This is a genomic window from Microbulbifer aestuariivivens (genome assembly GCF_039545115.1).
Taxonomy (GTDB): domain Bacteria; phylum Pseudomonadota; class Gammaproteobacteria; order Pseudomonadales; family Cellvibrionaceae; genus Microbulbifer; species Microbulbifer aestuariivivens.
Genome location: NZ_BAABRT010000010.1, coordinates 1 through 115,343 on the forward strand (window position 1 = coordinate 1; position 115,343 = coordinate 115,343).

Genomic DNA, 115,343 nt, shown 5'->3' on the forward strand with positions numbered 1-115,343 from the left:
TTTTCCCGCCGGGTTTTTCGTTTCTTGCCTGCATATTCAGCTTCAGCGAAGGTCAGCTGGGTCATTTTCTAGGTTCCCGGTTGGAAAACTGTATTTTGCCAGAAATGGGCTATTTTTCAGAGATGCCTTAGACTTTCACACCTTCACCCTTATGTCTTGGAGGCAGAATAAGGAGAAAAATGCTTGTAATAACCAGCAACACCGCGGCAATAAGAAAAAGGGCCTGATAAGCCTCCACAGGGTGCTCTCCGGATTTTGTCAGCGCAAAGCTATCGATAACGATCCCCGAAAGCGCCTGATAGACAAACACGCCCAGAGAAAAGGCGATCGTGCTCGAGAAGACTCTTTTCGACAGGTTACTTTCATCGGAGTCCGCCCGAATCTCCGCCAGGATTAATGTCGTTGGTGCGAGGCAGAAACCGAGAATAAAAAGAATGCCCGTTATACTGGCTACCGGCATATCCCCCCAGGCCAGCAGAAAGAAAATACCACTGGAGATGCACATTAGCAGCGGTGTTGTCCAGTGGTGCAGGTATCGGCCAATTAACACACAGCCGCTAGAACCCAGAGCAAAACCGATCGTCATCAGCAGCAAAAACAAGCTGACATGCGTCTCTTTGAGCTGGTAGGCGCTGATAAGCCAGGGCCCTCCCCAGAGACCGCCCACCGTTGTCATTGAGCCCAAAAGCACCATAACCGCCCAAAAGCGGATAACCACGAAACGACTGAATACTTCACGCCATGGCGCATCGCCAAGCGCACCTTTCTGCTGCTTAACATTATCCAGGCTGAAAAACAGGATTATGCCCATCACTACCGCTGCCGCCGCAAGGGCGAAAATGGTGTGGCGCCAGGTGAGAAGCGAGATTAACAAGGCGAGAGGGGCGGTCGCCAATACCGCTCCCAAACGGCTGATGGTGCTGACTTCGCCCCAATAGACCCTGAACTTTTCATCAGAGCGGCCATTGCCCACCCAAATCATTGCCGCGCCGACATAGGCACCGGCGCCAAAACCAATCAGAAAGCGGGATGCGAATAGCATCCAGGCGTCCTGCGCCGCGCCAAAACCCAGCGCACCAATAATCACAGAGCCGCTCATTAACAGAATGACGGGCTTGGTGCCAAACTTCTCGACCCAGCGGCTGGCCAATAACGCTGAAAATATCGCCCCAAGGGAAACCGCACTGGCGATCACCCCCATTTGTGTGGCGGACAGCGAGAAGGTGGATTTCAGTGTAGGGGTGAGTACGGCGGGGCTGTTTCTGAGCGTCTGATAAATCAACGGGATAGCGGAAATCAGGGCGATAACCCAGCCAATAGAAAGACGGGTTTCTGATTGAGGCATTCCGTATTACATCCTTTAGCATCCCGCAAAGATTCAAGAATAGAAAATTTACGATCTTTGTATGTAATCTAGAAGTAAAAGAACTTTTATGCCAAGGATCTGGCCAACCCGGTTTGAAGTTGGCAGACGAGTCAGCATTCGCAACGCCCTGCAGTACATATTGTTTATAGAAGCTGGCAGCGGATTAATTCACTGGGGAAATACCGCGGGCAATGTTGGGGCATCCGGCTTCAGCCACCATCCCCTATGTTGAGAACCACCTTGCCCACCGACCTGCCACTGCGCAGGCACTCGATGGCCTGATGGGCCTGCTCAAAGCCAAACTCATGGCCGATGTAGGGGGCGGGCAACGCCAGTTTCGCACAGCCATCCAGCAGCGCATCAAAAAGCGCCTGCTCCTGCCACAGCCAGATCAGGTTAAACGCGAGTACCGAGCGATTGTTGCTGATCATTGCCATCACGTCGTAACGCGGCCTGGTGAGATAGAGCCAGGCGGCCTTGAGCCAGTTGGGCCTGTCAGCGGGGGTGAACTCCGCAGCGCCGAATACCACCAGCCTGCCGGTGGGCGCCAGCGCCGCAAACGACTGCTTTTGCACGCTGCCGCCAATACCGTCCAGTACCGCGTGCAGCGGTCTGCCCGCCAGCTGACGCTGTAATTGCGAGGCAAAGTCCGGGCCGCGCACGATGACTTCGGCAAAGCCACGCTCGCCGAGAAACGCCTGCTTAGCGCTGGAGCCCACCGTGCCGATGGCAACAGCTCCCATCTGCCGCAGCATATTCATGGCCTGCAGACCGACACCGCCGGCGGCGCTGTGTACCAGTACAACCTGCCCGGGCTTGACGGCGCCGAGGTCGGACAGGGCGTAATAGGCGGTCAGAGTCTGCACCGGAAAAGCTGCTCCCTCGGCAAAGCGCCAGCCCTGCGGTATTTTCCGGCAGTGCCGGGGCTGTACATCCAGGTAATCGGCATAACCGCCGAAGCGGGTGCAGCCGTAAACTCGGTCGCCAGGCTGGAGGGTCGTGTCGGCGGACTCGCCGATTGCGGCGACTGTACCGGCAAATTCCAGCCCGAGAATAAAACTGCCTTGCGGAGTGGCGGAGTAAAGACCTGTCAGGGCGAAAATATCGGCAAAGTTGAGGCCAACGGCCTTTACGCGGATACGCACTTTATCGGCGGCCAGAGCCGGCAGCGTCTCCTCTTGCAGGCGCAGGTCGCTGATCGCCCCGGCCTTGTCTGTACGCCACACGCGGCGCCGTTCACTCATCTGCTTTCTCCGGCAACAAACAGGATTTTATGGCAGTGGCCCATAACGCTGCCGTGTTGGTTTTTCTGCTGTGTCGCGGTGACTTTCCGTGACCGGTTGTTTTTACAAAACCCCAAAATCCGGCTTTCTTCAAGTCCGGTTTACACCCTTCAGTTTTCGCCGGCCAGTTGCGGGTCTGTACGCAGCGTCATCATCGACAGGCACTGCGAGAGCAGCGCGCAGGTCATGATACCGGCCACCAGCGGCAACGGCTTGCCCTCGAAAAACAGGCTCACCACCACAATCCCCACGGCACCCAGCAGCATCTGCAAAGCGCCCCCCAGAGCCGCCGCGGTGCCGGCGATGGGACCGTGGGCCTCCAGCGACAGCACCATGGTGGTGGGAACCACGAGGCCGAGAAAGGCGTTGCTGATCATCAGCATGACAACCAGTAGCGGAAAGCTGTCGGCGCCGAGGGAGAAGAGCACGAACATGGCGCTGGCACTGATGGCGAAGCCGGTGATCGCGGCCTTCACCACCACCACCTGCCCCACACGCTCACCCAATGTGGCCGCGAACTGGCTGGCGATAAAAAATCCGACCGCATTGAGGGAAAACGCCAGGCTGAACTCCGTCGACGAGAGGCCATAGTGGCCGGTATAGATAAACGAGGAGGTCGACAGGAAGATAAAAAAGCTCGCCATGCCGAGACCGCCAATGGCGGTGAGGCCCATATAGCCGCGGTCGCGAAAGAGGGTGTAAAAGGCGCGCATCATGGCGGAGAAACGAAAAGGCACCCGCTGCTGCTCCGCCAGTGTTTCCGGCAGGCTCCAGAATGCCAGCGCCAGCGCCAGGATCGCCGCCAGCCCCACCGCCCAGAACACCGCCTGCCAGCCAAAGGGATTGATAACCAGGCTGCCTACAAGGGGCGCCAGCATCGGGGAAATGGAAATGACCAGCATGACGGTGGTCATCAGCCGCGTCGCCCGCGTGCCGGTGTAGCAGTCGCGGATGACCGCCCGCGGGATCGACATTCCGGCCGCGGCGCCAATGCCCTGAAGAAAGCGCAGGGCGATCAGCCACTCGATGGAGGTGGCCAGCGCACAGCCGATCGAGGCAGCGGCAAACAGCGCCAGCCCGAAATACAGGGGCGGCTTGCGCCCGAACATATCCGCCGCCGGGCCATAGAACAGCTGGCTGACGCCGAAGGCGATAAAGAAGGACATGAGGGTGTACTGGGTCAGCTCCACCGGCGCCCCGAGGCTCGCGGCGATCTGCGGCAATGCCGGCAGATACATATCGATGGCGAATGGGCCGACACAACTGAGCAGCCCCAGAATCAGGGCCATCTTGATAAAACCGAGGTTCATTACTGCTGTAAACCATGCTGGTCCCGGGCCAGGTTGCTGGCCCGGGAGTTCAATAACGGCCTGTTTGACGATCGGCAGCCTGGGCCGCCCTGGACTGAGCGGTGGACTGGACTGGCATCAGGCGGAATCCTCGTCCTGCCGGTGCATCCAGTACTTTTCCATTTTGAGGAACATGAAAGACGCAGACCAGGTGATCATCATCAGACCGGTCAATGCCTCCAAACCCGCGGTAAAACGCAGATGCCCCAGAGGCTCGATATCACCGAAGCCAAGGGAGGTGTAGGTGGTAAACGAAAAGTAGGCGCAGTCGATCAGGCTGCCATCGAAATTACCCTGCATCGTTTCGAACACTTCCGAGTGCACCATAAAGTAATAACCCAGCGCAAACAGCCAGATTTCCACAACATGGGCGATCAGGGCGCCGAAGACGCCGATCAGCAGGGCCAGGTTGCGGTGCACGGTAAATTTCCGGCCAATGCGGAACAGGCCGTTCAACGCTTCATGGTGGATCACCACCACGGCGGCCACCAGAAATGAATTGATCAGGAATGCCAGTGCCATCTCACCGCTTTCGTTGGAAAAAATCCCTGACAAGGTCTCCACCCTCCTCTGCCATGACACCGCCCTCTATGGCAATGCGATGGTTGAAGAATCCGGCCTGCGCCAACTGCAGCTGGCTTTCCACCACACCCGCGCGGGGCTCGGTGGCACCGTAGACCAACCGCGCAATGCGCGCGTGGACCATAGCCCCGAAACACATGGTACAGGGTTCTATGGTGACATACAGGGTGGCATCCGGCAGGCGATAGTTGCCCGCGTGTTCCGCCGCGCGGCGCAGGGCCACAATCTCGGCGTGGGCGCTGGGGTCGCAGTTGCCGATGGGGCGATTACTGCCCTCACCGATGATTTCGCCGTTGCGCACCACCACCGCGCCGACCGGCACCTCTCCCCGCTCGGCGGCGATTTCCGCCAGTTCCAGGGCGCGCTGCATCAATGCGTAATCTTTCGGGGTTGCCATTGGCGGGGTCATTCCACTTCTGTCGGTTGATTGGCGCTCGCTGCGCGTTGTTGTCTTCGCGGTCGGTTTTACCGGCGGCTCACCATGCGACGGATGACAAAATCCGCCTGCAGCTGCAACTGCTCGCGCTGCTCCAGCTCCGCCCGAGCCACGGCATCGCCTTTCCAGGCAAAAGGTGTCATGGATAGAAAGTCCGCGATGGCTGGCGTTCCGTTCAGGGTAAACAGGAAGCAACAGCGCGACTCCACCTCCGGCACGAACCCCGCCAGCGGTTTGGGCGGCGCGTGCTGGCGCGGCTCCCGGTAAAGCGCCTGCTTCAAGGACCACAGGTGCTCAGGGCCCGGCGCAACATCGACGATGGAGCCGCCCGGGTTGAGCACGCGGCTCAGCTCCCCGGCATCCCCCGGGGCGAAAACCCGCAGGATATGGTCGACGCTGTCTGTGGCCAGCGGCAGATCGAAGTTGCCCGCCACCACATACTGGCTGCCCGGCTGGCTCTTGGCCGCCATGCGCACGCCGGCCTTGGCAATATCCACACCGGCGAGGGCATCGGCGGGCCATCCCGCCCGCCGCAGCTGGCGTGTGTAATAGCCCTCACCACAGCCCACATCAAGTAATTGCCGGCCTGACTCGAACGGCAGCAGGGCGGTAATGGCATCAGCCAGCGGACGGTAGTGCCCGGCCTCGAGAAAACCGCGGCGGGCCCGCAGCATCTCGGCGGAATCCCCCGGCTCTTTGGAGTGCTTGCGCTGTACCGGCAGCAGGTTGACGTAGCCCTCGCGGGCGCGGTCGAAGGTGTGACCGTTGTCGCACTGCCAGCTCTGTTCGCGGCACGCAAGGGGCAGTCGGCACAGGGGGCATTGCCAGATCATTCCAGTTCCAGTGTTTTCAGTTCTGCAGCCGCGGAAGTCCCTTTGTTGAGGATCATCTCCGCGGCTTTTTCGGCGATGGCGATCACCGGCGCGTTGGTGTTGCCGCTCACGAGGGTCGGCATTATGGAGGCGTCCACCACCCGCAGTCCATCCACGCCGTGAACCCGCAACCGGGCATCCACCACGGCGTCATCATCGCTGCCCATTTTGCAGGTACCCACGGGATGATAGATGGTTTCGGCGTGCTGGCGGATAAACGCCTCGATCGCCTTGCGCGAGCGCAGGCTTTTCCTCGGGCTCCAGAGGCGTTTTTGATAGCGTCGCAGATCTTCCTGCTCGAGAATCTCCCGGGCCATCTCGAAGCCTTCCACCATTACCTGCAGGTCCTCCGCGGCGCTGAGGTAGTTGGGCTGAATCAGCGGAAGATCCTTGGGGTTGCTGCTCGCCAGGGTGATTTCACCACGGCTTTGCGGGCGCAGCGCGCAGGCGTGCAGCGAATAGCCAAAGCCGCCCGGCTTCCTCATCCCGTGATCAAACAGCGGCGCGGCCGTGAAGTGAAACTGAATATCCGGGTGGGTGCCCGCCAGGCTGGAGCTGGCGAAACCGCCGGCCTCGGCCACATTGTTGGTCAGTGGGCCACGGCTGGCCAGTAGCCACTCCGGCAGGTGCAGCGCATCTTTCAGCATCGCCCCCAGTGAGGTGGAAAAGGTCACCGGCGCGGAAGCTCTCACCACCTGCGTCACATCCAGATGGTCCTGCAGGTTGCGGCCGACGCCGGGAAGGTGCGCCTGGGGCACAATACCGTGCTGCTTGAGCGCGGCCTCATCACCGATTCCCGACAGCATCAGCAGTTGTGGTGACTGAATGGCGCCGGCACACAGCAGCACCTCCCGGTTGGCCAGCACCCTGCGGCCGTTCAACATCTCCACGCCAAGCACCCGGTCGCCGCGAAAAAGCAGCCGGGCCACCTGGCTGTTGGTGAACACATTGAGATTGGCGCGGCTCTTTACCGGGTGCAGATAGGCCCGCGCCGAGGAACAGCGCCGGCCATGCTTCTGGGTCACCTGATAAAAGCCCACACCGCTCTGCTGGCTGCCGTTAAAGTCGTGGTTAAGCCGGTGCCCCGCCGCCTGCCCTGCTCGCACAAAGGCGTTGCCGGCTTCGGTGTGCCACTTCAGGTCGGAGACTGCCAGCGGGCCGTAGCCACTGTGATACGCGTCGCTGCCGCGCTCGTTGCCCTCTGCCAGCAGAAAGTAGGGCAATAGATCGCGCCAGCCCCAGCCGGGATTGCCGGCCGCCGCCCAGGCATCGTAGTCGGCGCCGTTGCCGCGCATGTAGATCATGGCATTAATGGAGCTGCTGCCGCCCAGGGTGCGCCCCCGGGGCCAGAACAGGCGCCGGTCATTCAGCTCCGCCTGCGCCTCGGTGTAATGGTGCAGGTTGTAGCGCTTGCCGGGCACCAGAAAACTGATCCCGGCCGGTATCTGGATCAGCGGGCTGCGGTCGGGCCGGCCCGCCTCCAGCAGGCAGACCCGGTGTTTCTCATCGGCACTGAGGCGGTTGGCCAGCACGCAGCCCGCGGAACCGCCGCCAACAATCACATAATCAAAAACCATTTCACGGGGCATAGGGTTATCTCTTTTATCTCTTCTCCCTCGTTACACTGGGACACTACACCCAGCCCCGGGAATTTTCTATTGCCGTGCGCGCCGCAGCACACTTCCCTAGGGTACTGAGTAGCGCATTTGGCAGAGCCCTTTGAGCGCCCCTTTGAGCACTCCTTTGATGATCTCTTTGATGAGCTCTTTGATGAGCTCTTTGAGGAGTCCCTTGAAGAGCCCCCCCCTGAAGAGTCCTCAGCAGACAAATCTGAACGTCCGTGTTCAGTATGACCGATTAAGAAATTCGCGAGGCTAAAGGTTAGCCAGGCCGGCGCTGCAGGGTGAAATGGGAAGAGACGGCATACCTCTGGCGTGCACCAGACCCTGGCTGGTAGCAGGAACGGACGGGGCATGAAGGACAGAGAACGAAGGACAGAGAACGAAGGGCAGAGGACAGAGGACAGAGGACAGAGGACAGAGAACAGAACGCAGAGAGCAACAGAACACAGAAGAGGATGCCAACTCGGAACTGTTGACGCCGCTAACCCCAAAACCTGCGCCAGCGCGATTCCTCCCCACCCCGCCGTAAGCCGATGGAAAGGCGGCGGCCTGCGCCTCCTGAAGAGCCCCGGGACCGGAGGCGGGTAATCCCGCCCCCCTAATCTCACCTGTTTAACCCAGCCTTTTTAATAGTCTGCGTTTAATAATGCGCGCACACTGTGGGCTTTCTACAAGCCCCCTACAAGCCCCCTACAAGATCCCTACAACCCCCGACAAACCCCCGACAAACCCTCCACAAGCCGTTTACCAACCCTCTACAGGCCCTTTAGCGCTAAAAGGGAGTGGCAAAGAGAGCGTCCACTGGGTACCGGCTGGGAGGCAGGCATCAGTGGCTGGCGCTCTCCGCAGTTAGCGGCAAGTCCACCGCCCGCCCGACACGCTTGCCATCGGCACTGCGGGCGCGCAGCGCCAGGACCTGGCTGTCGGCAGCTGCCATCACCACCAGCTGCCAGCGCTCACCGTCAAAAAACTCCACCGGCAGCCCTTGGAAAGGCACCGCCACCTGCAGCATGCCACTCACCCACACGGCGCCCGGCACCGGTACGCGATACCCCACACCGGCAAGATCCAGCTTGTACAGTTCCTTGCGGCCCAGGGTCGCGGCAAATTCCTTCCAGTCGCCGGCCAGCGCGGCTGTGTCCACCCAGTCGGTCTCTTGGGAATATACCTGCCCGGGTTGCGGGGGCAGCTCCCACGGCGCCCGATGCCAGGCCCGCTCCGCCAGCGCCAGCAGGCGCGGGTAAATCATGTACTCCACCTGGGCATCCGTGCGCACCACTTCGCTCCACAGCTGCCCCTGGATGCCACGCACATGGGCGACAAATTCCGCCGGCGGCGCACTGGCACTCCAGCCGTTGCCATCGCGGTCGGTGGACACCTCTGCCAGCTGCGCCGTATTGAGCGGCGCGTAACTGAAAGTCTTCTCGGTATCGATATAACGTGACGCCCAGTAGTAACCGCTCTCCTGCGGGTCCACCTCATAGGGCATATCGAAATAGAGAAAATCGGAGTGAGACTGCACCACATCGAAGCCCGCTTCGGCCAGATGCACGCTCTCATCGCCTCCCCCCCAGAACAGCGGACCCCAGGCGTTGGCGTAGTTATCGGCCGTGGCGAGCTCACTGCCGGCGTCCGCGATACGCTTCACGCCGTCATGCCAGGCCGCCATAGTGGCAATGCCGGCGGCGTCCACCAGCGCGCTCACCCGCCTGGCATAGTGCTCATCGAGCTTATCCATGGACTCCACCACGCCATCGGCCACCAGTTGCCGGCACTGGGGCGACCCGCTCCAGGGCTGCTGACGGGCGGAGGCCGGGGCATCGCCCTTGTCCGGATCACTGCCGGGCGCGTCCTCAAAGTTGCCACTGGCGAGGATATTAACCGCTTCATCGCCGCCAAAATGCCAGGTGCGCAGTGGCGCCCCGGCTGCCTCGTGCATGGCCTGCACTTCGCGGATCAGTTTGTCGACAAAATGATAAGTAGAGTCGATACAGGGGTTGATGTAGCTGTCGTCGTAGAACTGTACCGACAGGTAACGGGTGTCATCCTCGGGATCGATCAGTCGGTACTCACTCGCCCGCTCCGGGGCGCTCTCGGCCAGACGGCGATAGCGGGCCTCCATGGCCACCACCGCTGCGCGGGCATGGGCGGGCATATCGAATTCCGGCACCACTTCGATATGACGGGCAGCCGCGAAGCGCACAATCTCGATATAGTCCGCAACGCTGAAGAAGCCGCTGCCATTGTTATCGCTCTTGGGACCGGAGCCCAGCTGCGGCAGCAGGCACTGATTTTCTTCCAGATCGAAGCAGCGGCGCCCCCCCACCTCTGTCAGTTCCGGCAGGCCCGGAATCTCCAGACGCCAGCCCTCGTCATCGGACAGGTGGAAGTGGAAGCGATTGAGTTTGTACGCGGCCATCTGGTCAAGCAGCCGCAACACCACATCTTTGGAGTGGAAATTGCGCCCGACATCGAGAAACATACCGCGATGCCCGAAACGGGGGGCATCCTCGACCACGACCGCGGGCAAGGTCTGCCCGCGGACATCCGCCAGCGCCAGCAGGGATTGCAACCCGTAAAAGGCACCGGCCTGGTCGTAACCGACAATGCGTGCACCGGAGGGCTGCGTCTGCAGCCGGTAGGCTCCGGTTGTGGCCCCGGCGGCGGCATCCTCGAACCGTGCTGGATCGATGGCAACACTAACTGGGTAGGCCCGCGGGTTTTCGGAAGCAGATTCCGAAGCAGAAAGGCCCAGGGATTGCAGGCGGGCTTCAATGGCCGCGGCACTGGCAGGTACCATAACGCCAGACTGAAGGGCGATGCCGTTGTCAATCGTCACCGGCTCGCCGATAACACGGGTAGATAACGGCCGCGGGATGATGCGCTCGCGCCAACCGGGCACGATTTGACTGCCTCCAGCGGTATAGTTCCGAAAGCGGCTGGCGGCATCCGCCAGGATATTGGCGTCCGTCGCAGTGCGCTTCCAGTTGTTCGGGTCATTCTTGCCGATCGGCGCTACCAACCCATCAATACTGTCATGGTCGGTGGACGCAATCACCCGAGCCTCGCCCCGAGCATCCACCACAAACAGCCGCGGCATAAAGTCGGATTCGAACTGCATCCAGTTTTCTGCGAGAAAATCCAGCTGCAGCGTCTCACCCGCAGCGATGCCGCTGAACTTTGCATTCGGCGTCAGCCGGTGCAGGTCCCCTTGCACATGCTCCAGGGTGAAATCTTGGCGATTCCGCAGCTGAAAAACGCGTCGAATACTGTGGAAGTACAGGGTCCAGTCGCGCTCATCAGGCTCAATCGCAGCGCCGCCGTTGCCGAGCGAGATGCGGAAAGTGGAACAGGTGGCACCACTGCCGCCAGCGCGCTTGCAGTCCGCCCGCAGCGACTTATCCACCCCCTGGAAGTTGCTGAGCACCTCCTGGGTCACAGAGAAGTGATCGGCAATACGCACAGCCGGCGGCTTCTCAAGAGGCTTGCCGCAGGCGGTTAAAAGCAGGGCCAGGGTGGCGGTGACTGGAAGACGGTGCATAGGGCTTCTGACGCTTATTTATTATCGGTTTGGTCGACTCCATTCTGCGCCAGCGGCAGCAAAAAGACAACGCTGTCAACACGTGTTGTGGAGAGATTGGGGGCTGCTCGCAGTACCGTCTGGATCTGTCTGTTCCTAGATTAAATTTTCATATGCAGGTTTTTTGTGTCGGATAGCCGGCAATAAAAAACTATGGCGCGGGCCTTGTCGCGGCAGCCCAATTTTGGTCAACACTAAGCGAAGCCAGAGTTGATGCGGCCTGCGGGGCAGTGACTGTATTCAACACGCGGTCCACCTCTAGGGCTTGCACAGGACACAGTGGGTATGAGATACATCGGTAAGAAGTGGGTGAACCATAATAAATCCAGCGGTTGTCTTTACGCCGCACAGGAAGAAGTAAACACCCTGGGGTAGATCCAATGGAAATCTGCAACATCCGTTCTCGTGCCCGCCGACACCTCCCGTACGTGTGCGCCCTGCTTTTGACTCCGCTCGCGAGCCACTGCCTTGCCGACGACCTGTTTATTCCCGATTCCACTACCGCCTTGAACCTGCAGGCGGACAACGCCTTCTTCGTCGACAGCGCCTTCGGCATGAACAACGCCGCGCTTTACAAGGCGGCGGAAGACCTTCGCAACAACTCGATGGGCAACGTACAGCGCCAACTGAATTACCAGTGGCTGCAGATGTACACCAACCCGGACGAGTTTGAGCCCATCAAAGGAGGCAAGGCGGTCAACGAGATTCTGCAAATGGGCTGGCGCACCTGGCGCGAACAGAACCGCCGACGCAGCAGTGGCCTGCTGCGCTATACCGATGGCCACGGCAAAATCGGCAAGTCCTTCGACTACGACGTGCGCCTGACAGGCGACAAATTCAACTTCTCTTTCGAATACGAATTCTGATATTCGACTCCCGGACACGGAAGTCCGCACCGCCACTCAAGGCATCTCTGCACCAGCAAGCCCGCGCGTTTGATAGAATCCTCCGCCACCACAACTGATCAGGCGGAGTAAACCGTGACACAACAGCCCCCTCCCACCAGTTTCACCGACTTGCCCTTCGCCGGGGTGGGCAAACGCCTTGCTGCGCTGCTCTACGACCTGCTGATCCTGGCTGGCCTGCTGATGGTTTACGGGTTCCTTGCGATGATGGTTACCTCCGTATTCGGCGGGCTGGAATGCCGCCCGGATCAGCTGGATTACAACCCCTGCGTCAGCGGGCCGCTGCTGCAGGTGGGCATGGTTCTGGTGGTTGCGGGGTACTATGTCTGGTCCTGGCGCGGAGCCGGCCAGACCATCGGTATGCGGGCATGGCGTTTGATGGTGGCGAGCCCAGAAGGGGTACAGCTGAGCTGGAAACAGTGCGCCATCCGCGCCCTGGTGGCCCCGGTTTCCCTCGCAATGTTCGGCGCAGGCTACTTTTGGGGCTTGACGCGCAAGGACAGGGCCAGCTGGCACGACTTGGCTTCGGATTCCCAGGTGCGCCAGCTGCCCAAGCGGGGGAAGAAATAGTCCATCAAGCGCTGCCGTTAGCGGCGGGTTAACGCGCCCGCCGCAACAGCATCCAGCCAATGCCGAAGCACAGCAGTATCGGCACCATAACGGCAATAAACGGCGGGAATCCAAACACCAGCGAGGATGGGCCGAGCATGTCCTGAAGGGTCTGGAACACGATCCCCACGATCACCCCGGTAAACACGCGCAGTCCGGTGGTCACCTCGCGCAGCGGACCAAAAATAAACGAGATGGCCACCATCACCAGACTGGCGATGGTCAGCGGCTGCAGCAGCTTCTTCCAGAATTGCAGCCAGTAGCGGCTGGCATCCTCATTCTTGCGGTCGAGGAAGCGCGCATAGGACCAGAGGTTGCTGGGGGAAAGGTCCGAGGGCAGCGGCACCACCAGTGCAAACAACTGCGGTGAGATATCCGTTTGCCAGCTCGCGCGCTTTTGCGCGTCGCTCTGCACCAGCTCCTCCGCGAAACGGGTCGCGCGGCTGTTGCTCAATACCCACTGGTTTTCGGCAAACTGCGCCCGCTCGGAAAATTCCACCCACTCGAGTTCGCGCTCCGCGTCAAAGTGGTAACGGGTAATACCGTACAGGCGGCCACCGGATAGCGCGGCATTGAAATGAATAAACTCATCGCCATCGCGCATCCACATGCCACTTTCCAGGCCGGCATCATCGAGATCGCCAAGGGCGATGGCCTTGCGGCTCTCCGCAACCTGATTGGTAACCGGTATTACAAACTCCGCCAGCGCCATCCCGAGGATAATCAGCAGCAGTACCGGCTTCATCACCGCCCAGGCGATGCGCCCAATGGAAACGCCGGCCGCCCGCATCACCGTCAACTCGCTGGTTCCGGCCAGAGTGCCGAGCCCCACCATACAGCCGACCAGAGCGGAAAAGCCCAGCTGCTCATAAAGGCGGCTGGGAATGGTCCAGATGATATATTGAACCGCCTGCGCGGTTTGATAATCCGCGTCCATCTCGCCCATCTCATCGACGATGGCAAAGATGATATCCAGACCGAGGATGATCATCAGCACGGCGCCGATGGACATCGCCACGGTGCGGCCGATATACCAGTCGAGCTTATACATCCCGGGCCTCCGTCTTTTTCGCCGGGGTATTGCCTGCCGGTGCCGGCCTGGAGCGCCGGAACCAGTCGCGCCCACCCAGCAACAAAAGCCCCAGGATCAGGAAGGGCGGGTGCACCAGCCAGATGGCGGCCGGGTTGTTAATTTTTCCATCCTCCACGGCGCCGCGCACGCCCTGCAGCAGCACCAGGTAAACCATATACAGCAGGATGGCCGGGATCATCTTGGCGTAGCGCCCCTGACGGGGGTTGGTGCGACTGAGCGGCACCGCCAACACGGCCACCACCAGTACCAGTACCGGCAGGCTGAGGCGCCAGTTGAGAAAAGCCCGCTGTTCCCGCCCGTCGCTGCGCCACAGCTCCAGAGTGGAGGCGGCCTCCAGGCGGTCGCTCTGGCTCTGGCGCATACGCGGGATGTCCAAAAGAATCTCGTAACTGTCGAACTTCATCACCCGGTAGTCCCGCTGGCCAGGCACCCCCTCGTAGCGATAGCCATCCCGCAGTACCAGATAACGCAAGCCGGTCTCGGCATCGATCTGCTGCACCCCCTCGCGGGCAAAGTGCACGATCTGGTAATCCGTTTCTGTTTCCGCGCGCGTGGAGCCGAGTTCTGCCAGGAACACATCGTACATGGTCGACTTGTCCGCACTCAGGGCATCGGCGTAATAAACCGCGCGATCGCCTTCGGTAGAGACAAATTTCTTCGGCACCAGGTGATCGAATTCATTGCGGGACTTGTCTGCTGTCAGCAGTCCGGAGGAGCGCTCGGCACCGGTCGGGGTGAAGTACAGACTCATAGCGCCCACCACCACCGCCACCAGCAGCGCCGGAGCCAGGGTATAGGCAAGCAGGCGGCGCTCGCTGAAACCGCAGGCGTGCAGCACCGTCATCTCGCTCTCTATATACAGGCGCCCGTAGGCGAGCAGGATGCCCACGAAAAATCCCAGTGGCAGCACCAGCTCCAGGAACCCGGGCAGGCGATAGCCCATCAGCGAAAAGAGGATACCCGCAGACAGGTCCCCCGCCGCCGCTTCGGCCAGGTATTTCACGAAACGACCGCTCATCACCATCAGCAGCAACACGGCGCTGACTGCCAGCGTGGCGTAAAGCAGCTCGCGGCAGAGGTAACGGAAGATAATCACAGGATAAACACGTTCCTTGGTGACAGCGCAGAATGGGAGTCCGGATCTAATGTGATCAAGTTTATGCCCCCTGGAGCATTCCCGGCGCCCAGAGGTTAAACTTGTGCGGCGCATTATCGCCAAAATTATTTCCGATGTCTCGGTCGCGAGGCTCCCGCGTGGATTCAGTGTGGATCGCGAGCGGGTTAACAAGAGAAGGAAGAGGAATCATGCAGTTCTCCGCCAAGGTCTTCGAAGCCAGCAAGCAGCGCACCGCCTGCGCCATCATTCCCGTGGATGCCAAGAACCGCTTCACCGCCAGTGGCACCGCACTGGATGAAGCCTGCGGCGGTGCGATCAGCACTCTGCTGAAGCGCAAAGACCTGGACAGCAAGCTCGGCGCCACCCAGCTCCTGCCGATGACCGAGGGCCCGGCCGAACGGGTGCTGCTGGTCCGCAGCGGCGAGGGCGTGCTGAGCCAGGCGGATTTTCGCAAGCTCGCCGGCGCCAGCGCCAAGGCGGTAAAAGGCTATAAAGACGCCGTCAGCTATCTGACCGAGCTGGAAGTCAGCGACGCGGACAGCACCTGGCAGGCTCAGCAGCTCACCCTCGCGGCGGGGCTGGCAGGCTACAAGTTCACGCGCTGCCTGAGCGATGCCAAGCCCTACCCGCTGGCCAAGTTCCATGTACAGGTCCCCGAACGCAAGCTGCTGAACGCGGTGAAGAAAGGTGTCGAGATAGGCGCAGCCCAGGCCTCCGGCAGCAACCTCGCCCGCGAACTGGGCAATCTGCCCGGCAACATCTGCACCCCGACCTACCTCGTCGGCCAGGCCAAGGAAATGGCCAAACAACACCCAAAGATCACCACTTCCGTGGTCGATGCCAAAAAGATGGCATCCCTCGGCATGGGCGCCTTCCTCAGCGTTGCCAAAGGCAGCGACGAACCGCCGGCTCTTATCGCCATGCAGTACAAGGGCGGCAAAGCGGGCCAGAAGCCCGTGGTGCTGGTGGGCAAAGGCATCACCTTCGATACCGGCGGCATCAGCCTGAAGCCGGGCCAGGCTATGGACGAAATGAAATTCGACATGTGCGGCGCCGCCAGCGTTTTTGGCGTGATGGCGGCCCTGGCCGAACTGCAGCCCGCCATCAACGTGGTCTGCCTGGTGGCCGCGGCAGAGAATATGCCCAGCGGCGGGGCCAGTAAACCGGGGGATATTGTGACCTCGATGTCCGGCAAAACCATCGAAATCCTCAATACCGATGCCGAGGGGCGGCTGGTACTGTGTGACGCCCTCACCTACGCCGCCAAATTCAAGCCGGAAGTGGTCATCGACGTGGCCACCCTCACCGGTGCCTGCGTGATCGCGCTGGGCAACCCGGCCAGTGGCCTGTACGCCAACCAGGACGAGCTGGCCAGCCAACTGATCGCCGCCGGTGAGCGCAGCGGCGACCGCGCCTGGCGGATGCCGCTGTGGGACGAATACCAGCCGATGCTGGATTCCAACTTTGCCGATATGCAGAATATCGGCGGCCGCGAGGCGGGCTCCGTCACCGCCGCCTGCTTCCTGTCGCGCTTTGCCGAAGACTACACCTGGGCTCACCTGGATATCGCCGGCAGCGCCTGGTATTCCGGTGGCAACAAAGGGGCCACCGGCCGCCCGGTACCCCTGCTGATCGAATACCTGCTGAACAAGTAAGCGATTACTCGCCGGCCCCAGCACTACCCAGGGGCCGGTGAAAGATTTCGCGACGCTAGGTCTTAATGCCGCTGACCAGCCACACTGGAAACCGGCAGCGCAGGCCTGTATCGCGTAATCCGGCATCCATCAGCCTTTTACTCTTAGCCATCGCCACCACCATCAACTGCTTACAGCCCGAGAAGTCATGACCCGCATCGACTTTTACATCCTCTCCTCCGAAAGCCTGGATTCCGGCGACCTGTTCGCCTGTCGGCTGGCGGAGAAGGCCCATCGAGCCGGACTGCGGGTGCTGATTGCCGTGGATAACGCCGAGCGGGCGGCAGCGCTGGACAAACTGCTGTGGACCTTCCGCGAAGACGCCTTCCTGCCACACGACCGGCAGGTGGAGGCAAAACATGCGCCGGTGGAGGTCAACTGCGGCGAGGACCCCGGCGAGCACCACGGCCTGTTGATCAACCTCTGCTCCGAAGTCCCGGGGTGGTTCAGCCGCTTCGAGCGACTCGCCGAGATTGTCGTCCAGCAACCAGCGGCCCTGAAACGCTCCCGGCAGCGTTATGGCTACTTTCGCGACCGCGGATATCCGTTACAATCTCATCGCATCAGTAACCACTAACTTCGCGCCTCTGGATCGCAGCAAATGGCCGGCAAGAAGCACAAGCACAGACAGCGCCCGCAACAGCGCGGCGGTTCCAGCGACCTGCTGGACGAGCTGAATTCCCTGCGCGATTTGCTGGGCACGGATGACCTGTCCGATATCCCCCTGCTGGACCAGGTGGCGCAGCCGGGTCCGAAAGCGCCACACCAGGCCATGGCGAACCGCCCCGGAGCCAGCCAGCCCGGGGCAATACAGCCCGCAGCAAAACAACAGCCTCTCGATGCAGACGGCCTGCCCATCCTGTTCTCCCCTGTGGATGCCGGGTTAGCCGAGGGTTTCCATTCAGACCTGAATGCAGCCGATGGTGACCTGCTGGGCGGCTTGCAGGATTTGCCCACCACCGCCACACTGGCCAAGGCGGTCACCGTGGACAGCAAGCCAGTTCCTGCGGGCGCCGAACAACAGAGCGACCTGTTCGACGCGCCCGCCCTCGACCCGGCGGAAAACCCGTTCCTGCCCGCCCATATCCGCGCCCGCCTGACCGGTGGCAGAGTGCCCAGGGGATCGCAGCTGAACGAGGGCAGCACCCTTCAGTCCGCCACAATCGATACCCGGCGGGAGCTGACGCCCTCCACCCAGCTGCCCAGCAAAGAGGGTCCGGAGACGGAACAGGCAGGCGCCGATCAGGCCCGGCAGACGGAATCTCCTGACCGGGAACGCGCCCAGCAGCGACAAAAACTGGTGGATCGTCTAGTCGCCAGCCAGCTGCCAGAGCTGGAGCGGCGGCTGCGCGCCCGCATCGAGATGATGATCGACGAACTGGAGGCCAAGCGCTAAAGCGCCTCCTCCCCTCTAGCGCCAGCTACCTGATCCCACGAAGATTGGCGCCCTTCGACCGGCAAGCGCCCTTTTGCCGCCCCCCGGCGCGGCGGTATAATTCCCGCCTTTTTCGGCGCAGTGACAGCCTTGCCCGCACTCTTCCGTGCGGCAACGCCGGCGCCCGCAGTCAGTCAACACAAGGTTTCCCCACCCGCATGGACAAGACATACCAGCCCAACGCCATCGAACAGCAGTGGTACAAGACCTGGGAAGAGAACGGCTATTTCAAGCCCAACGGCGACACCCAGGCCAACCCCTACTGCATCATGATTCCGCCGCCGAATGTCACCGGCAGCCTGCATATGGGCCACGGTTTCCAGGAGTCCATCATGGACGCGCTGATCCGCTACCACCGCATGCAGGGCGACAACACCCTCTGGCAGGTGGGTACCGATCACGCCGGTATCGCCACCCAGATGGTTGTCGAGCGCCTGCTGGCCGCCGAGGGCACTGATCGCCACACGCTGGGCCGCGACAAGTTCATCGAGAAGGTGTGGGAGTGGAAGGAGCAGTCCGGCGGCAACATTACCCGCCAGCTGCGTCGCCTGGGTGCCAGTCCCGACTGGTCCCGCGAGCGCTTCACCATGGACGACGGCTTCTACAAAGCGGTGCAGGAAGTGTTTATCCGTCTGTACGAGGATGACCTGATCTACCGCGGCAAGCGCCTGGTGAACTGGGACCCGAAACTGCATACCGCCATCTCTGACCTCGAAGTACTGAACGAGGAGGAGCAGGGCCACCTGTGGCACTTCCGCTACCCGCTGGCGGATGGCTCCGGACACCTGGTGGTCGCCACCACCCGCCCGGAAACCATGCTCGGCGATACCGCCGTGGCCGTGCACCCCGAAGACGAGCGCTACAAGCACCTGATCGGCAAGACCATCAAGCTGCCACTGGCGGACCGCGAAATTCCCATCATCGGTGACGATTATGTGGAGCGCGATTTCGGCACCGGCTGCGTGAAGATCACCCCGGCGCACGATTTCAACGACTACGAAATGGGCCAGCGTCACAACCTCGAGATGATCAATATTCTCGACGCGGACGCCAACCTGAACGACGCCGTGCCGGAGAAATACCGCGGCATGGAACGCTTCGCCGCGCGCAGCCAGATTGTCGACGATCTGGACGCGCTGGGCCTGCTGGAAAAAATCGAGCCACACACCCTCAAGGTGCCTCGCGGCGACCGCTCCGGCGTGGTGATCGAGCCCTGGCTCACTGATCAATGGTACGTGAAGACCCAGCCGCTGGCCGAGGAAGCCATCAAGGCGGTCGAGGACGGCTCGGTCAATTTCGTGCCGAAGAATTACGAGAACATGTACTTCTCCTGGATGCGCGATATCCAGGACTGGTGCATCTCCCGTCAGCTCTGGTGGGGCCACCGCATCCCGGCCTGGTACGACGACAATGGCAACGTCTATGTAGGCCGCAGCGAAGAGGAAGTGCGCCAGAAGCACGACCTCGGCGACATCGCCCTGCAGCAGGACGAGGACGTACTCGACACCTGGTTCTCCTCCGGGCTGTGGACCTTTGGCACCCTCGGCTGGCCGGCGGATACCGAGGAACTGAAGACCTTCCACCCCACCTCGGTACTGGTCACCGGCTTCGACATCATCTTCTTCTGGGTCGCCCGCATGATGATGCTGACCCTGTACTTCAAGAAGGAAGTGCCCTTCCATACCGTATACGTACACGGCCTGGTGCGCGACAGCCACGGCCAGAAGATGTCCAAGTCCAAAGGCAATGTGCTCGACCCCATCGACCTCATCGACGGAATCGACCTGGAAAGCCTGGTGCAGAAGCGCACCACCGGCATGATGCAGCCGCACCTGCGAGAAAAAATCGAGAAGCAGACCCGCAAGGAGTTCCCCGAGGGCATCGCCCCCTACGGCACCGACGCCCTGCGCTACACCTACTACTCGCTGGCCTCCACCGGGCGCGACATCAAGTTCGATGTGGGGCGCATCGAAGGCTTCCGCAACTTCTGCAACAAGATCTGGAACGCCTCCCGCTACGTGCTGCAGAACTGCGAGGGCCACGACTGCGGCCAGGATGGCAGTGGCGACTTCGAACTGTCTCTGGCAGATCGCTGGATTATCTCCCAGCTGCAGCGCACCGAGAAAACCGTGCGCGAGGCCATGGACACCTACCGCTTCGATTTAGCCTCACAGGCCCTGTACGACTTTATCTGGGCCGAATACTGCAGCTGGTACCTGGAGCTGTCCAAGCCGGTCCTGTGGGACGACGCCGCCTCCAGCGCCATCAAGAAAGGCACCCGCCGCACCCTGATTCGCGTACTGGAAACCGTACTGCGCCTGGCGCACCCGATGATGCCCTACATTACCGAGGAAATCTGGCAGCGAGTGAAAGGGCTGGCGGGCAAGAGCGGCGACACCATCATGCTGCAGCCCTACCCCGAAGCCAATGAAAACCGCATCGACAGCGAGGCGGAAGCCGCCATCGCCGCCCTGAAGCAGGTGATCGAGGGCGTGCGCAACATTCGCGGCGAAATGAACATTTCGCCGGCGAAGAAAATTCCCCTGATCCTGCGCGGCGGCAGCGCCGAGGATCGCCAGAATCTGGATAACGCCCGCGCGCTGATGATCAAGCTGGCCAGCCTCGAGTCCGTCTCCTGGCTGAATGCCGGTGAGACAGCCCCCGCCTCCGCCACCGCCCTGGCCGGGGATGTGGAGCTGCTGGTGCCCATGGCCGGCCTGATCGATGTAGCCGCCGAATCTGCGCGCCTGCAGAAAGAGATCGACAAACTGACCAAGGAACTGGCCCGCGTGGAAGGGAAACTGAAAAACCCGAAATTCGTGGACAAGGCCCCCGAGACGGTGGTCGAGAAGGAAAAAGGCAAACTGGCGGAGATGCAGAGCGCGCAAAACCGCCTGCAGCAACAATTGGAGGAGATCTCCAAACTCTGAGTGTCATTGCTGTCCAATAGAAGCCATGACCAGTAAAAGCCATGACCAGTAAAAGAAAGGGGCCACAGGCCCCTTTCTTTTATGCTCACACCTGTACTCACCTGTGCCCATACCTATGCACACTCCAGCCAGCAACGAATCGCTCAAAAGATCCTACCCGCACGGGCAAGGAGTCTGGCCGTTTAGCAGCTAACAGTCAGCAGCCAGTAGCCGGCTGGCGGCGACCGATGTGGCAATCATTCTCCTGTACCGGCTTGGCAGCCCCTTCACAGCCAGCGCGCTTATAACCACCTTCAGTTTCCCGGCGCATCAACCTGCCAGCTGGTAAAGCTGCGAGCCGATAGCCGCCAGACCGCCAGACCGTTATAGTGTTACCGAGCAGGGCAACCTCCGGCAATGGGAGCACTTCCGCTTGCGAAGCCTCTCAAAGCCGCAACGCCAGCAGATGCCCGGCATTAGAAGAGATAACGGGTTTGGTGGTCACCGTGCCACACCATCTTCTGCAAAGTGCCGCCGCCACTGGCGCAGTGACCACCCTCGGTAAAGTCTGGCACAAACCCCGCTTTTAAATACAAATTGATCGCCGTGGTATTTTCACTGGAAACCCGTAACATTACTGCCCGGTGTCCGTCTTCAAGCGCAAGGGTGCGCAGGGAATTGATCAGTTCCAAGCCAACACCCTGCCCACGGACAAGCGGGCTCACCCACAGTGAAACCAGCTCATACTCCCCCCCGGAATCAACAGCACCAATCAAGCCGACCGCCTGACCGTCATGGCGCGCGATCAAGAACCTGGGCCCCGCCGCACCAGAAGCGATAAACCGCCACTCTGCCGGGGTGAGTTTCTCGGCCTGTTCATGGGTGATGGCAAAGGCATCCGGTGAATCAATGAGTGACTGCAGGCGGATATTGCGCAAAAGCTCCCACTGACTCTCCACGACGGGCATAACTTGCATAATTCGCGACCCCAGATTTTCATCTTCCATCTTCCATCTTCCATCTTCCATCTTCCATCTTCGACCTTCGACCTTCGACCTTCGACCTTCGACCTTCGACCTTCGACCTTCGACCTGAACCTTAACCTATAACCGCTAAAATCTATCACCTGGAGCCTGGAGCCTGGAGCCTGGAGCCTGGAGCCTGGAGCCTGGAGCCTGGAGCCTGGAGCCTGGAAAAGATTAAATTAAGATTTTCGAAAATCTTTTCCAGGCAAGGCAACAGCGCCATTCAAAATATAACTACAAGATTACTCGCATAATAACCGAGATATCGCACGCATATCTTACAGCGAACACCTAGATGGATATTATCTAGAGGATTTCAGGGAAGCAGGAAATTAGCCAGCCACCTCGGAAATACAAGCCCAATAAATACTAACGCATGATCTACAATCCAACTGCAAAATCCATACAACTTCGTCGGCGGAAGAATTATTGCCAGGATTCATTGCAACTTATTCATTTCCTATCCATGATTGACACCAACTCATGCCGGAGTGTCGAATAACTCAGGGTGGGCTTCCACAGCCAAATAAAAATCCATGACTTACATTCTCGCCCTGCTGCCAACCCGGTTTATCTTTACAGCTGGTGAGTGCTCGGGTGGATCATCAACAACCGGGCTTGCCCCAGCCGAGAAGATACTGATAAGCAGCGTAATTTTCCCCTCAACCCTTGATCAATTAGCTCAATACACTATATACATAGGAAGGGCATGATGATTTTCAGGACAGGAAAGCCCGCTTTCACGCCGTATAAAACCACAACTATTCAAAGGCCCGCCGATGAAGACGTTTAAACAGGCGTATGAAGTTCTCAAGGACGCCGAGATATTTCACCGGGAGATCGCGGATTTTTATCGCCATTTAATGGAAAAATCCGCAGATAACCGCACCCAGTTGCTTCTCAAGCACATGATCAAGCACGAGGTCAGAATGGCGAAAAACCTCGCCAACTACGGACAGGTCGGCCAGCAAAAGGTAATGAAAACCTGGCTGCAGTACACCCAGGAGGAATCCGCCAAGGATTTTATCCACAATCTTGAGTTGAGCGACCCGCCAACCATCAAGGAAATCAATGGCATGCAGCGGTCGGTGGACAGGTATTTTTCCGAGCTCTACCAGGCGGTTTATGACGCCATCGAGTCCCTGGAGGTAAAAGAGGTTTTTGAGGACCTCAAGGAAGTGCAGGACAAGGAGCGCATTACGCTTTCCATGGCCACCAACTCGCTCTGGGATATGTAGCCGCACTTTCCGGCCTTCATTACCCGCCATGCCCAGCGTCGCCACAATATCGGTGGCGACACAGCCGGCTGCTCTCCGCCGGCGAACCAGCTCATCACCTGCCGGCTATCCAGGCAAGAATACCCATCGACCCGCAGAGCCCTCAGAGCCCTCAGAGCCCTCAGCGAGGACATACCGAGTGCGGGTTTATTTCAGCGGGTGGCAGCCAAGCAACTGCCTAACATGACGCAGATATTTTTTTGACTAAATTAAAAAAACCCGCTGCCGGCAGCGGGTCCTCTCTTTCTAATAGTGATCAGAACTCGTAGCGAGTGCGCAGGTAGTAGAAACCACCCTCGAACCCAAAGGGCGTGAACTGGCTGTAGCGGTTGCCCGCACCATCGGCGGCACCGGGATTTTCTTCCGGGTACTGATCCAGTAAATTCTGCGCTCCGAGAATCACTGAGGCTTTGTCAGTCAATGTGTAACCCACCTCGGCATCGACAATCAACTCGCCCGCGTAAACCTGCCCATCTTCCGAGTCAAACCAGTCATCATAGGCGCTTACCCTGGCCATCAGTCGCCAATCACCCAGCGTGGTATTGCTGGAAAGATTCCAGCGGGTTTCCGGCAGCCCCTCTTCCAGCTCGCGAATACGCGTGGCATCGATCGTGTCGGGGGAGAAACTATCCACCGTGGTATCGGTTTTGTTGAAGGCAAGACTGATATCCGTATTATCCCCAATCATGTCGGTGCTGTAGGTCGCGACGATATCGACACCTTTGGTGGTAGTGTCAAAATCATTGGTAAAAAAGCGGAAATTCTGCAGGTTGGCAGCACTGGTCACACCTGACGCCACCAGGCTATCGACCTCCGCCTGAGTCAGAGAATAGAGTTGCGACGGCGCGATACGCCCCTCCACTTCGATATTGAAATAGTCCACGGTCACATCCACGGGCCCAATGGAGAAAACCGCCCCCAAGGTCCAGTTGGTGGATTCCTCCGGGTCCAGCGGTTCACCACCGCGCAGTTTGGCCACTGCATTGGTGGAAGGGATGGTACCGTTATTCACCAGGTCGTTGAGTGCCAGGTCGAACTCGGTGGAAACATTAAAGGCATTGGACTGACCCGGTGTCGGCGCGCGGAAGCCGGTACTCCATGAACCGCGCAGGGCCAGGTTATCCATCACATCGAGATTGGTTGCCAGCTTGCTGTTGGTGGTGGTTCCAAAATCCTCGAAATCCTCAAAACGCAGTGCAAGACCAACGAGCCAGCCGTCCATTACGTCAGCTTCCAGATCCACATAGGCCGCCTTGTTGGAACGGCTCCACTGCCCTCCGGCCAGCGGGCCAAAACCGGGGAAACCATTCGAAGCGGCACTGAAACCCTGTTCCGCCAGTGGACCGATTTCGTAGGAGGCCTGATCGCCGGTCGTGATCTCAAAGGTCTCATCGCGCCATTCAAGGCCCGTCGCCACACTCAACTCCGAGGCCAGCCCCACCTCAAACCCCTTGACGAAATCGGCATTGAAGTTTTTCTCCAGTTGGGTATAGGCACCCGGGTCGAATGACGTTGGCGTCAGGGGGCCCAGCGAGGCATTGACGGTGTTATAGATGAAGAAATCCACATCGTTGTAGCCCAGCGATGCACTCACATCATAGGCCCAGCCATTTGCCATCTCACCGCGCACACCGGCCACACCGGACAGATCGGTAACCTCACCGCCGAAGCGCGGTGTAAAACCGCCGGGAAAGAGCTCCTGAAAGGAGAAACACTCGCTGCTGGTAAGCGCATCCTCGTGGCTGAAGCCGACGCAGTCATCCAGGCCATTGCTGGGATCGAGATCACCGATCAGCGGATTCTCATCTCCGTCGGCATACACCGCACTGCGAGTTTCCGGGTTGCGGAAATAAAAACCGCCATCCACCTCCTTGGAGGCGTAGTTGCCAAATGCGTAAAACTCCTTGCCGCCGCCGAGTTCGAGCCCGAGATTAACCACACTTTTCAGGTCGTCGTTGATTTCCGGGCGCCCCCAGATCTGCGCCGGGGTGGCCACTTCGGTGTTGCCGCCGGCGATTAATGCTGCCGCGTCATTGCGCTGTATGCTGCGGTCGGTGTCCTCCTGGGCGCCAACCTCAAAGCTGACGTTGACGAACCCCTGTGAAGTGAATGGCATACCGTAGTTGGCCGCTATGGTGTACTGGCGGCCATCACCTTCATAGAACTGTCCCGCCTTTACCTCCATGGCGCCCCCATCGGGCGCATTCTTCAACTCGAAATTGATCACTCCAGCAATCGCGTCCGAGCCATATTGCGCAGCAGCGCCATCGCGGAGCACTTCCACCTGCTGCAGGGCAATCGCCGGAATCTGGGCGATATCCGGCCCCTGGGCACCATCGGAAACACCATTACCCAGCCAGGCAATCACCGCCGCGCGGTGACGCCGCTTGCCGTTGACCAGCACCAGTGTGTGATCCGGAGCCAGGCCGCGCAGGTTGGCCGGACGCACGAGGCTTGCCGCATCACTGATAGGCTGTGTATTGACGTTATAAGAGGGGATCACATTGCGCAGCAAAGAGTTGAGATCGGAGTCTCCCTGATTCACAAAATCTTCACCGCTGATGATATCGATCGGCACTGCGGAATCAGCCGCCGAGCGGCCCTCCACACGGGTGCCAATGGTTACGACTTCCTCCATGAGCTCTTCCTGAGCGCCTGCCGGACTGGCGGCAATCGCTAACGCGAGAAGGGCGGGCGGGTGTACTCTAGTAATCATTTTCATAAATGCGTTCCCTGTCATTATTCGTTATTACTGGAAATACGGACGTTATCAGTCGCCCACTTAATAACTGCAAATTTCATGACAACTCAGATAGCTCAATGAAACACAACGCATAGATCGACAGAAGAAAAAATACACGCCCCATGGCGCGCTTAGCGCCAATCCGACATAAAACAATCAATGACCAACAATTAAATTGACCCACAAAAGCGCACTAAAAATTAATTTCAGCACCGCGATAGATCATTAGAAATTAATCCTGCGTCAAACTTACAAAATGCGCAGGCATAAAAAATACGCCATCAATAGACCATTTTGATAACCTACCATCCTGCTAACCGGAAAATTTGAACGGGGAAAGTTACAACAGGCGTCAAAACATACGCCAACCAGCCTTATACAAGCGAAAATTTTTCAAACGAATGAATTACTGCGAAACAAATACACAACAAGAAAACCGCCAAGCAGATATCCTTATTCACCACAAAAAAACAAACGGCACGATGAACTGACCTCATTAATATCGAAGAACCGTAAACATTCTCCACACGGAATCTCACCAGAAACGAATTTACGGATAATTAATCAGAGGAATCAATCAATAGAAATAGAATAGAAATAAAGAAATATGTAAACATATAAATATTCAGATATTTCTTTATTTAATTTATACCCACAGAGGGTTGTGACCATACCAACCTATGGGCAGGATAAGACTGGGACTACTACACTAAGTATGACTCACCTCAGCTTGCTGACTGGTCCAGGGTGTCAGCCAGGGGGTGAGCCAAAGAGCGATTCAGAGACTGCACCAGAAAGAAAGGCAGATTCACTTGAAGGCAAGAAGCGATGAGATTGCGCTTGCTGAAGTTATAGCGGCTCAGGATGCCAACCGCACCCTCTTTTCCAAGCAGGCGACGGGTGATGACCTCAAGTTCCAGCCCCTGCTTTTGCAGCATCTGCGCTTCACTGGACAGGTTCAACAGATAATCGTACTTCTCCTGCAACTTCTGTTTGCCATTCTCCACCACTCCGCGATGGGGGCAGAGTATGGTATCGAAGTCACAAGACAGGACTGTGCGGATACTCTGCAACAGGGTATCCACATTCTCATCGACTCGCAGTAATTTCAGGTAGTTGGCGATATACAGGTCGGCACTGAAAAGCCAGCCCCGCTCTGGGAGCAGGTAGCAGTGCATATCCTTGGCATGCCCCGGAGTAAAGATTGCCTCCGCATCCTCACCCCCGATATGGATTTTCTCGGGAAGTATCTGGGCATCTGTCCTGCCGGCGGACCCCCAGAGCAGGCGCTGAATCGGCGGTATGGCAAAGCCCCGCTGCAGAATATTTGCCGTCAGCGAGGGAGCCTGAGCCCTCACGCCGGTGAGCCGATGAATAGCACCCGCATTACCACTGTGGTCCTCATGGTGGTGCGTCAACAATAATTGCTGCAGCGGAGCCGTCTGGATAAAGCCCTTCACGTAACGCCACTGGTTGCTGGGGCCGGCATCGATCAGCGTACCGCCCAGCCGGTAGACGCTAAAGGTGGTATTGACCCCCAGGTTAAAACGCCCCACACGAAATCCTTCCAGGTCGTAATGGCGGAATTTTTCTAAAACAGACATAAGGCTCCCCAAACACGCGGATGATTGCCACCGCCCAGACGGGCTTGCGCTGCGCGGATATTCCATCGCGGCATTATTCTCGTTGTCACAGAGAAAAAATTGAATAGCGCGAAAGTTGCTGGCGGTTGATCAAATCGCTCGCTGTGGAGAAAGGCCTTTTTCCTCGGCCGTCGCTCACTCTCTCCACATCGTGCGCTGTGCCTCGCCTTTGCCCGTACCCTTTCCATGTCCTTACCCTCTGCATACCATCCTCTCTCCATACCCTCTCTCCATGCCCTCGCTCACAGCATCTCTTCGCTGTCACCTCATACCTATGACATAGCCCGTAAGGCTTGGCCCCTGAAGTCAAACACTGTCACTGCAATACACGCGCCGGCACAGCGTTAACACGCCTTGAACACAAGGGGAGCCATGCCTATACCTTCCTATACCAAAAGCATTTTAAAGAAGCCGACTATGTTTGAGCCTTCCAGCTTTCGCCTCGATGGCGCCACAGCCCTGGTAACCGGTGCTGGCAACGGCATCGGCCGGGCGATCGCCAAAACATTCGCATCCGCCGGTGCGGCGGTGGCGGTGACCGATCGGGAAGCCCACGCCGCCGAGGCGGTCGCCAGTGAAATCACCGCGGCGGGCGGAAAATCCGTGAGCGGCGCCTGTGATGTGACCCGCGAGGGGGATCTGCTGTCCGCCGTCGAACTGGCGACCAGTGCTTTCGGCGGGCTGACAATTCTGGTCAACAACGCTGGCGGCGGCGGCCCCAAACCCTTCGATATGCCCATGGCGGATATGCGTCTGGCCTTTGAATTGAACCTCTTTTCGGTATTCCGCCTGTGTCAGCTAGCCGCGCCGCACATGGAACAGGCAGGCGGCGGGGCCATTCTCAACATCACTTCCATGGCGGCCGACAACAAGAACGCCAGAATGGCCTCTTACGCCTCCTCGAAGGCCGCGGAGAGTCATCTGACCCGCAATATCGCCTTCGACCTGGGTCCGAAAAATATTCGCGTCAACGCCATCGCCCCCGGCGCCACGCGCACCCATGCGCTGTCGACGGTGTTAACCCCCGAGATCGAGGAGAAAATGCTGCGGCATACGCCCATCCGCAGACTCGGGGAACCGGAAGATATGGCCAACGCGGCGCTTTTTCTGTGCGCGCCGGCATCCAGCTGGATCAGTGGCCAGGTGCTCACCGTATCCGGCGGCGGCGTGCAGGAACTCGACTGACTAAAACTGACTAAGGAAGCCCCCGGGCCAGCCTCAGCCCCCGCACTAACCTGAAGGAGAAGCACATGGCCGACTTTGATGCGTTTGCGGACTTTCGCATGCACAAACATCAAGCCATCGTCACCGGCGGTGGCCAAAATATTGGCGAAGCGATCGCGCGCACCCTGGCCGGTGCCGGCGCACAGGTCATGATCGCCGACCTGAATGCCGAACTGGCGGAGAAGACCGCCGCCGCCATCGCCAAAGACACCGGCGCCGAAGTGCTTGGCATGGGCTGCGATGTCACCAAACAGGCGGATATTGATCGCTGCGTCCACAGCACTGTGGACGCCTTTGGCGGCATTTCCACGCTGATCAACAATGTCGGCTGGGGGCGCGCCTATCCCGATCCGCTGGCGGTTTCCAGCGAGGATATGATCGAGAGCTACAAGTTAAATACCCTGTCGGCGATGGCGATCACCGCAGCCTGCCGCCCCTATCTGGAAAAAGCCGAAAATGCCACCGTCACCAACTCCGGTTCCCTGGTCGGTGCCGTGCCGGCGTTTGACTTCATCGCCTACTCCGCCGCCAAGGCCGCACTGAACCATATGATGCTGGGGCTGGCGCACTACTTTGCCAGAAAGGTGCGGGTCAACACGGTGCTGATCGGCACCGTCATCACCGAAGGATACGCCGCTGCGGGCCTCGACGCGCACGTGCAGGAAGCACTGATGCACCCGGATAACCTGATCGGCCGGGCCGGCAAGCCGCAGGATATTGCCAACGCGTTTCTGTGGCTGACCTCGCCGGCTTCCAGCTGGGTTTCCGGGCAGACCATTCAGGTCTCAGGGGGAGGAAAACGGATACGCCTGATGCCAGAGTAAGCGCACGAGAGCACCCCCATTAGCGTGGCTCCATATCAAACCGGCGCCCTGATCCTTATCTGCGCGCTTGCCCTGCTGCCGTACACGCCCGCCACCCTGGCACAGAGCGGTTTCTCTGGCGCCACCAGCGGCGCGCCCGGCACAGGCCCCGGCTACGAGGCCCTGAGCCCGCTGCAGACCGGCCAGATCGTCGATCAGGTGATCGTCAACATCTCCCCGGCAGGCTTAGAGGATGAACAAGCCCTCAGCGGCGAAATCCGCCGGGCGCTGGGTATTTCCGTGGGCACCCCATGGAACCCGGCGCTGGGGGCGCGGGCACTGGCAGCCGTAGAAGCCATTCCCCGCGTGGCCAAAGCCAGCTATGGGCCGCGCCGATTTATTCGCGGCAGTCGCAACGCGCTGGTTGTCAATGTACACATCAGCGATACCGCCACACCGGCAGCCACCGGGGTCTTTCAGAGTGGCGACCCCGGTGACTTCCCGGTGCTTTACCGGCGCTACAGCAGCTACCTGCAGGCCATCCTGAACGGGGGCAATGGGGTATTCTCGGACGGCAACCCCTGGTTCGATGCCGCAGAGGTTTTCACCCGCGGCAACCCACTGGTGCTAGACCCGGCTCTCGGTGCGCAAACCGGCAGCCGCGCCAGTTGGAGCGAAGCCTTTGTGCAGCTTGGCCTCGGCGGCGTGATGCCACTGAACCACAGCAGCCTCTATGGCTTCGCGGCGATGACGGGTATTGGCGTGGCATCGGTGGGCGGCGATATCTTTCGGGATCAGAACCGCAGCACATTTGACACCGAGCAGGCCTACGCGGGGATGCTGTATGCGCCGGCAAATACCACAACGCGTATCAAGATTTCCGCGGGTCGCCAGAATTACATTCTCAACGAGGGTTTTCTCGTTTCACAGTTTGGCTGGCAGTTCAACGCCGGCCCGCGCCCGGGAGTTTACCTTTCCCCACGCACAGCCGCGGATGCCACCGTGCTGGGCTACATCAATCGTGATGACTGGACGGCACAGCTATTCCATATCAACCCCAGCATTGATGATCGCTTGCGCCCCAAAAGCAAGCTGAACGGCCTGAATCTGCGCAAGACCATCGATGAGCGGCTCAGTATCGATGGCACCCTGCTGCATGTCGCGGATTCCAGTGTCATTTACACCACACCCGACGGTTCTCCCGGTGGACGCGAAGGCCTCTGGACCGCTGCCGCACATCTACTGCGACATGCGCCGGCCAACAGTGACGGATTCTGGCTGGAGTCTGAGATCGCCCATCAGTGGAACGACCACCTGCCCATGTCCGCCTACGCCGGCTATGCCACCGTCGGTTATATCGCGCGTGAGAGTGCCTGGCAGCCCAGCCTCTCCTACCGGTTAGCGACCTTCTCAGGCGACGACCCGAACACAGAAACCTACGAGCGTTTTGACACGCTCTTCTCCGGTGGGCTGAATGAATGGTTGCAGGGTATTTCCCTGGCCAAACTACTGACGCAGGCCAATACCAAAACCAATCGCCTGAGATTCAATGTCTCACCCCGGGAATCCCTGAACCTGACCCTGGACCTCTATCAGCGATCCGCCAACCGGCGCAACAATTTGGGCGGCAACCGGGCACTGGGCACGCTCTCCTCGAAAGAGCTCGGCTACGAAGTGGATTTCGTGATTCGCTGGTCGGTATCCAGGCGCCTGTTTGCCCAGGGGCTGTTTGGCGTCGCAATACCACAGCGAGGAGTAAAAGACGCGGCCGATAACCACAGCCAAAACTGGTCCACGGCACAGCTGCAACTTTTCTGGACGCTTTAGGTGTTTATGACCTTCGCTCTTTTTCCTCTTGTCGCCTTTTAAGCCACAGGAAAACCTCGGTGTAGACAGACCGCCATGACCGACCAGTTCAAACACGGGCATCGTAAATGAACACAGCAATCACCGTGCCGTGGGGCACCCTGTTCGGCCTCCTGTTTATGACCATGGGGCCAATTCGCGCCATTGCGGTATTCAGCATCTATGGAGAATCCGACGAGGCCCCGGCAGTGAGATCACTGGCCTGGCGCTCCATTGTGCTGAGCGCCATTGCCTTTTGCGTCGCGCTGTTTATGGGCGATGGCGCACTGCAATCCTGGGGGGTCGGCATGCCGGCATTGATTGCCGCAGCGGGTGCGATTCTGTTTATCCTCTCCCTGCAGATGATTATGTTCCCGGCTCCGCAGGCGCCAACCATCGTAGACCCCGCCAGCGTAACCCCGGCACAGGTGTGCTTCCCGGGATTGTTCCCCCCGCTCGCGGTGGCCATCCCCGTTATCTTCGCGGCCGCCGCGCCAGGCACTCTTGCAAGACTGATCATCCTCGCCATCGGCTTGTTTATCCTGCTTCTGGACTGGCTGGCAATGAGGTACGCGAAAAGGATCATCAAGACCATAGGCCCGGTACCGCTGAAACTGTTCGGCGCGGTATTTGGCATTCTGCAGGCGGCCCTTGGTATCGAGTTCATCATTGATGCATGGAGACTATTGGAAGAGCCCTGAGCCCTGAGCCCTGAGCCCTGAGCCCTGAGCCCTGAGCCCTGAGCCCTGAGCCCTGAGCCCTGAGCCCTGAGCCATGAAGCCATGAATCCATGAAGCCCTGAAGACTGTGGCCCTGCGGCCACTGAGATGACAGCGCCGGGATCCTGGCCCCCGAATTAACACTACAATGACTCTTGACGGCGAGATGGCTTGCAAACCCGGCCACGGCAGGAGTGCACTCACCACGCTGCAGGCCTGAACCGCCTGCATAACGTGAGCACCCGCACAGCACCCTGCCCCTTAGCTGGGAATGCGGGATGCGGGATGCGGGATGCGGAGCTGATGATAATAGACGGGCCCAAAGACTGAAGCGGATCGTTTGATAAATGGATATTGTTAAACAGATCAAACATCTCACCCAGGAAGCCATTAAAGCCATCGAGTCCGATAGCTTTCCCGAACTCATGATTCAGGTCGTCAGTGTCATCGCGATCTTTGGCCTTTGTTATATCCTGTCCCGCCTGTTGGGAAAAATGTTATCCGCCACCCTGAGCACGGGCAACAAACACCACAGCAATGTCTTGAAGTCATCAGTACTGTGGATATCGACTCTGGCGTTTCCGGTGCTGTCTTTCAGCGCAATGCGTGTTGCAGACGCCCTTGCGGTGTACGGCGGCATTCATCCATGGCTGATGCGCCTGGCAACGGCACTGGCCATGGCGCTGGTGTTTAGCCGCCTCATCCTGCTGACAGTGAAACCGCCGCACCTCGCCAGCATCATCAGGTTTACCTGGACCCCCATCGCCTTTGTGATTGGTGCCGGTTGGATAGAACCAATCATCAACGCCCTCAACGGCATGGTCATTAACCTGCGTGAGATAAAAATTACCGGCTTCGATATTGCCCGCACACTTGCGTTCAGCTCGCTGATCTTCTGGATCGCCACCATTGCCAGCACCTACGGCAAGCGGATCATACGGCGCCAGAGCCATATCGACCACAGGTCCAGGGAAGCCATCGCCAAGCTCTATGAAATTTTTATATTTTCCTTCAGCCTGCTGCTGATTCTGCACCTGATGGGCATCAACCTTCGCGCGCTGGCGGTGCTCGGCGGTGCACTTGGGGTGGGCATTGGTTTCGGGCTGAAATCCATCGCATCCAACTTTATATCCGGCATTATCCTCCTGATGGACCGGTCCATTACGGTGGGAGACTATATCGAATTCACGAACGGCCAGGCGGGAACCGTTACCCGGCTCAATATGCGCTCAACCACACTGGAAACAGATGATGGGAAAGTCGTGGTCATTCCCAACGAGTCTTTTATCACCGGATCCTTTATCAACTGGACCCATAAAAGCCGCAAGCAGAGGTACACCCTGACCTTCACCGTCAGTCACGACGACGATATCGATAAAATAAAAAGCCTGGTGGAGCAGTGTATCGGCAAAAATCCAAAAGTTCTCAATCAGCAGGACTCACCCACCATCACCGACCCCTATTGCGGCGTCAGCGACTTTGGCGAAAGCGATGTCTCCATGTTCGTCAATTTCTGGTCGGATATTGACAACCGGGATTACCAGCAATTCAGTGCCGACTTGATGCTTTCCATGTTGAGCGAACTTAAAACACATCACATTCAAATCGACAGTTCCAGCGGGGAATAGTCGGTTAGTTCATTATTTCAGGCCGCATCACTTTATGGCTTCGACTGCAGGTACTCCGCCACAGCCTGATATGCGGGCAGAGATGTAGGGTCGATCAGCGCATTCTTCGCTTCTGGGTGGGAAGCAAAACGGGCAATCACCATTCGTGCCGCGGGATCAATATACAGAGCCTGGCCATACACCCCACGGGCCATATAGGCGCCATTGGCATTATGGGTAACCCACCACATATTTCTGTAGCTCCAGCCTTTGAGCTGTTGATAACCGGACTGTTTGAAATCCTCTTTACCCCCACCCTTTCTAATATCCGCCACCACACCCCGGGGAATAATCTGGCGGTTGTTGTAGTAGCCGTTATTACGCATCAATTCCCCAAACCTGCCCAGGTCGCGCAGGCCGAGGTTCAGTCCTCCGCCGGCAAATGGGATGCCGAGAGAGTCGACACTCATATAGGCGTCCATCTCCGCGCCCATTTCTTTCCAGATAAACTCCGAGATCAGACTGGCCACCGACTTGCCCGTTACCCGGCTGATTACCCAACCCAGGGCATCGGTGTTGGCGGTTTTGTAGTGGAATCCAGCCCCGTGAGCGCCCTCTGGCTGCACCGTCACCAGAAAATCGTAATAGCTTCTGGGACCCTGGTAATCCTTCGGTTTCGGCAGTGGGTTGCCCGCACGGGCGTGGGCCCACACCTCAGCCTGTGGATCCGAGTAGTCTTCACTGAAACGGATACCGGTAGTCATATCCATCAACTGCCGCACCGTGGCGCTGCCAAACGCGGAATCGGCAAGTTCAGGCACCAGTTCACCAACCAACACCTGCTCGCTCAATGTTCCTTCGGCAACCAGTATCGCCGCGAGTGTTCCCACAAAGCTCTTGGTCATTGACATCGCCGCGTGCTGCCGATCCGCGGTCAGCACACCAAAGTAGCGCTCGTAGACAATGACACCATCATGCATAACGAGAATGCCATCGGTGTAGTTTTTGCCCAGGGACGACTCCCATGTCAAAACCTCACCGGTTCCCATTGCGGTGAAAGTCACCCCGTCTATACCGGAATCTGGCCTCGATACCAGTGCACCGGCATTACCGGTTCCGCGGGAGACATTCACGGTAGGCATCAATTGCCGCATATGGGAAACAGTCCACCTGAGCTGCGGAAACCTGAAGTAGCTGCCATCATCAAACGCGATACGTTTTTCCGGTTTGGGCGGAAACCCCAGCATCCAACCCTGTCGCTGCGGATCGCTTTGCTCCGCGTTCATAGTGCCACCTTTTGCAAGCGCATCATGAGCCTGACCCCCTCTCACAGCAGAGTGATCATCTGCACCGGCTTGGTTTGCATCGCTCTGGCTCGCGGGAGGACGCGACATCACGGCGTCGCCGGACTCTGCCGCAGCCAAAGCTTTCAATGGATAGAAGGCATAAAAGGTATAGAAGATGTGAAAGGCAAACAGAGTCACTACCATACTCAGCATAAAAGGATGACGCATTGATTCACCACGTACGATTCACTGAAGACTTACTGCATATAAAGGAGCAATTCACACAGGGGATTAAAGACCAGAAGGGATAGAAAAACTTCACAACAGACAGAATTAATCTGAAACCTGCGATAAAACAACCGACATGGGGAAAGTCTTTTATCTATTAAGAAAATCTCTGCGCCTGGCAAAGACCAGAGGAACGCCACCTTTATTATCTGTTGATATCTGCGGCAGAAATTTAACAGCGAGCTGAAAACTGGAAAACCCCCTGAAACATATGCTCTACAATGATGGCTCTTGTTAGCACAGAAAGTGCGCCCAGTAATCTTATCTGCGTCCGTAAGAATAATTTCCTGCCGGGCGTCAGGTACAACAATTTCAGGTATATCGTGACAGATAACCACTCGATCTCAGTCGATGATTCTCTGCCACTTAACCCTTCAAGGAAGATGCACCAGAAAATGAAATTCAGACCCCTAACGAGAACATTGTCCGGGCTAGTGACTGGCGCCGCAGCAATTTCACTCCCGCTCTTGAGTAGTGCAGCGGAGCCAATGGCGCTTTTGCAGGTAGAGGTTCCCGCCCAGGGCAATTATGAGCGCAAGCTTGAGCGCACATATGTGAGCGCCCTCACAAGCCAGGCGGTTGAATCTGTGGACCAACCAGAGAATTTCTCACTTGGGCTATCTGCGCCAGATGATGCCTCAACCGCTTTGCCTTCAGAACCCATGACCCTGGCCTATAAACAGCCTCGGCAATCCGGGAATTTCTATCAGGCGAAAGGTGGCAACACTGCTACCGCATCGGATCTGGCAAGGCTTAATGAAGCGGCCTGGAAAACAAAAATGGACTGGCCCGGATCCTTCCCTTTTTTCGGCACAAAAACCCGTGCCCAATTAAGTGGTTTTGTGAAATTCGATGCGATACATGACAACAATGCCATTACCACTCCGACAGCTTTTGTAACGGCAAAGATCGTCGTCGATGACCCGACCGCCGCCGAAGGGGCAGACGGTCAGACACACTTTTCCGTACAGGCCTCGCGCATCAATTTCGAAACCAGAACACCAGTGTCAGACCATGTACTGACCACTCACATCTCCATCGATAACTATGCGGACTATGCATCATCCGTTGCCAAATTGAGACTGAGAAGTGCCTTCGGCAGGGTAACCAACGTCCTCCTCGGTGGGGATATACTGTTTGGGCAGCACTTTTCCACGGTCACCGACTTGAGTGCGCTGCCTAACACTCTCGACTTTGAAGGGCCGTCCGCATTCTATGGTCTGCGTGTACCGATGTTACGCTGGACACGCAAGCTGCGCGAGGACTTCACGTTTGATCTGGCGATGGAAACACCCAACAACCACAGCTTTATCAACGCGCAATCCGCTGCCGAGTGGCCGGATATTATCACGGCGCTTAGTTGGCAGCGCAAAAAGCGCATCGAGTTGAAGGGAAGCCTTCTCTATCGGGATTTACGTGCGGCGGTGGACGATATTCAGCAACTGGACCCCTCCGAGTCCGGCACCGCTTCCGCCAACGGTTGGGGAGTCAGCCTCTCCGGCAGAATCCATATGCCAGAACCTATTGAACAGGATTTCTGGACCTTTTGGGTGTTAAAGGGGCAGGGCATTGGCAGCAAATTGAATGATTTACCACCGGACGCCATTTACGATACGGATACCAACCAATTGAAAGCCCTGCCAGCAAATGGCTTCATCGCATCCTACCAGCACTGGTGGAATACAAAGTTTTATTCGGTAGCATCCTATTCTGTGCTGGATATTGACAACACCCGCTTCCAGGCGGACAACGCCTATGGCCAAGGAAAATACGGTAGCTTCAATATCGTATGGACGCCGATACACAACTGGCTGCTTGGTGTTGAAGCTCTACGGGGATCCCGGGAAAACAAAGATGGTCAGGATGCCCACGTGACAAGGTTTCAGTTTTCGACCCGGCTGACCTTTTAAGTACGGCTTTTTAACAACAATCTTCACACTGGCGCAAGAGACAACCTAATGAATACGCTGAAACGATCGCCAACTCGCGGCACCCTGTTTCTGGTCACAACTTTGGCCCTGCTCCTTACCGCTGTCTCAGGGTGCGTAAGCCAACGCAGTTCCATGGAAGAAATCCATGTAAACGCCCTCGAAGCCAGTTCTCCCAAGGGAAAAACACTGGTTATCGTCTATAGCCGCAACCCGGAACTGGCAGCGAAGCTTGAAAGTGAGTGGGCCAAACAGCTGAGTGCCAAGGGCTACAACGTTCAAGCCTGGCATACCGTCGCACCTGACGAGTTCTCTCCCGAGTACAAGGTCATACAGTCTTTAGTCAACGATACCGGAGCCACTACAATCCTCTCCTCCGAAATCCTTAATCGCAAGAAAATGGAGCGGGAATACCCTTCCTCGCAGGTTGCGATCATTGAGACCAATCTGTTTGATGCCGGCAGTGAGAAACTTCTCTGGTCCACAGTGTTTGAAACCTTCCTGCTCAGCCCGGATGGCGAGAAAGCCCTGACACCCTCGGACACCAAGATAGAGGAGATTATCTCCGATCAACTGGTCCCCATGTCACACATGGGCCTGGTTGACTGAGAAGAGCTGGTCAACTGACCGGGCCAGGTTGACCGACAACAGTTGGTTGACCGACAGGGTTTGGTTGACTGGCGGAAGATTTTAGCTGATGAAAAATTTTCAACTCAGCCACTCTTGGTGAAGGCCTGTCTTTGTTGCCACTAGCAATGCACGCCGTGATGGCTTTATTGCTTAGCGACCTCTGCACTGAGCGATCTCTGTACTGGGCCATCTCTGGGCAGTAGCGGGGCTGCAGCGCAGCCCTAGATACGCCCTATAGGTTCTTCCTTATAGACGTATAAGCTCCACAGCCAGTGCGGTTATCTATCTTTAGGAAAATTCGGATATTCAAATAAATTATATAGCCTTATTTTCTGCATAACTTCCCATCTCAGGGTTTTATTTCTATACCTACAGGTATGCGCCTGAAACTACTTGTTGGTGGCCAGGCCAGATCAGAGTTGTGCGACCAGAAAGTCACGCAATCCTGAACTGTGGCGCGCTTCGGCCAGCCACAGGGGGTTAACGGAATCAGCCGATTTGTTCAGCGCTGTCCACAGCCGGCACCGCTATGGGAGGTACCTATGCCACTTCATATTCAGCAAAACAATCAAAGCAGTGAGCTTGACCCGATCTTCGCCAACCCGGTGATAGACGCGGTTGCCCCTACCGCGAGCTTTCCAGAAAAAGAAGCCCGCCAGGATGCTGTCTACCAGATGGTGCACGATGAACTTTTCCTCGACGGCAACGCCCGCCAGAACCTCGCCACTTTCTGCCAGACATGGGAGAACGAGGAGTTGCACAAGCTGATGGATCTTTCCATCAGCAAGAACATGATCGATAAGGATGAGTATCCGCAAACGGCCGAGCTGGAGAGCCGCTGCGTGAAGATGCTCTCGGACCTCTGGAATTGCCAGCCCCATGAGAACCCCATCGGCACCTCCACCATCGGCTCCAGTGAGGCCTGCATGCTTGGCGGCATGGCGGCACTTCATCGCTGGCGCGCGCGCCGCAAGGCAGAGGGCAAGCCTGCGGACAAGCCCAACCTGGTGTGCGGACCGGTGCAAATCTGCTGGCACAAGTTCTGTCGCTACTGGGATGTGGAGATGCGTGAGGTGCCCATGGATAAAGGGCGCTATTTCATGGATGCGGAGGAAATGCTCAAACGCGTCGATGAAAACACCATCTGCGTCATGCCCACCTTTGGTGTCACCTATTCCGGTAATTACGAGTTTGTCGAGCCCCTTGCGGATGCGCTGGACAAGCTGCAGGCAGAAAAAGGCATCGATGTGGATATCCATGTGGACGGTGCCAGTGGTGCCTTCCTCGCTCCCTTCTGTGCGCCGGATATTAAATTTGATTTCCGTGTTCCCAGGGTCAAATCCATCAGCACCTCCGGACACAAGTTTGGCCTCGCCCCTCTGGGCGCTGGCTGGGTAGTCTGGCGGGATACCTCCGCGCTGCCCACGGAGCTGGTATTCAATGTCAATTACCTCGGCGGCGAGCTGCCTACCTTTGCCATCAATTTCTCACGGCCGGCGGGCCAGATTATCTGCCAGTACTTTCTGTTCCTGCGCCTAGGCAAAGAGGGATACCGCAAGATTCACAGTGAATGTTACGAAACGGCCCAGTGGATCGCGCAGGAAATCCTCAACTCCGGGCCGTTTGAGCTTATCTGTGGCGGCGACCCCCAGCAGGGCATACCGGCAGTCACCTGGAAAGTGAAAGACGGTGTAGAGCTGCCGTTTACACAGTTTGATCTATCTGACCGCATGCGCGAGCGCGGATGGCAGATTCCCGCTTACACCTTGCCGGCAAATGTTCAAGACGTTTCGGTACAGCGTGTGCTGGTCCGGCAGGGATTATCCCGCGACATGGCGGCACTCATGATTAAGGACTACCGGGATGCGATCAAGCATTTCGACAAACACCCGGTCAGTGTGCCCCTGAACCAACAGGAAGCGGGCGGCTACAACCATGGCTAGAGGTTCCAGGCCCATTAGTCACTGACAACGCTTCTAATTCAATAGAAACCGGTTGCGATATATGAGTACCACCGTTAAAACTATGGGCTGGCTGACGCTGTCTTTTATGATGGTCGCCGCCGTTGCCAGCATTCGATCCCTGCCCACCATGGCGGTCTATGGGCTGGGTTCGATTTTTCTCTATCTTATTCCCGCCTTCTTCTTCTTCATTCCTGTTGCGCTCGTTGCCGCCGAACTGGGTACGGGCTGGAATGGTGGAGTTTACGGCTGGGTCAAGCAGGCTTACGGCAACAAGATGGGCTTCTTTTCCATCTGGTACCTATGGATGAACGTGATCACCTGGTACCCGATCGTACTGGCCTTCGCCGCCAGCGCAGTTGCCTACCTGTTTAATCCGGAGCTGGCCAAAAGTGGAGTGTTCACGGCCATTGTCATTGTCGTGCTCTACTGGCTCAGTACCTTTGTCGCCCTTGGTGGCCTCAGCTCGCTTTCCAAGCTCTCGTCCTGGTTTATGGTGCTCGGCACACTGCTGCCGGCTCTTGTCCTGATTGTGCTGGGAGTTGTGTGGCTGGCTACCGGGCATCAGTCTGAGGCCCCGCTGACGCTTGATGCTCTGATCCCGGATATTTTCAAGACCAAAGAAACGGTCGTCGCCGGGCACCATCGCAATGCCTCTGATTACTGGCAGGAGTTCTCCGGAATCCTGGGGGGGCTGGTGTTGATCGTCGGCAATTTCCTGGCCTATGCCGGTATCGAGATGAACGCCATCCATGCCAGGTCACTATCGAACCCACAAGGGCAAATGCCCAAGGCCATTGCCCTGGCGGCCATCTTGATTGCCCTGATCTTCATCCCGCCGACGCTGGCAATTTCCTTCGTGGTACCCGCTGATTCAACCAGCCTTACCGCTGGGGTTATGCAGGCCTACACCGACTTCTTTACCCGCTTCCATATTGATTGGGCGATTAAGATCATGGCGGTGCTGCTGATTATCGGCGCCCTGGGCGGTGTGCTGACCTGGACTGCCGGTCCCTCTGCGGGCCTTCTGATGGTGGCGCGCTCTGGTGAGATGCCACTGTGGTGGCAAAAAACCAACAGCAAGGGTGTCCAGAAGAATATCCTCTTTATCCAGGCTGTGATCGTCAGTCTGCTGGCCGTTCTCTATGTGGTGATACCCAATGTATCGGCCGCTTTCTGGATGCTCAGCGCTATTGCAGCACAGATCTACCTGTCGGTATATATTCTGATGTTCCTTTCGGCACTCAAGTTGCGCAAGACACAGCCGAATATCAAGCGTGGCTTCCGCTGCCCGGCCATCGGCTTCTGGGCCCGTCTCGGCCTTGTCGCCTCACTCTTTGCCATGCTGCTCGGCTTTGTACCCCCGGCCCAGTACAGCCATATGTCACCCATCACCTATATTCTGATTCTGCTTACGGGGTTGATACTTTTTGCCATCCCGCCCTTTATCTTCCATGCCCGCAAAAAGCCTGGCTGGCAGGTAATGAGCGCCGACGAGGTGAAAAAGAACACGGCTCCATTACAGGACCTCGATTAGCGCGGGATCTTTACTAGTCGTCAGTCATTGCGAATGGTCTGCGGGCTCAATCCCGCAGACCTCAGTTTATCGGCTCTCTGCGCACTTCATTCGCATCACTTCGCTTATCGCCACCAATCCGGCCCCCCCCTTACTTGCCCCTGCCCACCCTGTATCCCTCTGGCTTCTGCCGATTTACCCTCTACTCACCTGCGTTTCGTTATTATCGATTTGCTATTATCCGTTTCCCGCTCCCCGCTCCCTGTTCACCGTTTACTGTTCACTGTTCACTGTTCACTGTTCACTGTTCACTGTTTATCCATTCTCCGTTCACCCCCTCTCTTCCCATGCCCCATTTTTCACCTTTCAGTTTCTTTGCTTACCCTCTTTTAAACTTCCTTCATTCAGGTCTTTAGTCATAGAGTAAATAGCGTTTTTTCATAGCCAATTTTTTAATGCTTAGAATTTGTTCTTGGTCTCACGCCAGGGAATCACCAAAATCATAGAGTCTGTATCAAATTTCTGTTGGAGAGGAATCCCAATATGAATGGAAAAACGCTTCTGCTGACCCTTGCCATCTCCAGTCTTGTCGCTGTTCCCGCCATGGCGGACAAACACAAGCACAAAGGTAAAGATGCGGAAAAGTGGACCTGTGCGGATTTTCTGGCAATCGATGCTGAGTATCAGCCCAAGGCCGTCTATTGGGCTTCCGCTTACGACGATGCGGAGTATCCCGAGGAAGGCGTACTGGATATTGAAGGTACCGAGAAGGTAACGCCGATGATTATTGCCGCTTGCGAGGAGTCTCCAGACGCTTCATTCTGGGAAAAATTCAAGCATGAATGGCACAAAGTGATCAAAGACATGAAGAAGGACGCGGAAAAAGTGAAGGACAAAATGTAAGATTTTTCGACACTTTTCCTCATAAGGCCCTTGCGGAGATCTTCTCCGGAAGGGCCTTACTGCTAAGGGGCTTTACAGCCAAGGGCCTTACAGCCAAGGGGCTGACTACTAAAGGGCTTACAGCCAAGGGGCTGACCACTAAGGTGGATTAGTTGGACTAGTTGAATTAGTTCAGACCAAATCTGACACAATTCCTTGAAAAGAAGGGGTTGTCGCTAATTCGCCAAAGAACTGCCGACAGCCACGTCCGTTCAATACCCCTAGCAAAACAGTCCTCTTCCGTTAAACGCCTCTTTTACCCGACCCTACATTTATCCCGCCGACTTTTTATACACCCATTTTTATTCAACTGGGCTAATGCCCCCATCCGCCAAACTAGGCCAAGCCCCCACCAACCAAATCAGCACAACCAATATATCCGGCAGCCTTATTCACGCTGTTTTATGCGGTTTTTATTCGGTTTTACTCAACAATTTTTTCATCTTTTTTACGAACATTTCAGCGAGAGATCGTTTCTGAACTTTCTCTTATCTGGTGAAAGCCAAGCGCAGTTGCAAACCCCATTTCGAGGTGGTTCCGGAGGTTACCCAGGCCACCTCACCGGCACTATTGAGAATAATGATGGTGGGAGTCACCCGGATACCCCAGGCACGGCTTAAGTTACCGGCAGGATCGTTGATACTGGGGAAGGACCAGTCTTTGCTGGAGAGGTACTGCTGCACGGTGGTCCTATCACCGGACTGCATTGCCACGGTGACAACCCGATTGGATAACGCCAAGTCAGCCACTGCCGGTGACACGAGGCGGCAATAAGCGCACCAGGTAGCCCAAAAATACACCAGAACCGGGCCCTCTTCCGCCAGCTTGGCCACATCGATACGGCGGCCGTCTAACAGCTCGCCGACCAGTGGAGGCAATTGCTGGCGGGGGATATCCCGCTGCTGATAGAGGCCCATTGCGGTAGTCAGTACTCCTGCCATCAGCAGGAAGGTCAACATCCGTCTTAACCCCCGTCTCCGCCCCCGTCCCCGATCCTTTCCCCGTTCTTCTCCCAGTACGCTACCCCGCCCTCTCCGACCGCCAACTGCCCAATATTTTTCCACAATTTTCATTAATACTTGTCGATATCCATAAGATGTAACTTCCAAGGTTTACCTGTAAAGCCCGCGTCAATGCCGCTCTTATTCCTTGTGCTACTTCTCAACCAGTCCTTTAGCGGGCATTGGTCGGCGCAGTGAGCACAGCTTTAGCCAATGTGTGTTTCAGGATATAAAAACCCGCCATGGCGGGTGATGCACTCGATTTTACACCCAGGGTAGGGATATCAAGTGCATACACGGTAATGTGGTACTTGTGCGGTGCTGAGTGTTCAGGGGGACAGGCGCCGCCATAAGCCCTGCTGCCAAAGTCATTTCTCAACATACTGGCGCCCTCAGGAAGATTCTGGCCGCCTTTTGCGCCAGCGTTCAATGGCAGACTGCTAATGTCACCGGGGATATTGATCACCACCCAGTGCCACCAACCGCTGCCGGTTGGCGCGTCTGGATCGTACATGGTCACGGCAAAACTTTTAGTCCCCTTGGGTATGTTGTCCCACTTCAGCTCCGGTGAGGTATTTTTGCCTGTACAACCCCACTGGTTGTAAATCTGCTGATTCTTGAAGGTTTCTCCGTTGGTTACCTGCTCACTGACCAGGGTCATGCCCTCGGCATTGGCTGCCATTGCTGATGCCGCCAAGCTGATGGCCGCAACAACCATCCATATTGCTTTCACTGCACACTTCATCTTTTTTCCCTTCCAGCTTCGTGCCTTTTAAATCCTTAATTCTGTTTGCACCTCTTGTGGAAGATTAGCCGCGCAGCCTTAAACCACGTGCTGACCCGACTAAAAGTGGCATCTTTTACACTCACACGATAAAAACCCTTCATTCCGCCACTACGACACCCTCTGAGCTGTCACAAAACAGGACGCCCCTGGTGTTTAAGCGACTGTTTAAGCGACTGTTTTTAGCGACAGTTTTAGTCACTGCCAGCTACTGTGTTCACGCGGCTGTCTGGTACTGATGCGGATATTGGAAAAATTGATCTTTGCAGGCGGGATATCCGCTGGACTGGATGGGCAAGCAACAGCAAAACAACGTGCGCTGCCAACCTATAACAAAGGGGAGCCACACTGCAGGAAAGATTTGTACAGAAAGGGGAAAATTCAGACTGCTGCAGCAAAGGAACGGATTAAACCCGCGAAACTAAGCTGGGCATTGAATGCCTTGCACTTAGCACTCGCTTCTCTCCAGCGCCAACACCTCGATGTCCTGTTCCCGATAGCGCCAGCGAAGGTTAAAACCACACAGTGCCATTCCGTAGACTCTTTCCGGGTCCGGCTTCTGGTAGGCGGGCTTGGGGTCCTGGGCCAGAACCTGTTCAATAAGGCGCGGCAGGTCTGTTCCCCAGTCATCCTTATAATCCGCAGCTTGCGCGCGCACAGCCGGGGGAATCTCCACTGCCACCCGGGCAGGCGCGCTGTCGGCAAAGGCGCTGCGGGCATCGGCGAGGGCGTCCGCATAGGGTACATAGGGTTTGATATCGAGCACCGGTGTGCCGTCCACCAGATCGGCCCCGCCGACGATCAGCTCCACTCTCGGCTCGGTACGCACCTCCAACAGGCGCACCACCGACAGGCCAATACTGTTGGGGCGGAAGGGGGAGCGGGTGGCGAGTACGCCGAGTTTGCGGTTGCCACCGAGGCGCGGCGGGCGCACTTTGGTGGACCATTGCCCGGCCGCCTGATGAAACTGGAAGATCACCCAGAGATGGGTATTTTCCTCGAGTCCGGCCACCGCATCCGCCACATTTAATGGCGGCAGCAGTTCAATGGCGGCGCGGCTGGCGTCGGCCAGCAATGGCTGGCGCGGCACTCCGAATTTTTCGCCAAAGCAGGAGTGCACGCGCGCGATGGGTTCAATGTTCATGCAGAGCCAGAGCGCAGATTATTGGTCGATACCGCCTAGGCACAGGTACTTGATCTCGATGTAATCGTCGATGCCATACTTTGAGCCTTCGCGGCCGACACCGGACTCCTTTATGCCGCCAAAAGGCGCCATTTCATTGGAGATAATACCCTCGTTGACCCCCACCATTCCGTATTCCAAAGCTTCGCTGACACGCCAGATGCGGCCGATATCGCGGGAGTAGAAGTAGGAGGCGAGTCCGTACTCGGTGTCGTTGGCCAGCCGAATCGCTTCTTCTTCGCTGGAGAACTTGTACAGTGGGGCGACAGGACCAAAAATTTCCTCGCTGAAGATCTGCATCTCCTCGGTCACATCGGTCAGGATCGTAGGGGCATAAAAACACGCACCCATCTCACTGGGGCCGCCCTGCACCGGGGCCTTGGCGCCTTTGGAAACGGCATCTTCCACCAGGGCCTGAACATCCTTGACCGCTTTGGTGTTGATCATCGGGCCGACTTCTACGCCATCATCGGCGCCGTTGCCCATTTTCAATTGCTGTACCGCCCTGGCAAATTTCTTGGCAAAGGCATCGTAGACACCTTCCTGCACAAAGATACGGTTTGCGCAGACGCAGGTCTGGCCGGCGTTGCGGTATTTACAGACAATGGCCCCCTTAACCGCCTCATCCAGGTCCGCGTCGTCAAAGACGATAAACGGCGCGTTGCCGCCGAGTTCCATGGAGGTTTTCTTGATGGTCTGGGCGCACTGGGCCTGCAGCTGTTTGCCCACCGCAGTGGAGCCGGTAAAGGTGAACTTGCGCACCAGCGGGTTGGAAGTCATCTCCGCGCCGATCTCACGGGAGCTCTTGCCCACCACCACGTTGAAGACGCCGGCGGGTATGCCGGCTTCTTCTGCCAGTGCGGCGAGGGCCAGGGCGGACAGCGGGGTTTCAGAGGCGGGCTTGCTGACGAAGGTACAGCCCGCGGCCAGCGCCGGTGCCATTTTGCGGGCGATCATGGCGCTGGGGAAATTCCACGGGGTTACCGAGCAGGTGACGCCGACGGACTGCTTGATCACCACAATTCGCTTGTCCTTGGAGGGCGGTGCGATGACATCACCGTAGACCCGCTTCGCCTCCTCGGAGAACCACTCCACATAGTTGGCCCCGTAGACCACTTCGGTTCTGGCTTCGGCCAACGGCTTGCCCTGCTCCGCCGTGAGGATTTTTGCCAGGTCGTCGGCGTTGTCGATGATCAGGTCGTACCAGCGACGCAGCAGCCTCGCCCGCTCCTTGACGGTGGCACCACGCCAGGCCGGCCAGGCGCGGTTAGCGGCCTCGATCGCCCGGCGGGTTTCCGCTGCGCCGAGGCTGCCAATCGTGGCGACGACTTCGCCAGTGGCCGGGTTGGTGACATCGAGGGAGGCCCCGGAATCAGCATCGATCCACTCCCCATCCACATAGGACTGGGTGCGCAGTAGAGAAGGATTTTTCAGATTCAGCATTGCGTGCTCCTTTTGCCTGCTCGTTTCGCCTGGTCGTTTTACCTAGCTGCTTGCCTGCCCCCTGACCGCTACAACACCAACACCGGGGACCGCGATTATTTTTTCTTTTTAACGAACTTCATCAGCCGCCGCTTCTTGGCTTTCTGCCGGTCGCTGAGCTTGTTCTTGCGCCCAGCGTAGGGGTTGTCGCCGGTGCGGAACTCGATTTTCACCGGCGTGCCGTGCAGTTCCAGAGCCTTGCGGTAGGTCTTTTCCAGATAGCGGACATAATGCGCCGGTACCTTTTCGGTCTGATTGCCGTGAATAACAATCACCGGTGGGTTCTGACCACCGGCGTGCGCATAGCGCAGCTTGATGCGGTGCCCGTGCACCAGCGGCGGCTGGTGTTCACTCACCGCCCACTGCAGGATGCGCGTCAGGTGATTGGTGGAGAGCTTGTCTGTGGCTGACTGGTAGGCGGCTTCAATCGACTCGTACAAATGCCCGACGCCGGTGCCGTGCAGTGCGGAAATAAAGTGGATATCGGCAAAATCCACAAACCGCAGGCGCCGCTCCAGCTCGGTCTTGACGAAGTCGCGGTGGTCGGAATCCAGACCATCCCACTTGTTCAGCGCCACTACCAAGGCGCGCCCCGCCTGGATCACGCTGCCCATCAGGTGCATATCCTGATCCACAAGACCCTCTTTGGCGTCGATCACCAACACCACCACATTGGCATCCTCGACTGCCTGCAGGGTCTTGACGATGGAAAACTTCTCCACCGATTCCTTGATGTTCTTGCGCCGCCGGATGCCGGCGGTGTCGATCAGGGTGAAAGGTTTGCCGTCGCGGTCGTAATTGATATAGATACTGTCGCGGGTGGTTCCGGGCTGGTCATAGACCACGACGCGCTCCTCACCGAGCAGGCGGTTGACCAGCGTGGACTTGCCCACATTGGGACGACCGACAATGGCGATCTTGATGCCGGTGGCCTCCTGCTCCTCTTCCTCCTCGACAGCCTGATCCGGCAGACCATCCGCAACCCGCTGCATCAGTGAGCGCACGCCGCGCCCGTGAGTGGCGGTGGTGGGGAACAGCTCGCCGATACCCAGCTCGTAAAACGGTGCCAGGGCGATATCCGGATTGACGCCGTCGACCTTGTTGGCGACCAACAGCGTGGGCTTTGAGCGGCTGCGCAGCTGTTCGGCGATCATTTCATCCGCCGGGGTCAGGCCATCGCGACAGTCCACCAGGAACAGCACGAAATCGGCCTCTTCAATTGCCTGCATGGACTGCTGGGCCATTGCCGCATCAATCCCCTCCTCGCCGCCGGTAATACCGCCGGTATCCACGAGGATCATTTTTTTGCCATCGATTTCCGCCTCGCCATATTTGCGATCGCGGGTCAGACCGGCGTAATTGGCCACCAGGGCATCGCGGCTCTTGGTAAGCCGATTGAACAGGGTGGATTTACCCACATTGGGGCGCCCGACCAGGGCAATTACTGGCAGCATAAGTCAGTTTTCTCTGGGCAAAACGGATTTGCCATAAACGCGAACGCCCGCGAAACGCGGGCGGTACAAAAACACCGCGCTTAGAGGCGCGGCGGGAGGAGGCCAGCTCCGCCCGGGTGAAACTTTTTACTAGCGGCGTTCCAGGCGCAGGGCAACAAGCTCGCCCCCGTCGGACAGGGCAAACAGCAAGTCACCATCCACCACCATCGGGATGCGCAGCGCATCGCCATCGATCTTGCGGCGGCCGATGATCTCACCGGTGCCCGGGTCCATGGCGTGCAGGTAACCCTCCAGGTCACCCACGACCAGAACGTCACCGAAGTAAGCGGGACCGCTCAGGTTGCGGCGCAACAGGTCGTCGTTGCTCCATACAATCTGGCCGTCGCTAACATTGTAGGCGTAGACACTGCCGCCGGCATCGCTCAAGTATATATTGCCCGCGCCCGCGGCCACGCTGTGGTTGGTTGAGGCATCGCGGGCCCACAGGCCGCGGCCATCATCCCGCGACAGCGCCACCAGCCGGCCCTGATAACTGGCGGCAAATACCAGTTCACCGCGCACGACAGGCGAACCATCAATATCCACCACCCGCTCCAGCTCGGCGGAGCCCTGAGGAATAGCCACGCGCTGCTCCCAGCGCGGGATGCCGTCGCGGGCATCCAGAACGATGATCTTGCCGTTATCCAGCCCGGCAAAAACCGCCCCGGCGGTAATAACCGGTGCCGCATTGCCGCGCAGGGTCAGCACCGGCAGAGTGGTGCTGTGGCTCCAGCGCTCAGTGCCCTCGGCTGCGTCGAGAGCCACCAGCTTGCCGTCGACCGTCTGCAGTACGACCACCCCGGCGCCCACCGCTGGCGCCGCCACCACTTCACTGGAGAGCTGATAGCGCCACAGTTCACTGCCGTTATTCAGGTCGAGGGCGACGACATTGCCGCGATAATCGGAGACCACGGCAAGGCCAAGTCCCACGCCCACACCGCCGCTCAGGGGGACTTCCAGCTCCACCTCCCACTGCTGGCGGCCTGTGGCGCGATCCAGCGCCAGCACTTCACCATCACTGCTGGCGGCGACAATCTTGCCGTCGCCGATGCCCGGCAGCAGCATGGCGTAACGCTTGCTGTCGATGTCGCCAATATTTTCAGACCAGACTTCTCGCAGTTCCACGGTGGGATTGATATCCACCAGGTCAACGGGGTCGGTATCCTCTTTCTCTTCATTGGACGCGCAGGCGACCAGCGTCACTGCCAGCACAAGCGCGGTGGAGCGGGTCAGCGCCCGGGAAAGAAATTTCATTGCTCGTCACTCTCCTGTGCCGAATCCGTTGCCTCAGTCTGTTCTGGGGCCGCTTCCGGAGCCTCTGCCTGCTCGGGAGTGGCCTGCTCCGCGGCGCCCTGCTCTGGCGCGGCGTCCTCTTCCGCGCTGTCATCGCTGGCCGCTGGCGCCAGACTCTCCGCTTTCAGGCGCAGCAACTGCGCGCCGCCGGCCTGCTCCAGAGGCAGCTCCGCCAGTGCCTGCTGGTAGGCGGCGTGGGCCGCGGCCTTGTCGCCTTTCTGCAGCAGAATATCGCCGCGGGTCTCGGCAAAGAGTGCCGCGAAGGCGGCGGGCACATCGCCCTGCAGCAGCTGCAGAGCCTCGTCAGGCTTGCCGCGGGCCGCCAGCGCCGTGGCCAGGCGGCGGCTGGCCAGCAGCTTCAGGGACTCTTCAGAGGTGTTGTCGAGCACCCACTGCAGCTCTTTGGTAGCGCTCTCCAGGTCATTTTCGTTGGCAGCCAACGCCGCCAGGCGCAGGGCCGCCTGGCTGGCATAAATACGGCTGGCATACTCCTCTTTGAGCTGCTGCGCCAGACTCTTGGCAGTGGTCAGCTGCTTATTGTTCGGCTGCCCTTCGTTGGCGTTCACCGCTTCGATAAAGCCCTGATACAGATCGGAGGAGGCTTCGGCCTTCTCCCGCTCTGCACCCTGCCACCACTGAAAGCCGAAATAGCCGGCCAGGGCCAGGGCCACACCGGTCACAATGCCGCGGCCATTTTCCTGCCACCAGCGCTTGAGCGATTCTATTTGTTCTTCTTCGGTCAGATGATCAGCCATTGGTTAATTCGCCTTTCCTGTAAATTCTTGGTACTTCCAATCTTCGCCATTCCGATAGGGTGCCGCAGCGATACCGCGCCTAATGGTGCTGCGCCAGGCTATACGCTCCGAGCCTTGGAGCACAACAAAGCACTCCAAAGGGCGGCGGGCCTGCGCTCAGCCACTACTCAACCCTGCAACAGTGCGGGCAGGTCGGCCAGGGCCACGGTCTGCTGCGGCTGCTCGGCGCGCAGGAATTTCACCGTTACCTGCCCGGCGGCCGCTTCGTCCTCACCGATGATGAGGGCGAAATCCGCATTGCTCTTGTCCGCCTTTTTCATCTGGCTCTTGAAGCTGCCGCCACCGCAGTGGGTCTGCAAACGCAGCCAGGGCAGCTCGTCGCGAATGCGCTCCGCGGTGGCCAAAGCCGCCGATTGTACATCACCCACCGCAACCAGGTACGCATCCAGGGGCTGATCCAGCCCCTCGGGCAACACCTCAAGCGTTTCCAGCATCAGCACCAGGCGCTCGACGCCGAGGCCGAAGCCCACGGCCGGCGTCGGCTTGCCGCCCAGCTGTTCGACAAGGCCGTCGTAGCGGCCGCCGGCGCACACAGTGCCCTGGGCACCGAGGCTGTCAGTCACCCACTCGAACACCGTCTTGCCGTAGTAGTCCAGTCCGCGCACCAGGCGGGAGTTGATGACGTACTCTACGCCGGCGGCGTCGAGCATCGCCCGCAGGCTCGCAAAGTGCGCCGCGGACTCCTCATCCAGGTAGTCCAGTAGACAGGGCGCATCAGCGAGCAGTTCCTGGGTCTGCGGGTTTTTGCTGTCGAGTATCCGCAGCGGGTTCTTGTCGAGGCGGCGCTGACTGTCTTCGTCCAGCTGATCCTTGCGCTCGCTCAGGTATTCCACCAGCGCGTCACGAAAGGCGGCGCGACTGGCGGCGTTGCCGAGGGAGTTGAGCTGCAGGGTAACGGAATCGGCAATGCCCAGCTGGCGCCACAGGCGCGCGGTCATGATAAGGATTTCCGCATCCACATCCGGCCCCTCGATGCCAAACACCTCGACACCAAACTGGTGGAACTGGCGCAGGCGGCCCTTCTGCGGGCGCTCGTAGCGGAACATGGGGCCGAAGTACCAGAGTCGCTGGGGCGTTGTCAGCAGGCTGTTCTGGATCGCCGCACGCACGGTGCCGGCGGTGCCCTCTGGCCTCAGGGTGACACTGTCGCCACTCTTGTCTTCGAAGGTGTACATTTCCTTTTCGACGATATCGGTGGCCTCACCGACAGCGCGGCTGAAAAGCTGTGTCGCTTCCAAGTAGGGGGTGCGGATCTCACTGTATCCGTAACGGGCGAAGAGTTCGCCGACAGTGCTCTCCACGTACTGCCAGACCGGGGACTGGCCCGGCAGCAAATCATTCATACCGCGAATTGCGCGAAGCTGTTTCAAGATTTGTCCTTACTTAATGCAGTCAGTATCCAGTTCAAGGCCCCGTGCCGCGCACGGAAGCTCGTTGGGTACTTATATCGATTTGCGGAAGTTTCAGCGGCGATACTCAGCCGACCACCTGCCGGGTTGAGTTAACGGAGAGGCCGCAGAAACCGCGCATAACAAAAACGGCGTTTATCGCTGCGGTATCGGCGGCAGCGCTGATGCCGCCGCCGTGAACACCGCACAAGAAGCCGGCAAGTTGTCAGGCCTTGGCGATGATATCCGCCTCCCGCTCCGCCTTGGCCGCCGCCTTTTCACGAATCAGGCGTTCCAGATCATCCACCAGATTATCATTACTCATTTTGTGGCTGGGCTTGCCGTCCACATAGATCGCATGGCTGGGCGTGCCACCGGTAAGGCCGACATCGGCCTCCTTGGCCTCACCCGGGCCGTTGACGATGCATCCGATCACCGCCACATCCAGCGGGATGGTGACATCCTCAAGTCGCGCCTCGAGCTCGTTCATGGTCTTGACCACGTCGAAGTTCTGGCGGGAACAGCTGGGACAGGCGATAAAATTAATGCCCTTACTGCGCAGGCGCAGGCTCTTCAACAGGTCCCAGCCCACTTTCACTTCTTCCACCGGGTCGGCGGCGAGGGAAACCCGCAGGGTGTCGCCGATGCCATCCAGCAGCAGCGCGCCCAGACCGATGGCCGACTTGACGGTTCCGGCCCGCAGGCCACCCGCCTCGGTAATCCCCAGGTGCAGCGGCTGTTCGATCAGCTGTGCCAGCTTGCGGTAGGCGGCGGTGGCCATAAAGATGTCCGACGCCTTAACGCTCACTTTGAAGTTGTGGAAGTCGAGGCCATCGAGAATTTCCACATGGCGCAGCGCGGATTCCACCAGTGCGTCCGGGGTCGGCTCGCCATATTTTTTCTGCAGATCCTTTTCCAGCGAACCCGCGTTGACGCCGATGCGGATAGGGATATTCAAATCGCGCGCCTTGTCCACAACCGCGCGGATACGATGTTCGCGGCCGATATTGCCGGGGTTGATGCGCAGGCAGTCCACGCCCAGATCCGCCACGCGCAGGGCAATGCGGTAGTCGAAGTGGATATCCGCAACCAGAGGCACCTCGACCTGCTGTTTGATCGCGCCAAACGCCTCGGCGGCATCCATGCTGGGTACAGAAACCCGCACGATATCGGCGCCGGCATCCTGCAGGCGACGGATCTGGCCGACGGTGGCCTCCACGTCGCAGGTATCGGTGTTGGTCATGCTCTGCACCGAAATTGGCGCCCCGCCGCCGACGGGCACATTGCCCACCATAATTTGACGGGAAACGCGGCGAACGATGGGTGACTCAAATTGCATACGTCTGACCTGGCGGTTTCGCAGAGTGAAAAATCGAGGTGGGAATTATAAAGGTGCGGAGCGCACAAATCAGCAACAGCGCCATAAGGGATTGCCGTCGCCGTGGAGCGCGGCGACGGCCGTGGCCGCCGGCAAACGGCGCCAGCGCTGCCGGCAGCAACAGAGCGGGCGTTATCCGCCTTGGGTTTCGCCGACTGTCAGCCGGCGGGTGCGGCGGCTGCCGAGAGGATCACTGGGGATCACCTGATTGCGATAGCGCACTTCGGTCCCGGCGGCATTGCCCAGCATCAGGCTGAACGGAGGCTGCCCCTCCAGCTCTACCGTCGACCCCTGGGCCTGCAGGGTGGCCAGCAATACAGTACCGCGGGCATCTTTGACCTCGATCCAGGCTTCCTCGGAGAAGCGCAGCTCCAGCGTCTCAACGGTTGCGTCCACGCTCGACAGTTCTGAGCCGGCCTTAGTGACCTCCGCTACCGCAGCTTCCGCTTCCCCGGCCGCTGCCGGCGCCAGCTCTGCGGCTGCGGGTTCATCCGCACTGGGGGCGACAGTATCCGCCTCGGCCAGCGCTGATTCCACAAGCGCGGGGTCCGCGGAGTACTCCGCCAGGGATGCGTCCAGTGCCGCCGCTTCGGCAGCCTGCCCCGCAAGGGAATCGTTGATGTCGTTGAGAGTGGGGGCACCGGAATCCCGCCCCTGAAACCACCAGAAGATGCCAGCCACCGCGATCAGGGGCAGCACCTTCAGAAAACCATAACCGCCCTTGCCACCCTCTTCTATCACAGGCCCGCGCGTGACATGCTCGATAATCACCCGGCTCTCTTCTTCTGCGGCACTGTAGCCGGAGAAGGCCTGCAGGACGGGCTCGGGGTCAACTCCGAGCTCCTTGCAGACGTTGCGGATATAGCCGCGAACATAGAGGGCGCCGGACAGGCGGTCGTACTGGTCCAGCTCAAGCCACTCAAGCTTGTTGCGGGTCATTCGCAGGCGGGAGGAAAGCTCATCGAGAGAGAGTCCGGCGGCTTCGCGGGCGGCGCGCAGCTGGCTGCCCGGAGAGGGGTGCTCGTCGCGGCTAGCGGCGGTCTCTACCGGCGCCTGGGCGTTTTCGGCTTGCTTATCCGTCATTGGCCATCATCTTCTTGTATTCCAGCGCTTCCGCTGAATAGGGGTAGAGGTTTCTCAGGGCCAGGGCGTAACTGCGCTCCTTGTCCCTGTTGCCAAAGATTTTTTCGATGCGGATACCCAGCCAGAGGGACTGGGGCACCTGGCGGTGCTTGTCATTGTAGCGGTCCAGGTACTGCTTGGCCTGGGCATAGGCTCCTGAGTCGTATTTCATAGTCGCCAGCTCCAGCAGCGGCTGGGGCAGGCTTTCGTTCAGGGCCAGCGCACGGATAAAGGCCTTTTCGGCCTCGTCCATCATGCCGAGCCGCACGGCAGCGCGGCCGTAATTGGTCAGGGCGTAGGAGCGGCGCTGATAGGTGAGATCCTTGGCGGCGATCTCAAACTGTTTCAGCGCCTCCCGATAACGCCCTGCGCCGTAGAGAAAAGCTCCGTAGTTGGTATGCGCCATGGAGAAGCCGTCACCATAGCGCAGCGCCTTGCGGAAGTGCTCCTCGGCAACTTCCAGTTCACCATCGGCCTGATAGAGCATGGCCAGCCCGTGGTGTGCGTCAGGATTGCGCTTGCCGAGTTCGAGCGCCTTATTGAAGTGGTGACGGGCAATATCGCGGTTTTCACCGGTCTGCAGGTAGCGGAAGCCCAGCTGCACATGGGTTTTGACCGCCTTGTCCAGGTCGATCTCCTTGCGTTCCGGCAAGCCAGTGGTAACACAACCGGTCAGCAGGGCACTGAGAATAAGACCCGCCAGCGGCAGGGAAAGGGATTTCGTCAACACTACATCACCTGTTGTTTTTCTGGGAACACACCCGGGCGATGCGCCGTTGAATGGCCGGCTCATAATGGCCAACCGTGAACGCACTAACCGACGATACGCACCGGGCGCTCGCCATTGCGATAGCGCTCGGAGCGGCGTGTGCGGTCATTGACACTGCCGGCCAGCTGGCCGCAGGCCGCGGCGATATCGTCGCCCCGCGTGGTGCGAACGGTTACCGTAAATCCTTTATCCAACAAAATCTGCTGAAAGCGTCGCAAAGCGTTGTTGCTCACGCGCTGATAGTCGGACAGCTCAAACGGGTTAAAGGGTATCAGATTTATCTTGACAGGCACATCACGCAGAAGCTCTGCCAGTTGCTCCGCGTGCTCGGGGCGGTCGTTGACCTCCCGCATCAGGGTGTACTCGATGGTCATCTTGCGGTGCGTGTCGGGCATCCGCTCGATATAGCGCTTGGCACTGTCGAGCAGCACTGCAATAGGATACTTCTTGTTGATCGGCACCAGCTCGTTGCGCAGCTCGTCATTGGGGGCGTGGAGGGAAATAGCCAGGCTTACGTCGGTCACATCCGCCAAGCGGTCCAGAGCCGGCACCACACCGGAGGTGCTCAGGGTGACGCGACGCTTGGAAATGCCGTAGGCGTTGTCTTCCATCATCAGGTTCATGGCATCGACCACGTTGTCGAAGTTGAGCAGGGGCTCGCCCATACCCATCATCACCACGTTGGTCACCTTGCGCGGCCCCTTCGGCTGCAACTGGCCAAAAGACTTACAGGCGATCCACACCTGGCCGATGATCTCGGCCGCGGTCAGGTCGCGGTTGAACCCCTGTTTGCCGGTGGCACAGAAGCTGCAATCGAGGGAGCAGCCCACCTGCGAGGAGACACACAGGGTGCCGCGGTCGCCGTCGGGGATATAGACCGTCTCGATGGCGTTGCCGCCGGAAACCTGGATCAGCCATTTGCGCGTGCCGTCGGCGGAGTCCCACTGCTCGAGCACTTGCGGGGCGCGAATCTCGGCCAGCTGTGCCAGCTTCGCGCGCAGCGGCTTGCTGACATTGGTCATCTGCTCGAAGTCATCGACGCCGTTCTGGTGAATCCACTTGAGGACCTGCACTGCGCGAAAACGCTTTTCGCCCAAAGACTCGAAAAACGCCGCCAGCTTGTCTATCGACAGGCCCAGCAGGTTCACTTTTTCGGTTTGGTCAGCGGTCATGGAATCACCTCGGGGGCTCGGGAAGTAAGCTGCGCCGGCTCGGACGGGCCGGCGCGAACACAGCCTTAGCTGCGCGGGCAGATCTCATCGTCTGCGAAGAAGTAGCCGATCTCACGCGCGGCGGAAGTGGCGGAGTCGGAACCGTGAACCGCATTGGCGTCGATGCTCTGGGCAAAGTCGGCGCGGATGGTGCCGGCTTCGGCTTCCTGCGGATTGGTGGCGCCCATCAGGTCACGGTTGGCCTTAACGGCGTCCTCACCTTCCAGAACCTGCACAACAACCGGACCGGAGGTCATGAAGTCCACCAGATCCTTGAAGAAGGGGCGCTCTTTGTGCTCGGCGTAGAAGCCCTCGGCCTTTTCACGGGACAGGTGCATCATCTTCATGGCGACAATACGCAAGCCGGCTTTCTCAAAGCGGCTTTCAATTTCGCCAATCACGTTCTTGGCTACCGCGTCCGGCTTGATGATGGAAAGAGTGCGTTCCTGGGCCATGATTTTCTCCAATTTCAGTATTTGCAATTTACATATAGAAAGAGCAACCGCAGTTGCTCTTCCCTGAATTCCGGTTTTTTACGCCGCTCCCCGCTCAGATTGTGCGAAAAGCGACCACCACCCTCTGTGGCGGGCGGATTGTACAGGGAATTGTTCGAGCTTTGTACTCGTGGCAATACCCTGTGACGCAGAATCTGCATTCCGCACCAACTGGTCAGTCGGCTTCCTCGATCCAGGCGGCCTGAATCGCCTCGAGGACCTTCTCGCCACAGCGGGCCGGGTCATCGTCAAAGCCCGGCAGCTCCATAACCCAGTTGCGCAGGTCGACAAAATTGACGCTCAGCGGGTCCACATCCGGGCGCGCCTCCACCAGCTCAATGGCGATGTCGTTGATATCCGTCCATTTCATTCGTCAATCTCCCCTTGGCGACGGCCCTGGCCGCGCCGTCAGTGTTTTTCCGAAACCTGGTTGATGGTGTACCTGGGAATCTCGACCACCAGGTCTTCATCATCCACGATAGCCTGACAGGACAGGCGCGACTCCGGCTCCAGCCCCCAGGCCTTGTCCAGCATGTCCTCTTCCAGCTCGTCCGGCTCACCGAGGGAGTCAAAGCCCTCACGCACAATCACGTGACAGGTGGTGCAGGCGCAGGACTTTTCACAGGCGTGCTCGATGTCGATACCGTGCGCAAGCGCCGCATCACAGATGCTCACCCCGTTCTCCACTTCAACCACCTTGCCCTCGGGGCAGATCTCGGCGTGGGGCAAAAATACGATTTTAGGCATGGGCTTCCAACTCGCTATGGTCTCAATGGCGCCACCGCTTTTTTTGACGGCGACGGCGGCTCTATCGCTCCGGACTGGCCGGCAGCCGCGTGTTATTGGTCAAATTCGTCCAGGGTATGTCCCTGCATGGCCCGGCGGATGGAGGCGTCCATACGGCGGGCGGCAAAGGGCTCGGAGACCTCGTTGAGCGCCTCGATGCGCCGGTGGATCTCGTCCGCATCAGCGCCGTTATGCGCCTGGCGCAAAGCCTCCATGGCGCTTTCCAGCGCATCCAGCTCGCTTCCGCTCAGCATCTCGGCCCCACTTTCCCGCAGGGCCACCAGCAGCGCTTCCAGCGCCCGCTCGGCTTCCACCTGCGCCTCGCGCAGAGCGCGCGCCGCCATATCCTCCTCGGCGTGAACATAGGAGTCCTTGAGCATGCGGGTAATGTCCTCATCCTCAAGCCCGTAGGAGGGTTTCACGGTGATATCGGCACTGACACCGCTGCTTTTCTCCAAGGCGGTCACAGAGAGCAGGCCGTCCGCATCCACCTGGAAGGTCACGCGGATATGCGCCGCGCCCGCTACCATCGGCGGGATACCGCGCAGCTCAAAGCGGGCCAGAGAGCGGCAGTCCTTGACCAGTTCCCGCTCGCCCTGCACCACATGAACGGCCATGGCCGTCTGGCCATCCTTGAAAGTGGTGAATTCCTGGGCCTTGGCGACAGGAATAGTGGTATTGCGCGGGATCAGTTTTTCGGTCAAGCCGCCCATGGTCTCGATACCGAGAGACAGCGGTATCACATCCAGCAACAGCAGGTCTTCACCGGACTTGTTACCCACCAGCACATCCGCCTGCAGCGCCGCTCCGATGGCCACTACCTGGTCGGGATCGATATCCGCATGGGGTTTGCGGCCAAAAAATGCCTCTACCCGCTCGCGCACACGCAGGGTGCGGGTGGAGCCACCTACCAGCACCACTTCGCCAACCTCGTCCACCGCTAGCCCCGCATCGCGCAGGGCGCGCTTGCTGGCGCGCAGGGTCTTGTCGATCAGCGGGTCTAGTATGGACGCCAGGGTTTGCCGGTCGAGGGTTGCCTGCCAGTCGCCGTGGCTGACCACCACCGACTCAAGTTTCGCCAGCTGCTCCTTGGCGGCACAGGCGCCGTCCAGCAGCGCGCGCTGGGTGGCGACATCAAGATCGGTGCCCAGCCCCGCCTGTTCGGCCATCCAGCCGGCGATAGCGCGGTCAAAGTCGTCGCCACCGAGGGCGGTATCACCACCGGTGGAGAGCACTTCGAACACGCCTCGGGACAGGCGCAGAATGGAAATATCGAAGGTGCCACCGCCCAGGTCATAGACCGCGATAACGCCCTCTTGCCCGCGGTCGAGGCCATAGGCCACCGCCGCCGCGGTGGGCTCGTTGAGCAGGCGCAGAACGTGCAGACCCGCGAGCCGTGCGGCGTCTTTGGTGGCCTGCCGCTGGGCATCGTCGAAATACGCCGGCACCGTGATCACCGCACCGTCCAGTTCGCCGCCCAGCGCTTCGCTGCCGCGCTGCGCCAGCACCTTGAGAATCTCGGCGGAAACCTGTACCGGGTTGACCTTGCCCGCCGCCGTCTCGATCAGCGGCATGCCGCCATCACTGTCGGCAAAACGATAGGGCAGCTGATCGCCGAAACTTTTCACATCGGCCAGGCCGCGCCCCATCAGGCGCTTGATGGACAGCATGGTGTTATAGGGGTCGCTGGCGGCGCGGGCGCGGGCGTCACTGCCGACCGCAACACCACCGGCGCCGTAGTGCACTGCGGAAGGCAGAATCACACTGCCATCGGCCGCCTTGATGGCCTCGGCGGAACCGCTGCGCACTGTCGCCACCAATGAATTGGTGGTGCCCAGGTCGATGCCCACGGCGCGCTTGCGCTGATGGGGTTCAGGAGTCTGACCGGGTTCTGAGATCTGCAGTAGCGCCATGTTTAATCCAGTAAATCTTCTTCGAGTTCTTCAACCTGCCGCTGCAATTTCGACAGAAACTGCAGTTTGAGGAACGCATTCTTCGCATCATCCAGCCTGGATGCGGCATAAGCAGCGGCGAACTGCTGCTGCTCGGCGCGGAACAGCCCGCTCACTTCATCGGCGAGCTCGTCCAGCGCCGCGGCGGCATCGGCCGCGCCGCGCACCTCTTCCAGCTGTTCCCGCAACATCATCTGCTGCATCAGGAATTGCGCATCGGCGGTGGTCTGCTCCGGGCTCACCTCGACGCCCGCCAGTGACAGCAGGTAGCCGGCGCGGCGCACCGGATCGCGCAGGGTAGTGTGCGCCTCGTTGATGCGCGTTGCATATTGCATGGCCAGCATCTGCTCGCGGGAGGATTTGGCCGCATACTTGTCCGGGTGGAATTCCCTTTGCAACTCACGGTAGCGCTGGGACAGGGCGGCAAGGTTCACCTCGAACCCGGGTTCCAGAGCGAAAATATCGAAATATGTCTGCTGTTCCGACATGGCTGTCCTGTAATCTGACCCGTTTGCCCGCGACCCTTCGTCTCCGCTTGCGGCTGCTGCCAGGCCGGCTGGCGGAACCGGCGCATGCATTGAGCAACACACCGGAAAGGCTGCTCACCAAGAAAAAAGGCCGGCCTGCAGAGAAGCAGCCGGCCCCTTGTGCGCAGCGGCTACTTCACACGTGGAAGCTTTCGCCGCAACCGCATTCATTTTTCACATTGGGGTTGTTGAACGCAAAACCCTCGTTCAACCCCTCCTTGACGAAATCCAGCTCGGTTCCGTCCAGGTAGGCGAGACTTTTGGGATCAACCACCAGTTTGACTCCACCCTGCTCGAAAACCTGATCCTCGGCTTCCGCCTGATCAACAAACTCGAGCACATAGGCCATACCGGAACAACCGGCGGTGCGCACACCGACACGGATACCGATCCCTTTGCCACGTTTTTCCAGCTGCCGCGCCACATGCCCCTGTGCCGCTGCCGTCATGGTAATTGCCATTGTTCCGCCTTACTGCTTATTCGGCCGCGTCTTCCTTCACCGCCTCGCCACGCTTTTCGCGGATATCGCGCACCGCGGCCTTGATGGCGTCCTCCGCCAGAACCGAGCAGTGGATCTTCACCGGCGGCAGAGCCAGCTCTTCGGCGATGGCAGTGTTCTTGATCTGCTCCGCCTCATCGATGGTCTTGCCCTTTACCCACTCGGTCAGCAGGGAGCTGGAGGCGATGGCGGAACCACAACCGTAGGTCTTGAATTTCGCATCCTCGATCACGCCGTCGCTGTTGACCTGAATCTGCAGACGCATCACGTCACCACAGGCGGGGGCGCCGACCATGCCGGTGCCCACATTGTCCGCTTTATCATCCAAGCGACCGACGTTGCGGGGGTGCTCGTAATGGTCGATTACTTTGTCGCTATAGGCCATGACTTTTCTCCTAACTCTTGCTGAGCGCTTAGTGGGCGGCCCACTCGATGGTGTTCAGGTCGATACCGTCTTTGTACATATCCCAAAGTGGCGAGAGTTCGCGCAGCTTTTCCACTGCCTTGCGCACTTCCGCGGCTGCGGTATCCACTTCGTGCTCGGTGGTGAAGCGGCCGAAGCTGAAACGCAGCGAGCTGTGGGCCAGCTCATCGTTGACACCCAGGGCGCGCAGCACGTAGCTGGGCTCAAGGCTTGCGGAGGTACAGGCAGAACCGGATGAAATCGCCAGGTCCTTCAGAGACATGATCAGGCTCTCGCCCTCCACAAAGGCAAAACTCACATTGAGAATGCCCGGTACACGCTGCTCCCAGGAGCCGTTCACGTGCACCTCTTCCATATCCTTGATCTGATCCCAGAAGCGATCGCGCAGGGCTTCGATACGCTTGCTCTCTGCCGCCATCTCCTCTTTGACGATGCGCGCGGCCTCGCCCATGCCGACGATCTGGTGAGTCGCAAGGGTGCCTGAGCGCATACCGCGCTCGTGGCCGCCACCGTGCATCTGCGCCTCCAGGCGCACGCGCGGCTTGCGGCGCACATACAGGGCGCCGATCCCTTTGGGACCGTACATCTTGTGGGCGGAGAAGGACATCAGGTCCACTTTGGTTTCCGCCAGGTCGATAGGCAGGCGACCGGCGCTCTGGGCGGCGTCCACATGGAAAATCACTTTGCGGGCGCGGCAGATTTCCCCGATAGCGGCGATATCGTTGATCACGCCGATTTCGTTGTTCACGTGCATCAGGCTGACGACGATGGTGTCATCGCGCATGGCCTCCTGCACCTGTTCCGGGTAGACGATGCCGTCCTCACGGGGGTTCAGGTAAGTGACCTCGAAACCCTCGCGCTCAAGCTGGCGGCAGGTGTCGAGCACCGCCTTGTGCTCGATCTTGGAGGTAATGATGTGCTTGCCTTTACCCTGATAGAAGTGCGCCGCGCCCTTGATGGCGAGGTTGTCGGATTCGGTGGCACCACTGGTCCAGACAATCTCGCGCGGGTCGGCATTCACCAGCTCCGCCAGGTTGCGGCGCGCATCCTCGACCGCCTCTTCGGCTTTCCAGCCAAACAAGTGGGAGCGCGAGGCCGGGTTACCGAAGTTACCCTCCATCGTCAGCTGTTCCGCCATTTTTTTGGCCACGCGGGGGTCTACCGGGCAGGTGGCGGAATAGTCCAGATAAATGGGAAGCTTCATAGTCAAATCTCTCTGCGCACTCACACTCTGATTGTTCATTCGTGCTCTGTTTCAGCCGCGCCGGGTTACAGGCCGCCCAGCACCGCCACTGTCTCTTCTTCCACCGTCTGGCGCATTTCCTGGCGCTGGGCGACTTCCTGAACCTCGGCCCTGGCGACCAGGTCAGCCAGACTGATGCCACTCAAAAAACTGTGGATCTGGGCGCTGAGATCACACCATAAGTAGTGGGTGAGACACTGCTCACCGCCGGCGCAATCGCTGTTGCCACCGCAACTGGTGGCATCCACCGATTCGTTGACCGCATCGACGATCTGCGCCACGAATATTTCACTGCCATCCCGCGCCAGGCGATAACCGCCACCGGGGCCGCGCACACTGGACACCAGCCCCGACTGCCGCAGACGGGAAAAGAGCTGCTCCAGATACGACAGGGAGATCCCCTGCCGCTTGGAAATATCCGCCAGGCTGATCGGCCCGCGGCCGGCGTGCAGCGCCAGATCCAGCATGGCTGTGACCGCGTAGCGGCCCTTTGTTGTCAAACGCATATCAGCTCCCGACCGTGGTACAGCTCTCAAGAACGGGCGCGAGTATGGAATAACCCACCTTCACAGTCAAGTATATACCCGGGCAGTCTACTCAGGTATTAGCGGACATCTCAGGAATCTGGCCGCCCTCTGCCACCGGTGCGGTGAATATAGTTCTGAATGGCGGTCAGCATGCCGCGCAGAATACCCAGCTCCATGTCATCGGGGCGCACACGGCTGAACAGTCTGCGCAGGCGAGTCATAGTCTGGCGGGGGTTGTCCGGGTCGATAAAGCCCAACTCCCCCAGCGCCTGCTGCAGGTGCTCGAAATAGAGTTCCATATCACTGGCCTTGGCCGGCGGCCGGTCCCAGTCGGCATAGCTGATGGGCGCGCCCTGCTCGGCCTCCAGCGCCGCCATGCGCACCTCATAGGCCAGCACCTGCACCGCGGTGGCGAGGTTGAGGGAGCTGTATTCCGGATTGGCCGGAATATGGACATGAAAATTGCACGCCTGCAGTTCTTCATTGGTCAGGCCGCGATCCTCGCGGCCAAATACCAGCGCCACCGGATGAGTGGGCGCCTCGGCAATCGCCCGCTGCCCGCACTCCCGCGGCGTCAGCAGGGGCCAGGGTATACGGCGCTCGCGGGCGCTGGTGGCCACCACCAGGCCACAGTCGGCCACGGCATCTTCCAGGGTATCCACCACCACGGCGGTCTCCAGAAGGTCGGCGGCGCCGGCGGCGCGCCAGATGGCATTGGCGGCGGGAAACTCCCGCGGCGCCACCAAATAGAGCTGGCTCAGGCCCATATTCTTGAGGGCGCGGGCGGCGCCACCGATGTTGCCGGGATGGGCGCTGTTCACCAGCACTATGCGGATATTGTCGAGAGCGGACATGGGGGACTGAGCCATCTTGCTGTTTCGGGTTGCGGTTACCGGTTGTGGCCGGTGGATATGCCGCGCACACCCACCCTAAACTTTGCCTACCTGGAACGGCGCGCGAGTGTAGCAAAATTGCACAGGAATCCCTACAATCCGCCGCACCCGGCAAGCCCGGCCCCGGAGGACTCTGCGCCTCCCGCTTTTTAACCCCGAAACCACACAGTGCGGACTTAGTTATGGAACCCATGCTGAATATTGCCCTGCGCGCGGCGCGCAAGGCTGGAGAATTGATCGAGCGGTCCTGGGAGCGGAGCGACCTGACCAGACTCGAAGAGAAGGGTCGCAACGATTTCGTCACTGAAGTGGATCGGGCCAGCGAGCAGGAGATTATCTATCACCTGCGCAAAGCCTTCCCCAAGCACAGCATCCGCGCCGAAGAGAGCGGTATCCAGGAAGGCGCCGAGCCGGACTACGAGTGGATTATCGATCCGCTCGACGGCACCACCAACTTTATCCACGGCGTACCGCAGTTCTGCATCTCCATTGCCTGCCGCTATCGCGGCCGCATCGAGCACGCCGTGGTTCTCGACCCCATCAAGCGTGAAGAATTTACCGCCAGTCGCGGTCGCGGCGCGGCACTCAATGGCCGCCGGATTCGCGTCTCCCCCCGCCAGGGGCTGCGCGGCGCGTTGATCGGCACCGGAATTCCGTTCAACGGCCCGGCTCTGGAAAACATCGACCCCTACCTCGCGGCCCTGAAGGAGATCGCCGGGCAGACCGCCGGCATTCGCCGCCCCGGCGCCGCCGCCCTGGACCTGGCCTACGTGGCCGCGGGCCGCTTCGACGGGTTCTGGGAAATGTACCTGAACGAGTGGGATATCGCCGCCGGCGCACTGCTGGTGCGGGAAGCCGGTGGCCTGATCAGCGACTTCCGCGGCGGCGAGGGCTATCTGGATTCCGGCAACCTGGTCTGCGGCTCGCCGAAAGTCTTCAAGCCGCTGCTGCAGATCGTCGGCAAGAACCTCGGCGGCATCCGCTGACCTAATCCTCGACCTCGCGGGCGACAATGCCCGCCGCCTCCAGCGCCCGGCACAGGTCGGCCGGGCCATACTCTTCCGGCAGCGTTGCATCAACCGAACCGCCGCTGCCACCGCCCACCTCGAGCAGCCGGATAGCGGCTGTGCGCGGGTCTCCGGCAAAAACCTCCGCCAGACCGGCAGCGGACAGCCCCGGCAAATCGCCATCAAACAGCACCGCGTCCACCTCGCGGCTGCGGGCGACAAAGATCGCCTCCACAGCGTCCGCCACCACCTGAAGTTTTACCTGCGGCGCATCCGCCAGCACGCCGCGCAATCGCGCCACCGCCGCGGGGCGGCTCTCCACCTGCAGCAGACAGCACTTGGGGAGGGTGAAGGAGAGCTCCTCGTCCGGCTCCGACCGCAGCTTCATCACGTTCTCCGGGGCATCGATGAGGGGAAACTCGATCCAGAACACCGAGCCCTGATCCTCGTGGCTGTCAAAATCGATGCGCCCGCCCATCGCCTCCGTCAGGCGCTTGGCGATCGCCAGACCGACACCGGTACCCTCAATCTGACTCTTTTCAGCGCCGAGCCGGTTGAACGGCTCGAATACCTCCGCGCGCCGCTCCTCGGGAATCCCTTTGCCGGTATCGAGGATGGATAGGCGCAGCCACCCCTCCGACTGCGGCGCAAAATTCATCACCACCCGGCCGCCCTCGCAGTTGTACTTCACCGCGTTGCCGGCCAGATTCAGCACCACCTGCTTGAAGCGCACGGGGTCGACACGGATAAACGCCGACTCCCAGCCGAGGGGTTCGAAAATCAGCGAGACCTTGCGGGTCTCGGCGAGAGGCTCCAGCAGGCGCTTGCAATCACTGACGAGGCTCGCCGGCTGCACCGACTCCATCGCCGGCACCAGGCGGTCGCTATCGATACGCGCCAGTTCCAGTACATCGCCCACCAGGTGCAGAAGGTGCTGCCCGGCGCGGCGAATTTCCATCAGCCGCTTGCGCTGATCCGTGTTGAGGGTCGGATCCAGCTCCACCATCTGGCTGTAACCGAGAATCGCGTTGAGCGGGGTGCGCAGCTCATGGCTGAGGCTGAACAGCAGGCCCGCCCGATGCGCATTTTCGCTGCGCAGCCTCTGCAGCTCCCGCTCCACCCGGGAGAACGCCTCGCGTGCGCCGGTGACATCCTGAAGCGTGCCGAGCACCCTGACAGGCACCCCCTTGGCGCTGTATTGCACCTGCCCGCGACTGCGCAGCCAGACCACACCGCCATCCCGGTGCCAGAGGCGCAACTCCACATCCAGGGGGATGCGTTCGAGCAGGTGATCCTGCACCGCCTGGGCGGCGCGCTCGTAATCCTCCGGCAATATGCGCCGCTTCCACAGCGACAGTGCACTGCGGGCGTCCACATCAACGGTGCCGGGGGCAAACCCGATCAATGCCCAGCAGGCGTCGTCCAGCAGCACCTCGTCCGCACGCAGATCCCACTCCCAGAGGCCGTCACCGACGCCCGCCAGCGCCTGCAGCGCGCGGTCCGTGGGAAGACTGGTGTCGCGCCCCGCCAGGGAGGCCGTATAGTCCGCGCAGCCACCCACGACGAAGAGCGCCGGTTTGTCGGTGCGCCCGCGCCCCTCGCCGCCCTCTATCTGGCTGCTGTCTGCCTCGCGATCCCCTGCCTCGCGATCCCCTGCCTCGCGCTCCAGTGCGCGGCCCTCTTGTTGGCGGTCTTCCGCCACAAAGGAGCGCGCCCAGATGCGCAGCCAGCGAAGGCGGCCGAGGCTGTCGTAGGCGCGGAAGGTGGCATCGGCAAGGGCGCCGGACTCGTCGAGTCGAGCGCGCACGCTGCGCAGCCGGTCCCGGTCATCGGAATGCACCAGCGCCAAACTGTCGCTGGAGAACAGACCCGCGAGGGCCTCTTCGGGCTGCGCGGCAAAGGAGGACCAGAGGGCGCCCTCGGCGCGACAGAGACCCGACTGCGGATGCCATTCAAAGTACCCGGAGTCCACATCCAGCAGTAACCGCTGCAGGTAATGCACCTGCTTGCGCAACGCCGGTGCATCCAGGTTTTCCAGTTCATCCAGAGCGGCCAGCTGCGGGGCGGCCCGGGAGGCTTGATCGGGAGAGAGCTCAGACACAGGCACCACTTTTCTTGTTATTGAGCCGGGCTGGTCAGCGAGCCGGCAATTGCCTTTTGGGGTCAAGTGAAGCACTAATCCGCCGCGGGGAAAAGTGCCTAGAGGCGCCCGCGCCCCGACACCGGGTTAAAGAGCGGAAACTGCAGGGCGCAGCGCTCGGGCCGGAGCCGGATACGGAGGCAAAAAAAAGGCCCCGCAATGCGGGGCCTGAATCAGCGATGATGAGAGAAAACGGGATGTCACGCAGTGTTGTAAACTGTTCGCCGGCACTCGGCCGGCTCGCCGTCATAAACCCCGCGGGGGATTCCCGGAGCGCGGGCCTCGCGGCCCACACTCTGGTATTAGCAACAGCCATGCCAAGTTTGCTGGACACAAGCAATACCGGGCGCCCGCCGCGGCTTCCCACCAACCCGCCCGGCAAAATCGGGCTTTGCCATCGCCACCGGCCGGCCTGATGATCCAAACCGGTACAGCCTTGTGATGTTGCGCACCAAAACCTCGCATTCGTGACCAAAAATGCAAACTCAGTGCTAACCATTCCGGCACGGGGGTGCCATACTCATGCCGATCGGTTAGGATCAGCCCAGCAGCGAAAGACTCGCGCAGGACACCGGTACAAAGCCGGTACGTTTACACGAGTGGCTCCTGACCGCTGCAACGCATAACAAAGGTCGTAAAATGAAGACAGTCTCCGAGGCCCCGAGAATCTGGGTCACCACCATCTTATTTGCCGCCACCGCCCTCGTGGCACTCGTGCTGGTACCGCTGTACGGCATAGTGCATGGCTTCCAGTGGCAGGCATGGGCCGCATTCGCCGTTTACGGCGCCCTGTGCGGCCTGTCCATCACCGCCGGCTACCACCGCCTTTGGTCGCACCGCACTTACGAGGCGCACTGGTCTCTGCGCTGGCTGTTCGCCCTGTTTGGCGCGGCGTCGCTGCAGAATTCCATCCTGGTCTGGTCCTCCGGCCACCGTCGCCACCACCGGCACGTGGACGACAATGATCACGACCCCTACTCCGCCAAGCGCGGTTTCTGGTTCTCCCATATCGGCTGGATGCTGCGGGACTATCCCAGCGGCAAGGTGGACTTCGACAATGCGAAGGACCTGCAGCGCGACAAGATCGTGATGTTCCAGCACAACCACTACCTGGCGATCACCCTGACCATGAATATCGGTCTGCCGCTGCTGCTGGGCATCTGGAGCGGAGATATCATCGGCATGATGCTGCTGGCCGGCGTACTGCGCATCGTGGTCAACCACCACACCACTTTCTTTATCAATTCGCTGGCCCATATCTGGGGTCGCCGCCCCTACACCGACGAGAACACCGCCCGCGACAACGACCTGCTGGCGTTCTTCACCTTTGGCGAGGGTTATCACAACTACCACCACATCTTCCAGACCGACTACCGCAACGGCATCCGCTGGTACCAGTGGGACCCGACCAAGTGGCTGATCAAGACCGCAAGCTGGGTGGGGCTGGCCCGCAACCTGAAGACGGTTCCCGCCATGCGCATCCAGCGCGCCATGCTGGACATGCAGTTCAAGCGCGCCGAACAGAAGCTGCAGCAGTCCAGCCACAGGGATGGCTGGCGCAAGCTGCTGGAGCAGGAGGCTCAGCAGTTCTCCGCCGCGCTGGGCGAGTGGAAAGAACTCCAGTCCCGCCGCTACGAGAATGCCCGCGAGCGACTGCTGGCCAAGTGGGAGAGCGCAGCGATCCGCACCCGGGTCAAGGAGCTGGAATACAGCCTCAAGATGCAGCGCAAGCGCCTCGCCATCATGATGGACCAGTTCCATCAGTCCCCGGCCCCCGCTGCCTGATCCAGGCTGCACAGGGCACAATAAAAAGGCGAGCCATGTGGCTCGCCTTTTTTACCTCTCAAATCTCTCAAATCTCTCAAATCTCTCAAATCTCTCAAACCTCTCAGGTCTCACATATCGCTCTTATCGTTTTTTCACGCCAGCGCTTGTCTTTTCGGCGATTCCATCCCCGGCAAGCCTATTTCAGCAACCCCATCGCCAGCGACTTTTCCTCAACAATAAACGCAATAACCGCGACAGTCGCAGCCGGACACACCGTCAGCTCACCCCCGGTTTACTGATTGCCATCGCGACTGCGCGCTCAGGCTCTACGCTGGACTAAGCGGGCACTGCGGCAAAGGCGTTCATGGCGTAATCCACCCGCGCCTCCACCGACCTTTCCAGCTGCTCCATATCCAGAGCCTCGATATGCCGCAGGCGGGTGCGCAAGCCCACGCCATTGGCCAGCTGAATCGCCAGACCGGGGCGCGCATTGGCTTCCAGCAGCAGCGGCCCGCGGCGGCGATCGAGCACGATATCGCAACCGAGATAACCCAGCCCGGTCATCTCGTAGCACCGTGACGCCAGGCGCAGCAGATCGCGCCAGCCGGGCACCACCAGCTCATCGAAAGGCATTTCCGTATCCGGGTGGCGGGCGATGCGCAGCCCGCGCTGCACGGCGTGACAGCTCTTGCCGGTGGCCAGGTCGATGCCGACACCCACTGCACCCTGGTGAAGGTTCGCCTTGCCGTCGGAGGAGTGCGTGGAGCAGCGCAGCATCGCCATCACCGGAAAGCCGCGGAATACGATCACGCGGACATCCGGCACGCCCTCAAAGGAATACCGGTCGAATACCGGGTCGAAATCCACCAGTGCCTCGATCATAACCCGGTCCGGTTTACCCCCCAGGCTGTAGAGGCCGCTGTGGATGTTACTCACATGGCGCAGCACATCCTCGCGGCTCACCGCCGCCCCGGAGGGCTTGAGGTAGTTATCCCCCTCGCGGCCAACCACCACCAGAATGCCCTTGCCCCCGGAACCCCGTGCCGGCTTGATCACGAACTGCCACAGCGGCTCGATCACTTCCATAACGCGGCGCCGGCTCGGCTGACTTTCAAAAGCGGCGATCAGTTCCGGCACCGGGATGCCGTGCCGCCTGGCACAGCGCTTGGTGTTCAGCTTGTCATCAACGATGGGGTAGCGGTCGCGATCGTTATAGCGGGCGATGTACTGAACATTGCGGGCATTCATGCCCAACACGCCCAGACGACGCAGCGCGAACGGGGAGACAAAGCCTCCCCGCAAGCGGGCGACAAGCTGGCGTAAATTAAAGCGCCCCATCGCCCTAGCGCACCAGCTGGCGGAAACGCATCAGTTCACCGAGGCGGTAGCCGGTGTAGTTACCCACGATCAGGATAAAGCCGAGTAATACCAGCAGCAGTTCCGGGAAGTTGAAGGTCCAGTGCTCGACGAAACGGTTGGTCATCACCCACCACGCCAGCACGGCCACCAGCAGACTGCCGCCCGCCTGCACCACCACCTCGTAGGGGCCGTCCTCCTCCCACACGATCGACATGCGCTCGATGGTCCAGGCGAGAATAATCATCGGGAAGAAGGTCACCGTCAGGGCCTGCTCGATGCCGAGCTTATAACTCACGACACTGATGACCCCCATCAGTATCACCACCGTCACCACCACGGCGGCGATTCTCGCCACCAGCAACAGGTTGAGCCGGCTGAGGTAAAAGCGCACCCAAAGCCCCAGCACCAGGATCAGCACAAAGATCGCCAGGCCGGTGAAGAGACGGGTCTCGATAAAGGCAATGGCCAGCAGCACCGGCATAAACGTGCCCGAAGTGCGCAGCCCCACAAACACCCGCAGCAGCACCACCACCAAAGTGCCCACCGGCACCAGCAGAATCAGCTTGAAAATACTCTGCTGCTCAATGGGCAGGCTGTAGATGGAAAAATCCACCAGTGCCTCTTTTTCATTGCTGGTGCTCAACATGGCCACGTCCCGGGCCGGCACGTCGTTGGAGATCACCGAGAAGGTGACGCGGGAATTGCGCCCCCCCTCCACATCGAGAAGGCTCTTGCCGCCGCGCTGCCAGATAAAAAAGTTCGGCGGCACCCCGGGGTTGCCGGTATTGGGCTCGAACACCACCCAGCGGCGACCGTCGTAGACTTCCAGCAGGTCTTCCGGGTCGAGACGGCGGCGATCATCCTCGAGATAAAGCCCGCGGATACGGTGGGCGGGGATCTCCGCCGCCGCCAGGACGATAAGCGCCACATCCACCAGGGAGCGGTTTTTGTAGTGGCTGAAAATCAGGTTGCGATCCTGGTTGCGCGGATCGTTGAGGGCGATCAGCAGCTGTGCGGCAAAGGTTTTGGTATCGGAGGAGCGGTCCCGGGCAGTGTCCACCAGGCTGTAAATGGCCTGTCGCACAGCCTCCTGCTCGCGGGCGCCGAGGAACGGCGGCGCCACCTCGGTACTGAGCGCCAGCGGCTGTTCAAGAGGCGCGCCCGGTGTCTGGTGCACATCCAGCTGGTAGAAGAGGGTTTGGTTGCCACTGGCGGAGCGGCGCGACCAAACCGCGCGGTACTCGTCATCATCGCGGACAATATTGAAACCGAAGCCGGAGGAGCTGAAGGTCTCCCCCAGCACTTGCATATTGCGCTGCGCGCGCGGCAGGGTCAGGGCCGCTTTCACCGGGCCGCCGTCCGCGGTAAAGCGCACCTTGGCCTCGATGGTCCAGACGGTGCGGTACTCCCCCGGCAACAGCGGGAAGCCCAGTTCACGATTTTTATAGATGGTCAGGCCGGCGCCCATAACTGTGAGCAGCGCGGCAAGAATATAAACCTGAGCGCGTGGCGACATTCGCCAGTCCCCGTTTGCAGGCGGGGAGGACTGAACCCGTCACCCGCGATTATCTGTGGCCGTTAGGATTATCTATGGTTGTTAATAGTTGGGCTGAGCTGGCCGCGGCTGCCCCTGTACCCGGCGGCGGCTGACATCCACCACGGCCGCATCCTTGAGGTAATTGCGCCCCACCAGCAGGCGGTAGTTAAGGCTGCTGCGGTCGGTCAGGTTCACCTCCACCATATGGGTCACCTCGCCGAGGGTGAGGCTCATCATCACCACCGGCCGCCGCTGGGCACCAAAACCGGGCCTGGCCACGCGCACGTAGCGTTTCACCGGCAGCTCCAGGGTGACAGGGTTCTGCACGGGGCCCCGGTCATTGCCGGCGGCAACCTTAAAGCGTACCCATTCCTTGCCGTCGCGCTCGAAGGGTGTCAACTCGCTGACGCTCAGGGAGGAGGTGGGTGCGCCGGTATCGATCAGTGATTCCAGCAGCAGGCCGGCGGGTTCGATGGCCACCACCTCGACACTGCCCAGCACCAGCTTGTCCTCGGCAACGGGCACTTCGACGACCTTTTCCAGGGTTCGCTCAATCACCCGCTCGACGATTTTCACCTGGGGCTCAGTGCATACCGCCTCTTCTACGGGCGGGCACTGTTGCGGTGCATCCATGGATGCCGCGTTTTCGGTCGGCGTGCCGGTGCCCGCCTGAGTCGATGTCTGCCAGGGAAAGTGCAGCGCCCCGCAGCCGCCAAGCAGCGGAACGAGCAGCAGTAACACTAGGGGAGAAGTCCGCATTCTTATTAACTACCTTGGGCCCTCAAGCCGTCCTGTGCGCTCATGGCAACCTGGCTTTCCGTGCTGGTTTCCAACACCGGAGGGGTCCCGTCTCCGTTTGGCCAAAAGGGCGGATATTATCGCATTCACAGGGTGGCTGAACAGCGACCAAGCACGCAGTTATCGTCACCAATTCGCCCCGCCCCATTTTTTTGAGTGCGCAGCCGGAACCAGGGATTGCCCACGGGTTCCGGCTGCGGCACCGGGCAGTGAGTCCAATCGCGGGAATAGGTCGCGGTACTGAGCCGCGGTACTGAGCCGCCAGTTTGAACCGCAGGTCTGAGTCGCGGAAATAAATCGCGAAACTGCGCGGCGGGGCTGGCCAGTAGCGGGCTTCAGCCCTGCCGCAGACGGGTGTCGATATTCGCCAGCAGGCTGATCAGTGATTCCGTGCCTTGGCTATTACGGAAGAATTCCTCGGCGATGGGGGCGATGCCGCACTCGCGGGGCAGCGGCTGCTCCAGTTCGATCAGCTGGCTCATGCGCGGCAGGAAGACGAACTGCAGCCACTGCGGCAGAGTCAGGGTATCGACACAGAATGGCTCGGTGCTCGCCAGCGCCTCCGCGCTCGGGGGCTCCGCCTGCCACAGGTCCCGGCGGCGAAGCTCCGTTTCGAGCTGCAGCAGCTGGTCTGCCACGTCCAGATAAATCGATTGCATCAACCACTCCATGCGGGGGCCGGCCCCGCGCCTACATTCTTGGCCAAGACTATTCCGCCCTGCCTATACGATATGGCGCGTGAAGGGCGGCAGCGAATCGAGAATGGCCCGGCCGTAACGCCGGGTCACCACGCGGCGATCCAGCAGGGTCACCGTGCCCTCGTCGCTTTCCGTGCGCAGCAGGCGGCCACAGGCCTGCACCAGCTTGAGCGCCGCATCCGGCACCGTGATCTGCATAAACGGGTTGCCGCCACGGGCCTCGATCCACTCCGCCAGCGCCGCCTCGATGGGATCGTCCGGCACGGCGAAGGGCAGCTTGGCGATCACCACATGGCGACAGTAATCCCCGGGCAGGTCGAGCCCCTCGGCGAAACTGGCAAGACCGAACAGCACGCTGCGCCCGCCGGCGTCCACCGCTTCACGGTGTAATTCCAGCAACCGCTGCCGGGACTGCTGTCCCTGCACCAGGATGCGGTTGCGCCAGGTCCCCGGCAGCGACTCGTACACGGTTTCCATCTGCCGCCGCGAGGAAAAGAGCACCAAGGAACCGCCCTCGCCGTCCAGCAAACCGGGCAGCGCTTCGATCACCGCGTCGGTGTGGGCATCGGCATTGCCGGCATCCACCGCGCAGGCGGGCACCTGCAGTTTGGCCCGGGAAAAGTCGAACGGGCTCGGCACCACCTGATAGCTGGCATTGTCGGGCGTGCCGGCGCGCATCTTGAGACGCTCGAAATTGCCCAGCGCGGTCAGCGTGGCCGAGGTCAGCACGGCGCCGAAACAGCGCCGCCAGAGACTGTACTCAAGGGTTTTACCGGCCAGGATCGGCGAGCAGCACACCTCGAAATCGGTGGAGCCACCCCGCTCCACCAGCGTCACCCAGCGGGCCTGGGGCAGCGCGCCCTCGGCATCGGGGCGCGCATAGTTGGCCCACAACTGCAGGTTCGCCTCGGCGCGGCCATACCAGCTGCCCAGCAGCGGGTACCAGCGCTCAAGGTCCACCGCCGGCACCGGCGAGTGGGGGTCATCCAGCAACCGCTGGGCCGCCTGCAGCATCTTGCCCAGCAGCGCCTCGAGCTCATCGAAATCTTCCCGCAGCTTCTCCGCCAGCTGCATCAGCGACTCGGGTACCACGCCGCCCTCGAAGCGGTGACGGACGGTGTTGCCGCGCTCATCCTCGAATTCACACAGGTCTTCGATCAGCGGCCACATCTGCTCCAGGCCCTGCTTGGCGGAAGTCAGCACCGCTGGCAACTGCTCGCCACAGCGATCGATCTCGGCGCCATCCCCGATCTCCCCCAGCATCTGCCCCAGGTTTTTGTTGGCCTGGTCGAGCCAGCCGGTGGAGGCGCCCACCCGGCTGTGATGGGAGAAGTGGCTGAGGGCCTTGTCGGGCAGGTGGTGGGCCTCGTCGAGAACGTAGATGGCATCTTCCGGCGCCGGCAGGATAGCGCCGCCCCCCAGGGCCAGGTCCGCCAGCAACAGGTCGTGGTTGGCGACAATCACCCGGGTCTTGCCCAAGCTCTCGCGGGCGCGGAAGAAACTGCAATTGGTCACGTGGGGGCAGCGGCGGCCGCTGCACTGGCGGTGATCGGTGGTGACCCGGCCCCAGTCCTCCACCTCGATGGTGTCGATCCAGTTGTCGCGGTCGCCATCCCAGCTGCCCATGGCCAGCTTGTCGGCCATCTCGCGGTAGAGTTTGACGCTGCCCTCGCCCACCTGCTGGGGCAACTCATCCGGGTACAGGCTCATGCTGGCGCCGATACCGCTCTCGCTGAAGCCCGACAGCAGCTGATCGAGCTTGCTCAGGCACAGGTAGCGGCCGCGGCCCTTGGCCAGGCTGAAATCGAACTCCAGCCCGCTGTGCCGCGCCACTTCCGGCAGGTCCTTGTGAATGATCTGTTCCTGCAGGGCCACTGTGGCGGTGGACACCACCAGAGTCTTGTCATGGGCCTGGGCGAGGGGAATGGAGGCCAGCAGGTAGGCCACGGTCTTGCCGGTGCCGGTGCCGGCTTCCACCACACAGATATGCTCGCCGTCGGTCTTTTCCCGGTCGCGCTCGCCGGCGCCGTCGCTGGCAATGCCGCCCAGGGTGCGGGCGATGGCGGCCACCATCAGTTTCTGGCCATAGCGGGCCTGCAGAGAGCGGCCGGCCAGAAACTGGCTGTAGGCGGACTGGATGGACTTTTTGTGTTGATCGCTTAGCACTGAGGACGCCGGCAGGGTTGTGAAACAGGAAACGCGCAATGGTAACCGATTGGGGGCTACCACCGCGCGTTTCGATGCGGGAATCGGCGGGGCTTACTTGTAGGCCAGCTTGGAGACGACCGGATTGGCGTAGGACTGAATCGCCTGCTGGCGCCAGCGCTCGTCGATCGCCGCCATGCGCTCTTCGAACTGCTGGCGGATCTCCTCGTGCTCGTCGGGGTGCCACTCGCGCGGCGGCCAGGAAACCGGCAGGTCCGGCGCCTCACCGTAAATCATCTGGTAGGCAATCAGGTTGGTGGGGTGCAGCACGTAGTTGCCGATAATCTGGCGATCGATCTCCTCGGCGATGGCGGTCACGTCGGAGTAATCTCCCTCGATCGGGGTACCGAAGGCCGCATGCACATGCCCTTTCTGGCCGACCACGCCCTTGGCGATGGACTTGAGATCCTCGTGCTGGGCCTTTTTGTAGCTGTCGTGGCTCTCATAATAAATCTGTCGCGCCTTCAGCATGTCGCAGGGGTCCCATTCATAGGAGATGGACAGGGGCACGATATGCAGCTTGCGCCAGAACTCGGCGAACGGCGTCTCCTTGTCCTTGGTCATCGCGAACATGGCGCAGAGCGCAGGGTTGGTGCGGTCCAGGCCATCCTTCGCGCGCCCCGCGCGCTGCGCGATCCACACATGCTCGTTGTCGTTGACCACCGAGTGGTAGATATAGTTGGACAGCTTGGTGGCCGACTCGAGCTTCTCGCGCCGGCTGCTGGACTGGCGCTTGACCGTGAAGCACTTGTTCAGCTTCATGATATCGGTGGCGAACTGCTTGCTGAGCAGGTTGTCGCCGATGGCGATGCGGGCGGTCTCATGCCCCTCCTTGTACATGGAGAGGATGGTGAGCGCCGGGTCCATGGCGATATCGCGGTGGTTGCTGACAAACAGGCAGGCGCGGTCCTTGGGCAGGGTATCCAGGCCGGAAATGGTGAGGCCGCTGCTGGTGCGGCTGACCACCATATCCATATACTTGGACACCACATCCTGCACGTCGCGCACGGTGCGGGCCTTGCGGAACTCAAAGCGCAGGAACTGGCGCACCAGCCAGGCCACAGGCCCCTCCAGCTTGGCCAGTTTCGGCACCAGGAAATGGGCGGCGGCGTGGGACATCTCCGGGTCCGCTATCATACGGTCGAGGGCCTCGCGTACCTCGTCGTCGCGGTACGGGCGAATGTCCTCGAACTGGGCGGGATCCAACTCACTTGCTCTCATGGCATCACTTACCTGCCTGCTGTGGCGCTGTTGACCAGCACTCTGGGCTTGTTCTTATCTGGTCCTACCGTCCGGGGAGGCGGGCGGCACGCAATGGCGGCCCGGAGGCCGCGCCGGCGCAGAACATACCGGAAGCGCCGCGGAACTGCCAGCCCCCAGCGCACACCGCTGATGTGGACAGCCGGCGACGCAGCCGGGAGAATACCCCGCTTCACCGCGTTCGAAAGCGACAACGATCATAACGAGCGCGCCGGGCGCCATCAGAGCAGGAGTACAGCTTGAGCCAGCCAGATACCACTATCCAGCACCGCAAACCCAGCCTCGGGGACTCCCTGTTCCCCCTCGGCATACTCATCGCCCTGCTTTCACTGTCGGTCTACTTTTACGGCGCCGACTCCTCCTACGGCCCCAACCAGATCGCCCTGCTGCTGTGTGCCGGCGTCGCCGCGCTGATGGGCATGAAGAACGGCCGCAGCTGGGATGATATGGAAGCCGGCATGCTGCACGGTATCGGCCTGGTGTTCGGCGCCATCCTGATCCTGCTGGCGGTGGGCGCCCTGATCGGCAGCTGGATTCTCGCCGGCACGGTACCCTCGATGATTTATTACGGCGTACAGGTGCTGTCTCCGCAGTGGTTCTACGCCGCCAGCTGCATCATCTGCGCCGTGGTCGGCCTCAGTATCGGTTCCAGCTGGACCACCGCCGGCACCCTGGGGGTCGCCCTGATGGGCATCGCCGCCGCACTGGGACTGTCCCCGGCGATCACCGCCGGCGCCATCATCTCCGGCGCCTACTTCGGCGACAAAATGTCCCCGCTGTCGGACACCACCAACGTCGCCGCGGCGGTGACATCCAACGACCTGTTCCTGCATATCCGCCACATGCTCTGGACCACCATGCCGGCCTTCCTGATCGCCCTGGTGGCGTTCGCGGCGTTCGGCCTCGCGGCGGACACCGGCAACGCCTCCGCTGCCGATATCCAGGCGCTGCTGGACGCGCTGCGGGAGGAGTTCAATATTTCCCTGGTCAGCCTGCTGCCGCTGGCTCTGCTGCTGTTTATGGCCTGGCGCAAGATTCCCGCCTACCCCACCCTGATCATCGGCGCCCTGGTGGGCTGCCTTATCGCGCTGGTGTTCGAGCCGGAAACCGCCCGTCGCCTGGGCGGCGATGACGGGGCGCTGGCCGGTATCAAGGGCGCCTGGTACAGCCTCTTCGACGGCTACAAGTCCACGTCCAGCAATGAGAACGTCGCCGAACTGCTGTCAAAGGGCGGCATGAGCAGCATGCTCAACACCGTCTGGCTGATCGTATCCGCCATGGCCTTTGGCGGCGCCATGGAGCGCGCCGGTTTCCTCGAGCGGATCGTCGGCTGGACCCTGTCTCGCGTCAAAAGCGTGGGCGGCCTGATCAGCACCACCGTGCTCACCTGCTTCGGCATGAACGCCGCCGCCGGCGACCAGTACATGTCCATCATCATTCCCGGGCGCATGTTCCGCGATGCCTACAGGGAAAAAGGCCTGAACAGCCTCAACCTGTCGCGGACCCTCGAGGACTCCGGCACCATCACCTCGGTGCTGATCCCCTGGAATACCTGCGGCGCCTACATGACCGCCACCCTGGGCATCGCCACCTTTACCTACGCCCCGTTTGCGCTCTTCAATATTCTCTGCCCGCTGCTGGCCATCGCCTATGGCTGGCTGAACTTCAAGCAGCTGCCATTGGCTGCGGGAGCCAACGGCAAAACCGAAAAAGAATCCCCCAGCGCATGAGCACCGCCGCAACCCTGAGCGCACTGATCGCCGAAGCCGACTTTAACCTGCGCTGGTTCGACCTGGGCCGCCGGCTGCGGCCCGTATCCCGGGCCGAGGCCGAGGCTTTTGAGAGTGGCGCCGCGCCCTGGCCGCACCCCTACCTGCGCCACGCCTGGACAGGCCTGCTGCTGTGGCCCAAAGAAGGCGGCGAGCCCATCGTCTGGTTCCTGCGCCTGCCCTTGGACGAACAGGGCAAGCTGCAACTGCCGGTGCGCGACGGCTTCCTGCGCCGACTGGACGAAGCCCTGCGGGCAAGCGGCAATGGCCAGCCCCGGTGCGGCGGGCAGTCACAGCGGGTGCAGCCCTCCGCCGAGGCACTGGATCAGGCCCTGCAGACCAGCGGACTACTGTATGAGCCGGCGCCGGAACGACAGGCGACCTTCCACGCCCGCTCCTCACTGCTGCTGAAGCGCCCCGCCAGCAGCCATTACACCCGCGCGCTCGCCTATCTGGAGAACCCGCAGGACATGGCCTGGGAGCAACTGGCCTTACAGGGTATCGCCGATCTGGCGGCGCGCTGGCAAGAGCACCGCGACCTGCTGGAGCGCCGCATGAATGATCTGGCACCACCGGTCTTTATCAGCCTGTGCCAGTGCCTCGAAAGCGAGACCATCGACCACCGCATCGCCGGCGCCATCGCCGCGCGCGGGCGCCGCGCGATAGCCGGGAATCTGGCGGCGGAAACGGCAGAAGAAACGGGCAATCATGCCGAAGTTACCGCCGCGATTCGCGGGCTGTCCCACTCCGTGGCCCAGGGGCTGCGGCGGCAATTCCTCAACGAGGTACTGCAATCCGCCGCCGCTACCGACGGCGAAGTCCTGGCAGCGATTGGCAGCCGCTGCGCCGATGAGCTGGAGGACAGCGCCCTTACCAGCGCATGGCTGGCGTCGCTGGCCAAAAGCCAGAGCCAGAGCACTTTCAACCTGCTGCTCACCGACCTGATGTATCTAGCCCCGGTGCGCACAAGCATTCTCACCGCCGTGAGAGATCCGCAGCGCCCGGAAAGTGTCGCCGGGGCGTTTGGCAAGTTTCTGCACGGCGGCGATCCTGTTCATTGACAGCCGCTGGCAACCGCCCAACTCACCACCCAACTCCCCGTCCAGCGCTCCCCCAGTCACTGGCAAAAAGCATCCCGCACCGAAACGCCCGCCAGCGACTACCTTTATCGTTGGCCTGACTTCCACTCGGCGAGGTGCTGCCGCCCGGGCGTTTCAGCGCATCGCCGCATCGCCATCGGGCACAGCAACAGCCGGACATATTTTCCGTGAGCTTTTTTTGCCAGGCTGAAAACCTCAAAAAAACCACGACGCCCCGCAACCACGGCAGAGCAGCTTTGGCAGAAAACCCCCTTAACCCGGGTATTTCACCGCGACAAACTGGCACCGGAATTTTCCACAGTTCACCCCTGGCAGCTATTTAAACCGCACGCCTATTACACTCCATTGGGCGGTATCTTTGTAGAAAGCATTTTTACAGAGCTGACCAAACAGGTGACGTTTTATTGGCTAAGCTAATGGCTAACATCAACGGAAAAACGGAAAGGAGTTAGGGGATGAATTTCACTCCAGCCAAGTATTTAATTGGAATTATCAGTGCACTGGTTCTGGCGGGATGCTGCTCAGCACCAACACCGCCGGCATCCTGTCCTCCGGGCTCTGAGCAAATTCCGCTTTCAATGGCGTGCCCGGCTGACGCGGATTGCTGGATGGCATCCGATGACACCCGCTGCATGAAAGTGGTCAAGTAAGGAAAATTTTCAGGTTACTCTCGCAGTTTTCCTGAAATTCTTTGCCCGACCGCGTCTGTCTAGCAAGTGCCGCTTTCCGAAGCGGCACTTGCTTTTTCCACCCCACACAAAAAGCCTCTCCTCTTTCTCCTCCCACCAAATCTGGTTAGCATTACCTCAAGCATCGAAGCGCGGTAAAGAGCCGTCCTGGCCCCTGAACGCTGCGACCATTCAAGCCGCTGTTACCATCCAGGCGGCCGTGAGCAAAAATTATTATGAGCACCGAAACGCCAACGCTTGACCGCACGGCAGCCATCGCCCGCCTGCGGTCCCACAAAGAAAATCACAAATGGTCCCTGCGCGAACTGTTCGGCGCATCCCCAAACCGGGCCCAGGCATTCAGCGCCGAAGCCTGCGGCCTCTACCTGGATTTCAGCAAGAACCACCTGCGTCCGGAAACCCTGGAGATGCTGCTGGAACTGGCGGAGGCGCTAGACCTGCGCGGCCAGATTCACAACCTCATGTCCGGGGTGGCCATCAACAACACCGAGCACCGCCCTGCCCTGCACACGGCATTGCGCTTTCAGGGCGAGCCGCGGTCTGAGCACGAGCAGGCGGTGGCCGACTGCCGGCTGCAGATGCGCCGCTTTGTGCAGCAGGTGCACGGCGACGAGTGGCTGGGATTCAGCGGCCAGCCCATCCGCCATGTGGTCAATATTGGTATTGGCGGTTCCGATCTCGGCCCACGCATGGTGATGGAGGCTCTGCGCCCGTGGAACCGGGAAAATCTCTCGGTGCATTTTGCCGCCAACGTCGACGGTGCCGACCTGAGTGACACCCTGGCCACACTGCCAGCGGAGAACACCCTGTTTATCGTTGCCTCCAAGTCTTTCTCCACCCTGGAAACACGGCAGAACGCCCTCTCGGCGCGGCAGTGGATGCTGGATGCCGGCTGCCGTCAGGAGCAGCTGGCGCAGCACTTCGTGGCGGTAAGCAGCAATATCGTCGCCGCGCAGGACTTCGGCATTGCCGCGGAAAATATCTTCCCCATGTGGGATTGGGTGGGTGGGCGCTATTCACTCTGGTCCGCCATCGGCCTGCCCATCGCCCTCGGCTGCGGTTTCGATGTGTACGAGGAGCTGCTTGCGGGCGCCAATAAAATCGACCGCCACTTCGCCGAAGCGCCACTGGCGAACAATTTACCGGTGCTGATGGCGCTGATCCATTTCTGGTACCGACAGTGCTGGAAGACTGGCAGCCAGGTGGTGCTGCCCTACGCCCAGCGCCTGGCAAAATTCCCCGCGTGGCTGCAGCAACTGGATATGGAGAGCCTGGGCAAGAGCGTTGACCGCAGTGGCCAGCGCCTCGAATACCCCAGTGGCAGCGTCATCTGGGGCACCGAGGGCAGCAATGGCCAGCATTCTTTCCACCAGCTGCTGCACCAGGGCACCGACCTGATCCCCGCCGACTTTATCGCCATCAGGCAGCCCACCTCGGCGCTGACAGAGCAGCACCGCTGGTTGCTTGCCTGCTGCATCAGCCAGAGCCAGGCGCTGTTGCAGGGCAAGAGTCAGCAGGAGGCCAGGGAGGAGCTGGAGGCCCAGGGCTATACCCACCGGGAGGCGCACGCGCTGGCGCCACACAAGGCCATTGCCGGCAACCGCCCCAGCAACACCCTGATTGTGGAAAAGCTGGACCCCGCTCACCTGGGCGCCCTGCTCGCACTGTACGAGCACAAGGTGTTCACCATGGGGTGCCTGCTAGGCATCAACCCCTTCGACCAGTGGGGCGTGGAGCTGGGCAAGCTACTGGGCAATGCCGTGCACGAGGCCATCGGCCAAGAGGCGCCGGCGCACTGGGACGGCTCCAGCCGGGAGCTGCTGAAGCGGCTGTTCTGAGCCTCTCCTTGCTGATCCCGCACCGATCCCGCACTGCCCCCTTAATGCCGGGCTGGCTAACTTAACGGCAGCCCGGTTTCACCTATCAGGGCCAGCCAGCGTTCAATGCCTTTCAGAATCATGTCGATGGCAAAGGAACCGGTAAACAGCGCGGTGATCCTGCCAGCCACCTCCACATACCTGCGCACATAGCGCTCGTGGCGGGTCTGCACCCAGTCGTACAGCACTTTCAGCAGAATCATTGACACCAGGGCGATCAACATCGCCAGGGTAATGGCCAGGGAACCGCCCACCGCACCCAGCTGGCTGCCGGCGAGGACACTGGCACTGATGGTGCCCGGCCCGACGATAAACGGCATGGCGATCGCTCCCGCGACCTCCTGCGAATGCAGGTTGATGGACTGGATAGGCGCCCCCACCCCCAGGGTGAGCCGGATACCGATAATCAGAAAAGTGACGCCGCCGAAAATCAGGAAGGCGAGAAAGCGCACCTGCAACACATCGTCAAAGATCTGCTCACCGAACCAGGCAAACAACAGGAAGACCGAGAAGCTGATCAGGAAGGCGCGCAGCAGCAGGCCGGAAAAGACTTTCAGCTCGAGACCGCGAATCAGGTCGAGCAGATAAACACTGAGAATAAACGGGTTGAGCAGGACCAGTAACAGCAAAAACGAGCGGTTAAACTGCGCTAGGTCCAGCTCCATTGTTGGCCTCCTCCGGATTATTCAGGATTTTCCCCAGCCAGCTTTTTGATCATCGGCTGAATCAGATCCAGCGGCAGCGGAAAGACGATGGTCGAATTCTGCTCACCGGCGATATCAATGAGCGTCTGCATATAACGCAGGGTCATGGCGTTGGCGTTCTTCGACAGCTCCTCCGCTGCTTCCGTCAATTTGCGTGCCGCCTGCGCCTCACCCTCGGCGTGGATCACCTTGGCGCGGCGGGAGCGCTCGGCTTCCGCCTGGCGGGCAATGGCGCGGATCATGCTCTCGTCCAGGTCGATATGCTTGATTTCGACATTGGTCACCTTCACCCCCCAGGCATCGGTCTGCTCATCGAGGATTTTCTGAATATCCACATTGAGCTTGTCCCGCTCCGACAGCATCTCGTCCAGCTCGTGCTTGCCGAGTACCGAGCGCAGGGTGGTCTGCGACAGCTGGCTCACCGCCTCGTGGTAATTTTCCACATTAATAATGGCAGATTGCGGGTCAATCACACGGTAATAGACCACCGCATTCACCTTCACCGACACGTTATCGCGGCTGATCACATCCTGGGTCGGCACGTCCATCACCACCGTGCGCAAATCCACCCGCTCCATGGTCTGGATCACCGGGATGATGATGATCAGCCCCGGCCCCTTCACGGACTGGAAGCGGCCGAGAAAAAACACCACCGCGCGCTCGTACTCCCGCAGGATGCGGATCGCATACATCAGCAGCAGTACCACCGCTGCGATCAACAACCCCAGAAAATAACTCACCATGACTTCACTCCGTTGTTGCAGTTGTTATTGCTGCCGTCCTTTCCACTCTTTGATCAGGGCCGGGCTAGTCGGGCGCAACCCGCAGCCACAGGCCCTCTTCCGCGATCACCTTCACCGGCTGCCCCGGTGACAGCGCCACATCACAGTGTGCGCGCCAGATCTCACCGCCGATCATGATCAGGATTTCATCCGCCTCCACGGTTTTCACCCTGCCGGTGCGGCCGACCATCGCCCGCTCACTGGCCACCCGCGGCTGGCGCAGGCTGCGACCAACCGCCATCAGCAGTGCCAGCATGGCGAGACCGCTGACACCGGCCACCGCACCGATCAGCTTGCGCGACACCTGCATGCCCGGCACCTCACTGTCGATCAGCATCACCGAGCCGATCACCAGCGCTATCACGCCGCCAATACCCAGCGCGCCAAAGCTGGGCACAAAGACCTCGGCAACAATTAACAATGCCCCCACGATAATCAGCGCGAGGCCGGCGTAATTGATCGGCAACACCTGCAGGGCATAGAAAGCCAGCAACAGGCAGATCACCCCCACGATGCCCGGCACAAAAGCACCGGGGTTATAGCCTTCGAAGATGAGCCCGTAGATGCCCACCAGCAGCAGAATGTAGGCCACCTGGGGATTGGTGATCAGCCCCAGCAGCTCATTGCGCCAGTCCGGCTCGTAGTCGCGTACCGGCAGCTCGGCGATATCCTCCTGCACCGTGACCTCACCGGACTCCAGGTTAACCTTGCGGCCAGCCAGCTGGGCGATCAGCTCCTGTGGGTTTCTGGCGACGAGGTCGATGACGTTTTGCTGCTCCGCCTCCCGCGCCGTCAGTGTGGCCGCCTCGCGCACCGCCTTCTCCGCCCAGTCGGCGTTGCGCCCGTAGCGGTTGGCCAGCCCGCGGATATAGGCCACGGAGTCGTTGACCACCTTGCGTTCCATGGCGCCGGCGGGCCGGGGCGTTTCACTTCCCGACCCCGCCGCGTCTTCGCCAGTCGCTGTTTTGCCCTCGCCCCGGTCGTCATCCTTGTCGACACTTTTGTCGCCGTTTTTGTTTCCATCGCTGGCACCTGCCCCAAAGGGCTCCTGTGCCGGCTGCGGTTGCCCGGGGGCGCCGCCTATTTGCACCGGGGTGGCGGCGCCGAGAGTGGTCGCCGGGGCCATGGCCGCGATATGGCTGGCATAAAGAATATAAGTGCCGGCGCTGGCGGCGCGGCTGCCCGCCGGGTACACCAGCGTGGCGACGGGGATATCGGCGGCGAGAATATTCTGGATGATGTCGCGGGTGGCGGCGTCCAGCCCGCCGGGGGTATCCATCTGGATCAGGAACAGGCGCGCGCCCTGCCCGGAGGCCTCCTCCATGGCACGGGCCAGATAGTCGGTGGTGGCGGGGCCGATAGGGCCATTAATGGAGAGCTTCGCCACGTGCGGCGCTGGCTCCTGTTGGGCTACCGCCAGCGATGCGAGGATGGCCAGCAGCGCCAGTGCGACCAAGCCGCGGGTAGGCAGATACATTCTTTCTGAAATCCATTTCAGCATGACACCAATCCTGGCAGCGAGAATGTCGGTTCATGCAGGTTATCAGAAATCCAGCCCTGCAGGGCAGTCGTCAGGGATGCACCGGCAGGCGGGCGCGGGCGCTATAGAGAAAGAGAGCGGGAGAGAAAGAAGGTGGGAGGAAAAGAGACAGACAGGTGAAAAAAAGCGGGCAGGCGGGGCGCGGCAGTGAGGCGCTGGATCGCTGCCGGAAGGGCTGCCATCTGTCCCCTGCCCTTGCCCGCATTTCCTTGCCCCCGCCCCCAGCAACCGCTGCGGGGCAGGGGCGTCAGCATCAAATGGGCGTGCGCCGGCTCTGCCAGGTGACGGGGCGGGCGTAATCTTCCACCTTGTCCTCCACTCCCAACAGCATGGCGAACAGCGCCATACGCACCAGCAGGCCGTTGTCGGTCTGGCGGAAAATGGCCAGGCTCGGGTGCTCGTTCAGGTCGATGTCCAGCTCATTGGCCTCGGCGCGGGAGTCCCGCGGCAGCGGATGCATGATCACCGTGTTGGGCTGGGCGTGACGGGTAAATATCTCGCGGTTGAGGCGGAAACGGCCGCGATACAGGTTGGCCTCTTCCTGGGAAGCAAAGCGCTCTTCCTGGATGCGGGTGGAGTAGACAATATCCACCTGGGAAATGCTGTTTTCCAACTGGTCGGTGACCACAACGGTGTGCCCAACGGCGCGCAGCTGCTCCACCAGCGCCTCTGGCATGGCCAGCTCCGGCGGTGAAACAAAGGTCAGGTGCACCTGTTTAAACAGGCACAGCAGCTTGCACAGGGAGTGGACGGTGCGACCGTGTTTGAGGTCACCGATGAGAGCGATGCGGAAGTCATCCAGCGAGCGGCCCTTACCGGCCAGCTCTCGGCGGATCGTATACAGGTCCAGCAGGGCCTGGGTGGGGTGCTCGTTGGCGCCATCGCCGCCGTTGACCACCGGCACCCGGCTGGCGGCGGCGAACTCCGCCACCGAACCCGCCTGCGGGTGGCGCATACAGATCACGTCGCTGTAGCCGGACAGTACCCGCGCGGTATCGTAAAGGGATTCCCCCTTGGCCATGGCGCTGGCGCGGATGCCCACGGTTTCGCGCACGGTGCCGCCGAGCAGGTTGAAGGCGGCGCCAAAGCTGAGGCGCGTACGGGTGCTGGGCTCGAGGAACATATTGCCGAGAATGGCGCCTTCCAGTACACGGGTGACTCTCTCACGGCGCGCGTAAGGCCCCATGCTGTCCGCCACTGCAAAAACGCGATCGATATCCGCCCGCTCGAACTGGCTGACGGAAAGGATATTGGCTCCGATAAAGTCCATCGCTACTCCACTGACTGCGCTGCTTTGCGCTTGCTTTGCCGGGGCGCATTCTACTGGAAAACAGCCCGCCGCCCATCCCGATATTGTTGCAGTTTAGGGTGCCGGCGGCTGGCCGGCATGGCCGGCAGTCTCTGTTGTTGGGGGCCACGGCAACGGCCCGGCTCCTGCGGAAGCCATTGCCAGAAGCAGAGCCAGTACCACAATCATTGCCCTGCCCTCCTCGCCGCGCTCAGGCCAGCAGCCCATCCCCCCAGGCTTCCAGCTGGTCCAGCAGCGCCGCCTTGTGCGGGTACTGCTCGCGCAGCGCGGCAATCTCCTCAAAATAGGGCTCAAGGGTAATGCTGGCGCCGGCGGCCGGGTCCGTCAGGCGGCGGTAACGCCACGCCTGCCAGTGCTCAAGCTCCTGCGCTGACAGCGTCTCGGGAAAGTTGCGCGCGCGCAGGCGAAACAGCAGTTCCGGCAGGCGCGGGTCGGTAAACGGCACCGGCGCCGCCAGCGCCTCCGGGCCGCGGGTCTGCAGCTCCCGGTGCAGCTGGCGGCAGATATCCCGGTCGGCGTCCGCCAGAAAGCCGCTGTAGAGGCTGGCCTCCACATCCCGCTCAGGGAAATCCCCCTCGGCAAACACCTGCTGCAGTTTCTCGCGCAGGTCTGCGGAGCGCAGCGCCTGCCAGTGCCGCTCGCAGGCGGCCTTGTCGATGCCCAGTGCCGCTGCGCGCTGGTCGTCGAGCATATTCGGCGGCGCCAGCACCGGGCAGCGGTTCAGGTGAATCAGCTTCAGGCCGGCGGGCAGCTCGCCCTCCCCCAGCTTGTCGCGGGCGGTATAAAGACGCTGGCGCAGGGCATCGGCATCCAGCGTCAGAATGGGCTGCGGGTCCATGGCCAGATTGGCGGCGATGATGGCGTTGCGATTCACCGGGTGGGCCGCCAGCGGCACGATATAGGTGAGGTGGCCCTGGCTGGCCGGCACCTTGCCGGACACATGCAACAGCGGCTTGCGCGCCTGCAGATCGATCATCGCCGCCGCCTCGCGCTTGCTGCGCAGGCGGAAAACATAGTCGTACAGGCGCGGCTGGCGCTGGCGAATCAGGCGCGCCATGTCGATGGTGGCGCGCACATCGGACAGGGCGTCGTGGGCCCCTTCATGGGCGATGCCGTTGGCCGCCGTCAGCTCCTCAAGGCGGAAAGACGGTATGCCCTCCTCCCGCTGCGGCCACTGAATGCCATCGGGGCGCAGGGCGTAGGTGAGACGCACCATATCGATAATGTCCCAGCGGCTGTTGCCGGAACGCCACTCGCGCTCATAGGGGTCCAGCAGATTGCGGTAGAGGGTGTGGCGGGTGACTTCGTCATCGAAGCGCAGGCTGTTGTAACCCACCCCGCAGGTGCCCGGCGCACCCAGCTCGGCGAGAATGCGCTGGATAAACTGCAGCTCGGGCACCCCCTGCTGCTGGGCCTGCTGCGGGCTGATGCCGGTGACGATGCTCGCCATCGGCTGCGGCAGGCAGTCGTCGGCGGGCCGGCAGTAGAGCATCAGCGGCTCACCTACAATGTTCAGGTCTTCGTCGGTGCGAAGCCCGGCGAACTGGGATGGCTTGTCGGCTCCGGGGTCGATGCCCCAGGTCTCGTAATCGTGCCAGTAGAGTGTGGTTGCGCTCACGGGTCCCCCTTTTATTTGCAGGCATCATATCATCGGCCCTGACCGGTGCCGGTTGCAAAGCCCCCGGCGCCCATTAAAATTCCGCCATCCCACGAATCACAGCAGCATCTTCCCCTATGAATATTCGCCAGCTCCTTTCCGACAAAGTCCAGGCCGCCATGCTTGCCGCCGGTATCCCCGAAGAATGCGGGCCGGTGGTCGCCCCGGCCAAGAAAGCGGGCTTCGGCGACTACCAGGCCAACGGCGCCATGGCCGCGGCCAAGCGTATGGGCACCAACCCGCGCGAACTGGCGGCGAAGATCGTCGAGCAGCTGGACCGGGGCGAAATGATCGAAAAAGCGGAAATCGCCGGCCCCGGGTTTATCAACCTGCACCTGAGTGAAGCCTGGCTGGCCAGGCAGCTGAGCGCCGCCGCGCAGGACCCCAACCTCAATATCGCCCTCGATGGCGAACCACAGCGGATAGTGATCGACTACTCCAGCCCCAACCTCGCCAAAGAAATGCATGTGGGGCACCTGCGCTCCACCATCATCGGCGATGCGCTGGCGCGACTGCTGGAATTCCAGGGCCATAAGGTTATTCGCCAGAACCATATGGGAGACTGGGGCACCCAGTTTGGCATGCTGCTGGCGCACCTTTCCGACAAGCTGGAAAACAACGATGCCGAAGTGGCGCTGGCGGACCTGGAAGTCTTTTACCGCGAGGCGAAAATCCGCTTCGACGAGGAAGAGGGCTTTGCCGACCGCGCGCGGGATTACGTGGTCAGATTGCAGGGCGGCGATGCCCAGTGCCTGAAACTGTGGCGGCAGTTTATCGATATCTCCATCAGCCACAGCGAGGAAATCTACGACAAGCTCAATGTCACCCTGAAGCGCAGCGACGTCTACGGCGAGAGCGAATACAACGCCGATCTGCCGGTGCTGGTGAACGAACTGCTGGAAAAAGGCATCGCCGTGCGCGACCAGGGCGCCGTGGTGGTGTTCCTCGAAGAGATGGCGGACAAGGAGGGCAACCCCAGCCCGATGATCATCCAGAAGCGCGGCGGCGGTTACCTCTACTCCACCACCGACCTGGCCGCTATCCGCTATCGCGCCAACCACCTGCACGCCAACCGCGTGATTATCGCCGTGGACGCGCGCCAGTCCCTGCACCTGCAGCAGGCCTTCACCACCGCGCGCAAGGCCGGCTTCCTGCCGCAAGACGTTTCCCTCGAACACTGCGCCTTCGGCACCATGATGGGCGACGACGGCAAGCCGTTTAAAACCCGCACCGGCGGCACGGTGAAACTGTCGGCGCTGCTGGACGAGGCCATCGAGCGCGCGCAGAAACTGGTGGCGGCAAAGAACCCGGAACTCGACGCCGCCGCCTGCGCCGAAATCGGACGCAAGGTGGGTATCGGCGCGGTGAAATACGCCGACCTCAGCAAGACCCGCACCAACGACTACGTCTTTAAATGGGACGCCATGCTGAGCTTCGAGGGCAATACGGCCCCCTACCTGCAGTATGCCTACACGCGGGTGCGCAGCATCTTCCGCCGCGCGGGTCTGGAACCGGCGCAGCTCGGCGGCGCCATCGTATTGAAGCAGCCGGAGGAGCGCGCCCTCGCCATCAAACTGTGCCAGTTTGGCGAAGTGCTGCAGCAGGTGGCCCGGGACACCTTCCCCCACGTGCTGTGCGGCTACCTCTACGAGCTGGCCAGCGCCTATATGGCGTTTTACGAAGCCTGCCCGGTACTGAAAGAGGGAGTGAGCGAGGAAGACAAACAGAGCCGCCTGCAGCTCTGCGACCTGGTCGCCCGCACCCTGGCCACTGGCCTCGACCTGCTGGGGATCGAAGTGATGGAGAAAATGTAGAGCGGTCATTTAGCGCTGCGCGGCCCTGTGGCCGCGCTTTTCTTGCCTTACGCCAATACCTTCTGCCGCTCCCGTATCCTTCACGCTTCACGCTTCACCCTTCACCCCCCGCCAGTCGAGGCCTGCTGATGGAGAACCGCCAGTGAATATCCTTGTTACCGGCGCCTCCGGCCTGCTTGGCCGCAGCGTGCTCGCCCGACTCCAGCGCGATGCGCGCTTACAGGCCACCGGCTGCGCTTTTTCCCGCGCCGGCGACGGCCTGCTGGCGCTGGACCTCAATGACCGCAACGCGGTGAACAGCGCCCTCGATACCCTGCGGCCACGGCTGGTTATTCACTGCGCGGCGGAGCGCTGGCCGGACCGCTGCGCACAGGCGCCGGAGCGCAGCTGGCAGCTGAACGTGGCGGCCAGCGAAGCTCTGGCGCGGCAGTGTGAGGCCGCCGGGGCGCAATTGGCCTATATCTCCACGGATTACGTGTTCGACGGCAACGCCCCACCCTACGCAGTGGATAACACCCCCAACCCCCTCAACTTCTACGGTCGCAGCAAGCTCGCCGGTGAGCGGGCTGTTCTCGGCAGCGGCGACCACTGGGTACTGCGCCTGCCACTGCTGTTCGGCCCGGCGCAATATCCCGGCGAGTCCGGTGTCACCGGACTGCTGGAGACACTGCAGAACCGCACCCCGCAGGCTGTGGATTACTGGGCCATCCGCTTCCCCACCTGCGTGGAGGAAGTGGCGGACGTTCTCGCCCAGATCCTGTCCCGAGTGCTCGACGGCGCCACCTTCCACGGGATTTACCACTGGAGCGGCGACAGCGGCTGCACCCGCTATGAACTGGCACAGAAAATCGCCGACATCACCGGGCTGGACAGCGGCCATCTCCACCCCGACAGCGCCCCCCGCTTCGAACAGCCGCGCCCGCGAAACTGCCAGTTGGACAAGTCACGCCTGACCAGTCTTGGAATTCGGGGGCAGGACACCCTCGAGCGGCAACTCGCCCGCGCACTGGCACCCCTTTGTGCCTAAACCTGGGCATGAACCGGTCTCCGCACCTGAATAAGGCAAGCTGCACGTTGCAGAAGAGTTAGGGTGGCGAGGAGAAAGTGTAGCGAGGAGTTAGTGTGGCGAGGAGCGAAGCAACGAGCCCTGCCCCCCGAAGAGCCTGAAAGAATTGGGGGTAACGAGGGTGCCTGACGCAGTGAAGGGATCGCGAGCGGCGAAATGATCGAGAGAAGGTTAAGAGAGAAAATTAAGAGAGACAGTTAAGAGCGGCGACCAAGAGAAGCAACGGAGAGAAAACACAAGGAGAAGCAACAGACAGAAGCCACAGACAGAGAGAAGCGATCCGTCAGGTCAAATTAGCGATAGAGGTTGCCGCACCAGCAGCCGAAGGTGCCGGGCAAGAGCGCCGGCTCGGGGCGAGCCGGTCTGGGGCATCGACCTGGCGCGCAATTTGAGAAACGGCTTGAGAGGCATCTTGAGAGATGACCTGAGAAGTAACTTGGGGATCGGCCGGGAGGTCGTCCGGCGCCTCGCTGCTCAGAAACAGTTCCAGCAAGCGCCGCGCGGCCGCCAGCTGACCTTCATGCAGCAGCCACAACTCGGAATGCCAGACCAGTGGCGCCCCCTGCGCCTGGGGCACATCCACCGCCGCTTTCTGTGTGAGCACGGAAATGCCCGCTGCTTCCAGCACGGTATACAGGTGAAAGACCATCAACTGGTCACTGGCGATATAGAGTCTATGCGCCATGGTGGTGAGTTTCCGCAATTTCTGGGGCCATCCGCATCAGCAATGCCCGCTTATCCTTATACACTTAGCTATCCCGTGTCCCGTGTCCCGTGTCTGTGCCCTGTTGCGCGGTGTGCCCTGCCTCAGTGGGACTCTGTAAGCCTCAGCGAGCCTCTGTGGGCCTCTCTCGGCTGCGGCCAGACAGGAGCCGATCTTATACAGACGATCTTACACAGCCGGCTCTATACAGCCGGCCTTATAAGACCCGACAAAAGACCCGACACAAGACCAGAGCCTCGGCGGAGGGCGGCCAACGGCAAACGCTGTGGGTACCTTTCACCATAGTCCACCGGCAGCGGCCCCGCGTGGTCACCGCCGCAGATCGGGTAAAACACAGCGCCAGCGGGAAGCCCCCGGAGAGGCCAGAAACAAAATCTGGAAATACCGCCATTTTTAGGACAGCCATCACACAGGAAGCGGATTTACAGCAGTTTCACCGCCAATCGAAGCCTGATTGCCCGGCGGCCTTGCGGTTGCTAAGATGCGCGCGGCTCGACCGGGCGCCACGACCGCTCGCCTCTCCCGGAGGCTCTGTCCCGCCCACCTTCCCCGGTGTGGCGGAAAGCGGGAATCCCGCGGCGCTCTGCTATTTTTACCCGGTGCCACCGACCGCACGCGGGCGCAATTCCAGCGACTACTCCCTGCGATACAGGAACGAAGTTTATGACCCAGCCATCTCTTGAGCAGTTGGAACAACACGACGCATTTATTCACCGCCATATCGGCCCCGACGCGGCCCAGGTGAAAGAGATGCTGGCGACCCTCGGCGTGGCGACACTGGACGAGCTGATCGAGAAAACCGTGCCCGCCGCCATCCGCAAGTCCGATGCCCTGGACCTGGCCGATGCGGTCAACGAGGAGGAGGCGCTGGCCCAGCTGCGCGGGCTGGCCAGGCGCAACAAGATCTTCCGCACCTTTATCGGCATGGGCTATCACGACACCATCACCCCCAACGTGATTCTGCGCAACGTGCTGGAAAACCCGGGCTGGTACACCGCCTACACTCCCTACCAGCCGGAAATCGCCCAGGGCCGCCTGGAGGGCCTGCTGAACTTCCAGCAGATGATCATGGACCTCACCGGCATGGAGCTGGCCAACGCCTCCATGCTGGACGAAGGCACCGCCGCCGCCGAAGCCATGGCCATGTGCAAGCGCCAGGTTAAGCGCAACAAGTCCAATGTGTTTTTCGTGGACGCGGACTGCCACCCGCAGACCATCGCGGTGATCAAGACCCGCGCCGAGCACTTCGGCTTTGAGGTGGTGGTGGGCGATGTCGACAAGGACATCCCCGCGGAACTGTTCGGCGCCCTGTTCCAGTATCCGGGTTCCACCGGAGTGGTGCGCGACCTCACCGCAATCATCGACAAAGTGCATCAGGCCAACGCCCTGGTCACCGTCGCCGCCGACCTGATGAGCCTGGTCGCCCTCAAGGCGCCCGGCGAGATGGGCGCCGACGTGGTGGTGGGCTGCAACCAGCGCTTCGGCATTCCCATGGGCTACGGCGGCCCCCACGCCGGTTTCTTTGCCTTCCGCGAAGCCTACAAGCGCGCCGCTCCCGGCCGCATTATCGGTGTCTCCGTGGACAGCCGCGGCAATCGCGCCCTGCGCATGGCCATGCAGACCCGCGAGCAGCATATCCGCCGCGAGAAGGCCAACTCCAATATCTGTACCTCACAGGTACTGCTGGCGGTGATGAGCGCCTTCTATGCCGTCTACCACGGTCCACAGGGGCTCAAAACCATCGCCGCGCGCATCCAGCGCCTGGCGGATATTCTCGCCAGCGCCCTGCAGAAGCAGGGCTTTAACCTGACCCACGACACCTGGTTTGACACCCTCACCGTGGTCGCCGGCGACCAGCGCGACGCCATCTACCAGCGCGCGCTGGATGCGGAGATCAACCTGCGCAAGGTGGACGGGGACAAGCTCGGCATCAGCCTGCACGAGACCGCCAGCCTCGACGATGTGTGCGACATCCTCAAAGCCTTCACCGACGGTGAGCACGGTCTCGACCTGCGCGCGCTGGACAGCGAAATCGCCGCCAAGGGCCCGCTGGGCGTGCCCGCCGCGCTGGTGCGCGACAGCGACTTCCTGACCCACCCGGTGTTCAACACCTACCACTCCGAAACGGAGATGCTGCGCTACCTGAAGACACTGGAGTCGAAGGACATCGCCCTCAACCACTCCATGATTCCGCTCGGCTCCTGCACCATGAAGCTCAACGCCACCGCCGAGATGATCCCGGTGACCTGGCCCGAGTTCGGCAAACTGCACCCCTTTGTTCCCGCCAACCAGGCCGAGGGCTACGGGGAAATGTTCCGCCAGCTGCAGCAGATGCTGGCCGCCTGCACCGGCTATGACGCCGTGAGCCTGCAGCCCAACGCCGGCTCCCAGGGCGAGTACGCCGGTCTCGTGGCCATCAAGAAATACCTGGAAGCCAAGGGTGAGCACCAGCGCGACATCTGCCTGATCCCCGCCTCCGCCCACGGCACCAACCCCGCTTCCGCGATGATGGTGAGCATGCGCGTGGTGGTGGTTGCCTGCGACAGCAAGGGCAACGTGGACATGGCCGACCTCAAGGCCAAGGTGGAAGAGCACGGCGACCGCATCGCCGCGCTGATGGTCACCTACCCCTCCACCCACGGCGTGTTCGAGGAGGGGATCGTCGAGATCTGCGAGCTGATTCACCAGGCCGGCGGCCAGGTCTACATCGACGGCGCCAACATGAACGCCCTGATCGGCGTGGCCGCCCCGGGCAAGTTCGGCGGCGATGTATCGCACCTGAACCTGCACAAGACTTTCTGCATTCCCCACGGTGGCGGCGGCCCGGGCATGGGCCCCATCGCCGTGGGCGAGCACCTGAAACCCTACCTGGCGGGCCACCCGGTGACCGAGGTACCGGGCACCGATCCGGTCAACGGCACGATTTCCGCAGCACCCTGGGGTTCCGCCAGCATTCTGCCGATCAGCTGGATGTATATCCGCATGATGGGCAAAACCGGCATGAAGCTGGCCACCGAGACCGCGATCCTGAACGCCAACTACATCGCCAGACGCCTGTCCGAGCACTACCCGCTGCTCTACACCGGCACCAACGGCTTTATCGCCCACGAGTGTCTGGTGGACCTGCGCCCGCTCAAGGAGGCCAGCGGCATCAGTGAAGAGGACATCGCCAAGCGCCTGATGGATTTCGGCTTCCACGCCCCCACCATGTCCTTCCCGGTGGCCGGCACCCTGATGATCGAGCCCACCGAGAGCGAGTCCAAGGAAGAGCTGGACCGCTTTATCGAGGCCATGACGATTATTCGCCGGGAAATCGAAGACGTGGCCAACGGGGTTTACAGTGCTGACGACAACCCGCTGCACAACGCCCCGCATACCCTTGAGGATGTGATGGCGGACCAGTGGCCGCACAATTACTCCCGCGATGTGGCCGGCCGCCCCGCCCCATGGCTGAAGGCACACAAGGTGTGGCCCGCGTCCAACCGCATCGACAATGTGTACGGGGACCGCAACCTGATCTGCTCCTGCCCGCCGGTTGAGAGCTATATGGACTGAGCCATCAGCTAGTGGGCCAAGCTCTGGCCCGGCAGGTTGCCCACGGCGAAAAGAAAAATGGCGAGCAGAAGCTCGCCATTTTTTTATCTGTTGAAAGCGTCGCGCAGATACGAGTTACGCCATGGCAACATAACCCTGCAAACCCTCAATCGCGGCAATCCAGCGCTGAATATTGGGGCAGCCATCCAGCTCAAAACCGCCCTCATGGGCCACATGGGTATAGGCATACAAAGCAATATCGGCAATCGTGAACTGCTCACCGACCAGATAGGTGGATTTGGCTAACTGCTTCTCCATGATGGATAACGCCTTATTGCCCCCCGCTTGCAATGCAACATATTCATCCTTTCGATCTTCCGGCATGCCAAGGTATTTCTGAATGAACCTTGCTACGGCGATATAAGGCTCATGGGAATACTGCTCGAAGAAGAGCCACTCATACACCTTGGCCCGCTCAAACCTGTCAGCGGGCAAATACTGGCTACCTTCCGCCAAGTAACCGAGGATGGCGTTCGACTCGCACAGCACCCGCTTATCCTCGAACACCACCGTGGGTATTTTCCCATTGGGATTTAAAGCCAGGAACGCTTCGGTTTGGCTTTCCTTTTCTACCACATTGATGTGCCGCCATTCATGCTCAATCCCCAACAGAGAGAGCAGCAGCTTCACCTTGAAACAGTTACCGGACTGAATATCGCCGTACACCAGCATATCTATTCCTTTTTTATCACACCTGAAGCGCACAACCCTCACCCGGCTGTATTCACTAACCCTGTCCTGACCAGTCCCCACCGTGGCGAAGTTCAGCCACTCCGACCGGAAAAAAAGGGACAGCGGCCCCGGCCGCTGTCCCTTTCGTTGCTTCTTTCCTGCCTGGCACCGGCACCACATTAAATCAAAAGCTTTAGTGGGTGCCGGTTTGCCGAGGAAAAATATCTGCTGTAATCAGAATTCCGCGCTGGCGCGCAGATACCAGAAGCCTCCGTTAAAGCCAAATGGCGAAGTGAGGGACTGACGCACGCCCAAAAACTGCAGGGTGGGATCAGCTTCATCGTCCGGGCGGGTATCGAAGATGTTTTCGCCACCCACGGACACCTTGTAATTATCCGCCAGGGTGAACGTCGCCTCCAGGTCCACCAGGATTTCACTGCCGTAGCTGGCGGCATCGGAGGCATCCCCCGGGCCGAACAGGCCGAAAGTGGACTCCCAGCCGCTGTAGCGGTTGAAACGCAGGTAGCTGTCAAACAGGCTGCCGGTGGCGTAGCTGAAAGTCAGCGTGGTGCGATCGCTGGGCACCTGGTTCTCCAGGTCGAAAACCCGCGAGTCGTTAATGGTGTTGGCGGCCACGTTGCGCACTTCCTGCTGGTTGTGATTGTGGCGCAGGTCCACCACCAGCAGGTTGCCGGCCACTTCGAAGTCGCTGGTCACCGCGAGGTCGATACCACTCACGACGGAGTCGTAGGCATTGACGAAGTAGTTGGCATTACTGCCTGCAAGCAAAGCGGCGTTCGCCACACCGGCATCTTCCAGCAGGGCCACTTCCGCGGCACCAACGGTGTTGTTGCGCAGGGCCAGGCGGTCCTCAATTTCGATACGGTAATAGTCCAGGGTCACACTGGTGTTATCCAGCGGGTTGATCACCGCGCCCAGGGTGAAGCTGGTGGACTCCTCCGGGGACAGCGGTTTCGCGCCCAGGGCAAGGGCCACCGGGTTGTCCACCGGATAGGTGCCATTGGGGATCAGGTTGCCGCTGGAATCGGCAGTGGTGGTCACATTGAGGGTATTCACCTGACCGGGGGTCGGGGCGCGGAAGCCGGTATTGGCAGTGGCGCGCAGGGCGAAGCGCTCATTGAAATCATAACGGCCGGACAGTTTCCAGGTCGCCGTGGAACCGAAAGCGTCGTAGTCCTCGAAGCGCAGGGCCGCGCCGACAGTCAGCTGGTCGGTCACATCGGCTTCCAGATCCACATACGCGGCCACGCTCTCGCTGCTGAAGCTGCCCGCCGCTTCGGTGGGGAAGCCCTGGAAGCCGTCGGAGCCCACACCAAAGAACGCGGCGGTGGGGCCAACGGCGATGGAGGCCTCATCGCCGGCACCGATTTTATAGGTCTCATCCCGCCACTCGGCGCCAAAGGCGACGTTGAGCGGTGACGCCAGGCCCGCCAGCTCGACGGACTGCACGAAATCCGCATTCACGCTGGTCTCCTGCTGGGTCAGGGTGCCGGGGGTGAATTCGGTGGGTGACAGGGCACCGAGGCTCGGATTGATGGAATCCTTCAACACATAGGACACTTCGTTTTCCGCCGAACGGGCGCGCAGATCCCAGCTCAGGCCGGACGCCAGTTCGCCGCGGGCACCGAAGACGGCGGAGAAATCCGAGATATCCGCGCCGAACTGCGGGTTGTAACCGCCCGGGAACTGGGAATAGATGGGGTTGCGCAGTACATAGCCACTGGCGCTGCCGGCATCGGCCACCAGGTAATCCGCCGGATTCAGGCCCTGGCCGAGAATCGAGTCGATCAGGGACTGCGGCGCCTCGTCGGGCAGGAAGTCTTCATTCTTGTCGACCTGCAGTGTGTCACGGGCGGTGAACGCATGCTGCGGGTCCAGCACCGGGCCGCGGTAGAAGAAATCCGACAGGGTTTCGTTTTCCGAATAGCCCAGGTTGCCGTACAGCTCGACCCCGTTTTCCAGCTCGTAGCCGCTGTTCACAAACAGCTTCAGCGCCTCGATATCCGGGTCACCCCAGCGCTGCCCCAGGCCATCCAGCGGCACATTTTCCTCGCCCACGACACTGCCAACGATCTCCGCATCCGGACGGGCGGCGCCGCGCCAGGTCTTCTCCGCGGTGGAGTGCTCGATGGTGGCATTCACAAAGCCGCGCTCGCCGAGGGCAAAGCCGGCGTTGGCCGCCAGGCTGGTGCGGGCGCCATCGCCCTCGAAATATTCGCCGCTCTGGGCTGAGACACTGACGCCTTCCGCGTCGTCCTTGAGGATCACGTTCACCACCCCGGCAATGGCATCGGAGCCGTACTGGGCGGAGGCGCCATCGCGCAGCACTTCCACACGCTCAATGGCCGCCGACGGCAGCGCGGCAAAGTCCACCGCCTGGGCGCCCTGATTCACGGTACCCAGCGGGGCCAGCTGCAGGTTCACCAGCGCCGAGCGGTGACGGCGGCTGCCATTGACCAGCACCAGAGTGTGGTCGGGGGACAGGTTGCGCAGGGTGACCGGGCGGATAAACGCGGTGCCGTCGGCAATCGGGAAACGCTGGGTGTTGAACGACGGCGCGATCTTGGCCAGGGATTCGGTCAGATCAAAGCTGGCCTGACCGGACAGGCTTTCGCCACCCAGCACATCCACCGGAGACAGGGTCTCGGTCGGCGACACCCCCTCCACGCGGGTACCGGTGGTAATCACTTCCTCCATCCGGCGGTCATCCGCGGCGGGGGTTTCACTGGATTCCTGCGCCCACGCCGCAGCCGGCAGAGCCAGCACCGCGGCGACTGCCAGTGACAGTGGTTTGCATGAGAAGGCTTTCATGATCTCTCGTCCTCTTTTTTCTAAATTCCCTTGTGCCAGCCACCGCTGCCTAACCGCTTCGGCTCTGATTAGACGGCCGATTTCCCGGTCGGGAGCAGTACCCCAAACTGACTGAGGTTGTGATAAACAGCCTATTGAAATCGCCAAAATGGATCAATTGGCGGATAAAAATCACAAAAAAATTAGAAAATCGGCGTTTGGATTGTTAAAAGCGACGTGGAATAGTGCGCCAGGCGAAACACTATTTGCCCATTTAGGCCCAATTGAACAAAAGATCATATCCGCGCCAATGGCCGCAGCGGCTCTGCGGTCCCCGCCCGCCGGCTGAAATGCCCGCTCGCAGGGGATACTGGCCAGCTTGAGAAGGGGACTTTGTCGATCTGGATTGATCGCTCCAGACGCGGCAGCAGGGTGATCGACGCCGAGAGACAAAAACGGGAGGAAAAAGACGGGCCACCAGAGGCAGCGCTAGCGGAGCGCGGCAGATACCCCGGAGGCAATCCCATGCGACATGCCAAGCAGCCAATCGTCCAGCGGATAGAGCCTCTCAATCCCCCCGGCCGCCACTGCATATCCCAGCGCCCCGAGGTTCAAGCACACGCTCAGCCAGTAGGCGAGCCGAAAGGCGGTCTTGCTGGATTTGTGCCGCAGGTAACTCTGGGCCAGCAAAGCGCCGGGCCAGCCACCGAGGAGGGAAAGCCAGTGGAGAGTGCGCTCCGGGGTCCGCCGCAGCCCGACCACGGCCGCCCTCTTGTCCGCGGCATAAAACAGCCAGGCCACAAGGCTTAAGGCAAGGTAATAACAGACGATGGACCAGGGCAGCAGGCCTGCGGCCTGGGCAGCGGTCAGACCGGCAAAAAAACCAACCACCAGCGCCAGTGCGAAACGCCGTTGCCGCTGTGGCCGGCTGGGCGTGCGTGTCGTCACGGCCGGCTGGCGCCGTCCCGGCACTCGCCGCGCACCTCGCCGCCACCGGCGAACAGGATGCGCTCCAGCTCGAAGTAGCCATCGCGGCAGAACCCGGTCTCGGTCAACTTGCGGTTCAGGGAGCGGTTGAAAGCCAGCTCATCCACCTTCGCACCGCGGGGGCGCTGCACACCCTCGCGGCTGCTATCCCCGCGGGTGACCGGCCGCGGCACATCCGCGCGGCGCGTCTCCAGGCTGTAGGTAAAACGCTTGGCCCCGTTGGCCGCCACCTCGGTATGAAAGGTCTCGATCAGACCGGGGATGGGCAGTGGCGCCTGGCTGCCACAGGCGGCCAGCAGCAGCGACACGCACACAATAGCGGCCAGCTTCGCGGCAGCATGGCCATCATGGCAGGTTGTTTTTATCCCTATTTTTTTCACTGCTGTCTCCAGGACTGTTGACTCCCACCACGCCAGAAGACGCTATTTGAACACCACGGTCTTGTTGCCGTGAATAAAGACCCGCTCCTGCAACACCAGCTGCAAGGCGCGGCTCAGCACCGACTTTTCCACATCCCGGCCCGCTGCGGCCATGTCATCGGCGGAATAACCGTGGTCCACGTGGATCACGTCCTGCTCGATGATTGGCCCCTCATCCAGATCGTCGGTGACGTAATGCGCCGTGGCTCCGATAATCTTGACCCCACGCTCATAAGCCTGCTGGTAAGGGCGGGCGCCGATAAACGCCGGCAGGAAGGAGTGGTGGATATTGATGATGCGCCCACGGTAGCGCGACACAAAACCCGGTGTCAGCACCCGCATATACTTGGCCAGCACCAGGTAATCGGGAGCCAGGCTGTCCACCAGGGCCATCACCTGTTCCTCGTGCTGCTCGCGCTCGAGGCCCTCGGCGGGCAGGTGATGGAAGGGAATATCAAACTTCTGCACCAGCCGCCCCAGATCCGCGTGATTGCCGATAACCGCGGCGATCTCCACATCCATCGCGCCCGAGAAACACTTCATCAGGATATCCCCCAGGCAGTGGGGCTCGCGGGTTACCAGCAGCACCAGACGCTTGCGGCCGCTGGAGACCAGGCGCCGCTCGGCACCGGCAGGCAGCGCCATATCCAGATCTTCCAGCAGCGTCTCATCATTGAAATTCCCTTCCAGCGCCGTGCGCATGAAAAAGCGGCCCTGCTCGCGGTCCACGAACTCATCGTTCTTGATGATATTCAGCTGGTGCTTATAACAGAGGTTGGTAATTTTGGCGATCAGCCCCTTGGCGTCGGGGCAATCCGTCAGCAGTATCTTCTTTTCCATGGCAAAAATTCAGGCCAAATGACTGTGAGTGGAGGAAACCGAGACTATACACTAGCCGCAATGCTCTGATCACTTCGCCTTGACCGGCTGGACAAAAAACAGGGGGAACCAACAGGTACACCATGGACAAAAAGCTCTATTCCGAACATCTCGCCACACTCAGAAACCGCTATGACGAGATTCTCGAGCAGTGTGGTTACGAGACTCTGAACGTGTTCAGCGGCAAGTCGAAAGTCCAGTTTCTCGACGACAACTACTACCCCTTCCGGGTCAACCCGCAGTTCAAGGCGCTGGTTCCCGTCACCGATAACCCACACAGCTGGGTTATCTACACTCGCGGCAAAAAACCCAAACTGCTGTTCTATCGGCCGGTGGATTTCTGGCACTACGTGCCGCCCGCCCCGCAGACTTTCTGGAGCGACGAATACGAGATCGAACTGCTGAGCAAACCCGCAGACGCGCAGCAGTTCCTCACTGCCGAGCGGGCGGCCTTTATCGGTGAGCCGGAAGGGCTGCAGGGCTGGCCCCTTGGCGACCACAACCCGGAGCCGCTGCTGGCGCGGCTGCACTGGGCGCGCGCCTACAAAACCCCCTATGAAATGGCCTGCCTGCGCCAGGCCAACCAACTCGCGGTGCGCGCCCACCGCGCCGCCGAGGCCGCCTTCCGCGAAGGCGCCAGTGAATTCGAAATCAACCTCGCCTATCTCAAGGCCGCGGGCCAGGGCGAAAGCCAGATGCCCTACGGCAACATTGTCGGCCTGAATGAGCACGCGGCGATTCTGCATTACACCCACCTCAATACCGCGCGCCTGCCCGAGACGGAGCTGCGCAGCTTTCTGATCGACGCCGGGGCCGACTGCCACGGCTACTGCGCGGACATCACCCGAACCTATGCCTACCGGGATGGGGAGTTCGCCGAGTTGGTGGCGGCCATGGACGAGAAGGAACAGGAGCTGGTGGCAGGGCTGAAACCCGGGGTTGCCTACCCGGACCTGCACCGGGAGTGCCACCACAAAGTGGGGCAGCTTTTGCAGCAGCTTGGCGTCATCAAAACTTCCGCCGAGAGCGCGGTGGCAAGCGGCCTGACACGCACCTTTATGCCCCACGGCCTCGGCCACTTTCTCGGCCTGCAGGTGCACGATGTGGGCGGCCACCAGAGCGCAGCGGAGGGCGGCATCACACCGCCGCCGCAGGAATACCCGTTCCTGCGCACCTCGCGCACCATTGAAGCGAATCAGGTTTTCACCATCGAACCCGGCCTGTACTTTATCGACAGCCTGCTTTCCGAACTGAAAGACAGCGCACTGGCCAGCGAAGTGCACTGGGACAAGGTTGAAGCACTGCGCCCTTACGGCGGTGTGCGTATCGAAGACAATGTGATCGTGCACAGCGACCGGATTGAAAACATCACCCGCGATGCTTACGAGCAATAAATACGACCAGTCAATACGGCAAATGAATCCAGTCAATACGGTAATTGAATAAGGAATGTGCTGAGGATAAGAGGATAAATAGTCGCCACCATTAGCCCGCTTCCCGCAGGCTTGCCCCCGCTCCGATCCCTTGATCATTTGATCATTTGGTCACTTGATCCCGCAGCTTGATAGAGCAGCGGGATCATCACTTTCTCACAGCAGAAAACCCCGGCCCCAAAACAGCGACCTTGAAAAAAGCCGCCTTCAAACAACCATTTCACAACAGCGACCACCCGACAGCGGTCATGCAATCGTCAGCATCATCACAAACACCATTCGCCGCGATATTGCCGGTGATTATTCGCGCGCCGGAAACTGACCACACAATAATCCCGCCAGCCGTGCACAAGGCGCGCACAAACACCCTCTGCGCGGCTTTCTCATACCCCGCAGCCCGAGAGGCCAGAGCGGTGGGCTAGACTCTAAACGGCGATAAATGAAAAGATACGCGACCGGCCTCCGGTGGACGTGCTTTTCGAAACCACGCAGAATGCCGGCTGCGGATTTCCTCACTGCGTCCGCACAGCCGCTGCCAACAGCATCTTGTGAGCGGCAGAATCAGAAGCATTTTCATTTACCGTTAATAAGGAGTGCGCAATGCCTGCATCGAAGACACAGTGGAGCCCGGTGGGCAAAGGACTGCATTGGCTGATCGCCATTCTGGTGCTGTTCGCCTGGGGTTCGGTGGAGCTGCGCGAGTTCTGGGAAAAGGGCGACCCAATCCGCGAGGGCTGGAAGGTTCTGCACTTTTCCATCGGCTTCCTGGTCCTGCTGCTGACCGCAGTGCGGCTCTACTGGCGCAGCACTCACCCACGTCCGGAGATGATCGGTAAACCCTGGGAGCGCGCCCTGGGCCATATTACCCACGCCAGCCTCTATGTCCTGCTGCTGGGCATGCCGATTCTGGGCCTGGCCATGAAGCAGTTCGGCGGCGCCAGCACCAACATTTTCTGGCTGTTCGAAATTCCCAGCTTTGTGGAAAAGAATACCGAGCTCGCCAAACAGGTGGGGTATCTACACCGGGATCTGGTGTGGAATATCATGTGGGTACTGATAGGCCTGCACATTGCGGCCTCATTGTGGCATCACTTTGTGGAGAAAGATGCGACCCTCACCCGCATGCTCCCCTCAAAAGACAAAAGCTAGGCGGATAGAAAGCTCAGCAGAAATTAACAAAACGGCAGTAAACTTCCGGGTCAATATCCACACAGAAATCCCAGACTCGATCTGGGCGCAATAAAAAAGCGGGTGATCTCTCACCCGCTTTTTTGTTTACTCGTCGCGTTTGACCTTGCGGTGCTTGGGCTTGCCCGGGCTGGGCTTTCCTGAAGCAGGCTTACCCGGTCTTGGCTTGCCCGCCCCCGGTTTGCCGGAGCCGGCAGGCTTGCGCTTGCCGCCCTTGGCTGGCGGGCCACCCTTGCCTTCCTCAAACTTGGAAATTTTCATGGGCCTGCCGGAGACACGCACATTCTGCAGGTGCTGGAAAATCTCCTTGGGCATCCCCTCCGGCAGATCCACCGTGGTGAATTCCGGGTAGATCTCGATACGGCCGATATAGGAGCTTTCCAGTTCCACCTCATTGGCGATGGCGCCAACGATATTACCCGGGCGAACGCCGTGTTCGCGACCGATTTCGATACGGAAACGCTCCATGCCCTCGTCGGGCGCGGGCATGCGCTTGTCTTTTTCGTAGCCGCCCTGTTTGCGCGCGCGCGGTTCGAAATCCTCGTCGCGGTCGCGACGCTTCTGCTGCCGCGGCTCCTGCTCTTTAACGAACAGAGGCTGGTCTCCCTGGGCCATGGCGGCCAGGGCCGCGGCCACCTGCAGGGGGTCCGTCTCGTTCATGGACAGGTACTCTTCCACCAGCTGGCGGTAGGGCGCCAGATCGACGGCGCCTTCCAGAGTGCCTGTGATACGTTCGCGGAAGCGCTGCATGCGCGCGGAATTGACCGCCTTGGCACTGGGCAGCTCCAGCTGCTCAATCGGCTTCTTGGTGGCCTTTTCGATAACGCGCAACATGCGTCGCTCGCGGGGTGCGACAAACAGAATCGCATCGCCCTCGCGACCGGCGCGGCCGGTGCGGCCGATTCGGTGGATATAAGCCTCGGTATCGTAGGGAATGTCGTAATTGATCACGTGGCTGATGCGCTTCACATCCAGACCCCGTGCCGCCACATCGGTGGCCACAACGATATCCAGCTTGCCATTTTTAAGCTTGTCGATCACGCCTTCGCGCAGGTTCTGCGCCATATCGCCATTCAGTGCGGCGCTGGCAAAGCCGCGCGCGGCAAGTTTGTCCGCCAGCTCAACGGTGCTGTTCTTGGTGCGCACAAAAATGATGGTGGCATCCACCGGCTCCGCTTCCAGAATACGGGTGAGGGCATCCAGCTTGTGCAGGCCGCCCACCGGCCAGTAGCGCTGACGGATGGTCTCCGCGGTTTCCGTTTTGACCTTGATCTTCACCTCGACCGGGTCGTGCAGATGTTCGCGGGCGATGCGGGCGATTTCCTTGGGCATGGTGGCGGAGAAAAGCGCGATCTGGCGTTTCTCGGGCAACTGCTCCAATACCCACTGCACATCGTCAATAAAGCCCATGCGCAGCATTTCGTCGGCTTCATCCAGCACCAGCGTCTTGAGACTGGAAAGATCCAGACTGCCCCGGCGCATATGGTCCATGACCCGCCCGGGAGTGCCCACCACCAGTTGCACACCGCGTTGCAGCTGCTTGATCTGGCCGCGGTAGTCGGCGCCGCCGTAGATCGGCGCCACATGAAAACCTTTCAGGTTCTGGGCGTAGGACTGGCAGGCTTCCGCAACCTGGATCGCCAGCTCACGGGTGGGTGCCAGCACCAGCGCCTGCGGGCGCTTGCTGGTCACATCCAGCTGCGCCAGCAGCGGCAGGGCGAAAGCGGCGGTCTTGCCGGTGCCGGTCTGGGCCTGGCCCAGCACGTCGCGTCCATCCAACAGGGAGGGAATGGTCTGGGCCTGAATCGGCGAGGGAGTTTCATAGCCCAGTTTCTGGACGGCACTGAGAATGTTAGCGGGCAGGTTGAGCTGGTCAAAACCAACGGGCTCGGGGGTATCGGTCATTTCGGATTTCACTTGAGGCTGCAAAGGGGTCCACAGATGATCGGCTGGGGCCTGGTGCGGCGGGAGGTCAAAAGGCTGCGCAGTCTAACAGGTTCGCCCTGCACTATCAGCTTATTTTTTAACCACCGCCGGTTTTGCCTCTCCCCACTGGTGACCGCCTGTTCGCCAGCACCCGCCGGTTGAGCGCGGGGGCTTACCACCGCGATGTTTAATTCAGCACCGGGGGGATCGCTGCAGGAACGGTCTTGCTGGCCAGTGTCTGGCAGATCTGGCGGATACCCCGGTTCCAGTGCGGCAAGGGCTGCCCTAAGAGCTGCGCCAGCTTGCTGCTGTCGAGCGCCCCGTAGGCCGGTCGCGCGGCCAGTGTCGGGTACTGGTAACTGCTGATTTTCTTCACCCAGGGGGCCGGGTCCAAAAGTCCCTCCGCCTCGGCTTCGGCAAAGATATGCCGGGTAAATTCGTAGCGGCTGCAGGGCTCCGGTGAACTGCAGTGATAGAGGCCCCAGGGCAGGTCCTCATGCTGCTGATAACGCAGGACCAACTGTGCGATGACATCGGCGATATCCCCCGCATAGGTGGGACAGCCCACCTGATCCCCCACCACACTCACCGTGGTGCGCTGTGCCGCCAGCCGCAGCATGGTGCTGACGAAATTGCCCGGGTAGATACTGAAGACCCAACTGGTGCGCAGGCAGATATGCTGGGGATGTACTGCGCGCAACAGCCGCTCGCCCTTGAGCTTGCTGGCGCCATAGGTGTTGATGGGGGCGACCGGGTCATCCTCGCGATAAGCCCGGGACGCCTGACCATTGAAGACGAAATCCGTGGACAGGTGAATAAGGGGGATATTGAACGAGGCGCAAGCTGCCGCCAGGGAGCCGACACACTCGCCATTGACCATCGATGCCAGCTGCGGCTCCTTCTCCGCACCCTCCACATCGGTATAAGCGGCGGCATTGATGACAAACTCTGGGCGGCTGCGCTGAACCCAGCCGGTGACCTGATCCGGGCAGACAAAATCCGCCTGCTTGCGGCCCACGGTGGTGAGCTCCCAACCCGGTTGCTGCAGGGTATCCCGACAGGCACGGCCAACCTGGCCACTGGCGCCAAATAAGAGAATTTTCACGGCGTCACACACTCCCTGTTGTGATTGTTGAGTTATTCCAGAGTCGGCCGCGAAGCCTCCTGCTTGGTTGGCGCAGGGGGTTTACTGAAGCCAGGTGATCGCCAACTGCAGGACGCTGCAAAGCACCCCGCACTGATCCGAAGATTTATAATAGCCGCCGCATGGCTTTTCCATGCCGGTGTCGCCAGAAAGCACTTGAGCGCAGCACAAAGCCCCGCTGGCGAGAAAAATTACGCTGCTCCGCGACCATAGCGCTGAAGCGGCTGCCCTCCTTCGCGCTTAATCCGGCGCCCAAGATGTCATGTGGCCGATTCACAAACCGCGTTGAACCGGTGAACGCCAGTCAATCGTCAGATAGAGAAAACGCCTCAATACCATTACCACATCGATACCACTACCGCATCAGTAGCACAGCAACAGTGTCAGTCCCCGAAACCAAATTCCCCGCTGGCAAATACATGATCCCATCTCTGCTGAACCAGAAGCCAGGCAAATGCTGAATTGGTGACCAGGTAGCGCTTCCACATTCGGCGGGGTTCCTGAATAACCCGGTACAACCACTCCAGCCCGGCCCGCTGCATCCATTGCGGGGCGCGCTTCACCTTTCCGGACAATACATCGAATGTGCCACCCACGCCCATCACAAAGTCCACTCCAAGCTTTTCCCGCCAGGCATTGATAAAGTTTTCCTTGAGCGGGGAGGTGATCGCCACAAACAAGAGCCTTGCGCCAGACGCTCTGATTTTCTCAACGACCGCTTCCTCGTCCTCCCAGAAGTAACCATGGTGATACCCGGCCACATGAAGATCGGGATTTGCCGCCTCAGCCGCATTGACCGCCTTTTTCACCACTTCGGCACGGGCGCCAAGAAAAAAAACCGGCAACTGTTTCCTGGCACTCATTGCCAGCAATGCGTTAAAGAGATCAATGCCCGCCACACGCTCCGGGACATGGTGCCCGAGGAACCTCGCCCCCCAGACGACCCCCATCCCATCGATATTAACCAGATCACACTCTCTCACCGACCGGCCCAGGCTTTTGTCTTTTCCCGAATTAACCACCTTGGCGACATTAACCACAACGTGCTGGGTAAAGCGCCTTTCATCGAGCCGCTGCGAGATACTATTGACAGTCTCCTCCAGCGAGGCAACATCCATCGGCAAATTGAACAGTTCTATGCGCTTCAATTCAGTAGCCCCTCTTCTCCCTAACATCAACCTTTACATCGCATTCGGATCAGCCATCAACAGATGCCGGATGCACCATCTACAAGACCGCAATCATCCACCAAGACCACAACAATCCACTACCACCACAACCATCAATAAGCAGCGAAAACCACCGCGGAATCTGCAAACACTGACTGTCGCACTCACAGAACATCAACCACCAGAACCGCAAGACCAACCGCGACCTCGATTAAATGATGGAATCCGTCACGCCATCAATCCCAACACCGGAAACCTGGTTGCTCGATAATATTTTCTTCAGATAACGTCCATATCCACTTTTAACAAGGGGTTCGGCCAGTGTTTTCAGTTCACCCTCCCCGACATATCCCATGCGATAGGCAACCTCTTCAGGACAGGCTATTTTAAGCCCCTGCCTTTTCTCCATCGTCTGCACAAACTGCGCCGCCTCCAGCAAACGGTCATGGGTTCCAGTATCCAGCCATGCACTGCCGCGCCCAAGAATCTCGACGTTTAGCAGTGAATGATCCAGATAAAAACGGTTGATATCGGTAATTTCCAGCTCGCCGCGGGCGCTCGGCTTCAACTCACTAGCTATATCGCAGACCTGGCTGTCATAGAAATAAAGCCCTGTCACGGCGAAATGTGACCTCGGACAGAGTGGCTTTTCCTCCAGACTCACGGCACGCCGCTGCTGATCAAATTCCACCACGCCGTACGACTCAGGGTCAGACACTTCATAGGCAAAAACAGATGCCCCACAGGTACGCGCTCCCGCGCTTTGCAGTGTTGTGGTCAGGTTGTGTCCATAGAAAATGTTATCACCGAGAACCAGCGCACTATCGTGGTTGCCAATAAAATCCCTGCCGATGATAAAAGCCTGGGCGATACCTTCAGGCTTCTCCTGTACCGCATAAGAAAAATCCATACCCCACTGCGAGCCATCGCCCAGCAGGCGTTTGAATTGATCGCGATCAGGCTCGGTTGTAATGATCAGCACTTCGCGGATGCCTGAAAGCATCAAGGTGGTCAGCGGATAGTAGATCATTGGCTTGTCATAAACGGCCATCAGCTGTTTACTAACCCCCTGAGTCAGAGGGTACAGTCGCGTTCCAGAGCCTCCCGCCAAAACAATGCCTTTTCTCATGCGCTTTTCATCTGCTCCTTCTCAACGATTTTCCAGTTAGGAAATCCAACCACCTGGAAAACCTAAAACCCTAATTAGCTGGATCTTCTATCGCGCTCGCATCCCCCGGATAATCCCAGGCAGGCTCGCAAGCATGACTCCCGCCAGAATCCCGATCAGGTTTGCCGCGATGTCATGGGGATCAGCAGTCCGCATCGGCAGCACCAGGCCCTGATACACTTCTATCATCACCCCGACACTGAACAGCAAAAGCACGCAAAGTACCGGCCGGCCATACCCAAGAACCCAAAGCAGAGACAAAAACAGGAATACACTGGCGTGCACGATCAGGTCCCAGTGCGGAAAAATTTGTCCCAGAGATCGATTCAGCGTGCCGCCATAACAGAGCAGGAACAGAGACAACCAAAAAAACAGCCTTACAACCCTATTCACACTTCTGCCAACTCCATTAAAAACGGCAAAGAATCAGGCTATTCAACAGTCTGATAGCCGGAGCGTAGCTGCACCACTACGCCGGCTCAGAAACCTGCACCTCTTCGTTGTCGGTGATCACCTTCATCAACTCAAGCCTTCCCCCACGGCCATAAACCTCAGAAAGCCACAGGCGGATATTTTTCAAAGAAAATTCGGACAATGCTTTGGGGTGGCCCATGGCTACAAAATGCGTCTTTCCATTACGCAGAGCCTTGAGGTAGGCGCTGCGGAGCAACGATGACTTGAACCCATCAATGGATACCGGGATGGAGCAATTCCGGGTCAACTTCCTTACCAGTTCACGTTTGCTATTTGGCATCGCACTGCCGTCACCGAAGGTGTGGTGTTCCGAGAGATCGCCAAAGAGACGATTTACGGCAAACCGCCAGAAGAACAGAGGGGATACACGGGTTGAGGAGATCGGCAGTTCCTTATAGGTGCCATTCCTTACGACCCGACATGGCTCCAACTCAAAGTTCCAACTACCGGTTGTTGGTGAGCCGCTAAAATCGAATAGATGTGGCTGATCCAGGCACTGCCCATCGCTGTATACGGTACAGTCTATGGATATGCCATTTTCCAGAAGGAAAGGACCGATATGCTGCCATGGCTGCACACACCAGCCTCCTGCGCGGAAGGCGAATACCTTGTTCTTCAAGTGACGGTTTAACTCTCGGGTGCACTCAGAGATGATCCTTCCCGTTTCATTCCGGCTCCAGTCCCCAAGACGATACCGGCGCGTATCGGTTTGCCACTGGTTGCCGTCATAGTGCGTGTCAAACCAGTGTGGATGGATATGAAGCTGAATCTGATGACCGAGAGTCTCCAGCTCCTGAAGCTGGCGAATAACCGCCGCGTAGTCCTCAGCCACCCTCTCATAGGTTTGGGCAAAATACCGCAGGCGAACCAGGTAGGCCGCATCCACAAAGAACACTGCACGCGCATCATACTCAGCAAGCACACCTAGCAGGCGGTTGGTGGCATCAATCAGGCAGGCCTTGGCTGTGCCTGTTTTCTCACCGAAGAAGAGTTCATAATCCAGCGTCAGCAGGGTCTTCATAAACTCATATTCTCCTTTTTATTCGCCTTATTATCCGTCTCTTTAACACCCTCCTTATTCAGCTCTTTAGTATTATTTTCCGGATCCATTCCATACCCATTTGCATCAATATTTGCGGTATTAACGCCTGCTATTCTGGCCAAGACCCCACGGGTATCGATGACCTCCTTAGCCGCAGTCTGGGAGGGTTCCAGAGCTCTAAACTCCCGGTGATCCACAAGCACCACCACCACATTGGCTTTCTCCAGGGCAGTTTTCAGCTCTACAAGCTGCACCCCCTGTTCAGAGAGCGGTCTGGGCAGTTTTACAATGTTGGGCTCCACCGCGAGGATTTTTCCCGCATCCTTGGCGGCCAGCTGCTGCACAATGTGTAGCGCCGGGCTTTCCCTCAGATCATCAATATCCGCCTTGAATGACAGGCCAAGACAGGCAATGACCGGCTCCCTGAACTGCGCGGCAAGCTTCAGGACTTGTCCAACCACGTAAGCCGGTTTGCTGTCATTCACATCACGAGCGACACTCAATAACCGGGCCTGCTCAGGGCAACTGCTTACGATGAACCAGGGGTCCACTGCGATGCAGTGCCCGCCCACACCGGGACCGGGGTTGAGAATATTGACGCGCGGGTGCCGGTTGGCGAGACGGATCAGCTCCCACACGTCAATCTTTAGCCGATCACAGATCACCGAGAGTTCATTGGCGAAGGCGATATTCACATCCCGGAAGGCATTCTCGGTCAGCTTGCTCATTTCCGCGGCGCGGGCATTGGTGACAACGCATTCGCCCTTCACAAACAATTTGTAAAGGTCAGTTGCCGCCCGACTACAGGAAGGGCTGAGTCCGCCAACGATTCGATCGTTCGTCACCAATTCCCGCAATACCTGCCCCGGCAGCACACGCTCTGGACAATGCGCCACACGAATATCTGAACGATCGCCGCAGTCATGGGGGAAGCTCAGATCCGGCCGAGCTTTGTGTAACCACCGTGACAGCTTTTCGGTGGTTCCCACTGGTGATGTGGATTCCAGCACTACCAGGTCGCCCTTTTTCAGTAGCGGCGCAATTTCTTCAGCGGCTGACTGGATATAGCTAAGGTCTGGCTGCCTGGTGCTATCGGCAGCCTGCCTGATAAATGGAGTGGGAACTGCGATAAGAAAAGCGTCTGCTGCCTCAGGCGCCAGTGTCGCGCGGAGCGTGCCGGCGTTGACTGCTGTATTCACCACGCTATCGAGCCCTGGCTCCACAATATGTATGCGACCCGCATTGATGGTCTCTACCGTCTGCGGGTTGATATCAACCCCGACCACCTCCACACCCCGCGATGCGAATACGGCAGCGGTCGGCAATCCGATATAGCCGAGACCGATCACCGAAATTTTTTTAAACGGTATATTCGTGTGCATCAACCAGTATCCCCTCCACTATCTTCTCACTGGCATAGCCATCGCCGTAGGGGTTGTGAGCCCGGCTCATCGCGCGATATTCGTTGTCATCGTCCAGCAGAGAGCTCACCACGCTAACGATTTTTTCCACATCCGTGCCCACCAGCTTCACTGTGCCAGCAGCCAGCGCTTCCAACCGCTCGGTGGTCTCGCGCATCACCACCACGGGTTTACCCAGCGCGGGAGCCTCCTCCTGAACGCCACCAGAGTCGGTCAGGATCAGGTAGCTGCGGTTCATCAGATAAACAAATGGCAGATAGGTGAGCGGCTCAATGAGATGGACGTTGGCAAGATTACCGAGAAGGCGATTAACCGGTTCCCGTACACGCGGGTTTAAATGCACCGGGTACACCACTTCCACATCATCGCGCGCTGCAATTTTGCGAATGCCGCAACAGATATCCTCAAACCCCTGACCGAAACTCTCGCGGCGATGCCCGGTCACCAGAATCAGCTTCTTGTTGCTATCAAGATAAGAGAACTCTTCGGCAAGATTGCGGCTCAATGACTCCGACCGATCGATCCGCGCCACCACCTCCAGCAAGGCATCCACCACTGTATTGCCGGTGACCTTGATGGCGCTTTCACAGACAGACTCATTAATCAGGTTATCCCTGGACAACTCGGTGGGTGCGAAGTGATACTGGGCAATCACCCCGGTAAGCTTGCGGTTAGCTTCTTCCGGCCAGGGGCTGTAGAGATTGCCGGTGCGCAAGCCAGCCTCAACGTGGGCAACCGGTATTTGGCGGTAATATGCCGCCAGTGACGCCGCCAGTGTGGTGGTGGTATCACCATGGACAAACACTTTGTCCGGCATGAAATCGTCGAGCACCTCCCTCATACCCAGCAAGACTTTGGCCGTGACCTGATATAGGTCCTGCCCCTCTTGCATGATGTTCAGGTCGTAGTCGGGCTTAATATCGAACAGAGCCAGCACCTGATCCAACATTTCACGGTGCTGCCCAGTCACACAAACCCGCACACTAAAGCGCTCATCCTGCCGTAGTGTACGCACCAGTGGCGCCATCTTGATGGCCTCCGGGCGCGTGCCAAAAACTAATAGAACCTTCATTCCCCACCACTTTTCTTATGTTGACCCCAGTTGAGGCAATGCGCAGCGACAGATTTTTTCTGTCTCCTGTCCGCCTCGCGACACAAGAATGTGTATAGCTGTGAGCAGCCAAGCGTGCCTGCGCTTTGCTGAAAGTCAGGTTGGTACGGGTGCCTTAATTAGCCATCGGGAAAATCCAGCAGGTATAGCGAGGAATTTGCCGATAAAGTCCAGATATTCCTTGATGAGAATTGCAGCGACCCAATCCGAGCAGAAGCGCAGTCAAATGAAAGCTGCCGGTGGAAGGAACAGAAACAGACGCAGGAGAAGGCGACATCACAAGGTGCCGATCAGCGGGCGCAAGAAGGCAAGAAGCAATATGGAAGAAGAGGCGGCATTGAGGCAAGCCGTCGGCGGGCTACCGGTGCTTATGCGTGGCCTGGTATGCCGCTATTGATGCCGCTGAGGGATATGCCGGCCCCGGTTTACTCTTCCTGCATGATCGCGCGTCAATCGCTGAGGGCTGCTGAGGATAAGAGTGTCGAGGATTTTCGCCTGCCAACCGAAAGCATCAGGGTTCCGGCGTAAATTCCCCCTCAGACCGCAGCCCTAGAACGGAAATACCACCGGCAACAACAGCAATACCGTTGCCGAATAGGCGATGGTCAGTGGCAGCCCGGCGCGCACAAAGTCCGCCAAGTGATAACCGCCAAGGTTCTGCACCATCAGGTTGGTCTGGTAACCAAATGGCGTCAGGAAGCTGGCACTGGCCCCATAGGCCACAGCCATCACAAACGGCATCCAGCTGACACCAAAGCTTTCAGCCAGGCTCCAGGCCAGGGGGAAGACCAGTGCCGCAGCCGCATTGTTGGTCATCAACTCTGTCAGCGCCAGGGTCAACAGGAAGATCCCCACCAGCGCCGCATAGGGGCCGGCGCCAGCGAGCGTCTGCCGGAAACCATTGGCTAGGGCATCCGCCAATCCACTGCCTGTAAACGCTTCCGCCAACACCAGCGCACTGGCGATTATGACCCAGATCTGAAACGGGAAGCGCCGCTGCAGCTCGGTGGTGGAGACGATGCCCAGCGCAATCATGCCGCCAAGCAGAATGACCAGGCCCTTGAGCAGTGAAAAATAACCCAGCGCCGCGCCGGCAATAACCCCCACAAAACCCAAGGCCAGCAGCCAGTTATCCCGCGACGGCAGCTGTCGCTGCACTTGGCTGCCACTGATCACATAGAAGTTTTTGCTGATGTTCAGGTGGTGTTTGAAGTCCGGCCCCTCCGCCAGCAACAGCGCATCGCCCGCCTGCAGCTCAATCTCACCCAGCTTGCCAGAGAGCCGGTCGCCGCCACGGCGCATGGCCACCACCGCCGCATCAAAGCGGGTGCGGAACTTGGCGCCCTTCAGGTTCTGGCCAATGAGGCTGGAGGTGGGGGTAACCACCACCTCGGTCAACTCCATGGCCAGAGCTTCATCGTCCAGTGCGAACAGGCGCAGTCCCTCAATCTGCTGCAATCGCCCAAGATCCCGCACATCACCGCTGAAGATCAGCTTGTCGCCACTTTTCAGAACCTCGGTCGGCGCCACCGGGCTGATCACCTGAGCACCCCGCACGATTTCGATCAGATACAGGGTTTCCAGCTGGCGCAGCTGGTTCTGCTCCACTGTCTTGCCATCCAGGGGTGATGCTTCCACCACCTCGGCTTCCAGCAGATATTCCGTCAGGGGTTCATCGGCTACTGCCTTGGAGGGAAGTAAGCGGTTGCTTACGAACAGCACCACAAGCCCAACCAGGGCTGCAGCGGCACCAATGGGAAAAAAGGCGAAAAAATCGAGACCCGGCGCATCGCGATCCAGTACAAAGCTGTTCACGATCAGGTTGGTGGACGTGCCGATCAGCGTCATGGTGCCACCGAGAATGGCGGCGTAGGACAGCGGTATCAGCAGTTTTGCCGCCGGATAACGGCGCTGCGAGCGAACGCCGGACGCCAGCGCAGCCACCACCGCGGTATTGTTGAGAAAAGCCGAACTGATGGCGGTGGCGCTGGTCAGCTTGAGCAGGCTGGTTTTCAGGGAACCGTTAATCAGCCCATCGGACACCAGGCGCAACCAGCGCGCCTTTTCCAGCCCCACCGAGACCAGAATCAGGATAACCAAAGTCACGAGGCCAGGGTTGACCGCCTTTTGCAGCACAGACTCCGTGGGTACAAGGCCGGCAAGAAAACACACCGCCGCAGCCGACGCGAACACCAGCGAGGGGCGCACGCGGCTGAAAATCAGGGCGGCGATCACCAGGGCAAAGAGTCCGGCAATAAGTAACTGGGGAGTGGTCATAACAAAGTGCCGGCGCGCCCGCGTCTGTGGGATTTTTATTAAATCGAGTGGTGGACGATTATGCCAAAAGCCGCACCGGTGCCCAACGGCGTTATTGTTCTATGGTTATTGCTATTTCAGGTTATGGTGGTTTCCAGGTTCGGCAGGGCCGCACGCTGCCCCGCAACCTGAATCTTTTGGGTCCAGGACGCAAATCCAGCCAGCTTTTATATCCCATAGCAACAGAGGTCCGCTTAAGAGCCTCACTGAAGAGTCTCACTTAACAGCCCCACT

90 protein-coding genes are annotated in these 115,343 nt (G+C 60.0%); 27 read left to right on the forward strand and 63 right to left on the reverse strand.

Features of this window, described 5'->3' with window-relative positions; all coding sequences use genetic code 11:
- Positions 1 to 127 precede the first annotated feature (127 nt).
- From ABEA58_RS07470 to ABEA58_RS07505, 8 genes are all read right to left on the reverse strand, one after another.
- Entirely contained in the window at positions 128 to 1,345 is a 1,218-nt protein-coding gene (locus ABEA58_RS07470) for an MFS transporter (protein WP_345550237.1), read from the reverse strand.
- 230 nt (positions 1,346 to 1,575) lie between these two features.
- Positions 1,576 to 2,610, reverse strand: a complete 1,035-nt coding sequence (locus tag ABEA58_RS07475) for an alcohol dehydrogenase catalytic domain-containing protein (protein WP_345550239.1) — start codon at positions 2,608 to 2,610, stop codon at positions 1,576 to 1,578.
- 149 nt (positions 2,611 to 2,759) lie between these two features.
- Entirely contained in the window at positions 2,760 to 3,959 is a 1,200-nt protein-coding gene (locus tag ABEA58_RS07480; protein ID WP_345550241.1) for a multidrug effflux MFS transporter, read from the reverse strand.
- A 117-nt stretch (positions 3,960 to 4,076) separates the two neighbouring features.
- A complete protein-coding gene (locus ABEA58_RS07485; protein WP_345550242.1) occupies positions 4,077 to 4,553 on the reverse strand; it encodes a potassium channel family protein in 477 nt (158 codons plus the stop codon).
- The gene (gene tadA, locus ABEA58_RS07490) at positions 4,522 to 4,977 is read right to left on the reverse strand and encodes a tRNA adenosine(34) deaminase TadA (RefSeq protein ID WP_345550243.1); all 456 of its coding nucleotides are present in this window, start codon (positions 4,975 to 4,977) and stop codon (positions 4,522 to 4,524) included. The genes ABEA58_RS07485 and tadA overlap by 32 nt, the downstream gene beginning before the upstream one ends.
- 68 nt (positions 4,978 to 5,045) lie before the next feature.
- Positions 5,046 to 5,849, reverse strand: a complete 804-nt coding sequence (locus ABEA58_RS07495) for a putative RNA methyltransferase (RefSeq protein ID WP_345550244.1) — start codon at positions 5,847 to 5,849, stop codon at positions 5,046 to 5,048.
- Positions 5,846 to 7,477, reverse strand: coding sequence for a GMC family oxidoreductase (locus tag ABEA58_RS07500; protein WP_345550245.1), 1,632 nt, complete (start codon positions 7,475 to 7,477; stop codon positions 5,846 to 5,848). Before ABEA58_RS07500 ends, ABEA58_RS07495 begins: the two co-directional genes overlap by 4 nt.
- A gap of 859 nt (positions 7,478 to 8,336) precedes the next feature.
- Positions 8,337 to 11,051, reverse strand: a complete 2,715-nt coding sequence (locus ABEA58_RS07505; protein WP_345550246.1) for a family 20 glycosylhydrolase — start codon at positions 11,049 to 11,051, stop codon at positions 8,337 to 8,339.
- A 419-nt stretch (positions 11,052 to 11,470) separates the two neighbouring features.
- Here ABEA58_RS07505 and ABEA58_RS07510 point away from each other — a divergent pair, with 419 nt between their 5' ends.
- Positions 11,471 to 11,956 (forward strand): hypothetical protein, encoded by a 486-nt coding sequence (locus tag ABEA58_RS07510; protein ID WP_345550247.1) that lies wholly within the window; start codon positions 11,471 to 11,473, stop codon positions 11,954 to 11,956.
- A 114-nt stretch (positions 11,957 to 12,070) separates the two neighbouring features.
- Positions 12,071 to 12,565 (forward strand): RDD family protein, encoded by a 495-nt coding sequence (locus tag ABEA58_RS07515; RefSeq protein WP_345550248.1) that lies wholly within the window; start codon positions 12,071 to 12,073, stop codon positions 12,563 to 12,565.
- Positions 12,566 to 12,593: 28 nt separating this feature from the next.
- On the opposite strand, the gene lptG is transcribed toward ABEA58_RS07515, so the two are convergent.
- Positions 12,594 to 13,655: an LPS export ABC transporter permease LptG gene (gene lptG, locus ABEA58_RS07520; protein WP_345550249.1), complete on the reverse strand. Its 1,062-nt coding sequence runs from the start codon at positions 13,653 to 13,655 to the stop codon at positions 12,594 to 12,596.
- Complete coding sequence (gene lptF / locus ABEA58_RS07525) at positions 13,648 to 14,793, reverse strand: LPS export ABC transporter permease LptF (protein WP_345550250.1); 1,146 nt, start codon at positions 14,791 to 14,793, stop codon at positions 13,648 to 13,650. Before lptF ends, lptG begins: the two co-directional genes overlap by 8 nt.
- 209 nt (positions 14,794 to 15,002) lie before the next feature.
- On the opposite strand from lptF, the gene ABEA58_RS07530 reads away from it, so the two are divergent.
- The 4 genes from ABEA58_RS07530 (at position 15,003) to ABEA58_RS07545 (ending at position 20,873) form a co-directional block, all read left to right on the forward strand.
- Positions 15,003 to 16,469, forward strand: a complete 1,467-nt coding sequence (locus tag ABEA58_RS07530; protein ID WP_345550251.1) for a leucyl aminopeptidase — start codon at positions 15,003 to 15,005, stop codon at positions 16,467 to 16,469.
- Between the two features lie 187 nt (positions 16,470 to 16,656).
- Positions 16,657 to 17,085, forward strand: a complete 429-nt coding sequence (locus ABEA58_RS07535) for a DNA polymerase III subunit chi (protein WP_345550252.1) — start codon at positions 16,657 to 16,659, stop codon at positions 17,083 to 17,085.
- A gap of 24 nt (positions 17,086 to 17,109) precedes the next feature.
- A complete protein-coding gene (locus tag ABEA58_RS07540; protein WP_345550253.1) occupies positions 17,110 to 17,904 on the forward strand; it encodes a hypothetical protein in 795 nt (264 codons plus the stop codon).
- Positions 17,905 to 18,101: 197 nt separating this feature from the next.
- Positions 18,102 to 20,873, forward strand: a complete 2,772-nt coding sequence (locus tag ABEA58_RS07545) for a valine--tRNA ligase (RefSeq protein WP_345550254.1) — start codon at positions 18,102 to 18,104, stop codon at positions 20,871 to 20,873.
- A 455-nt stretch (positions 20,874 to 21,328) separates the two neighbouring features.
- On the opposite strand, the gene ABEA58_RS07550 is transcribed toward ABEA58_RS07545, so the two are convergent.
- Complete coding sequence (locus ABEA58_RS07550; protein ID WP_345550255.1) at positions 21,329 to 21,880, reverse strand: GNAT family N-acetyltransferase; 552 nt, start codon at positions 21,878 to 21,880, stop codon at positions 21,329 to 21,331.
- A 776-nt stretch (positions 21,881 to 22,656) separates the two neighbouring features.
- Here ABEA58_RS07550 and ABEA58_RS07555 point away from each other — a divergent pair.
- Complete coding sequence (locus tag ABEA58_RS07555; protein WP_345550256.1) at positions 22,657 to 23,115, forward strand: TenA family protein; 459 nt, start codon at positions 22,657 to 22,659, stop codon at positions 23,113 to 23,115.
- A 295-nt stretch (positions 23,116 to 23,410) separates the two neighbouring features.
- Here ABEA58_RS07555 and ABEA58_RS07560 read toward each other — a convergent pair whose 3' ends face one another.
- Both ABEA58_RS07560 and ABEA58_RS07565 read right to left on the reverse strand, forming a co-directional pair.
- Positions 23,411 to 25,792 carry a TonB-dependent receptor plug domain-containing protein gene (locus ABEA58_RS07560; RefSeq protein WP_345550257.1) on the reverse strand — a complete coding sequence of 794 codons (2,382 nt, stop codon included), beginning with the start codon at positions 25,790 to 25,792 and terminating at the stop codon, positions 23,411 to 23,413.
- A gap of 830 nt (positions 25,793 to 26,622) precedes the next feature.
- Positions 26,623 to 27,501, reverse strand: coding sequence for an MBL fold metallo-hydrolase (locus ABEA58_RS07565; RefSeq protein WP_345550258.1), 879 nt, complete (start codon positions 27,499 to 27,501; stop codon positions 26,623 to 26,625).
- A gap of 456 nt (positions 27,502 to 27,957) precedes the next feature.
- Here ABEA58_RS07565 and hdhA point away from each other — a divergent pair, with 456 nt between their 5' ends.
- The 5 genes from hdhA to ABEA58_RS07590 all read left to right on the forward strand — a co-directional run bounded on the left by hdhA (position 27,958) and on the right by ABEA58_RS07590 (position 33,759).
- A complete protein-coding gene (hdhA, locus tag ABEA58_RS07570) occupies positions 27,958 to 28,725 on the forward strand; it encodes a 7-alpha-hydroxysteroid dehydrogenase (protein WP_345550259.1) in 768 nt (255 codons plus the stop codon).
- Positions 28,726 to 28,790: 65 nt separating this feature from the next.
- A complete protein-coding gene (locus ABEA58_RS07575; protein ID WP_345550261.1) occupies positions 28,791 to 29,588 on the forward strand; it encodes an SDR family oxidoreductase in 798 nt (265 codons plus the stop codon).
- Between the two features lie 24 nt (positions 29,589 to 29,612).
- Positions 29,613 to 31,394, forward strand: coding sequence for an alginate export family protein (locus tag ABEA58_RS07580; RefSeq protein ID WP_345550262.1), 1,782 nt, complete (start codon positions 29,613 to 29,615; stop codon positions 31,392 to 31,394).
- Between the two features lie 107 nt (positions 31,395 to 31,501).
- Positions 31,502 to 32,113: a MarC family protein gene (locus tag ABEA58_RS07585; RefSeq protein WP_345550263.1), complete on the forward strand. Its 612-nt coding sequence runs from the start codon at positions 31,502 to 31,504 to the stop codon at positions 32,111 to 32,113.
- Positions 32,114 to 32,478: 365 nt separating this feature from the next.
- Entirely contained in the window at positions 32,479 to 33,759 is a 1,281-nt protein-coding gene (locus ABEA58_RS07590) for a mechanosensitive ion channel family protein (protein ID WP_345550264.1), read from the forward strand.
- Between the two features lie 32 nt (positions 33,760 to 33,791).
- On the opposite strand, the gene ABEA58_RS07595 is transcribed toward ABEA58_RS07590, so the two are convergent.
- Entirely contained in the window at positions 33,792 to 35,252 is a 1,461-nt protein-coding gene (locus ABEA58_RS07595) for a serine hydrolase domain-containing protein (protein ID WP_345550265.1), read from the reverse strand.
- Between the two features lie 548 nt (positions 35,253 to 35,800).
- Between ABEA58_RS07595 and ABEA58_RS07600 the strand changes: the two genes are divergently transcribed.
- From ABEA58_RS07600 to hdeA, 5 genes are all read left to right on the forward strand, one after another.
- Positions 35,801 to 37,222, forward strand: coding sequence for a hypothetical protein (locus ABEA58_RS07600; protein ID WP_345550267.1), 1,422 nt, complete (start codon positions 35,801 to 35,803; stop codon positions 37,220 to 37,222).
- Positions 37,223 to 37,270: 48 nt separating this feature from the next.
- Complete coding sequence (locus tag ABEA58_RS07605; RefSeq protein WP_345550269.1) at positions 37,271 to 37,849, forward strand: hypothetical protein; 579 nt, start codon at positions 37,271 to 37,273, stop codon at positions 37,847 to 37,849.
- A gap of 563 nt (positions 37,850 to 38,412) precedes the next feature.
- Positions 38,413 to 39,813 carry a glutamate decarboxylase gene (gene gad, locus ABEA58_RS07610; protein WP_345550271.1) on the forward strand — a complete coding sequence of 467 codons (1,401 nt, stop codon included), beginning with the start codon at positions 38,413 to 38,415 and terminating at the stop codon, positions 39,811 to 39,813.
- 61 nt (positions 39,814 to 39,874) lie between these two features.
- Positions 39,875 to 41,368 (forward strand): APC family permease, encoded by a 1,494-nt coding sequence (locus tag ABEA58_RS07615; protein ID WP_345550273.1) that lies wholly within the window; start codon positions 39,875 to 39,877, stop codon positions 41,366 to 41,368.
- Positions 41,369 to 41,890: 522 nt separating this feature from the next.
- Complete coding sequence (gene hdeA, locus ABEA58_RS07620) at positions 41,891 to 42,250, forward strand: acid-activated periplasmic chaperone HdeA (RefSeq protein ID WP_345550275.1); 360 nt, start codon at positions 41,891 to 41,893, stop codon at positions 42,248 to 42,250.
- Positions 42,251 to 42,777: 527 nt separating this feature from the next.
- Here the strand turns inward: hdeA and ABEA58_RS07625 are convergent.
- From ABEA58_RS07625 to trmJ, 22 genes are all read right to left on the reverse strand, one after another.
- Complete coding sequence (locus ABEA58_RS07625) at positions 42,778 to 43,248, reverse strand: protein disulfide oxidoreductase (RefSeq protein WP_345550277.1); 471 nt, start codon at positions 43,246 to 43,248, stop codon at positions 42,778 to 42,780.
- A 214-nt stretch (positions 43,249 to 43,462) separates the two neighbouring features.
- Positions 43,463 to 44,035, reverse strand: a complete 573-nt coding sequence (locus ABEA58_RS07630) for a YbhB/YbcL family Raf kinase inhibitor-like protein (protein ID WP_345550279.1) — start codon at positions 44,033 to 44,035, stop codon at positions 43,463 to 43,465.
- A 487-nt stretch (positions 44,036 to 44,522) separates the two neighbouring features.
- Positions 44,523 to 45,218, reverse strand: a complete 696-nt coding sequence (gene tsaA / locus ABEA58_RS07635) for a tRNA (N6-threonylcarbamoyladenosine(37)-N6)-methyltransferase TrmO (protein WP_345550280.1) — start codon at positions 45,216 to 45,218, stop codon at positions 44,523 to 44,525.
- An 18-nt stretch (positions 45,219 to 45,236) separates the two neighbouring features.
- Positions 45,237 to 46,700 (reverse strand): NAD-dependent succinate-semialdehyde dehydrogenase, encoded by a 1,464-nt coding sequence (locus ABEA58_RS07640; RefSeq protein WP_345550282.1) that lies wholly within the window; start codon positions 46,698 to 46,700, stop codon positions 45,237 to 45,239.
- A gap of 95 nt (positions 46,701 to 46,795) precedes the next feature.
- Entirely contained in the window at positions 46,796 to 48,193 is a 1,398-nt protein-coding gene (gene der, locus ABEA58_RS07645) for a ribosome biogenesis GTPase Der (RefSeq protein WP_345550283.1), read from the reverse strand.
- Between the two features lie 129 nt (positions 48,194 to 48,322).
- The gene (bamB, locus tag ABEA58_RS07650; RefSeq protein ID WP_345550285.1) at positions 48,323 to 49,486 is read right to left on the reverse strand and encodes an outer membrane protein assembly factor BamB; all 1,164 of its coding nucleotides are present in this window, start codon (positions 49,484 to 49,486) and stop codon (positions 48,323 to 48,325) included.
- A complete protein-coding gene (locus ABEA58_RS07655; RefSeq protein WP_345550287.1) occupies positions 49,483 to 50,280 on the reverse strand; it encodes a YfgM family protein in 798 nt (265 codons plus the stop codon). Before ABEA58_RS07655 ends, bamB begins: the two co-directional genes overlap by 4 nt.
- A 167-nt stretch (positions 50,281 to 50,447) precedes the next feature.
- On the reverse strand, positions 50,448 to 51,710 hold the full coding sequence (gene hisS, locus ABEA58_RS07660; RefSeq protein WP_345550289.1) for a histidine--tRNA ligase: 1,263 nt from the start codon (positions 51,708 to 51,710) through the stop codon (positions 50,448 to 50,450).
- Between the two features lie 244 nt (positions 51,711 to 51,954).
- Positions 51,955 to 53,067, reverse strand: a complete 1,113-nt coding sequence (ispG, locus tag ABEA58_RS07665; RefSeq protein ID WP_345550291.1) for a flavodoxin-dependent (E)-4-hydroxy-3-methylbut-2-enyl-diphosphate synthase — start codon at positions 53,065 to 53,067, stop codon at positions 51,955 to 51,957.
- A gap of 171 nt (positions 53,068 to 53,238) precedes the next feature.
- Complete coding sequence (locus tag ABEA58_RS07670) at positions 53,239 to 54,189, reverse strand: RodZ domain-containing protein (protein WP_345550293.1); 951 nt, start codon at positions 54,187 to 54,189, stop codon at positions 53,239 to 53,241.
- A complete protein-coding gene (gene pilW, locus ABEA58_RS07675) occupies positions 54,179 to 54,958 on the reverse strand; it encodes a type IV pilus biogenesis/stability protein PilW (protein ID WP_345550294.1) in 780 nt (259 codons plus the stop codon). The genes ABEA58_RS07670 and pilW overlap by 11 nt, the downstream gene beginning before the upstream one ends.
- 83 nt (positions 54,959 to 55,041) lie before the next feature.
- Positions 55,042 to 56,169 carry a dual-specificity RNA methyltransferase RlmN gene (gene rlmN, locus ABEA58_RS07680; protein WP_345550295.1) on the reverse strand — a complete coding sequence of 376 codons (1,128 nt, stop codon included), beginning with the start codon at positions 56,167 to 56,169 and terminating at the stop codon, positions 55,042 to 55,044.
- Between the two features lie 65 nt (positions 56,170 to 56,234).
- A complete protein-coding gene (ndk, locus tag ABEA58_RS07685; protein WP_345550296.1) occupies positions 56,235 to 56,663 on the reverse strand; it encodes a nucleoside-diphosphate kinase in 429 nt (142 codons plus the stop codon).
- Positions 56,664 to 56,877: 214 nt separating this feature from the next.
- The gene (gene iscX, locus ABEA58_RS07690; RefSeq protein WP_345550298.1) at positions 56,878 to 57,072 is read right to left on the reverse strand and encodes a Fe-S cluster assembly protein IscX; all 195 of its coding nucleotides are present in this window, start codon (positions 57,070 to 57,072) and stop codon (positions 56,878 to 56,880) included.
- Between the two features lie 38 nt (positions 57,073 to 57,110).
- On the reverse strand, positions 57,111 to 57,449 hold the full coding sequence (gene fdx, locus ABEA58_RS07695; protein WP_345550300.1) for an ISC system 2Fe-2S type ferredoxin: 339 nt from the start codon (positions 57,447 to 57,449) through the stop codon (positions 57,111 to 57,113).
- A gap of 92 nt (positions 57,450 to 57,541) precedes the next feature.
- Positions 57,542 to 59,401, reverse strand: coding sequence for a Fe-S protein assembly chaperone HscA (hscA, locus tag ABEA58_RS07700; RefSeq protein WP_345550302.1), 1,860 nt, complete (start codon positions 59,399 to 59,401; stop codon positions 57,542 to 57,544).
- Positions 59,402 to 59,403: 2 nt separating this feature from the next.
- The gene (gene hscB / locus ABEA58_RS07705) at positions 59,404 to 59,928 is read right to left on the reverse strand and encodes a Fe-S protein assembly co-chaperone HscB (protein ID WP_345550304.1); all 525 of its coding nucleotides are present in this window, start codon (positions 59,926 to 59,928) and stop codon (positions 59,404 to 59,406) included.
- A 175-nt stretch (positions 59,929 to 60,103) separates the two neighbouring features.
- Positions 60,104 to 60,427: an iron-sulfur cluster assembly protein IscA gene (gene iscA / locus ABEA58_RS07710; RefSeq protein WP_345550305.1), complete on the reverse strand. Its 324-nt coding sequence runs from the start codon at positions 60,425 to 60,427 to the stop codon at positions 60,104 to 60,106.
- A 16-nt stretch (positions 60,428 to 60,443) separates the two neighbouring features.
- Complete coding sequence (iscU, locus tag ABEA58_RS07715) at positions 60,444 to 60,851, reverse strand: Fe-S cluster assembly scaffold IscU (RefSeq protein WP_345550307.1); 408 nt, start codon at positions 60,849 to 60,851, stop codon at positions 60,444 to 60,446.
- A 28-nt stretch (positions 60,852 to 60,879) separates the two neighbouring features.
- Positions 60,880 to 62,094 (reverse strand): IscS subfamily cysteine desulfurase, encoded by a 1,215-nt coding sequence (locus ABEA58_RS07720; RefSeq protein ID WP_345550308.1) that lies wholly within the window; start codon positions 62,092 to 62,094, stop codon positions 60,880 to 60,882.
- 65 nt (positions 62,095 to 62,159) lie between these two features.
- Positions 62,160 to 62,639 (reverse strand): Fe-S cluster assembly transcription factor, encoded by a 480-nt coding sequence (locus ABEA58_RS07725; protein WP_345550309.1) that lies wholly within the window; start codon positions 62,637 to 62,639, stop codon positions 62,160 to 62,162.
- Positions 62,640 to 62,749: 110 nt separating this feature from the next.
- On the reverse strand, positions 62,750 to 63,529 hold the full coding sequence (trmJ, locus tag ABEA58_RS07730) for a tRNA (cytosine(32)/uridine(32)-2'-O)-methyltransferase TrmJ (protein WP_345550312.1): 780 nt from the start codon (positions 63,527 to 63,529) through the stop codon (positions 62,750 to 62,752).
- A 206-nt stretch (positions 63,530 to 63,735) separates the two neighbouring features.
- Here trmJ and ABEA58_RS07735 point away from each other — a divergent pair, with 206 nt between their 5' ends.
- Positions 63,736 to 64,539 (forward strand): inositol monophosphatase family protein, encoded by an 804-nt coding sequence (locus tag ABEA58_RS07735; RefSeq protein ID WP_345550314.1) that lies wholly within the window; start codon positions 63,736 to 63,738, stop codon positions 64,537 to 64,539.
- A 1-nt stretch (position 64,540) separates the two neighbouring features.
- Here ABEA58_RS07735 and ABEA58_RS07740 read toward each other — a convergent pair whose 3' ends face one another.
- Positions 64,541 to 66,661, reverse strand: a complete 2,121-nt coding sequence (locus ABEA58_RS07740) for a sensor histidine kinase (protein ID WP_345550316.1) — start codon at positions 66,659 to 66,661, stop codon at positions 64,541 to 64,543.
- Positions 66,662 to 67,339: 678 nt separating this feature from the next.
- Between ABEA58_RS07740 and ABEA58_RS07745 the strand changes: the two genes are divergently transcribed.
- Positions 67,340 to 68,485 carry an acyl-CoA desaturase gene (locus ABEA58_RS07745; RefSeq protein WP_345550318.1) on the forward strand — a complete coding sequence of 382 codons (1,146 nt, stop codon included), beginning with the start codon at positions 67,340 to 67,342 and terminating at the stop codon, positions 68,483 to 68,485.
- A 318-nt stretch (positions 68,486 to 68,803) separates the two neighbouring features.
- Here the strand turns inward: ABEA58_RS07745 and ABEA58_RS07750 are convergent, their stop codons facing one another.
- The 6 genes from ABEA58_RS07750 to ABEA58_RS07775 form a co-directional block, all read right to left on the reverse strand.
- Positions 68,804 to 69,805: an alpha-L-glutamate ligase-like protein gene (locus ABEA58_RS07750; protein ID WP_345550319.1), complete on the reverse strand. Its 1,002-nt coding sequence runs from the start codon at positions 69,803 to 69,805 to the stop codon at positions 68,804 to 68,806.
- 4 nt (positions 69,806 to 69,809) lie between these two features.
- Positions 69,810 to 71,342, reverse strand: a complete 1,533-nt coding sequence (locus ABEA58_RS07755; RefSeq protein WP_345550320.1) for an inactive transglutaminase family protein — start codon at positions 71,340 to 71,342, stop codon at positions 69,810 to 69,812.
- 81 nt (positions 71,343 to 71,423) lie between these two features.
- Positions 71,424 to 72,122 (reverse strand): ATP-dependent zinc protease family protein, encoded by a 699-nt coding sequence (locus ABEA58_RS07760; RefSeq protein WP_345550322.1) that lies wholly within the window; start codon positions 72,120 to 72,122, stop codon positions 71,424 to 71,426.
- A gap of 374 nt (positions 72,123 to 72,496) precedes the next feature.
- The gene (locus tag ABEA58_RS07765) at positions 72,497 to 72,820 is read right to left on the reverse strand and encodes a YqcC family protein (RefSeq protein ID WP_345550324.1); all 324 of its coding nucleotides are present in this window, start codon (positions 72,818 to 72,820) and stop codon (positions 72,497 to 72,499) included.
- Positions 72,821 to 72,883: 63 nt separating this feature from the next.
- A complete protein-coding gene (gene dinG / locus ABEA58_RS07770) occupies positions 72,884 to 75,025 on the reverse strand; it encodes an ATP-dependent DNA helicase DinG (protein ID WP_345550326.1) in 2,142 nt (713 codons plus the stop codon).
- A 93-nt stretch (positions 75,026 to 75,118) separates the two neighbouring features.
- Positions 75,119 to 76,285 (reverse strand): 1-acyl-sn-glycerol-3-phosphate acyltransferase, encoded by a 1,167-nt coding sequence (locus tag ABEA58_RS07775; protein WP_345550327.1) that lies wholly within the window; start codon positions 76,283 to 76,285, stop codon positions 75,119 to 75,121.
- A gap of 278 nt (positions 76,286 to 76,563) precedes the next feature.
- Between ABEA58_RS07775 and nhaC the strand changes: the two genes are divergently transcribed.
- The 3 genes from nhaC to pgi all read left to right on the forward strand — a co-directional run bounded on the left by nhaC (position 76,564) and on the right by pgi (position 81,720).
- Positions 76,564 to 78,054, forward strand: a complete 1,491-nt coding sequence (gene nhaC, locus ABEA58_RS07780) for a Na+/H+ antiporter NhaC (protein ID WP_345550328.1) — start codon at positions 76,564 to 76,566, stop codon at positions 78,052 to 78,054.
- Positions 78,051 to 79,154 (forward strand): DUF3549 family protein, encoded by a 1,104-nt coding sequence (locus tag ABEA58_RS07785; protein WP_345550330.1) that lies wholly within the window; start codon positions 78,051 to 78,053, stop codon positions 79,152 to 79,154. Before nhaC ends, ABEA58_RS07785 begins: the two co-directional genes overlap by 4 nt.
- Positions 79,155 to 80,097: 943 nt before the next feature.
- A complete protein-coding gene (gene pgi / locus ABEA58_RS07790) occupies positions 80,098 to 81,720 on the forward strand; it encodes a glucose-6-phosphate isomerase (protein WP_345550331.1) in 1,623 nt (540 codons plus the stop codon).
- Between the two features lie 56 nt (positions 81,721 to 81,776).
- Here pgi and ABEA58_RS07795 read toward each other — a convergent pair whose 3' ends face one another.
- The 5 genes from ABEA58_RS07795 to sbcB form a co-directional block, all read right to left on the reverse strand.
- Positions 81,777 to 82,424 carry a MarC family protein gene (locus ABEA58_RS07795; RefSeq protein WP_345550332.1) on the reverse strand — a complete coding sequence of 216 codons (648 nt, stop codon included), beginning with the start codon at positions 82,422 to 82,424 and terminating at the stop codon, positions 81,777 to 81,779.
- A 17-nt stretch (positions 82,425 to 82,441) separates the two neighbouring features.
- Positions 82,442 to 83,206, reverse strand: a complete 765-nt coding sequence (locus ABEA58_RS07800) for a slipin family protein (protein ID WP_345550333.1) — start codon at positions 83,204 to 83,206, stop codon at positions 82,442 to 82,444.
- A 64-nt stretch (positions 83,207 to 83,270) separates the two neighbouring features.
- Positions 83,271 to 84,746 (reverse strand): NfeD family protein, encoded by a 1,476-nt coding sequence (locus ABEA58_RS07805; protein ID WP_345550335.1) that lies wholly within the window; start codon positions 84,744 to 84,746, stop codon positions 83,271 to 83,273.
- Positions 84,747 to 85,038: 292 nt separating this feature from the next.
- Complete coding sequence (locus tag ABEA58_RS07810) at positions 85,039 to 86,055, reverse strand: aspartate carbamoyltransferase (protein WP_345550337.1); 1,017 nt, start codon at positions 86,053 to 86,055, stop codon at positions 85,039 to 85,041.
- A 229-nt stretch (positions 86,056 to 86,284) separates the two neighbouring features.
- Positions 86,285 to 87,712, reverse strand: a complete 1,428-nt coding sequence (gene sbcB / locus ABEA58_RS07815) for an exodeoxyribonuclease I (RefSeq protein WP_345550339.1) — start codon at positions 87,710 to 87,712, stop codon at positions 86,285 to 86,287.
- Between the two features lie 116 nt (positions 87,713 to 87,828).
- Between sbcB and argS the strand changes: the two genes are divergently transcribed.
- Both argS and ABEA58_RS07825 read left to right on the forward strand, forming a co-directional pair.
- Entirely contained in the window at positions 87,829 to 89,565 is a 1,737-nt protein-coding gene (gene argS, locus ABEA58_RS07820; protein ID WP_345550340.1) for an arginine--tRNA ligase, read from the forward strand.
- A gap of 142 nt (positions 89,566 to 89,707) precedes the next feature.
- Positions 89,708 to 90,592, forward strand: coding sequence for a dTDP-4-dehydrorhamnose reductase family protein (locus tag ABEA58_RS07825; RefSeq protein ID WP_345550342.1), 885 nt, complete (start codon positions 89,708 to 89,710; stop codon positions 90,590 to 90,592).
- A gap of 322 nt (positions 90,593 to 90,914) precedes the next feature.
- Here ABEA58_RS07825 and ABEA58_RS07830 read toward each other — a convergent pair whose 3' ends face one another.
- A complete protein-coding gene (locus tag ABEA58_RS07830; RefSeq protein WP_345550344.1) occupies positions 90,915 to 91,334 on the reverse strand; it encodes a hypothetical protein in 420 nt (139 codons plus the stop codon).
- A gap of 684 nt (positions 91,335 to 92,018) precedes the next feature.
- On the opposite strand from ABEA58_RS07830, the gene gcvP reads away from it, so the two are divergent.
- Positions 92,019 to 94,910 (forward strand): aminomethyl-transferring glycine dehydrogenase, encoded by a 2,892-nt coding sequence (gcvP, locus tag ABEA58_RS07835; RefSeq protein ID WP_345550346.1) that lies wholly within the window; start codon positions 92,019 to 92,021, stop codon positions 94,908 to 94,910.
- 114 nt (positions 94,911 to 95,024) lie between these two features.
- Here the strand turns inward: gcvP and ABEA58_RS07840 are convergent, their stop codons facing one another.
- From ABEA58_RS07840 to purU, 5 genes are all read right to left on the reverse strand, one after another.
- Positions 95,025 to 95,621 (reverse strand): glutathione S-transferase family protein, encoded by a 597-nt coding sequence (locus tag ABEA58_RS07840; protein WP_345550348.1) that lies wholly within the window; start codon positions 95,619 to 95,621, stop codon positions 95,025 to 95,027.
- Positions 95,622 to 95,855: 234 nt separating this feature from the next.
- Positions 95,856 to 98,453, reverse strand: a complete 2,598-nt coding sequence (locus ABEA58_RS07845; protein ID WP_345550350.1) for a TonB-dependent receptor plug domain-containing protein — start codon at positions 98,451 to 98,453, stop codon at positions 95,856 to 95,858.
- Between the two features lie 468 nt (positions 98,454 to 98,921).
- Positions 98,922 to 99,380: a DUF1294 domain-containing protein gene (locus tag ABEA58_RS07850; RefSeq protein ID WP_345550352.1), complete on the reverse strand. Its 459-nt coding sequence runs from the start codon at positions 99,378 to 99,380 to the stop codon at positions 98,922 to 98,924.
- Entirely contained in the window at positions 99,377 to 99,799 is a 423-nt protein-coding gene (locus tag ABEA58_RS07855; protein ID WP_345550354.1) for a hypothetical protein, read from the reverse strand. The genes ABEA58_RS07850 and ABEA58_RS07855 overlap by 4 nt, the downstream gene beginning before the upstream one ends.
- A gap of 42 nt (positions 99,800 to 99,841) precedes the next feature.
- A complete protein-coding gene (gene purU, locus ABEA58_RS07860; protein ID WP_345550356.1) occupies positions 99,842 to 100,678 on the reverse strand; it encodes a formyltetrahydrofolate deformylase in 837 nt (278 codons plus the stop codon).
- A 122-nt stretch (positions 100,679 to 100,800) separates the two neighbouring features.
- On the opposite strand from purU, the gene pepQ reads away from it, so the two are divergent.
- Both pepQ and ABEA58_RS07870 read left to right on the forward strand, forming a co-directional pair.
- Complete coding sequence (gene pepQ, locus ABEA58_RS07865) at positions 100,801 to 102,111, forward strand: Xaa-Pro dipeptidase (RefSeq protein WP_345550358.1); 1,311 nt, start codon at positions 100,801 to 100,803, stop codon at positions 102,109 to 102,111.
- 639 nt (positions 102,112 to 102,750) lie between these two features.
- Complete coding sequence (locus ABEA58_RS07870; protein ID WP_345550360.1) at positions 102,751 to 103,299, forward strand: cytochrome b; 549 nt, start codon at positions 102,751 to 102,753, stop codon at positions 103,297 to 103,299.
- A 126-nt stretch (positions 103,300 to 103,425) separates the two neighbouring features.
- Here ABEA58_RS07870 and ABEA58_RS07875 read toward each other — a convergent pair whose 3' ends face one another.
- The 9 genes from ABEA58_RS07875 to ABEA58_RS07915 form a co-directional block, all read right to left on the reverse strand.
- On the reverse strand, positions 103,426 to 105,243 hold the full coding sequence (locus tag ABEA58_RS07875; protein WP_345550362.1) for a DEAD/DEAH box helicase: 1,818 nt from the start codon (positions 105,241 to 105,243) through the stop codon (positions 103,426 to 103,428).
- A gap of 208 nt (positions 105,244 to 105,451) precedes the next feature.
- Entirely contained in the window at positions 105,452 to 106,369 is a 918-nt protein-coding gene (rfbD, locus tag ABEA58_RS07880; RefSeq protein WP_345550363.1) for a dTDP-4-dehydrorhamnose reductase, read from the reverse strand.
- A gap of 422 nt (positions 106,370 to 106,791) precedes the next feature.
- Entirely contained in the window at positions 106,792 to 107,556 is a 765-nt protein-coding gene (locus ABEA58_RS07885; RefSeq protein WP_345550365.1) for a WecB/TagA/CpsF family glycosyltransferase, read from the reverse strand.
- Between the two features lie 232 nt (positions 107,557 to 107,788).
- Positions 107,789 to 108,706, reverse strand: coding sequence for a glucose-1-phosphate thymidylyltransferase RfbA (rfbA, locus tag ABEA58_RS07890; RefSeq protein WP_345550367.1), 918 nt, complete (start codon positions 108,704 to 108,706; stop codon positions 107,789 to 107,791).
- An 87-nt stretch (positions 108,707 to 108,793) separates the two neighbouring features.
- Positions 108,794 to 109,138, reverse strand: coding sequence for a VanZ family protein (locus ABEA58_RS07895; protein ID WP_345550369.1), 345 nt, complete (start codon positions 109,136 to 109,138; stop codon positions 108,794 to 108,796).
- A 76-nt stretch (positions 109,139 to 109,214) separates the two neighbouring features.
- Complete coding sequence (locus tag ABEA58_RS07900) at positions 109,215 to 110,240, reverse strand: polysaccharide deacetylase family protein (protein WP_345550371.1); 1,026 nt, start codon at positions 110,238 to 110,240, stop codon at positions 109,215 to 109,217.
- Positions 110,237 to 111,643, reverse strand: a complete 1,407-nt coding sequence (wecC, locus tag ABEA58_RS07905; RefSeq protein ID WP_345550373.1) for a UDP-N-acetyl-D-mannosamine dehydrogenase — start codon at positions 111,641 to 111,643, stop codon at positions 110,237 to 110,239. Before wecC ends, ABEA58_RS07900 begins: the two co-directional genes overlap by 4 nt.
- Positions 111,621 to 112,754 carry a non-hydrolyzing UDP-N-acetylglucosamine 2-epimerase gene (gene wecB / locus ABEA58_RS07910; RefSeq protein ID WP_345550375.1) on the reverse strand — a complete coding sequence of 378 codons (1,134 nt, stop codon included), beginning with the start codon at positions 112,752 to 112,754 and terminating at the stop codon, positions 111,621 to 111,623. Before wecB ends, wecC begins: the two co-directional genes overlap by 23 nt.
- 588 nt (positions 112,755 to 113,342) lie before the next feature.
- Positions 113,343 to 115,070: an SLC13 family permease gene (locus ABEA58_RS07915; RefSeq protein ID WP_345550377.1), complete on the reverse strand. Its 1,728-nt coding sequence runs from the start codon at positions 115,068 to 115,070 to the stop codon at positions 113,343 to 113,345.
- Positions 115,071 to 115,343 lie beyond the last annotated feature (273 nt).

Excerpts from the sequence above, each read along its gene's own strand:
- ABEA58_RS07470 (WP_345550237.1), bottom strand. The coding sequence starts at position 1,345 with ATGCCTCAATCAGAAACCCGTCTTTCTATTGGCTGGGTTATCGCCCTG.
- ABEA58_RS07475 (WP_345550239.1), bottom strand. The coding sequence starts at position 2,610 with ATGAGTGAACGGCGCCGCGTGTGGCGTACAGACAAGGCCGGGGCGATC.
- ABEA58_RS07480 (WP_345550241.1), bottom strand. The coding sequence starts at position 3,959 with ATGAACCTCGGTTTTATCAAGATGGCCCTGATTCTGGGGCTGCTCAGT.
- tadA (WP_345550243.1), bottom strand. The coding sequence starts at position 4,977 with ATGGCAACCCCGAAAGATTACGCATTGATGCAGCGCGCCCTGGAACTG.
- ABEA58_RS07495 (WP_345550244.1), bottom strand. The coding sequence starts at position 5,849 with ATGATCTGGCAATGCCCCCTGTGCCGACTGCCCCTTGCGTGCCGCGAA.
- ABEA58_RS07500 (WP_345550245.1), bottom strand. The coding sequence starts at position 7,477 with ATGCCCCGTGAAATGGTTTTTGATTATGTGATTGTTGGCGGCGGTTCC.
- ABEA58_RS07505 (WP_345550246.1), bottom strand. The coding sequence starts at position 11,051 with ATGCACCGTCTTCCAGTCACCGCCACCCTGGCCCTGCTTTTAACCGCC.
- ABEA58_RS07510 (WP_345550247.1), top strand. The coding sequence starts at position 11,471 with ATGGAAATCTGCAACATCCGTTCTCGTGCCCGCCGACACCTCCCGTAC.
- lptG (WP_345550249.1), bottom strand. The coding sequence starts at position 13,655 with ATGTATAAGCTCGACTGGTATATCGGCCGCACCGTGGCGATGTCCATC.
- ABEA58_RS07530 (WP_345550251.1), top strand. The coding sequence starts at position 15,003 with ATGCAGTTCTCCGCCAAGGTCTTCGAAGCCAGCAAGCAGCGCACCGCC.
- ABEA58_RS07535 (WP_345550252.1), top strand. The coding sequence starts at position 16,657 with ATGACCCGCATCGACTTTTACATCCTCTCCTCCGAAAGCCTGGATTCC.
- ABEA58_RS07540 (WP_345550253.1), top strand. The coding sequence starts at position 17,110 with ATGGCCGGCAAGAAGCACAAGCACAGACAGCGCCCGCAACAGCGCGGC.
- ABEA58_RS07545 (WP_345550254.1), top strand. The coding sequence starts at position 18,102 with ATGGACAAGACATACCAGCCCAACGCCATCGAACAGCAGTGGTACAAG.
- ABEA58_RS07550 (WP_345550255.1), bottom strand. The coding sequence starts at position 21,880 with ATGGAAGATGGAAGATGGAAGATGGAAGATGAAAATCTGGGGTCGCGA.
- ABEA58_RS07555 (WP_345550256.1), top strand. The coding sequence starts at position 22,657 with ATGAAGACGTTTAAACAGGCGTATGAAGTTCTCAAGGACGCCGAGATA.
- ABEA58_RS07560 (WP_345550257.1), bottom strand. The coding sequence starts at position 25,792 with ATGGAGGAAGTCGTAACCATTGGCACCCGTGTGGAGGGCCGCTCGGCG.
- ABEA58_RS07565 (WP_345550258.1), bottom strand. The coding sequence starts at position 27,501 with ATGTCTGTTTTAGAAAAATTCCGCCATTACGACCTGGAAGGATTTCGT.
- hdhA (WP_345550259.1), top strand. The coding sequence starts at position 27,958 with ATGTTTGAGCCTTCCAGCTTTCGCCTCGATGGCGCCACAGCCCTGGTA.
- ABEA58_RS07575 (WP_345550261.1), top strand. The coding sequence starts at position 28,791 with ATGGCCGACTTTGATGCGTTTGCGGACTTTCGCATGCACAAACATCAA.
- ABEA58_RS07585 (WP_345550263.1), top strand. The coding sequence starts at position 31,502 with ATGAACACAGCAATCACCGTGCCGTGGGGCACCCTGTTCGGCCTCCTG.
- ABEA58_RS07590 (WP_345550264.1), top strand. The coding sequence starts at position 32,479 with ATGGATATTGTTAAACAGATCAAACATCTCACCCAGGAAGCCATTAAA.
- ABEA58_RS07595 (WP_345550265.1), bottom strand. The coding sequence starts at position 35,252 with ATGCGTCATCCTTTTATGCTGAGTATGGTAGTGACTCTGTTTGCCTTT.
- ABEA58_RS07600 (WP_345550267.1), top strand. The coding sequence starts at position 35,801 with ATGGCGCTTTTGCAGGTAGAGGTTCCCGCCCAGGGCAATTATGAGCGC.
- ABEA58_RS07605 (WP_345550269.1), top strand. The coding sequence starts at position 37,271 with ATGAATACGCTGAAACGATCGCCAACTCGCGGCACCCTGTTTCTGGTC.
- gad (WP_345550271.1), top strand. The coding sequence starts at position 38,413 with ATGCCACTTCATATTCAGCAAAACAATCAAAGCAGTGAGCTTGACCCG.
- ABEA58_RS07615 (WP_345550273.1), top strand. The coding sequence starts at position 39,875 with ATGAGTACCACCGTTAAAACTATGGGCTGGCTGACGCTGTCTTTTATG.
- hdeA (WP_345550275.1), top strand. The coding sequence starts at position 41,891 with ATGAATGGAAAAACGCTTCTGCTGACCCTTGCCATCTCCAGTCTTGTC.
- ABEA58_RS07625 (WP_345550277.1), bottom strand. The coding sequence starts at position 43,248 with ATGTTGACCTTCCTGCTGATGGCAGGAGTACTGACTACCGCAATGGGC.
- ABEA58_RS07630 (WP_345550279.1), bottom strand. The coding sequence starts at position 44,035 with ATGAAGTGTGCAGTGAAAGCAATATGGATGGTTGTTGCGGCCATCAGC.
- tsaA (WP_345550280.1), bottom strand. The coding sequence starts at position 45,218 with ATGAACATTGAACCCATCGCGCGCGTGCACTCCTGCTTTGGCGAAAAA.
- ABEA58_RS07640 (WP_345550282.1), bottom strand. The coding sequence starts at position 46,700 with ATGCTGAATCTGAAAAATCCTTCTCTACTGCGCACCCAGTCCTATGTG.
- der (WP_345550283.1), bottom strand. The coding sequence starts at position 48,193 with ATGCTGCCAGTAATTGCCCTGGTCGGGCGCCCCAATGTGGGTAAATCC.
- bamB (WP_345550285.1), bottom strand. The coding sequence starts at position 49,486 with ATGAAATTTCTTTCCCGGGCGCTGACCCGCTCCACCGCGCTTGTGCTG.
- ABEA58_RS07655 (WP_345550287.1), bottom strand. The coding sequence starts at position 50,280 with ATGGCTGATCATCTGACCGAAGAAGAACAAATAGAATCGCTCAAGCGC.
- ispG (WP_345550291.1), bottom strand. The coding sequence starts at position 53,067 with ATGCAATTTGAGTCACCCATCGTTCGCCGCGTTTCCCGTCAAATTATG.
- ABEA58_RS07670 (WP_345550293.1), bottom strand. The coding sequence starts at position 54,189 with ATGACGGATAAGCAAGCCGAAAACGCCCAGGCGCCGGTAGAGACCGCC.
- rlmN (WP_345550295.1), bottom strand. The coding sequence starts at position 56,169 with ATGACCGCTGACCAAACCGAAAAAGTGAACCTGCTGGGCCTGTCGATA.
- ndk (WP_345550296.1), bottom strand. The coding sequence starts at position 56,663 with ATGGCCCAGGAACGCACTCTTTCCATCATCAAGCCGGACGCGGTAGCC.
- iscX (WP_345550298.1), bottom strand. The coding sequence starts at position 57,072 with ATGAAATGGACGGATATCAACGACATCGCCATTGAGCTGGTGGAGGCG.
- fdx (WP_345550300.1), bottom strand. The coding sequence starts at position 57,449 with ATGCCTAAAATCGTATTTTTGCCCCACGCCGAGATCTGCCCCGAGGGC.
- hscA (WP_345550302.1), bottom strand. The coding sequence starts at position 59,401 with ATGGCGCTACTGCAGATCTCAGAACCCGGTCAGACTCCTGAACCCCAT.
- hscB (WP_345550304.1), bottom strand. The coding sequence starts at position 59,928 with ATGTCGGAACAGCAGACATATTTCGATATTTTCGCTCTGGAACCCGGG.
- iscA (WP_345550305.1), bottom strand. The coding sequence starts at position 60,427 with ATGGCAATTACCATGACGGCAGCGGCACAGGGGCATGTGGCGCGGCAG.
- iscU (WP_345550307.1), bottom strand. The coding sequence starts at position 60,851 with ATGGCCTATAGCGACAAAGTAATCGACCATTACGAGCACCCCCGCAAC.
- ABEA58_RS07720 (WP_345550308.1), bottom strand. The coding sequence starts at position 62,094 with ATGAAGCTTCCCATTTATCTGGACTATTCCGCCACCTGCCCGGTAGAC.
- ABEA58_RS07725 (WP_345550309.1), bottom strand. The coding sequence starts at position 62,639 with ATGCGTTTGACAACAAAGGGCCGCTACGCGGTCACAGCCATGCTGGAT.
- trmJ (WP_345550312.1), bottom strand. The coding sequence starts at position 63,529 with ATGGCTCAGTCCCCCATGTCCGCTCTCGACAATATCCGCATAGTGCTG.
- ABEA58_RS07735 (WP_345550314.1), top strand. The coding sequence starts at position 63,736 with ATGGAACCCATGCTGAATATTGCCCTGCGCGCGGCGCGCAAGGCTGGA.
- ABEA58_RS07745 (WP_345550318.1), top strand. The coding sequence starts at position 67,340 with ATGAAGACAGTCTCCGAGGCCCCGAGAATCTGGGTCACCACCATCTTA.
- ABEA58_RS07750 (WP_345550319.1), bottom strand. The coding sequence starts at position 69,805 with ATGGGGCGCTTTAATTTACGCCAGCTTGTCGCCCGCTTGCGGGGAGGC.
- ABEA58_RS07755 (WP_345550320.1), bottom strand. The coding sequence starts at position 71,342 with ATGTCGCCACGCGCTCAGGTTTATATTCTTGCCGCGCTGCTCACAGTT.
- ABEA58_RS07760 (WP_345550322.1), bottom strand. The coding sequence starts at position 72,122 with ATGCGGACTTCTCCCCTAGTGTTACTGCTGCTCGTTCCGCTGCTTGGC.
- ABEA58_RS07765 (WP_345550324.1), bottom strand. The coding sequence starts at position 72,820 with ATGCAATCGATTTATCTGGACGTGGCAGACCAGCTGCTGCAGCTCGAA.
- ABEA58_RS07775 (WP_345550327.1), bottom strand. The coding sequence starts at position 76,285 with ATGAGAGCAAGTGAGTTGGATCCCGCCCAGTTCGAGGACATTCGCCCG.
- ABEA58_RS07785 (WP_345550330.1), top strand. The coding sequence starts at position 78,051 with ATGAGCACCGCCGCAACCCTGAGCGCACTGATCGCCGAAGCCGACTTT.
- pgi (WP_345550331.1), top strand. The coding sequence starts at position 80,098 with ATGAGCACCGAAACGCCAACGCTTGACCGCACGGCAGCCATCGCCCGC.
- ABEA58_RS07795 (WP_345550332.1), bottom strand. The coding sequence starts at position 82,424 with ATGGAGCTGGACCTAGCGCAGTTTAACCGCTCGTTTTTGCTGTTACTG.
- ABEA58_RS07800 (WP_345550333.1), bottom strand. The coding sequence starts at position 83,206 with ATGGTGAGTTATTTTCTGGGGTTGTTGATCGCAGCGGTGGTACTGCTG.
- ABEA58_RS07805 (WP_345550335.1), bottom strand. The coding sequence starts at position 84,746 with ATGCTGAAATGGATTTCAGAAAGAATGTATCTGCCTACCCGCGGCTTG.
- ABEA58_RS07810 (WP_345550337.1), bottom strand. The coding sequence starts at position 86,055 with ATGGACTTTATCGGAGCCAATATCCTTTCCGTCAGCCAGTTCGAGCGG.
- argS (WP_345550340.1), top strand. The coding sequence starts at position 87,829 with ATGAATATTCGCCAGCTCCTTTCCGACAAAGTCCAGGCCGCCATGCTT.
- gcvP (WP_345550346.1), top strand. The coding sequence starts at position 92,019 with ATGACCCAGCCATCTCTTGAGCAGTTGGAACAACACGACGCATTTATT.
- ABEA58_RS07840 (WP_345550348.1), bottom strand. The coding sequence starts at position 95,621 with ATGCTGGTGTACGGCGATATTCAGTCCGGTAACTGTTTCAAGGTGAAG.
- ABEA58_RS07845 (WP_345550350.1), bottom strand. The coding sequence starts at position 98,453 with ATGAAAGCCTTCTCATGCAAACCACTGTCACTGGCAGTCGCCGCGGTG.
- purU (WP_345550356.1), bottom strand. The coding sequence starts at position 100,678 with ATGGAAAAGAAGATACTGCTGACGGATTGCCCCGACGCCAAGGGGCTG.
- pepQ (WP_345550358.1), top strand. The coding sequence starts at position 100,801 with ATGGACAAAAAGCTCTATTCCGAACATCTCGCCACACTCAGAAACCGC.
- ABEA58_RS07870 (WP_345550360.1), top strand. The coding sequence starts at position 102,751 with ATGCCTGCATCGAAGACACAGTGGAGCCCGGTGGGCAAAGGACTGCAT.
- ABEA58_RS07875 (WP_345550362.1), bottom strand. The coding sequence starts at position 105,243 with ATGACCGATACCCCCGAGCCCGTTGGTTTTGACCAGCTCAACCTGCCC.
- rfbA (WP_345550367.1), bottom strand. The coding sequence starts at position 108,706 with ATGAGAAAAGGCATTGTTTTGGCGGGAGGCTCTGGAACGCGACTGTAC.
- ABEA58_RS07900 (WP_345550371.1), bottom strand. The coding sequence starts at position 110,240 with ATGAAGACCCTGCTGACGCTGGATTATGAACTCTTCTTCGGTGAGAAA.
- wecC (WP_345550373.1), bottom strand. The coding sequence starts at position 111,643 with ATGCACACGAATATACCGTTTAAAAAAATTTCGGTGATCGGTCTCGGC.
- wecB (WP_345550375.1), bottom strand. The coding sequence starts at position 112,754 with ATGAAGGTTCTATTAGTTTTTGGCACGCGCCCGGAGGCCATCAAGATG.
- ABEA58_RS07915 (WP_345550377.1), bottom strand. The coding sequence starts at position 115,070 with ATGACCACTCCCCAGTTACTTATTGCCGGACTCTTTGCCCTGGTGATC.